Source organism: Kitasatospora sp. NPDC028055, from assembly GCF_040637885.1.
Classification (GTDB): Bacteria; Actinomycetota; Actinomycetes; order Streptomycetales; family Streptomycetaceae; genus Kitasatospora.
In genome coordinates this window covers 282,825-394,390 of the sequence record NZ_JBEZXE010000001.1, presented here as the reverse complement: position 1 = coordinate 394,390, position 111,566 = coordinate 282,825, and the positions used below count along the sequence as shown (strand labels likewise).

The 111,566-nt window shown below is 73.4% G+C and carries 110 protein-coding genes and 1 pseudogene (1 of these 111 only partly in view); 49 read left to right on the top strand and 62 right to left on the bottom strand.

Going from position 1 to position 111,566, the window contains the following annotated elements; translation table 11 throughout:
* Positions 1-259: 259 nt before the first annotated feature.
* From AB0F71_RS01920 to AB0F71_RS01890, 7 genes are all read right to left on the bottom strand, one after another.
* Positions 260-1,531, bottom strand: coding sequence for an ATP-binding protein (locus AB0F71_RS01920; protein WP_360226581.1), 1,272 nt, complete (start codon positions 1,529-1,531; stop codon positions 260-262).
* A gap of 253 nt (positions 1,532-1,784) precedes the next feature.
* On the bottom strand, positions 1,785-2,225 hold the full coding sequence (locus tag AB0F71_RS01915) for a DUF6238 family protein (RefSeq protein ID WP_360226578.1): 441 nt from the start codon (positions 2,223-2,225) through the stop codon (positions 1,785-1,787).
* Positions 2,226-2,236: 11 nt separating this feature from the next.
* Positions 2,237-3,694, bottom strand: a complete 1,458-nt coding sequence (locus tag AB0F71_RS01910; protein WP_360227673.1) for an SCO6880 family protein — start codon at positions 3,692-3,694, stop codon at positions 2,237-2,239.
* Positions 3,695-3,767: 73 nt separating this feature from the next.
* The gene (locus AB0F71_RS01905; RefSeq protein ID WP_360226575.1) at positions 3,768-4,997 is read right to left on the bottom strand and encodes a type IV secretion system protein; all 1,230 of its coding nucleotides are present in this window, start codon (positions 4,995-4,997) and stop codon (positions 3,768-3,770) included.
* Between the two features lie 272 nt (positions 4,998-5,269).
* Complete coding sequence (locus AB0F71_RS01900) at positions 5,270-5,965, bottom strand: hypothetical protein (RefSeq protein WP_360226572.1); 696 nt, start codon at positions 5,963-5,965, stop codon at positions 5,270-5,272.
* A complete protein-coding gene (locus tag AB0F71_RS01895) occupies positions 5,965-6,282 on the bottom strand; it encodes a DUF6112 family protein (RefSeq protein ID WP_189278178.1) in 318 nt (105 codons plus the stop codon). Before AB0F71_RS01895 ends, AB0F71_RS01900 begins: the two co-directional genes overlap by 1 nt.
* A 98-nt stretch (positions 6,283-6,380) precedes the next feature.
* Positions 6,381-7,547, bottom strand: a complete 1,167-nt coding sequence (locus tag AB0F71_RS01890; RefSeq protein ID WP_360226569.1) for a C40 family peptidase — start codon at positions 7,545-7,547, stop codon at positions 6,381-6,383.
* 706 nt (positions 7,548-8,253) lie between these two features.
* Here AB0F71_RS01890 and AB0F71_RS01885 point away from each other — a divergent pair.
* The 7 genes from AB0F71_RS01885 to AB0F71_RS01855 all read left to right on the top strand — a co-directional run bounded on the left by AB0F71_RS01885 (position 8,254) and on the right by AB0F71_RS01855 (position 15,743).
* Positions 8,254-9,021 carry a DNA methyltransferase gene (locus AB0F71_RS01885; RefSeq protein ID WP_360226566.1) on the top strand — a complete coding sequence of 256 codons (768 nt, stop codon included), beginning with the start codon at positions 8,254-8,256 and terminating at the stop codon, positions 9,019-9,021.
* A 109-nt stretch (positions 9,022-9,130) separates the two neighbouring features.
* Positions 9,131-10,600: a DUF317 domain-containing protein gene (locus AB0F71_RS01880; RefSeq protein ID WP_360226563.1), complete on the top strand. Its 1,470-nt coding sequence runs from the start codon at positions 9,131-9,133 to the stop codon at positions 10,598-10,600.
* 115 nt (positions 10,601-10,715) lie between these two features.
* Positions 10,716-11,603: a DUF317 domain-containing protein gene (locus AB0F71_RS01875; protein ID WP_360226560.1), complete on the top strand. Its 888-nt coding sequence runs from the start codon at positions 10,716-10,718 to the stop codon at positions 11,601-11,603.
* Positions 11,604-11,743: 140 nt separating this feature from the next.
* Positions 11,744-13,813 (top strand): DUF317 domain-containing protein, encoded by a 2,070-nt coding sequence (locus AB0F71_RS01870; protein ID WP_360226557.1) that lies wholly within the window; start codon positions 11,744-11,746, stop codon positions 13,811-13,813.
* A 176-nt stretch (positions 13,814-13,989) separates the two neighbouring features.
* Entirely contained in the window at positions 13,990-14,802 is an 813-nt protein-coding gene (locus tag AB0F71_RS01865) for a hypothetical protein (RefSeq protein WP_360226554.1), read from the top strand.
* A 40-nt stretch (positions 14,803-14,842) separates the two neighbouring features.
* Complete coding sequence (locus tag AB0F71_RS01860) at positions 14,843-15,070, top strand: hypothetical protein (protein WP_360226551.1); 228 nt, start codon at positions 14,843-14,845, stop codon at positions 15,068-15,070.
* 61 nt (positions 15,071-15,131) lie between these two features.
* A complete protein-coding gene (locus tag AB0F71_RS01855; protein ID WP_360226548.1) occupies positions 15,132-15,743 on the top strand; it encodes a hypothetical protein in 612 nt (203 codons plus the stop codon).
* Positions 15,744-15,836: 93 nt separating this feature from the next.
* Here AB0F71_RS01855 and AB0F71_RS01850 read toward each other — a convergent pair whose 3' ends face one another.
* The gene (locus tag AB0F71_RS01850; RefSeq protein WP_360226545.1) at positions 15,837-16,760 is read right to left on the bottom strand and encodes a DUF5655 domain-containing protein; all 924 of its coding nucleotides are present in this window, start codon (positions 16,758-16,760) and stop codon (positions 15,837-15,839) included.
* Positions 16,761-17,431: 671 nt separating this feature from the next.
* On the opposite strand from AB0F71_RS01850, the gene AB0F71_RS01845 reads away from it, so the two are divergent.
* The 4 genes from AB0F71_RS01845 to AB0F71_RS01830 all read left to right on the top strand — a co-directional run bounded on the left by AB0F71_RS01845 (position 17,432) and on the right by AB0F71_RS01830 (position 21,687).
* Positions 17,432-17,569 (top strand): hypothetical protein, encoded by a 138-nt coding sequence (locus AB0F71_RS01845; protein ID WP_360226542.1) that lies wholly within the window; start codon positions 17,432-17,434, stop codon positions 17,567-17,569.
* Between the two features lie 68 nt (positions 17,570-17,637).
* Positions 17,638-19,836 carry an MMPL family transporter gene (locus AB0F71_RS01840; RefSeq protein WP_360226539.1) on the top strand — a complete coding sequence of 733 codons (2,199 nt, stop codon included), beginning with the start codon at positions 17,638-17,640 and terminating at the stop codon, positions 19,834-19,836.
* Positions 19,837-19,841: 5 nt separating this feature from the next.
* Positions 19,842-21,029, top strand: a complete 1,188-nt coding sequence (locus tag AB0F71_RS01835; protein WP_360226536.1) for a sensor histidine kinase — start codon at positions 19,842-19,844, stop codon at positions 21,027-21,029.
* A 4-nt stretch (positions 21,030-21,033) separates the two neighbouring features.
* On the top strand, positions 21,034-21,687 hold the full coding sequence (locus tag AB0F71_RS01830) for a response regulator transcription factor (RefSeq protein WP_360226533.1): 654 nt from the start codon (positions 21,034-21,036) through the stop codon (positions 21,685-21,687).
* A 103-nt stretch (positions 21,688-21,790) separates the two neighbouring features.
* Here AB0F71_RS01830 and AB0F71_RS01825 read toward each other — a convergent pair whose 3' ends face one another.
* The 7 genes from AB0F71_RS01825 to AB0F71_RS01795 all read right to left on the bottom strand — a co-directional run bounded on the left by AB0F71_RS01825 (position 21,791) and on the right by AB0F71_RS01795 (position 29,306).
* Positions 21,791-23,512, bottom strand: coding sequence for an NAD(P)/FAD-dependent oxidoreductase (locus AB0F71_RS01825; protein WP_360226530.1), 1,722 nt, complete (start codon positions 23,510-23,512; stop codon positions 21,791-21,793).
* A gap of 339 nt (positions 23,513-23,851) precedes the next feature.
* On the bottom strand, positions 23,852-24,430 hold the full coding sequence (locus AB0F71_RS01820) for a hypothetical protein (protein ID WP_360226527.1): 579 nt from the start codon (positions 24,428-24,430) through the stop codon (positions 23,852-23,854).
* Positions 24,431-24,637: 207 nt separating this feature from the next.
* Positions 24,638-26,281, bottom strand: a complete 1,644-nt coding sequence (locus tag AB0F71_RS01815) for a hypothetical protein (RefSeq protein WP_360226525.1) — start codon at positions 26,279-26,281, stop codon at positions 24,638-24,640.
* Positions 26,275-27,216 (bottom strand): ABC transporter ATP-binding protein, encoded by a 942-nt coding sequence (locus AB0F71_RS01810; protein ID WP_360226522.1) that lies wholly within the window; start codon positions 27,214-27,216, stop codon positions 26,275-26,277. The genes AB0F71_RS01815 and AB0F71_RS01810 overlap by 7 nt, the downstream gene beginning before the upstream one ends.
* Positions 27,217-27,326: 110 nt before the next feature.
* A complete protein-coding gene (locus AB0F71_RS01805) occupies positions 27,327-27,950 on the bottom strand; it encodes a TrmH family RNA methyltransferase (RefSeq protein WP_360226519.1) in 624 nt (207 codons plus the stop codon).
* The gene (locus tag AB0F71_RS01800; protein ID WP_360226516.1) at positions 27,947-28,591 is read right to left on the bottom strand and encodes a methyltransferase; all 645 of its coding nucleotides are present in this window, start codon (positions 28,589-28,591) and stop codon (positions 27,947-27,949) included. The genes AB0F71_RS01805 and AB0F71_RS01800 overlap by 4 nt, the downstream gene beginning before the upstream one ends.
* Before the next feature lie 247 nt (positions 28,592-28,838).
* Positions 28,839-29,306, bottom strand: coding sequence for a carboxymuconolactone decarboxylase family protein (locus AB0F71_RS01795; protein WP_360226513.1), 468 nt, complete (start codon positions 29,304-29,306; stop codon positions 28,839-28,841).
* A 187-nt stretch (positions 29,307-29,493) separates the two neighbouring features.
* Between AB0F71_RS01795 and AB0F71_RS01790 the strand changes: the two genes are divergently transcribed.
* On the top strand, positions 29,494-29,691 hold the full coding sequence (locus AB0F71_RS01790; RefSeq protein ID WP_360226510.1) for a hypothetical protein: 198 nt from the start codon (positions 29,494-29,496) through the stop codon (positions 29,689-29,691).
* An 89-nt stretch (positions 29,692-29,780) separates the two neighbouring features.
* On the opposite strand, the gene AB0F71_RS01785 is transcribed toward AB0F71_RS01790, so the two are convergent.
* Positions 29,781-32,363 carry a lysylphosphatidylglycerol synthase transmembrane domain-containing protein gene (locus AB0F71_RS01785; protein WP_360226507.1) on the bottom strand — a complete coding sequence of 861 codons (2,583 nt, stop codon included), beginning with the start codon at positions 32,361-32,363 and terminating at the stop codon, positions 29,781-29,783.
* Between the two features lie 58 nt (positions 32,364-32,421).
* Positions 32,422-33,183 (bottom strand): SDR family oxidoreductase, encoded by a 762-nt coding sequence (locus tag AB0F71_RS01780; RefSeq protein WP_360226504.1) that lies wholly within the window; start codon positions 33,181-33,183, stop codon positions 32,422-32,424.
* 212 nt (positions 33,184-33,395) lie between these two features.
* Between AB0F71_RS01780 and AB0F71_RS01775 the strand changes: the two genes are divergently transcribed.
* The 4 genes from AB0F71_RS01775 (at position 33,396) to AB0F71_RS01760 (ending at position 36,154) form a co-directional block, all read left to right on the top strand.
* On the top strand, positions 33,396-34,280 hold the full coding sequence (locus AB0F71_RS01775) for a helix-turn-helix transcriptional regulator (RefSeq protein ID WP_360226501.1): 885 nt from the start codon (positions 33,396-33,398) through the stop codon (positions 34,278-34,280).
* A 50-nt stretch (positions 34,281-34,330) separates the two neighbouring features.
* Positions 34,331-34,597 (top strand): UBP-type zinc finger domain-containing protein, encoded by a 267-nt coding sequence (locus AB0F71_RS01770; protein WP_360226498.1) that lies wholly within the window; start codon positions 34,331-34,333, stop codon positions 34,595-34,597.
* 119 nt (positions 34,598-34,716) lie between these two features.
* On the top strand, positions 34,717-34,986 hold the full coding sequence (locus tag AB0F71_RS01765; RefSeq protein ID WP_360226495.1) for a hypothetical protein: 270 nt from the start codon (positions 34,717-34,719) through the stop codon (positions 34,984-34,986).
* Between the two features lie 190 nt (positions 34,987-35,176).
* Complete coding sequence (locus tag AB0F71_RS01760; protein ID WP_360226492.1) at positions 35,177-36,154, top strand: sigma-70 family RNA polymerase sigma factor; 978 nt, start codon at positions 35,177-35,179, stop codon at positions 36,152-36,154.
* On the opposite strand, the gene AB0F71_RS01755 is transcribed toward AB0F71_RS01760, so the two are convergent.
* Entirely contained in the window at positions 36,062-36,460 is a 399-nt protein-coding gene (locus AB0F71_RS01755; RefSeq protein WP_360226489.1) for a hypothetical protein, read from the bottom strand. The genes AB0F71_RS01760 and AB0F71_RS01755 overlap by 93 nt on opposite strands.
* Before the next feature lie 148 nt (positions 36,461-36,608).
* Here AB0F71_RS01755 and AB0F71_RS01750 point away from each other — a divergent pair, with 148 nt between their 5' ends.
* A complete protein-coding gene (locus tag AB0F71_RS01750; RefSeq protein WP_360226486.1) occupies positions 36,609-37,100 on the top strand; it encodes an NUDIX hydrolase in 492 nt (163 codons plus the stop codon).
* A 67-nt stretch (positions 37,101-37,167) separates the two neighbouring features.
* Here the strand turns inward: AB0F71_RS01750 and AB0F71_RS01745 are convergent, their stop codons facing one another.
* From AB0F71_RS01745 to AB0F71_RS01730, 4 genes are all read right to left on the bottom strand, one after another.
* On the bottom strand, positions 37,168-37,932 hold the full coding sequence (locus AB0F71_RS01745; RefSeq protein ID WP_360226483.1) for a Clp protease N-terminal domain-containing protein: 765 nt from the start codon (positions 37,930-37,932) through the stop codon (positions 37,168-37,170).
* 140 nt (positions 37,933-38,072) lie between these two features.
* Positions 38,073-38,810 (bottom strand): tyrosine-protein phosphatase, encoded by a 738-nt coding sequence (locus tag AB0F71_RS01740; RefSeq protein ID WP_360226480.1) that lies wholly within the window; start codon positions 38,808-38,810, stop codon positions 38,073-38,075.
* Between the two features lie 175 nt (positions 38,811-38,985).
* Complete coding sequence (locus AB0F71_RS01735; RefSeq protein WP_360226477.1) at positions 38,986-39,744, bottom strand: VC0807 family protein; 759 nt, start codon at positions 39,742-39,744, stop codon at positions 38,986-38,988.
* A gap of 230 nt (positions 39,745-39,974) precedes the next feature.
* Positions 39,975-40,688, bottom strand: a complete 714-nt coding sequence (locus AB0F71_RS01730) for a hypothetical protein (protein ID WP_360226474.1) — start codon at positions 40,686-40,688, stop codon at positions 39,975-39,977.
* 367 nt (positions 40,689-41,055) lie between these two features.
* On the opposite strand from AB0F71_RS01730, the gene AB0F71_RS01725 reads away from it, so the two are divergent.
* The 3 genes from AB0F71_RS01725 to AB0F71_RS01715 all read left to right on the top strand — a co-directional run bounded on the left by AB0F71_RS01725 (position 41,056) and on the right by AB0F71_RS01715 (position 44,928).
* Entirely contained in the window at positions 41,056-41,889 is an 834-nt protein-coding gene (locus AB0F71_RS01725; protein ID WP_360227670.1) for an RNA polymerase sigma factor, read from the top strand.
* Positions 41,886-42,938: a hypothetical protein gene (locus AB0F71_RS01720; protein WP_360226471.1), complete on the top strand. Its 1,053-nt coding sequence runs from the start codon at positions 41,886-41,888 to the stop codon at positions 42,936-42,938. Before AB0F71_RS01725 ends, AB0F71_RS01720 begins: the two co-directional genes overlap by 4 nt.
* Positions 42,939-43,314: 376 nt before the next feature.
* Positions 43,315-44,928, top strand: coding sequence for a protein kinase (locus AB0F71_RS01715; RefSeq protein ID WP_360226468.1), 1,614 nt, complete (start codon positions 43,315-43,317; stop codon positions 44,926-44,928).
* Between the two features lie 51 nt (positions 44,929-44,979).
* On the opposite strand, the gene AB0F71_RS01710 is transcribed toward AB0F71_RS01715, so the two are convergent.
* The gene (locus tag AB0F71_RS01710) at positions 44,980-45,723 is read right to left on the bottom strand and encodes an MBL fold metallo-hydrolase (RefSeq protein WP_360226465.1); all 744 of its coding nucleotides are present in this window, start codon (positions 45,721-45,723) and stop codon (positions 44,980-44,982) included.
* Between the two features lie 80 nt (positions 45,724-45,803).
* Here AB0F71_RS01710 and AB0F71_RS01705 point away from each other — a divergent pair, with 80 nt between their 5' ends.
* The gene (locus AB0F71_RS01705) at positions 45,804-46,406 is read left to right on the top strand and encodes an ABATE domain-containing protein (RefSeq protein ID WP_360226462.1); all 603 of its coding nucleotides are present in this window, start codon (positions 45,804-45,806) and stop codon (positions 46,404-46,406) included.
* Between the two features lie 7 nt (positions 46,407-46,413).
* Positions 46,414-46,788 (top strand): VOC family protein, encoded by a 375-nt coding sequence (locus AB0F71_RS01700; protein WP_360226459.1) that lies wholly within the window; start codon positions 46,414-46,416, stop codon positions 46,786-46,788.
* A 51-nt stretch (positions 46,789-46,839) separates the two neighbouring features.
* Here the strand turns inward: AB0F71_RS01700 and AB0F71_RS01695 are convergent, their stop codons facing one another.
* Complete coding sequence (locus AB0F71_RS01695) at positions 46,840-47,304, bottom strand: DUF4262 domain-containing protein (protein ID WP_360226456.1); 465 nt, start codon at positions 47,302-47,304, stop codon at positions 46,840-46,842.
* Positions 47,305-47,562: 258 nt separating this feature from the next.
* Here AB0F71_RS01695 and AB0F71_RS01690 point away from each other — a divergent pair, with 258 nt between their 5' ends.
* Positions 47,563-48,693, top strand: coding sequence for a methyltransferase domain-containing protein (locus AB0F71_RS01690; protein WP_360226453.1), 1,131 nt, complete (start codon positions 47,563-47,565; stop codon positions 48,691-48,693).
* A pseudogene (locus AB0F71_RS01685) lies at positions 48,681-48,805 on the top strand (IS5/IS1182 family transposase); the annotation flags it as partial. The gene AB0F71_RS01690 and the pseudogene AB0F71_RS01685, both read left to right, overlap by 13 nt.
* 16 nt (positions 48,806-48,821) lie before the next feature.
* Here the strand turns inward: AB0F71_RS01685 and AB0F71_RS01680 are convergent.
* The 3 genes from AB0F71_RS01680 to AB0F71_RS01670 form a co-directional block, all read right to left on the bottom strand.
* Complete coding sequence (locus tag AB0F71_RS01680; protein ID WP_360226450.1) at positions 48,822-49,232, bottom strand: RidA family protein; 411 nt, start codon at positions 49,230-49,232, stop codon at positions 48,822-48,824.
* 179 nt (positions 49,233-49,411) lie between these two features.
* Positions 49,412-49,603: a DUF397 domain-containing protein gene (locus AB0F71_RS01675; protein ID WP_360226447.1), complete on the bottom strand. Its 192-nt coding sequence runs from the start codon at positions 49,601-49,603 to the stop codon at positions 49,412-49,414.
* Positions 49,604-49,613: 10 nt separating this feature from the next.
* Positions 49,614-50,462, bottom strand: coding sequence for a helix-turn-helix transcriptional regulator (locus AB0F71_RS01670; protein ID WP_360226444.1), 849 nt, complete (start codon positions 50,460-50,462; stop codon positions 49,614-49,616).
* A gap of 250 nt (positions 50,463-50,712) precedes the next feature.
* Between AB0F71_RS01670 and AB0F71_RS01665 the strand changes: the two genes are divergently transcribed.
* Positions 50,713-51,078: an ATP-binding protein gene (locus AB0F71_RS01665; protein WP_360226441.1), complete on the top strand. Its 366-nt coding sequence runs from the start codon at positions 50,713-50,715 to the stop codon at positions 51,076-51,078.
* The gene (locus tag AB0F71_RS01660; protein WP_360226438.1) at positions 51,078-51,338 is read left to right on the top strand and encodes a hypothetical protein; all 261 of its coding nucleotides are present in this window, start codon (positions 51,078-51,080) and stop codon (positions 51,336-51,338) included. The genes AB0F71_RS01665 and AB0F71_RS01660 overlap by 1 nt, the downstream gene beginning before the upstream one ends.
* Positions 51,339-51,470: 132 nt before the next feature.
* Here the strand turns inward: AB0F71_RS01660 and AB0F71_RS01655 are convergent, their stop codons facing one another.
* From AB0F71_RS01655 to AB0F71_RS01635, 5 genes are all read right to left on the bottom strand, one after another.
* The gene (locus tag AB0F71_RS01655; RefSeq protein WP_360226435.1) at positions 51,471-51,995 is read right to left on the bottom strand and encodes an ion channel; all 525 of its coding nucleotides are present in this window, start codon (positions 51,993-51,995) and stop codon (positions 51,471-51,473) included.
* Positions 51,996-52,126: 131 nt separating this feature from the next.
* The gene (tatA, locus tag AB0F71_RS01650; RefSeq protein WP_360226432.1) at positions 52,127-52,411 is read right to left on the bottom strand and encodes a Sec-independent protein translocase subunit TatA; all 285 of its coding nucleotides are present in this window, start codon (positions 52,409-52,411) and stop codon (positions 52,127-52,129) included.
* A 185-nt stretch (positions 52,412-52,596) separates the two neighbouring features.
* A complete protein-coding gene (locus AB0F71_RS01645; RefSeq protein ID WP_360226429.1) occupies positions 52,597-53,166 on the bottom strand; it encodes an isoprenylcysteine carboxylmethyltransferase family protein in 570 nt (189 codons plus the stop codon).
* A 106-nt stretch (positions 53,167-53,272) separates the two neighbouring features.
* Complete coding sequence (locus AB0F71_RS01640; RefSeq protein ID WP_360226426.1) at positions 53,273-53,908, bottom strand: class I SAM-dependent methyltransferase; 636 nt, start codon at positions 53,906-53,908, stop codon at positions 53,273-53,275.
* A gap of 230 nt (positions 53,909-54,138) precedes the next feature.
* Complete coding sequence (locus AB0F71_RS01635; protein WP_360226423.1) at positions 54,139-55,743, bottom strand: MFS transporter; 1,605 nt, start codon at positions 55,741-55,743, stop codon at positions 54,139-54,141.
* 153 nt (positions 55,744-55,896) lie between these two features.
* Here AB0F71_RS01635 and AB0F71_RS01630 point away from each other — a divergent pair, with 153 nt between their 5' ends.
* Entirely contained in the window at positions 55,897-56,490 is a 594-nt protein-coding gene (locus AB0F71_RS01630) for a TetR/AcrR family transcriptional regulator (protein WP_360226420.1), read from the top strand.
* Positions 56,491-56,496: 6 nt separating this feature from the next.
* On the opposite strand, the gene AB0F71_RS01625 is transcribed toward AB0F71_RS01630, so the two are convergent.
* The gene (locus tag AB0F71_RS01625) at positions 56,497-56,814 is read right to left on the bottom strand and encodes a cupin (RefSeq protein WP_360226417.1); all 318 of its coding nucleotides are present in this window, start codon (positions 56,812-56,814) and stop codon (positions 56,497-56,499) included.
* A 135-nt stretch (positions 56,815-56,949) separates the two neighbouring features.
* On the opposite strand from AB0F71_RS01625, the gene AB0F71_RS01620 reads away from it, so the two are divergent.
* The gene (locus tag AB0F71_RS01620) at positions 56,950-57,216 is read left to right on the top strand and encodes a hypothetical protein (protein ID WP_360226414.1); all 267 of its coding nucleotides are present in this window, start codon (positions 56,950-56,952) and stop codon (positions 57,214-57,216) included.
* A gap of 173 nt (positions 57,217-57,389) precedes the next feature.
* On the opposite strand, the gene AB0F71_RS01615 is transcribed toward AB0F71_RS01620, so the two are convergent.
* Positions 57,390-58,547: an acyl-CoA dehydrogenase family protein gene (locus AB0F71_RS01615; RefSeq protein ID WP_360226411.1), complete on the bottom strand. Its 1,158-nt coding sequence runs from the start codon at positions 58,545-58,547 to the stop codon at positions 57,390-57,392.
* A 220-nt stretch (positions 58,548-58,767) separates the two neighbouring features.
* Between AB0F71_RS01615 and AB0F71_RS01610 the strand changes: the two genes are divergently transcribed.
* Positions 58,768-59,925 (top strand): TetR/AcrR family transcriptional regulator, encoded by a 1,158-nt coding sequence (locus AB0F71_RS01610; protein ID WP_360226408.1) that lies wholly within the window; start codon positions 58,768-58,770, stop codon positions 59,923-59,925.
* Positions 59,926-60,033: 108 nt separating this feature from the next.
* On the opposite strand, the gene AB0F71_RS01605 is transcribed toward AB0F71_RS01610, so the two are convergent.
* Positions 60,034-60,357 carry a hypothetical protein gene (locus AB0F71_RS01605; protein WP_360226405.1) on the bottom strand — a complete coding sequence of 108 codons (324 nt, stop codon included), beginning with the start codon at positions 60,355-60,357 and terminating at the stop codon, positions 60,034-60,036.
* A 241-nt stretch (positions 60,358-60,598) separates the two neighbouring features.
* Here AB0F71_RS01605 and AB0F71_RS01600 point away from each other — a divergent pair, with 241 nt between their 5' ends.
* The 8 genes from AB0F71_RS01600 to AB0F71_RS01565 all read left to right on the top strand — a co-directional run bounded on the left by AB0F71_RS01600 (position 60,599) and on the right by AB0F71_RS01565 (position 72,903).
* Positions 60,599-62,572, top strand: a complete 1,974-nt coding sequence (locus AB0F71_RS01600) for an ATP-binding protein (protein WP_360226402.1) — start codon at positions 60,599-60,601, stop codon at positions 62,570-62,572.
* A 112-nt stretch (positions 62,573-62,684) separates the two neighbouring features.
* Positions 62,685-65,042, top strand: a complete 2,358-nt coding sequence (locus AB0F71_RS01595) for a hypothetical protein (protein WP_360226399.1) — start codon at positions 62,685-62,687, stop codon at positions 65,040-65,042.
* A gap of 147 nt (positions 65,043-65,189) precedes the next feature.
* The gene (locus AB0F71_RS01590) at positions 65,190-65,843 is read left to right on the top strand and encodes a VTT domain-containing protein (RefSeq protein ID WP_360226396.1); all 654 of its coding nucleotides are present in this window, start codon (positions 65,190-65,192) and stop codon (positions 65,841-65,843) included.
* 120 nt (positions 65,844-65,963) lie between these two features.
* Positions 65,964-67,901, top strand: coding sequence for a threonine/serine exporter family protein (locus AB0F71_RS01585; protein ID WP_360226393.1), 1,938 nt, complete (start codon positions 65,964-65,966; stop codon positions 67,899-67,901).
* Positions 67,902-68,014: 113 nt separating this feature from the next.
* The gene (locus AB0F71_RS01580) at positions 68,015-69,100 is read left to right on the top strand and encodes a hypothetical protein (RefSeq protein WP_360226390.1); all 1,086 of its coding nucleotides are present in this window, start codon (positions 68,015-68,017) and stop codon (positions 69,098-69,100) included.
* A gap of 245 nt (positions 69,101-69,345) precedes the next feature.
* Positions 69,346-70,644, top strand: a complete 1,299-nt coding sequence (locus tag AB0F71_RS01575) for a C40 family peptidase (RefSeq protein ID WP_360226387.1) — start codon at positions 69,346-69,348, stop codon at positions 70,642-70,644.
* A gap of 346 nt (positions 70,645-70,990) precedes the next feature.
* Positions 70,991-71,581, top strand: a complete 591-nt coding sequence (locus AB0F71_RS01570) for a GNAT family N-acetyltransferase (protein WP_360226384.1) — start codon at positions 70,991-70,993, stop codon at positions 71,579-71,581.
* Between the two features lie 41 nt (positions 71,582-71,622).
* Positions 71,623-72,903, top strand: a complete 1,281-nt coding sequence (locus tag AB0F71_RS01565) for a GNAT family N-acetyltransferase (protein ID WP_360226381.1) — start codon at positions 71,623-71,625, stop codon at positions 72,901-72,903.
* Between the two features lie 153 nt (positions 72,904-73,056).
* On the opposite strand, the gene AB0F71_RS01560 is transcribed toward AB0F71_RS01565, so the two are convergent.
* On the bottom strand, positions 73,057-73,857 hold the full coding sequence (locus tag AB0F71_RS01560; protein WP_360226378.1) for a TetR family transcriptional regulator: 801 nt from the start codon (positions 73,855-73,857) through the stop codon (positions 73,057-73,059).
* A 10-nt stretch (positions 73,858-73,867) separates the two neighbouring features.
* Positions 73,868-74,017 (bottom strand): hypothetical protein, encoded by a 150-nt coding sequence (locus AB0F71_RS01555; protein WP_360226375.1) that lies wholly within the window; start codon positions 74,015-74,017, stop codon positions 73,868-73,870.
* A gap of 32 nt (positions 74,018-74,049) precedes the next feature.
* On the opposite strand from AB0F71_RS01555, the gene AB0F71_RS01550 reads away from it, so the two are divergent.
* Positions 74,050-74,625: a GNAT family N-acetyltransferase gene (locus tag AB0F71_RS01550; protein WP_360226372.1), complete on the top strand. Its 576-nt coding sequence runs from the start codon at positions 74,050-74,052 to the stop codon at positions 74,623-74,625.
* On the opposite strand, the gene AB0F71_RS01545 is transcribed toward AB0F71_RS01550, so the two are convergent.
* Both AB0F71_RS01545 and AB0F71_RS01540 read right to left on the bottom strand, forming a co-directional pair.
* Positions 74,610-75,089, bottom strand: a complete 480-nt coding sequence (locus tag AB0F71_RS01545) for a macro domain-containing protein (RefSeq protein WP_360226369.1) — start codon at positions 75,087-75,089, stop codon at positions 74,610-74,612. The genes AB0F71_RS01550 and AB0F71_RS01545 overlap by 16 nt on opposite strands.
* Before the next feature lie 9 nt (positions 75,090-75,098).
* Positions 75,099-76,352, bottom strand: a complete 1,254-nt coding sequence (locus AB0F71_RS01540) for an MFS transporter (protein WP_360226366.1) — start codon at positions 76,350-76,352, stop codon at positions 75,099-75,101.
* Positions 76,353-76,481: 129 nt separating this feature from the next.
* Here AB0F71_RS01540 and AB0F71_RS01535 point away from each other — a divergent pair, with 129 nt between their 5' ends.
* Entirely contained in the window at positions 76,482-77,468 is a 987-nt protein-coding gene (locus tag AB0F71_RS01535) for a LysR family transcriptional regulator (RefSeq protein ID WP_360226364.1), read from the top strand.
* A gap of 101 nt (positions 77,469-77,569) precedes the next feature.
* Here AB0F71_RS01535 and AB0F71_RS01530 read toward each other — a convergent pair whose 3' ends face one another.
* Positions 77,570-78,175: a YceI family protein gene (locus tag AB0F71_RS01530; protein WP_360226361.1), complete on the bottom strand. Its 606-nt coding sequence runs from the start codon at positions 78,173-78,175 to the stop codon at positions 77,570-77,572.
* Between the two features lie 227 nt (positions 78,176-78,402).
* On the opposite strand from AB0F71_RS01530, the gene AB0F71_RS01525 reads away from it, so the two are divergent.
* From AB0F71_RS01525 to AB0F71_RS01505, 5 genes are read left to right on the top strand one after another with little or no spacing between them, the layout of a single operon-like run.
* Complete coding sequence (locus AB0F71_RS01525; protein WP_360226358.1) at positions 78,403-81,555, top strand: SNF2-related protein; 3,153 nt, start codon at positions 78,403-78,405, stop codon at positions 81,553-81,555.
* On the top strand, positions 81,552-81,752 hold the full coding sequence (locus tag AB0F71_RS01520; protein ID WP_360226355.1) for a hypothetical protein: 201 nt from the start codon (positions 81,552-81,554) through the stop codon (positions 81,750-81,752). Before AB0F71_RS01525 ends, AB0F71_RS01520 begins: the two co-directional genes overlap by 4 nt.
* 15 nt (positions 81,753-81,767) lie before the next feature.
* Entirely contained in the window at positions 81,768-82,649 is an 882-nt protein-coding gene (locus AB0F71_RS01515; protein WP_360226352.1) for an RNA polymerase sigma-70 factor, read from the top strand.
* Between the two features lie 34 nt (positions 82,650-82,683).
* Entirely contained in the window at positions 82,684-83,751 is a 1,068-nt protein-coding gene (locus AB0F71_RS01510; RefSeq protein ID WP_360226349.1) for a MerR family transcriptional regulator, read from the top strand.
* A gap of 34 nt (positions 83,752-83,785) precedes the next feature.
* A complete protein-coding gene (locus AB0F71_RS01505) occupies positions 83,786-84,568 on the top strand; it encodes an alpha/beta hydrolase (RefSeq protein WP_360226346.1) in 783 nt (260 codons plus the stop codon).
* Positions 84,569-84,962: 394 nt separating this feature from the next.
* On the opposite strand, the gene AB0F71_RS01500 is transcribed toward AB0F71_RS01505, so the two are convergent.
* The 4 genes from AB0F71_RS01500 to AB0F71_RS01485 form a co-directional block, all read right to left on the bottom strand.
* Complete coding sequence (locus tag AB0F71_RS01500) at positions 84,963-86,090, bottom strand: GuaB3 family IMP dehydrogenase-related protein (protein WP_360226343.1); 1,128 nt, start codon at positions 86,088-86,090, stop codon at positions 84,963-84,965.
* A gap of 148 nt (positions 86,091-86,238) precedes the next feature.
* A complete protein-coding gene (gene guaB, locus AB0F71_RS01495; RefSeq protein ID WP_360226340.1) occupies positions 86,239-87,741 on the bottom strand; it encodes an IMP dehydrogenase in 1,503 nt (500 codons plus the stop codon).
* Positions 87,742-88,011: 270 nt separating this feature from the next.
* A complete protein-coding gene (shbA, locus tag AB0F71_RS01490; protein ID WP_360227667.1) occupies positions 88,012-88,596 on the bottom strand; it encodes an RNA polymerase sigma factor ShbA in 585 nt (194 codons plus the stop codon).
* A gap of 489 nt (positions 88,597-89,085) precedes the next feature.
* On the bottom strand, positions 89,086-89,697 hold the full coding sequence (locus AB0F71_RS01485) for a response regulator transcription factor (protein WP_014136228.1): 612 nt from the start codon (positions 89,695-89,697) through the stop codon (positions 89,086-89,088).
* Positions 89,698-90,259: 562 nt separating this feature from the next.
* Here AB0F71_RS01485 and AB0F71_RS01480 point away from each other — a divergent pair.
* Positions 90,260-90,586, top strand: a complete 327-nt coding sequence (locus AB0F71_RS01480) for a WhiB family transcriptional regulator (protein WP_360226337.1) — start codon at positions 90,260-90,262, stop codon at positions 90,584-90,586.
* 89 nt (positions 90,587-90,675) lie between these two features.
* On the opposite strand, the gene AB0F71_RS01475 is transcribed toward AB0F71_RS01480, so the two are convergent.
* The 3 genes from AB0F71_RS01475 to groES form a co-directional block, all read right to left on the bottom strand.
* A complete protein-coding gene (locus tag AB0F71_RS01475) occupies positions 90,676-91,674 on the bottom strand; it encodes a LysR family transcriptional regulator (protein WP_360226334.1) in 999 nt (332 codons plus the stop codon).
* Between the two features lie 150 nt (positions 91,675-91,824).
* Complete coding sequence (groL, locus tag AB0F71_RS01470) at positions 91,825-93,450, bottom strand: chaperonin GroEL (protein ID WP_360226331.1); 1,626 nt, start codon at positions 93,448-93,450, stop codon at positions 91,825-91,827.
* 116 nt (positions 93,451-93,566) lie between these two features.
* Positions 93,567-93,872 (bottom strand): co-chaperone GroES, encoded by a 306-nt coding sequence (groES, locus tag AB0F71_RS01465; protein WP_014136232.1) that lies wholly within the window; start codon positions 93,870-93,872, stop codon positions 93,567-93,569.
* Between the two features lie 276 nt (positions 93,873-94,148).
* On the opposite strand from groES, the gene AB0F71_RS01460 reads away from it, so the two are divergent.
* A complete protein-coding gene (locus AB0F71_RS01460; RefSeq protein WP_360226328.1) occupies positions 94,149-95,327 on the top strand; it encodes a class I SAM-dependent methyltransferase in 1,179 nt (392 codons plus the stop codon).
* A gap of 4 nt (positions 95,328-95,331) precedes the next feature.
* Here AB0F71_RS01460 and AB0F71_RS01455 read toward each other — a convergent pair whose 3' ends face one another.
* The 5 genes from AB0F71_RS01455 to tsaB are packed head-to-tail and all read right to left on the bottom strand — an operon-like array spanning position 95,332 to position 98,873.
* Positions 95,332-96,252: a polysaccharide deacetylase family protein gene (locus tag AB0F71_RS01455; RefSeq protein ID WP_360226325.1), complete on the bottom strand. Its 921-nt coding sequence runs from the start codon at positions 96,250-96,252 to the stop codon at positions 95,332-95,334.
* 33 nt (positions 96,253-96,285) lie between these two features.
* Complete coding sequence (locus AB0F71_RS01450) at positions 96,286-96,591, bottom strand: hypothetical protein (protein ID WP_360226322.1); 306 nt, start codon at positions 96,589-96,591, stop codon at positions 96,286-96,288.
* The gene (gene tsaD / locus AB0F71_RS01445) at positions 96,588-97,694 is read right to left on the bottom strand and encodes a tRNA (adenosine(37)-N6)-threonylcarbamoyltransferase complex transferase subunit TsaD (RefSeq protein WP_360226319.1); all 1,107 of its coding nucleotides are present in this window, start codon (positions 97,692-97,694) and stop codon (positions 96,588-96,590) included. Before tsaD ends, AB0F71_RS01450 begins: the two co-directional genes overlap by 4 nt.
* Positions 97,687-98,175: a ribosomal protein S18-alanine N-acetyltransferase gene (gene rimI, locus AB0F71_RS01440; RefSeq protein ID WP_360227664.1), complete on the bottom strand. Its 489-nt coding sequence runs from the start codon at positions 98,173-98,175 to the stop codon at positions 97,687-97,689. The genes tsaD and rimI overlap by 8 nt, the downstream gene beginning before the upstream one ends.
* 23 nt (positions 98,176-98,198) lie before the next feature.
* Positions 98,199-98,873: a tRNA (adenosine(37)-N6)-threonylcarbamoyltransferase complex dimerization subunit type 1 TsaB gene (gene tsaB / locus AB0F71_RS01435; protein WP_360226316.1), complete on the bottom strand. Its 675-nt coding sequence runs from the start codon at positions 98,871-98,873 to the stop codon at positions 98,199-98,201.
* Between the two features lie 157 nt (positions 98,874-99,030).
* Between tsaB and AB0F71_RS01430 the strand changes: the two genes are divergently transcribed.
* Complete coding sequence (locus AB0F71_RS01430) at positions 99,031-99,597, top strand: hypothetical protein (RefSeq protein ID WP_360227661.1); 567 nt, start codon at positions 99,031-99,033, stop codon at positions 99,595-99,597.
* A 48-nt stretch (positions 99,598-99,645) separates the two neighbouring features.
* On the opposite strand, the gene AB0F71_RS01425 is transcribed toward AB0F71_RS01430, so the two are convergent.
* From AB0F71_RS01425 to AB0F71_RS01405, 5 genes are all read right to left on the bottom strand, one after another.
* On the bottom strand, positions 99,646-99,846 hold the full coding sequence (locus tag AB0F71_RS01425) for a hypothetical protein (protein ID WP_360226313.1): 201 nt from the start codon (positions 99,844-99,846) through the stop codon (positions 99,646-99,648).
* Positions 99,847-99,974: 128 nt separating this feature from the next.
* Positions 99,975-100,472 carry a tRNA (adenosine(37)-N6)-threonylcarbamoyltransferase complex ATPase subunit type 1 TsaE gene (gene tsaE, locus AB0F71_RS01420; RefSeq protein ID WP_360226310.1) on the bottom strand — a complete coding sequence of 166 codons (498 nt, stop codon included), beginning with the start codon at positions 100,470-100,472 and terminating at the stop codon, positions 99,975-99,977.
* Between the two features lie 128 nt (positions 100,473-100,600).
* Positions 100,601-101,884 (bottom strand): alpha/beta hydrolase, encoded by a 1,284-nt coding sequence (locus tag AB0F71_RS01415; RefSeq protein WP_360226307.1) that lies wholly within the window; start codon positions 101,882-101,884, stop codon positions 100,601-100,603.
* Entirely contained in the window at positions 101,881-103,092 is a 1,212-nt protein-coding gene (alr, locus tag AB0F71_RS01410; protein ID WP_360226304.1) for an alanine racemase, read from the bottom strand. Before alr ends, AB0F71_RS01415 begins: the two co-directional genes overlap by 4 nt.
* A gap of 172 nt (positions 103,093-103,264) precedes the next feature.
* A complete protein-coding gene (locus AB0F71_RS01405; RefSeq protein ID WP_360226301.1) occupies positions 103,265-104,740 on the bottom strand; it encodes an NAD(P)H-hydrate dehydratase in 1,476 nt (491 codons plus the stop codon).
* Positions 104,741-104,910: 170 nt separating this feature from the next.
* Between AB0F71_RS01405 and AB0F71_RS01400 the strand changes: the two genes are divergently transcribed.
* Positions 104,911-105,468 carry a Uma2 family endonuclease gene (locus AB0F71_RS01400; protein WP_360226298.1) on the top strand — a complete coding sequence of 186 codons (558 nt, stop codon included), beginning with the start codon at positions 104,911-104,913 and terminating at the stop codon, positions 105,466-105,468.
* 42 nt (positions 105,469-105,510) lie between these two features.
* On the opposite strand, the gene glmS is transcribed toward AB0F71_RS01400, so the two are convergent.
* A complete protein-coding gene (gene glmS, locus AB0F71_RS01395; RefSeq protein ID WP_360226295.1) occupies positions 105,511-107,367 on the bottom strand; it encodes a glutamine--fructose-6-phosphate transaminase (isomerizing) in 1,857 nt (618 codons plus the stop codon).
* A 108-nt stretch (positions 107,368-107,475) separates the two neighbouring features.
* Here glmS and coaA point away from each other — a divergent pair, with 108 nt between their 5' ends.
* Positions 107,476-108,471, top strand: coding sequence for a type I pantothenate kinase (gene coaA / locus AB0F71_RS01390; RefSeq protein WP_360226292.1), 996 nt, complete (start codon positions 107,476-107,478; stop codon positions 108,469-108,471).
* A gap of 66 nt (positions 108,472-108,537) precedes the next feature.
* Here coaA and glmM read toward each other — a convergent pair whose 3' ends face one another.
* The 4 genes from glmM to AB0F71_RS01370 all read right to left on the bottom strand — a co-directional run.
* Positions 108,538-109,902: a phosphoglucosamine mutase gene (glmM, locus tag AB0F71_RS01385; RefSeq protein ID WP_360226289.1), complete on the bottom strand. Its 1,365-nt coding sequence runs from the start codon at positions 109,900-109,902 to the stop codon at positions 108,538-108,540.
* 161 nt (positions 109,903-110,063) lie between these two features.
* Entirely contained in the window at positions 110,064-110,573 is a 510-nt protein-coding gene (gene rpsI / locus AB0F71_RS01380) for a 30S ribosomal protein S9 (RefSeq protein WP_229928575.1), read from the bottom strand.
* 45 nt (positions 110,574-110,618) lie between these two features.
* Entirely contained in the window at positions 110,619-111,062 is a 444-nt protein-coding gene (gene rplM, locus AB0F71_RS01375) for a 50S ribosomal protein L13 (protein ID WP_030055846.1), read from the bottom strand.
* A gap of 232 nt (positions 111,063-111,294) precedes the next feature.
* On the bottom strand, positions 111,295-111,566 hold the final stretch of the coding sequence (locus AB0F71_RS01370; RefSeq protein WP_360226285.1) for an ATP-binding cassette domain-containing protein. It continues 1,387 nt past the right edge of the window; only the last 272 of its 1,659 coding nucleotides appear in the window; the start codon falls outside the window, past its right edge; the stop codon is at positions 111,295-111,297.

Below are 111,566 nucleotides of genomic sequence, written 5' to 3'. Positions count from 1 at the left end.
GCGACGGGCGGAGCGGTGCGCGAGCCGCGAGCGACGGCGCCCTGGCCCCGTTGCTCGCGGGTGAGGCCGACCGAGCACCGGTAGTCGGCTCGCTCGGGGCCGGAGGGGCGTCCGTAGGTGCTGGCCCTCCTGGGAAGGAACCCGGCGGGTTACAGGATTGCGCCCGCGCCGAGGCTGGCCTGTGCGACGATGGCGTTGCCGGGCTCGTCCACGTCGGGGGCGATCACCACGTGGAGCAGCCGCAGGCAGTCGGGCGTGATCATGCCGCTTCCGGGGCCGCGTGCATCCGGGCGTCGGTGTCGAACAAGGTCAACTCGGCACGGTGCAGCAGATGTTGGACCACGAAGCTCCGGCCGGCGACCTTCCACAGTCCGCGGCCCTTGCCGAGGGCGGCGATGGCGGCGGTCTCGACACCGCTGAGGCCGAGCAGGCCGGCGGTGGCGGCCAGCTGGTCGCTCTCCTGCCGGTAGATCACGCGGGTCGCGCAGTCGGTGAGCAGGCCCTCGGCGAGCGCCCGGGTCCGGGAGCCGGCGTCGCCTGCCGACAGCAGGTCGCTGAGGCGGTGGATGATCAACATGTTCGCGATACCCAATCCGCGGCTCAGCTTCCACTGGGCCTGCATCCGTTCCAGCAGCGCCGCGTGCCGCATCACGCGCCACGCCTCGTCGTAAATCACCCACCTGCGACCACCGTTCGGGTCGCTCAGTGCCGCTTCCATCCACGCTGACGCGCAGGTCATCGCCAGCGTCAGCGCGGTGTCGTCGCCGGAGCTGCCGAGCCGGGAGAGGTCGATGGTCAGCATCGGACTGCGCGGGTCGAAGGCCGCGGTCGACGGCGCGTCGAACATCCCCGCGAGGTCGCCGTTGACCAACCGGCGAAGGGCGTGGGCGAGGTCCTGGGCGGCTGCGCCGACCCGCCGGGTGGGGTCGCCGAGCGCGGCGTCCAGCACGGCGGCCTGCCCGAGGACGGCCGCGACGTCGCCCAGCAGCGGGACCTGGCCCGTGCGCGCGCAGCGGTCGACCACCGCGTCCAGGGCGATGTCCATCGCCGTGTACTCCATCGGCGCCAGGTCGCGCCGCAGGACCGTGCGGGCCAGCGAACCGAGCAGCAGGAGCCGGCGCTTACGGACCTCACCCGCCCAGTCCGCCAGGTCGACCCCAGCCGGAGGGGGCGGCGCGTCCAGCGGGTTGAGCCTCCCGGGAAGCCCCGGCCCCAGCGCGATCGTGGTCCCGCCGATCGCTTCCGCGACCGACGTCCACTCGCCCTTCGGGTCGCACGGAACGTAGACGCGATAGCCAAATGCCGTGCTTCGAAGGGCGATCGACTTCGCCAGCGCCGACTTGCCCTGGCCGATCACGCCCGCGATCAGCGTGTTCGGGTTTGTGAAGTTTTCAACTTTCCCGTAAAGGGCGAACGGGTCGAAGACGAAGCTGGCCTCGGCGTGGACGTCGCGGCCGATCAGGACGCCGGCGGAGCCGAGGCCGCCCTCGGCGAGGAAGGGGTACGCCGCGCTGGCCGTCGCGGTGGTCATGCGGTGCGCGGGAAGTCGCAGTCGGCCGCCGCGCAGGGAGGCGGGGCCGGGGCGTCCGGCGGCGGGGTAGGCGGGGAGGAGTTCGGCGTTCTCCTCGCGGCGGCTCTTGGGGCGCTGAGGGCGGCCGGCCTGGCGGGCGGTGCGGCGGGCGGCGGCGAGGTCGCGCTTGGCCTGGCGGCGGGCGGCGCGGTCCGAGCGGGTCGGGGTGAACAGGGGGGTGGCACTGGCGGAGCGCAGAGGAACGTTTCTCCTGTCAGATGCGGGGGGCTGTGGTCGGGGTGCCGCGGAGCTCGGAGGGGGTGGCGATTACCCGGACGCGGCCGGAGGTGGTGTTGTGGCGCTGGCAGATCACCATGTCCGGGGCGCCCTCCGGCAGCCGCAGCGCGCAGGCTTCGCGGGTGGGGCGGCGCCCGTCGGCCCGCGGGGCGCGGTGGTAGGCGTCGTGGAGGGCGTCGCAGGTCTGCCAGAGCCGGATGCGGGCGGCGTGGAGGTGGCCGGCCTCGGCCGGGGCGAGCGGCCGGGTGGTGCCGGTGTGGGTGTCGAGCAGCGCGAACAAACTGACGCAGTGGGCGTGGAGTGCGTCCAACTCGCCACGGGAGACGGGTTCTTGCTCCGGGATGGCGGTGTGGTGGTGGACGTCGACGCCCGCGGTTGCGAAGCGCAGGAGGCGGTGGTCAGTCGGTGGGTGGTGCACGGTGCCTCCCGTCAGGTGCGGGCGAGCGGGAGCGCGCCCTGGGCGAAGGCTTCGGCCTGCTGCCAGCGCAGGAGCCGCGGGTCCAGGCCGGTGCCGGCGGCGGCGGTCTCGATCGAGGCGCAAGCGCGGCGTAGCTCTTCCGGGTTGTCGGCGCTGACGACCACCAGGCCGGTGAGGTCGACGTCGGCGTGCCCGGAGATCAGCTCGCGCTCGTGCTGCTTGGCGTCGGCGTACTCCATGCTGTCGGCTTCGCTGTCGACCTGCCCCTTGCGGACCCGCTCGGCGGCGTCGGAGACGATCGACGCCTTGGTGCGCTGCACCGCCTTGAGCGCGGCGTCCAGTGCCTGGGGTCCGTAGGTGAGGGAGAGGGTCCGGCGGGCGCCGCCGGCGAAAATGAGCGGGTGGAGGAATCCGTGGGTGACCTCGGAGCGGGGCCACTGCTCGATCCAGTACACCGCGTGGCAGGCGGTGTCGGTGGTCAGGCGGCCGGGTTCCTCGACGACCACGACGGGGCCGGCGGCGGCCGGGTCGGCGGTGGCCTCGCCGCTCTCGGACCACTGCTCCAGGTTGGCGAGGGCCTTCGGGTCGTAGGCCGAGCGGATCACGGCGGCGATCTCGCCGGTGGTGAGCCAGCCGCGGGGGTTGAGTCCGGCGTTGCGCAGCGACTGCTCGAAGCCGGGCGTCAGCTGGGTCAGGACGCTGAACGCGCCGGACAGGCCGCCGCCAGCCTCGCCGATCAGGCGGCGGGCGCCCTTGAGGTCGAGGCTGATGGCGATGTACGCCTCGTGCGGGGCCGCGGTCGGGCCGGCGGCGGCGAGGAGGTCCGCGTAGACGGGGCCCGCGATCGCCGCGTCGGGGCGGCCGTTCTCGGCCCAGTACCGGGCGAGGGCGTCGCCGCTGTCGGGGACGGTGCGCTCGATCACCTGGACGGTGGTGATATAGCCGGTGCGGGCGAGCGAGGCCAGGCACCGGCCCCAGGCGCTCACGTTGCCGGCCTGGGTGGCGGGGTCGAGCAGGGCGAAGGCGCGGGAGCTGACCCGGATGACGGCGGTGAGGGTGTTCTTCTGCGGGTTGTGGATCGCGCCGAGCGTGCCGCCGGGGGCGGTGACGGCGCGCAGGCTGGCGTCGGTGCCGGGAAGGTGGAGCAGGCCGTCGCGGCGGGGCCGGGTGGCGGGCCGGGCGAGCCAGACGAGCTGGCCCTTGGCACGGCGCAGGTAGTACCTGATAAGGATTGGGGCCCAATCTGCCACGGAGCGGCTGTTGAAGCGGACGAGGACGAGGGCGGCGGCCAGGGCCCAGAGCGGGGTGGCGAGGGCGGCGCCGGCGAGTCCGGTGGCGACCATGGTGGCCAGGAGCATCGCGCCGGCGGTGCCGACGACGGTGAGCTGGGCGGCGGTCAGCCCGAGCAGGACTCCACGTCGGGATCGGCTGGGGAAGCGGACGGTCGGTGTGGGAAGGTCGGCCGACAGGGGCGACTCCTTCGGTCAGGGCGGGGGCGCCGGCCGGGGCCCGCAGGCGGGCGGTGGCCCCGGCCGGTGCTGGTCAGGAGGTCGGCGGCGTGGAGGGGCCGACGGGGCTGCTCGGCGTGGCGGCCGGTCCGCTGGTGGCCACCGATGGGGTGGCGGGACCGGCGGCGGACGCCGACGGGGCAGCGGGAGCCTGGGCGGCGGCGCCACGTGCGGCGCTGAAGACCACCTGCGGCGCGGCACCCGCGCTCCCACCTGCGGCGGCAACTGCGCTCGTGGGCTTGGCGGTTGCCCCCTCGCTCGCTCCGCCCCCGGAGGACTGGCCGGAGGCCGGGGCCCGGGAGATCAACGGCTGGCCCTGGTCGCCGCCGGACTGCTGGGCGCGGCGGGTGATCAGCGCCTTTCCGACCGCGTCGCCGCCGCCTCCGGAGGAGGTGCCGGGGAAGCGGAAGGTGTTCTGCGACGGAGACGAGCCGTCGCCGGAGCCCGAGTTGCCGGAGCTGCCGCCGGCCGGGGCGTCCTGGCCGGGCACCTGCGCCGGGCCCTGCGGGGCGGCTCCGCCCATCGCGGCTCCGCCTGCTCCGCCGGTACCCGCGGTCGCGGCCATCCGGGCGCCCTTCTGGGCGGTCGCGGCACCGACCTGCAGACCGGCGGCGGTGCTGCGGTGCAGGTCGTGGCCCTGTCCGCCGTCGCCCGCCCAGTGGACGAACTTGTAGATCGCCATCGGGGACAGCAGGACCAGCGCCATGACGACGAGGCCGCTGATGATGTCCGACAGGGCCTGGACGCCGTCCTTGGTGTCGGTCTGGCCGAGCGCGGAGACGCCGACGAGCATGATGATCGTCATGATCAGCTTGCTGAACACGACGGTGGCGGTGGCCTCGATCCACTTGCGGCGCCAGTCGCGGGTCGGCTCCCACGCCCCGCCGGCCGCCGCGAAGGGGGCGAGGACGACGAGCACCAGGATGGTCACCTTGCGCAGGACCATCGCGCCCCAGTAGAGGATCGCCCCGGCCGCGCAGCCGAGCGCCACCAGCGCGGGGATCGCCCAGCCCAGTGGTGAGGTGATGCCGATCATCGACACCTTGACCAGGCGCCTGACCGCGTCGTCCATGCTGGAGTTGGCGATCTGAAACAGCCCGCGCGAGAGTGCGTCGACGATGACCAGGGAGACGCCGGTGAAGGTGATCGCTGTCATCGCGAAGAGGGTCGCCGAGACGGTCCCGGTGACGGCCTGGCCGAGCGCCTGGCCGTCCCGCCTCCAGGCGGCGCGGATCAGCTGGAAGATGAAGGTCATCACGAGCATGACCAGCGCGATCGGCAGGATGGTCGCGTAGTTGGTGCGGAACCACTCCGCGCCGAGGTCGACGCTGGTGGTCTTGTCGACGGCCCGGGAGGCGAGGTCGACCGCGCTCTTGGCGAGGTCGCCGGCGGACTTGGCGACCCAGTTGCCGATGGAGTCGGTGACGGAGTCGCTGACGCCGCCGACGATGACGTCGCAGAGCAGGCCGGAGCCGGGAATGTCGCAGAAACCGATGGGCGATCAGCTCCTCTGGTCGGGACCGATGGGGAAGGAGGTCAGGGGTAGACGGTGGTGGCGATGGAGGCGAGCGCGCAGTCGCGGCCCGGCCGGCACTGGACGGCCAGGGTGAGGGCGCGGTCCTCGGCGCCCCGGCCGCCGTCGTTCCAGCTGACGGTCTGCTTGCCGGTGACGGTGACGGCGTAGACGTAGGCGACGGTGAGCTGCGAGGGGTCCTTGCCGATGGCCTGCTGCCAGGCGGCGGGCAGATGCGCCTCGGCGGCTTCGCCGGTCGCGTGCTGGCCGTTGTCGCGCATCCGGCTCCACAGGACCGGGTCCGGCAGCTGGGCGGCGAGGGCGTCCGGGTCGGCGTACTTGCTCTCGCCGGTCAGCCAACCGCGGAGGCCGGCCAGCTGCTGCGGCTGGGTGGCGGTGCGGGTGTCGTAGCTCCACAGCGCGGTGGCGAACGCCTTCGCGTACGTGATCGGATCGCTGGTGTGCGGCGGAGCGGCGATGACGGAGGCGCCGGGTGTCGATCCGGCCGAGGGGGACGGCGCGGAGTCGTGCGGTGAGGTGGTCGAAGTCGCGGAAGCGGAAGGAGCGGAGGGGGAGTTGGCGGCGCTCGGGGTGCGGTGGCCGCCGCCCGCCAGCCGGGCGGTGAGCCCGGCCAGCAGGGCGACGACCACGAGCACGCCCAGGCCGATCAGCAGCCGGCGCAGCATGGTGGACTGGCCGGTGAACGGCGAGGACTTCATCAGTGGACGCTGGTCCCAACGGTGCTGAAGAAGCTGACGATCCCGTTCGCGGCGCCCAGCAGAAGCGCGCAGCCGGCCGCGACCAGCGCGCCTTGCTTGCCCTTCTGCTCGCTGCCGTGCGAGCCGGTGTGGTGGCCCCAGGCCCAGACGATGCCACTGACGCAGAGCGCACCGACCACCGCGATGATCGCGAAGAGGTTGATGCTGCCCACAGTGGACTTCAGCACGGACAGGCCGGGCAGGCCGCCCTCGGACGGCGAGATGCCGGGGTCGTACGCCAGCTGGGTGGCGGCGTCGGCGAGGTAGTAGGTGAGCAATCACACTCCACGGCTAGAGGGGCAGGAAGGTGCGCGGTCGGGCCGCGCGGGAGGGGGGAGAGGTGCGCGAAGTGCGCTGAGATGGACGGCAGTTGCCGTCAGGGGGCGATGCGGCGGGCGGCGATGATGTCCGCCTTCCACGACGCGAGCGTGGAGATCTTGACCACGTCGCCCGTCTTGGGGGCGTGCACCACGAGGCCCTGGCCGATCGCCATGCCCACGTGCTCCGGCCCCTCGGGGCCGGGCCGGGTGTACAGCAGGTCGCCCGGGCGGATGGCGTCGACACTCACGGCGGTGCCGTTGTGGACCTGCTCGTAGGTCCGGCGCTCGATCGAGATGCCGCCGGCCTTGTACGCCTGCTGCGTCAGGGACGAGCAGTCACAGCGGCCCATCGGGTCCTGGCCGTGTGAGTCGGTGCAGCTGCCGCCCCACTGGTAGGGCGTGCCCAGCTGGCCGAGGGCGAACTTGATGGCGGCCTGGACGGCAGGCGGAACATCGGTGGGGATCTGGTAGCCGGCCGGCAGAACACCGGGTGGGATGACACCCCAGTTCGTTCCGTCGCCGCCTCCCGTGCCGCAGCCGCTCGGCGTGGCCGGCGCGGACGGGACCGGTGACGGGGTCGTGCCCGGGGAGGGCGTCGGCCCAGGAGTGGAACTTCCGGACAACACCTGGGAGATGGCCTGCTGCAAGGCGGTCGCCAGCGGCTCCCACTTGGCGTAGGCATCCGGATAGCCGGACCGCTGGACCTTCTGGGCCGCCACGGTGAGCGGCAGCTGCTCCCAGCCGGGAACCTCCAACAGGGCCTTGTAGAACCGGGTCGAGGCGTACACCGGGTCCTGGATCTGCTCGGCCGTGCCCCAGCCCTGCGACGGGCGCTGCTGGAACAGGCCCAGGCTGTCGCGGTCCCCGTAGGACAGGTTCCGCAGGTTCGACTCCTGCAGCGCGGTGGCCAGAGCGATGACCTGACCGCGGGCGGACACGTTCATCGAGATGCCGGTCGCCGTGATCGTCTTCGCGAAGGGGATCTGCACGGCCGGGTTGTCCAGCCCGGCGACGGGTCCGACCTGCCCGGTCGCGCCGTCCAGGATCTTCTTGACCTGGGCGGCCACGGCCGCGCTGTCCACAGGCTGTGGACCTGGACCAGGTGTGCAAGTGTCGGACTTGGTGGAGTCGTTGGCGCTGACCGCCAGGGCGGGGAAGGCGATGGCGAACGGCGCCAGGAGAAGGCCGGCGAGACCGCCGCCGACCCACTTCTGCCAGCTCATCGCGCCCTCCGAACGTCACCTCCGGCCTTGGCGGCACGGGGGTCCGGCGGGCGGGGCTTGGGCATCCGCATCCGTGCGGTGAGGGCGAGCAAGGCGGGGGCTCCTGTCGGATCGTGCGGTGGGGTGCGGGGTGGGCCCGCCCGGCCGGGAGGCGGGCGGGCCGGCGGGAGCGGCAGCGAGCCGCGCTCGTAATCTCGAAAAAGGCATGGGTGTCCCCTGGAAAGGGATGGGTGGAATTCGCTTGCGGCGGCCGACGGTATCGAATCGAGGGCTCGCAACCTAAAACGTTGTGATTCCTGCAATCCGGGGTGTACCGGCGACCTGCCCGACGGACGCTAATGCCTTCCCGGCTCGCAACCAAAAACGGGAAATTGGTCGACGTGCAGGAAGAAGGCGGAGTTCCTTCGGGGCGCCTCACCGTAGAACCGGACCGGCTCGGAACCTAAAACGGGATTCCGGACCGGGCGATCTCCGGGGGCGTGGCAGACGATAGGCGGAGTGCGACTCGCAACCTAAAACGATCTTCGCAAGGCTGGCTCGGGGCGCGTTTTAGGTTGCGAGCCGCACCTGGGCTAGGTTCCTGACGCAGCCGCAGCCCGAGCACTCCGGAGCCGCCCCGCCGGACTCCCGCCACCCGCCGAAAGGCCAGGTCAATCCGCCGGTTGCCGTTGCTGCCCCATCCCCGACCAGGAGGTCAGCCCGCCCCTTGCCCTACGAAATCCACCAGGGCGACGCCCTCGTCCGGCTCGCCGCGATCCCCTCGAACTCCATCGACGCCGTCATCACCGATCCGCCCTACAACTCGGGCGGACGCACCGCCCAGGAGCGGACCGGACGAACGGCGCGAGCGAAGTACACCTCGAACGACGCCGCCCACTCCCTCGCCGATTTCCCCGGTGAGAACAAGGACCAGAGGAGCTACACCTACTGGCTGTCCCAACTCCTCGCCGAGTCCTACCGCGCGACCAAGACCGGCGGCGTCGCCCTCGTTTTCACGGATTGGCGTCAGTTGGCTGCCACGAGCGATGCGCTGCAGGCCGGCGGCTGGATCTGGCGCGGCGCACTCGCCTGGTACAAGCCCGCCGCTCGCCCGCAAAAGGGCCGATTCACCCAGCACTGTGAATTCGTGTTGTGGGGCAGCAAGGGCCCGATCGACGGCGACGCCCACCCCGTCTACCTGCCCGGCCTCTACACCGCCTCCCAGCCCAGGAGCGGCCGGGTCCACATCACCCAGAAGCCCGTCAGCGTGATGCGGGAACTGGTCAAGATCTGCCGCCCGGGCGGCACCGTGCTCGACGTCTGCGCCGGCAGCGGCAGCACCGGAGTCGCCGCCCTGCTGGAAGGCCGCAACTTCATCGGCGTGGAGGTCACCCCGCACTACGCCGGCATCGCCGAACTGCGCCTCGCGGAGACCGAGCGGCAGATCGCCGAGGGCGCGACCGAACCCGAGGACGAGGGACTGGCCGAAGCCTGATCACCGACAGCCGGGCCGCTTCGATCGAGGCGGCCCGGCCCCGCCCCAGCCCGAAGGAGATCTCCTGAGCACCCCCGCCCCCGACGAAGTGGTGGTCACACCAGGCCACTTGGCCGGACCGGGCGACGCCGAGGCCGCCCTCGCCCACTTCCTCGAAACGTCTCCCACCTGGGGCCGTCACAGCCCGGGGCAGGACATCACCGTCGCCCTGCACGAGTCCCTCCTCGCCGCGATCGAACTCGACCACGACACCACCACCGGGCCCCGCTGGAGCATTGCCGCCTACGCCTCGCCCGTCGGCAAGCGGACCTGGAGCGCCACCTTCTGCACCCGCACACCCGTCGAGCTCGTGAGCGCGGTGGCCGAGCGCCTCTCCCACGCCCTGACCGCGACCAACGAGGCAGTGCGAGACGAACTGCTCTGGGGCCGCAGGTCGCTGGACACCACCATCGCGACCGACCTGGAAGCCGCCGACGAACCATGGTCGCGGGAGACCAGCCCCGTCCACGGCGTCTACAGCTACACCCGACCCGACGACACCGCCGGCATCGCGGTCAACCACAACATCGGCGACATCCGCGGCCTCGGCCCGACCGTCACCGTCTGGGGCGGCCCCCGCGGATACCCCAGCGAGCGCTGGCACGCCTCCTTCACCGGCCACACCCCCAGCGCCCTCATCAGCGCCGCGCTCGACGAAGTGGTCAACCCCCTGCCGACGCTCCGCCAGCGCCTCAAGATCCCCGCCGCCAACCGCACCCAGGTCCAACTCGAGCCCAGCGCGCGCCGCAACCTGCCACCCGGAAGGCAGCCGCAGTCCGCCCGCGAAGGCCCGGGCGAGAGGCAGGCCGACCCCGAGGACGCCAGCCCTGACAGCACCGAGCCGAACACGGTCACCATCCGACGCACCGACGAAGGCGCGATCGTGGCGAGCGGCGGAGACGAGCACACCGCCCTCCTCGTCGGCACGACGGGCTTCGCCCCCACCCCCGGCAGCCGGAACCACTACACCCTGCCCACCGGCCACCAGCAGTACGAGGAGAACGAGATCGCCACCGACGCGGCCATCCTCCTCGCCACCGCCGGCTACGACGTCGCCCTCGACCCCACCCTCGGCGTCCGCCCGTCGCCACCGCCCTTCGTCGCCGTCACCGAAGACCGCCTGCCCAGCAACACCGCGGAACAACTGGCCGACCGGATCGACGACGTCACCACTCACCTGCTGCGCACCACCGATCCGGCCGAGGTCCGCAGGGTGGCCGGCGTCATCACCGGGGAGGGCGGCGTGCTGGACCGCAGCGCCCGGGCCCTGCGCGCGGCCGGCGGCTGGGCCCTCCACCACGGCGTCGGTGGAGACGCCGGCGAAGCGCTCCGGCTGACGGCGGAGATCGTCGCCTCCGGCCGGGAGGCTGCCGACCACGCCGTCGGCCGTCTCGGCGCCGACCACTCGCCGCGATCCGCAGCAGCCCGCACCCGCTCCCGCACCACGCTGGCCCCCACAGCACCCCTTCCGCCGGGCACCGACTGGCACGGCCACACCGGAGCCCCTGGCCGCGGCGGACCGCAGCCGAAGCCCCGCTGACCACCCCCAGCACCGACCCCGACACCTTCCGGCGTCGACCGCCAAGCCGCTGCCGTCCCGCCCGCCGCACCGGGCCGACCGCGCGCCGAGAGAACCCGACTACCAGGAGCCGCAGTTGACCACGGCCAATCCCCACTGGGCCAAGCGGGCCCGCGACCGGCCCTGGCAGCAGGTCCGCATCACCCCAGCCCTGTACGCCGGACCCGCCCTGGACGCCGAGCGCGCGATCCGGCCGCTCACCGACGCCGGAGCCGTACGCCTCGACGACGGCCGCGGCAACCAGCTGATCATCTCTACCGACGGCCGGGTCCGGTTCGGATTCGAGCCGGGGAACGGCGACGTGGTGTGGAAGATCGCCGTCCACGAAAGGCCCTTCCTCCCGCCGTTGTGGACCATCGGCCTCACCGAGAACACGCCGATCGAGGTCGTCGAGGCCATCACCACGGACCTGGCCGAGCGGCTGCGCACCGGCAGGCGGCTCACCGGGGGTGCCGCCGACGAAGAGTGGCGCACCCCCCTCCAGGACCACGGTTGGACCCTCACCTGGGACGCCGCGGCCGGCACCGAGACGGCCTACTCGGAGTACAGCCCGCAGGACACGATCGTCCTCGACACCCGGGCGTTCCCGGACGGCGAGGAGTGGGAGGAAGCCGGGCAGGACGCCTTTTGGCGCGTCGACATCGCCGACGACTTCGACGGCTGGTCCGCTGCGGCCAGCATCTCGACGCCGGACCAGATCCTCCACACCATGGTCAGCGCGATGCTCGCCCCCGCCGTCCGCGACATCGGAGACCTCGACGACCTGGCCGTCGGCGCGGCCGTCATCGGCGCCGCAGAACTGGTCGAGATCCCCTCCAGCCCGACGCCCCTGGACGTCCACCGGGCCAAAGCCGCCCGCAGGAACTCCCCAGCGCGAGCCGCTGCCGACTCCACCGGGACCGCCGTCTCGGCGCCCGCACCCTCCCCGCAGCCGGCGGCCAGGCCGCTGCCGCGCCTCCGCTGAACACCGGGGCGCGGCAACGCGGGGACCACCCAGCTGGCCCCGCTGCCGAACCAGAACCCGCCGCCCGCGCTACCACCGTCACCCACGGCCCCAGCCGCTGACAGTCCCGAGGAACCGCCATCCCCGAAACCACGATCGACGTGACCCCGGCGTACCTCGCCGGGCGCGAGCACACCAACAGGGTCTTCGACCGCCTCGTCCAGCAGGGCTGGGGCCGAAGCACCGACGACGAACTGGGCCAGCAGTTCGCCTGGAGCAGGTCCCATCGCTTCCGCATCGCGGACGGCCAGCTCGACCCCGGTGCCGCCTGGCGGATCACGGCCGCCCCGGAGCCCCTCGGTGCGCCGGCCTGGATGGCGGGCTTCTCGACCGAGACGCCGCCGGAGATCATCATGGCCGTCACCGACGTACTCGCCCGCACCGGGGACACCATCGACTGGACCGGCGAGTCGCACCCCGCCCTCCAGCAGCCGACCGACCGGCGGACCCTGATCCGCAGCCTCACCGACGCCGGCTGGCGCAGCACCTACCGCGGCGGCGTGCTCGACCTGGAAGCTCCCGACGAACTCGCCCGCGCCCAGATCCGCCTCGACCCGCCCGGTGATCCGGACGACCTCATGGCCCGTCCCCACCTGTACGTGGAGATCGGTCCGCGGGGCTCCGGCGGCTACCCGCCCTACTGGCAGGCCATGGTCACCACCAACGCCCCCGCCGTCGTCGTCGACGCCCTCGCCCAGGCGCTCACCGACACCACCCCCCTGCAGCGGGACCGGGACTGGATGGACGAGGAACTGCTCGGCCACCTCGGCCACCGGACGGGGGCCGGCCACGTCAACGCCAGCCCGTACACCGAGACGGACCTGCGGGAGGCAGCGGCCGAGCTGTGCGAGCAGGTCCTGGAGGAGGTCGAAGGCGCCGGCCCCGTCGTCGACTGGTACATCGTGACCCGGGTCATCCCCAGCAGCCGGAGCCGCACTCCGACGGTCTGGGGCCGACTTCCCCCTGAGCAGAGGGCCCTGGCGAGTCTGCTGGTGGAGGACATGGTCGTCGCGGCGGCGGCGAGTGCGCCGGCGCTCCTCGACCTGGAGCTGGGCGCCAACCTCGACCCGCGCACCGCAAGCCGAAAGCGGACACCGCCCCTCACCACGGATCTCGGTGAACTCTCCTTCACCATGGATGACTTGAAGGACGCGGCGGCATGCGTCGCTGCGTCTCAGATCAATGCGATGGTGAATCGCGGCTGGATCGCCGAAGCGCTTCACGACCTGCCCGTCGGCGACGGCACCGAGTGGACCTGGGGATCGCTGCCAAAAGCCCAGCACCAGCAGGCGCTCCAGAGGATCGACCGCCTGCTGGGCGGGGCCGTCGAGCGCATCCCGGAGCTCTTCGCCCCGGACTTCAGGCCGGCGCCGCTGGCTCTCGTCGCCCCGGTCTACCTCGCCGGCCCCGGCCACGACCGCACCTCCGCGGCCAAGCCCCTGACCGACCGGGGCTGGTCCACCGAGAAACAGGGCGCCACCACGGTGTACACCAGCCCGTGCCGACGGCTGCGCGCCATGTCGACCAGCGACGAGACGGGGACGAGCTGGACCTCCTCCTTCGACGACCCGCTGAGCGGAGAGGAGGTCTGGCGGGTCACCGCGGACCGCCGCACCCCGCCGGAGATCGTGACCGCGCTGAACACCGCGCTCGCCGCCGGCCCGAGCGAGTTGATCCGGCCCGCCGGGCTCACCGAGGACGGTCTCGGGCCGATCATCGACGCAGGCTGGCATGACAACAGCACCCGTGAACACCTGATGTGGGGCGCATCGGACGCCGAGATGGCCAGCGTCTACCGCTGCACCGCCCCCGCCGGGCAGATGTTCGTGGGGGAGAGCCGCGCCTGGCAGATCAGCGGTGGAAAGCTCGGTCCGGGTGAGGTCGAGGGCTGGACCATCGAGATGTCGGAAGGCATCCCGGCCCCGCTGCTGGAAGCCGTCACGGCCGCGATGGCCGACCCGGCGCCGGTGGCCCGCCTCGGCCGTGACCTCACACCCGAGCACCTGCTGTACCTCGACGTCCGCCCCCTCGTCCCCAAGGCCCCACCCGGTCCGTCCCTGCGGGCGCTGGCCGCCCGCACACGCGTCGTCCCCTCATCGCCGGCACCGGGCGCCAGCTGCTCGACCGCCGCCTCCAACCCGCCCGACCAGCCCCGGCAGCCTGCCCGCTGATCACCACCCGCGCCAACACCGCCTCACCCCAGCAGGCCGGCACCCGCCGCGCCCGCCGAACCGACCACCCCTGCCACGTCACCGACCCCACAAGGGAGCACGGCCTGACCACCACCGCCTTCGACGCCATCGAACGGATTGCCCGCGCTGCCGCCTACCCCACCACGCAGAAGATCATGATCCGCGGGCTGCTCGACACCCCCGGCTCGTACTCCGCTCTCGCCGCCGCCGTCCACCGCGACGACCTCCGCCCGACCGCGCTGGCCGCCATCCGCTCCCTCGTCGAGCAGGACATCGACGAAGGCCGCCCATGGCCCTCCGAAGCCGCTCGCTGGCTCAGCCGCGCCGGAGCGGACTGGCAGACCAGTGCCGCCCTGGCCAACCACCTCGCCTGGTACGCCCGCAGCCGACGCAACAGCGCCCTCGCCCACCTCGTCGGCACCGACCACCTCACCCAGCCCGGCACCGACCGCATCCACGCCCAAGCGCTCCGGCACATCCACCTCGCCGCCCTCCGCTTCGACTTCCGGTGCCGCAGCATCCAGCAGCTGCTCGACCAGGTCCCGGGGAGCGAGCGAGCCCGCTGGGATCCGTACACCCGCGCTCTCGCCGCGTTCGCCCTCCTCGGAAGCTCCGCCGCCGGCGCCCTCGAAGCCCTGGACCGCAGTCTCGCCGAGGCCGGCGACAATCCCCAGGTCTGCCACGCCCTGCTCCACGGCCTCTGGCTCGGAGACGGACTGCCAGACCAGGCCGAGCACATCCTGGAGCTGGCCGCGTGGCCCACCTTCGACGACGACGACCCGGTCATGCTCTTCCGCACCGCCACCGCCTGGCGCAGCCTCGGCCGCCGATCCGAAGCACTCGCGGTGATCGACCGCGCCCTCGAAGCCCTCGACCCGAACCAGTCCGACGTCCACGCCGACCTCGTCCGCGAACGCGCTCTGATCACCGCGCTGGCCCGAGAACCGCAGCACGACCGCGGCCACTAACCCTGCCCTCCCCCGGGCCCACGCCCAGAGTCCCTACCCCTTGAGGAGGAAGACCACCATCGAACAGCCGAACCCCCAGGACCGTCAGCCCACCGCCCCCGACCCGCGCCTCGCCGGAGGCGAGGAAGGCCGGACCTACCAGCGTGACCTGAGCCGCTGGGCCGCCCGCCGCGCCCACATCCAGCAGGCCCTCGACTCTTCCCGCACCCAGCCGAGCGAACTACCTGTCACCCCGGCACCCGCACCACCCCGTTCCCGCCGGCGGTAACCAAAGACCGGGCCGACCGCCTAGCCTTCGAGCCGGAGCCGTTCAGCACCGAGGGGGCGAAGTGAGCACGATCCGGATCATGGCGTTCGCCGGCGACGAGCCGATGGTGGAGTACGTCCGGGGGCTGGGGTACCAGTTGCGGACGGTCCGCCGGCGATGGTACTCAACGGAGCGCGGCGATCCCCTCAAGATCGAAGTGCGGACCCCGGGCACAGCTACGGAGGCGTTGGAGGCTCTGCGCGCGCCGGCCGATCTGATCGTCTTCGCTGCCCACGGCGGCTTCTCGGACGACGGGGTCGCCTGGGTGGGAGAGGACGTGGCCGACACCGGGCGGTGGATCAACCTTGATTGTCTTCGGGGGGACCTCGGTGGCTTGCGCTGCCACGGCCTGGTGCTCGACGCCTGCTCGAACTACGAGGAGTTCGCCAAGCGAGTCGAGGCCGCCCTGGACCAGCGCGCCGCGTACCTCGGATGCGACGGGAAGAACCTGTTCACCCACGGGCCGGTATTGGTGTGGGACCTGCTGGCCCGCCTGACCGTGGCACAGAACCCGGCGATCGACGCGCAGGGCATCGACCAGGCAGCGAGGGCTGCTCTGGAGGCGGCCGGTCGCGTACTCCAGGACGGCGACGCAAAGGCGTTGAAGCGCTGGAGCGTGCGGCTGCTCGGCTGAGGCCAGCCCTGCGGACCAGCCCTCCGGCGGGCGGGCCGAGCAACAACGATGGGCCGTACCCCTACCGGGGTACGGCCCATCGCCATCGCCGGACTACGCAGCAGCGGCGTAGCTCGTGCGCAGCAGCGCCATCGACCGATCGAGGTCCTCCACCGACCCGATGCGGACCTCCAGCTCGCCCGTCCCGAGGTGCCCGATTCTCCGGACGTCCCGGGTCCAGCCCGGAACCAGCTGGACCGTCGTCGGGTCGACCCGAAGGAAGACGACCAGAGCCTGAGCCTGCGCCAGCACCCGGACGCAGGCGAAGTTCCGCCGCCGACGGTAGGCAACGTAGTGCTGCAGCGGTACCGCGTGGCCCTCGCCCAGGTCGAGCAGACGCGAGTCGAGCTCCTCGTACAGTCCGCGGATCTCGCCGCCAGCCTGCGCGAGCACGTCGGTGACCGTCCGACGGTTGGCCGATACCGGCCGGGCAAGCTCTGTCCGCCGACCCGGGAGGGCGCTGCACCCGCCGGCGACCGACGCCGCCAGCTCCAGCGTCACCAGGTCGTCCCCGTATCGCCGGTAGACCACCATGTCGATCCGGTGGTGGGACATCCCGGCCGCCACCAGGTCGTAACGGGTGAAGTCCGCTGCGATGCACACCACCCGCGGGTTGCTCCAGTCCACCTGCTCCGCGGCCTTGGTGCCGAGCCGCTGCTCGACGAGCGCCTCGAACTCGGCGCGGCTCTCCACCAGCCACGCGAGGTAGAAAAGCCCCTGTGCGAGGACCGACTCGCTGCTCGTGCGCTTGTACTCGATCAGCACCGGGCTGCCGTCCTCGTCCAGACCGAGGCTGTCGATCCGGCCCCGGTGTACCGGACCGGTGGAGTACTCGCTCGCCAGGAAACGGACGCCGCCCAGCATCTCCTCCATGTTCGCCTCGACGAGAGCCTGGAGGTGACGCTCCAGCTCCACGGTGTCGCCCTCGACACGACGAACATCCCCATCAGAAACGCGGAACACCTGCAGACCCGCCACGTACCCCCCAGCACACCCTCCACCGGACCACCCGGGGATGAGCCGGACACCATACATGCCGGAAGCAGGGCAATCTAGGTCTTGTTGCGTTTATCGCACTTTGCGCAGATGGGAATACGGCAGGTGCGAGAAGGTGGGTGTCGTCGCGCGCCGGCCTGCTCGGGTGGCCCGGGCTCCGGTGCGGGGCGATGGGCCTGGTGCGCCAGGGGTCTGCCCGGTCGGCGGCTCCCGCGAGCTTGTCGGTGCTCGGGAGCATCGCCGCAGTCGTACGGTGGGGCGTTGCCGAGAGTGACGATCGTGGCTGGGTCGTCTAAGCTGGACTCTAGGACATTCCCCAGTCGTCGGGGTGCCCGCGAAGTGCCCGGGACGTTCGGGCACCCGTGGGACGCACGGTCCCGCCTGGGACTAACCGTCAGGGGTGCACGTGCTCTGATCAGGTAAAACTGGGATTCAGGCCCGCCCATTGGGACTGGTGGGCACGGGACCGACCGCGCTCGTAATGCGTAGGTCGCGGGTTCGAATCCCGCAGGCGGCTCTGTAGAAGCCCCAGGACTCACTCGCCGTGACCTGGGGCTTTTGCCTTTTCTCGGCGTGCGGGCAGGCGTCGGCGACGCCCTGCAAGATCGCTTGCGTGAGCGATGCGTGAGTGTGGGCGTTTACTACCGGGCCGCTTGTTCCAGCGCGCCGTCCGTCTGCCCACCGAGCACCTCGCGGTACGCCTCGACTTCCCCGCCGCCCAGGCCGTCATCGACGAACTGTTCACCGCCGTCGAGCGGCCCACTGAGGTTTCACCCCCGGCCGTCCACTGAACGGTGGACCCGAGATTCAACCGGCCGGGCGTGTCGGGCCCTGCCCCCGGCCGACCAGGATCTCGGGTATGAGTCAACTCCCTGTGCGGATAGCCCGATGGAGCGCCCGGCACGCATGGCGCGCGATCGCCGGCTGGTTCGCGTTCGTCATCCTGTGCTTCGGTGTCGGCGTCACGGTCGGCTCCCACGAAGCCACTACCGAGGACTACCGGGTCGGTGAGGCGGGGCGGGCCGAGGCGATCGCGGCCGCGGGCGGCATGCAGCAGCGGCCGACGGAGCAGATCATCATCCACGCCAGGTCCGGACCGCTGGACACGGCCGCCGCCGCCTCGGCGGCGCAGGAGCTCACCGAGCGGATGCGGAAGCTTCCCGAGGTGGACGGCGTGGCACCTCCGGTCCGCTCCAAGGACGGTCAGGTCGTCAGGGTCTCGGTGGTCCTGAACGGCCCCGAGCTGGACGGCAAGAAGAACGTCGTCCCGCTCCTCGCGCAGACGGCGAAGGTTCGCGACGGCCACCCGGACCTGATCGTGGAGGAGACCGGCTCCCCCTCGATCAGCAAGGGCGTCAATGACCAGCGAGGGAAAGACCTGACGCTCTCCGAGCGCATCACCCTGCCGGTCACGCTCATCACGCTACTGATCGTCTTCGGATCGGTGGTCATGGCCGGTGTGCCGCTGCTGCTTGCGCTCTCCTCGATCACCGCCGCCCTGGGGCTGTCCATGGTCGCGTCCCATGTCCTGCCCGACCCCGGTGTCGGGACCAACATGATCCTGCTCATCGGCCTGGCGGTGGGCGTCGACTACACGCTCTTCTACCTCAAGCGCGAACGCGAGGAACGGGCCCGCGCCGGGGGGCGGCTCAGTTCCGAGGCCCTGGTGGAGCTGGCGGCGGCGACCGCGGGCCGGGCCATCGTGGTCTCCGGTCTCGCCGTGATCGTCTCCACCGCGACCCTGTATCTGGCCACGGACGTCATCTTCTCCTCGCTCGCGACGGGCACGATCCTGGTCGTGACGGTTGCCGTGGTCAGCTCCCTGACCGTACTTCCCGCACTCCTGGTGAAGATCGGCCACCGGACCGAGCTGCGTGCAGCCCACCGTGCGGCCCGCGGCAAGCCGGTCCGGGCGAAGCGGGCCGAGGCCGAGACGGGCCGGGTGTTCGGCGCCCTGCTGAGGCCCGCGCACAAGCACCCCGCCCTCACGCTGTGCGTATCGACGCTGGTCATGCTCGCCCTGGCGGCGCCCGCGCTCGGCCTGAGGCTCGTCGACCCGGGCAAGGACACCTTCTCCCGCGACATCCCGGCCATGCAGGCCTACGACCGGCTGACCACGGCGTTCCCGGAGCTCCTGGTCAAGCACGTGGTTGTCGCCCGCTCCACTCCGGAGCGAGCGGCTCAGGTGCAGCATGCTCTGACGGACCTCGGCCGACGGGCGCAGGCCGATCCGCTGTTCGCCGAGGACGCCGAGCCGACGGTGCGCACGTCGGCCGACGGCCGGGTCAGCGTGCTGGAGCTGGCCGTCCCGTTCCCCGCACCCTCCGCCCAGTCGATCGAGTCACTTGACCACATCCGTAAGGACTATCTGCCCGCCACGGTCGGCAGGCTGTCCGGTGTGGAGACGGGGGTGAGCGGTGACGTGGCCCGAGGCCGCGACTACGTGGATCACGAGAACAGCAAGCTGCCGCTGGTCATCGGGTTCCTACTGCTGGCGACCTTCGTGATGACCGTGTGGGCGTTCCGCTCGGTCGTCATCGGCCTGATCGGCGTGGCACTCAATCTGCTGTCCGCCGGGGCCTCGCTCGGCCTGCTGGTCGTGTTCTTCCAGGGGACATGGGCAGAGGACCTACTGGCCTTCCACTCCCTCGGTGCCATTGCGTCCCGGGTACCGCTGTTCCTGTTCGTGATCCTCTTCGGCCTGTCGATGGACTACCAGGTCTTCGTGGTCGGCCGGATACACGAGGCCATGCGGAACGGGATGTCGGCTCGCGAGGCGGTACTGGACGGCATCAGCCGGTCGGCCAAGGTGGTGACCAGCGCGGCGATCGTGATGGTGACGGTGTTCGGTGCCTTCGTCGCCCTGCACCTCACCGAGATGAAGCAGATGGGCTTCTGCCTGGCGGTGGCCGTGCTGCTGGACGCCGTCGTCATCCGGCTCCTGGTCCTGCCCTCGCTCCTGCTGCTCCTCGGCGACCGGGCGTGGTGGCCGTCCCGCCCGGCGCGACGGGCGCATGCCGCGGTCCCTACGACCGGACCGCTGCAGAACGTAGGCTGACGATCATGATTCAACGGCCGCAGCCCGACGACCGGTTCCGCATACGGATCCTTCGCCGGTGGTACGCAGCTTCCTGGGTGCTGCTGGGCGTGTGTCCCCCGGTCATTTCCGCGCTGAACCACGGTGGGACAACGAGGTACTGGTCGTTGGCGCTGCTGGCCGTGATCGCCCTCTGCTACGCGACCGTGGTGGCCTTACCCCGCAATCCGGTGCTGCGCCCCCACACCTTTCTGGGCGTGCTCGTCCTCGGTCTGGGCGCACTGTCCCTCCTGCGTGGCGACGGCGCGGCGTTGTTCATCGTGTCGCTCCCTCACTTCTGGCTCTTCGCCAGGAGCCCGCGGTACTCGATCGCGTTCAGCGGCGCCGCCGCCGCGGCCACCGTTGCCGGCATCATCCGCCATCAGAGCCGGCACGCGGAGGACTTCTCCACCGGCAACATCGTCTTCACCCTCATCGGCTACACGGCGAGCGTGCTGCTCGGGCTGGCGGTGGTCCGGATCGTCGAGCAGAGCGACGAGCGCGCCCGCCGACTCGCCTCCGAGTTGGAGAGCGCCCAACTGCGCCTGGCCGAGGCGCACAGGCTCCAGGGTGCCACGGAGGAGCGCGAGCGGCTGGCACGGGAGATCCACGACACCCTCGCCCAGGGTTTCGCGTCCATCATCGTGTTGGCGGAGGCGGCCCGCTCCAGCCTCGACACGGACCCCGGCAGGAGCGCCCGACAACTGCTCTCGATCGAGAACACCGCACGCGAGAACTTCGCCGAGGCGCGGGTACTCGTCGGCTCCGCCCCGCAGAGCGGTCTCGCCCTCGGCTCGGTCGCGGGGGCCCTGCGCCGGACCCTGGACCGGTTCGCCGAGGACACGGGGCTCACCGTCACCGCGGACCTGCCGGACGTCGAGTGCGACCAGCCGACCCGGATCGCGCTCCTGCGCTGCACCCAGGAGTCCCTGGCCAACGTCCGCAAGCACGCGGCCGCCTCTGCGGTGGAGATCGTCCTCACTCCGTCTCCGTACGGCGTCGAACTGGAGATAACCGACGACGGCAGGGGCTTCGTGGTCGAGGACTCCCACGGCTTCGGGCTCAACGGCATGCGCAACCGCCTCGCCGAACTCGGCGGCGCACTCACCGTCACCAGTTCCCTAGGCGACGGCACCCGTGTTCTCGCCGTGATTCCCACGAACAGTCAGGTGTGACGACATGACAGGTCGAACAGAGCCGGAAGGTCTCCGCGTCATCGTGGTCGACGACCACACGGTCATGCGCGCCGGGGTCGTCGCCCTGCTGGCCTCGGAGCCCACCATCGACATCGTCGGCGAGGGCGGCGACGGCCGCGCGGCCGTCGAACTCGTCGAGCTCCTGAAGCCGGACGTGGCACTGATCGATCTGCGGATGCCGGTCCTCGACGGCGCGAGTGCTACCGCCGAGATCGTCGCCCGCCACCCGGGGACCCGGGTACTGATCCTGACCACGTACGACACCGACGCGGAGATCGAGCGCGCGGTCGAGGCGGGCGCGATCGGCTACTTGCTCAAGGACACCACGCGTGACCAGCTCGTCGACGCCATCCGATCCGCGTCCCGCGGCGAGACCGTGCTGGCCCCGAGGGTCGCGGAGCGGCTGGTCGCCCGCATGCGGCAGCCCGCTCCGGTGGCTCTGACCACGCGGGAGGTGGACGTACTGAGCGCAGTCGCCGACGGGTTGTCCAACGCGGAGATCGGTCGGCGGCTGGTCATTGCGGAAGCCACAGTGAAGACCCATCTGTTGCGGGTTTTCGCCAAGCTCGACGTCAGGGACCGCACCCACGCGGTGGTCGTCGCCCTCGAACGAGGGCTGCTGGACAGGCGTTCCTGACGTCGGTGTGCCTGGCTTTCGGAAGGCGAAGCCACCGCCCTGTCATCGTCCGTGAGCTGGTACATCTTCCGGTCCGGCGCGGGTGCGGGGCCGGGTGGGGGGCTCAGCCGATACGGGCGAGGCCCTTGGCGTGCTGGCGGGCGCGGCCGCGGGAGACCAGGAGTGGGTCCCAGGCGGGGCCGCGGGCGGGGAGTTTGGCCGGGTCGCCGAGCACGGTGCCGGCGGCTGCCTCGGCCAGCAGTGGGCGGGCGAGGATCTGCCCGGCGGCGACCATGCCGCTGGTGGCGACCGCGCTCAGGCCGCTGCCGAAGCGGGTGCTCTGGCCGACCACGTAGAGGCCCTCGACGTCGGTGCGCACGTCGGGCCGCTGGCTGACGTTGCCCCAGCGGGCCATGCCGTACGGGGTGCCGCCGCTGCTGCGGGTGTAGCGCTCGTGGCTGAGCGGGGTGGCCGTCTCCAGGTGGGTGATGCGGTCCCGGAAGGGGCCGACCACCTTCTCGGCGGCGGTCACCATCAGCTCGGTGAACTGCCGCTTGCGGGCCTGGTAGGCGGCGTCGCGGCGGTAGGGCTCGCCGTCCGCCGGGCCGCCGCGGACGCCCCAGAACTCGTAGCCGGGCGGGCAGAGGCTGAGCAGTTGGAAGTTGGAGTGGCCGGGCGGGCAGACCGCGGTGGCGCCCGGGTCCTTGCGGGAGGCGAAGGAGAACATCAGCTGGGGTATCGAGTCCACCGTGCGGTCGCGTTCCCAGCGCTCGATCATGGCGGCGTGCGCGGCCTCCATGTCGTCGCTGCCGTGCCACCAGAGGTTGGCGTTGGGCAGGCCGGGCAGCTCGGCGTCGAGGGCGATGTACACGGCGACCAGGGCGCCGCGCATGGTGGCCGCGCGGGTCCGGTCGACCAGGGCGGCGGGGAAGGCCCGTTCGCCGCCGCACAGGTCGAGCACGGTGCGACGGTAGTCGGCGTTGGAGATCACCAGAGGGGCGGAGATCCGGGTGCCGTCGGTGAGTTCGACGCCGGTGGCGCGCCCCTCCTCGATCAGGATGCGGCGCACCTCGCAGCGGGTGCGCAGCTCGCCGCCGTACGCCTCCAGGGCCTCGACGAAGGCGGCCACGAGGACCTGTCCGCCGCCCTCCGGGTAGTAGGCGCCGCGCAGGTAGTGGTCGAGCATGGCGGCGTGCTCGGCGAAGGTGATGCCGTCCGGCATGGTGCCGTAGTTGCCGGCCTGGGCGGCGAGCAGCGTACGGGCCTTGGGCGAGAGACCGCAGTGGTCCAGGGCCTCGGCGAGGGTCCGGGCCCGGCGGGCCCAGCGCATGGTGTCCGGGTACTGGCGGAACAGGTCGACCATGGGGCGGCCGAGCAGGGCCTCCCGGGTGGCTCCGGCCACCGTCTCGGCGAGGTGGACGAAGCGGTCGACGCCCTCGGCCTCCTCGGGCAGCGCCGCGCGCAGCCGGTCCCGGTAGCCCGTCCAGCCGGCCGGCACGTCCAGGGTGGCGGTGGGGGTGATGATCCGGTCGAAGCCCTGCTCGTTGTCCATCGGGCGGAAGGTCACCCGGTCGCGGACGCCGAGTCCGGACAGGATCGCCGGGAAGATGCCGTCCGGCCCGCAGTCGCCGACGTAGTGGGTGCCGACGTCGAACTCGTACTTGCGTCGGCGGCGGAAGACGTGGGCGTTGCCGCCGGCCACGTCATGCTGTTCGAGGACGAGCACGCTGCGCCCGTCGGCGGCCAGGTAGGCCGCGCCGACCAGCCCGCCGAGGCCGCTGCCGACCACGATCGCGTCGTAGTGGTCTCTGCCGCCCCCGGCCGCCGGACCCTGCACTTCCCGCATTCCCGCCCCACTCGTCGGACCATCAGAACGTGCCGCCGCCGTGGCTGTCGAAGACCGACCCGCTGAGGTACGCCGCCCGGTCGGACAGCAGGAAGGAGACCGGATCAGCCACCTCCTCCGGCTTGCCGACCCGCCCCGAGCGCAACGTTCCCCGGCATCCGCTCCAGCGCTGCCCCGGACATCCCGCCGACCAGGTCGGTCGCGATCAGGCCCGGGCGACCACGTCGGCGGCATAGTTGGCGCGCCAGACGCTACCGTAAATCCCGGACATTGACGACAGATTGACGGTCAGTCGGGTGGGGTGATCGGGAAGGTGTCGGGAAGGTGGCGCCCCCGCCGCTACCGGTGCAGGACGGTGCCGCCCCCGATCACCCAGAAGTCGGCCGGGACGGCGCCGCACTTGGTGACCTCGGTGTGCATCGCGGGGTCGGTCCGTTGCCAGCCGACCCGGCGCTCGCCCTGCCCGTCGGCCGGGTAGAAGGTCAGGCCCGCCTCGGGGTGCTGCCCGGGCTGGAAGGGCCGCGGCTCGCCGCCGAGCGGGGTGAGCACCATCCGGGAGATCGGCCCGGTCACCGTGACGGCGCCGGCCCCGTCGACGGTCAGGCAGTCGACGTCGAACTCGGCCCGGATGGTGCCGTCCTTCTCGAACACGTGCTGCACCACGGCGTGGCCCCGGGTGCGGCCGTCGACCGTACGGGCGTCGACCTGGGCGGTCAGCCGCTCGCCCGGGTTGGGGCCCGGACCGTACTCGTTGAGCAGCGTCCAGCCGTGCAGGGCGAGGTGCTGGGCCGGTGCGGCTGCCGGTGCGGCTGCGGGTACGGGTACGGCTGCGACTGCGGCCGCGGCGGTGCCCGTCGTCCCGGCGGCGAGGGCCGTGACGGCGGTGGCGAGCGCGACGGCGGCGGTGAGCTTGCGCATGGTCGATCCTCGGGATTCTCGGCGGAGTTCGGGCGTTCGCCCGACGCCTCCAAACTCCCAGCCCATCGCCGGTCGCCGCCTCCGCCGCGGGGAGGGACCGGCTCCCCCCGCCGGGGGAACCGCCCCTCGTCCGCGGGGTACGGGACACACCGCCGAACGGGACCTATCGCCCCGGCCGCGCCGGTACGAGAGCGCGCCGTACGGGCGTCACCGCACGGCCCGGCGTATCGCCTCCAGGGCGAGCGCGGCCGCGGCCAGCGCGGCGGCCAGCCCCGCGATCGCCGCCGGGGCCGGGGCGCGGTCTCCGGAGGCGCCCAGGAAGTCCAGCCCGGAGACGTGGTTGACCATCCCGTACCAGAGCATCGGGTAGACGGTCTGGAACAGCCGGGGGCCACGGCTGAGGCTGCCGCAGAGCAGCGCCAGGGCGGGCACCAGCAGCGCGCCCGCCACGGCTCCCAGTGCCGCCCGGGACTGCCCGGCGGCGGCCAGCCGCAGCGCCGGAACGGCCAGCACCGCCAGCGCCGGGACGACCCCGGCGAGCAGCCCGGCCAGCCCCCGGCGCAGCGGGGACGGGCAGGCGGCGAGGAGCTGATCGGTGCTGCCGCCGTCGGCCCGGTGGCCCATCCGGGCCCAGAGCGGCAGCGGCCAGAGCACCGCGAGCGGCAGCACCGCGTGGTTCGGCCCGTTCGGTGCGACGGCCGCCGCGGTCACCGCGAGCAGGGCCGCCCCGGCCCACCAGAGCCGCTGCCCCCGCACCAGGATCCGCAGCTCGCCGAGCATCGCGTCGAAGCCGATCCGCCCCTGCCGGGGAGCGGCCGTCCGGGCCCGGTCCAGGGCGAACCCGGCCGGTCCGGGCGGGGACACCGCCGCGCCCCCGTCCGGCCAGCCCGCCTTGCCCGGCCCGCCGGGGTTGCTTGCTCCGGTCGGCGCTCCGGCTCCGCCCGGCCACGCCAGCCGGATGCCCAGCCGGCCCGGCCGGATGCCCCGCCGGGCCGGATCCCCGTCGAAGCGCCGGAACCAGAGCGCCCCGACCAGCGCGATCCCCACCGCCGCGCCGACCAGCAGCACCCCCGTGGCCGCTGGTCCGCCCGCCTCCCCCGGCCCGAGCCCGGGCCAGTCGAAGGTGCCGAGCACCCGGTTGTCCGCCGTCAGGCCCACGCTGAACTCCACTCCGGAGACCGGCCGCCCGGCCGCCGCGAGCGACTCCCGGATCGAGGCGGAGATCCGCCGCATGCCCAGCACGTCCGGCCCGCCGCCGGCCTGCGCGCCCAGCACCATCACCAGCCAGACCGCCGACCAGACCGCCGCCCCCAGCCCGCCGCGCAGCCCGCGCACGGTGTCGAAGAGCACCGCGCACCCGGCCACCGCCGCCAGCAGCGGCAGCGTGATCAGGACGTACGGCAGCAGCAGCCGGACCGCGTCCACCTGGGCTGAGTCGCCCTTGATCAGCTGCACCGCGAGTGCCGTCCCGGCCAGCGCGAGCAGCATCGAGCCGAACAGCAGCAGGTTGCTGAGGAACTTGCCCGCCAGGTAGCCCGGCCGGCTCAGTGGGGTGGCGGCGAGCAGCCGGCCGACGCCGCTGAGCTCGTCCCGCCCGATGCCGCCCCGGGCGACCCCGAAGCCGGCCAGCGAGAGCCAGACCGCGCCGCCGAGCGCCGTGACCGTCCCCACGTAGCCGCTGGTGTACCGGCCGTGCAGGTCGGTCACCTGGAACACCTCCCAACGGGAGTCGCCCACCGGCGCGGCGAGCAGCCCGAGCGCGAGCGTGCCGAGCAGCACCACCAGGTAGCCGGGCCGGCGCCGGCGCTCCCGGAAGTCGGCCAGGGCCAGCGCCCCGATGCGCGTCACCACGCGCTCACCGCCTCCGGCTGCCCGGGCACCGCCCGGTCGGCGGTGAGCAGCAGGTACGCGTCCTCCAGCCGGGGCGGTACGGGCTGCGCCCCGGGCGCGGGCGCGAGCCGGGAGAGCACCCGGGCCCGGACGCCCTCGGGGGTACGGGTGGTGCCGGCGACCGGGAACCGCGAGCGCAGTGCCGGCAGCGCGTCCGCGGCGACGGTCAGCTCCCAGACCGCGCCCTCGGCCCCGCGCAGCAGTTCCTCCGGACTGCCGTGGTGCAGCAGTCGGCCGCCGCCCATCACCGCGATCCGGTCGGCGGAGGCGGCGACGTCCGGGACGATGTGGGTGGACAGCACGACGATCCGGTCGGCGCCGAGCTCGCTGAGCAGGCTGCCGAAGCGCAGCCGCTCCTCCGGGTCGAGCCCGACCGTGGGCTCGTCCACGATCAGCAGCGCCGGGTCGTTGAGCAGCGCCTGGGCGATGCCGACCCGTTGGCGCATCCCGCCGGACATCGCGCCCAGCCGCTGCCCGGCCGCGCCGGTGAGGTTGACCAGGTCGAGGAGCTGCTCGATCCGGGCCGCGGCGGAGCGCCGCCGCAGCCCCTTGGCGGCGGCCAGGTAGGCGAGGAACTCGCGGGCGGTGAGCTGTGGGTAGACGCCGAAGTCCTGCGGCAGGTAGCCGACGGCGCGGCGCAGCGGCCCGGGCCGGCGGGCGATGTCCACCCCCTCCCACAGCACCCGCCCCGAGGTGGGCCGGGTGACCGTGGCCAGGATGCGCATCAGGCTCGACTTGCCGGCGCCGTTGGCGCCGAGCAGGCCGAGCACGCCGGGCCGGAGCGTCAGCGAGAAGGAGTCGACCGCGCGTTTGCCGCCGCGGTACTCCTTGGTGAGGTCGAGGATCTGGAGTTCGGTCACGTCCCGAATGCTTCCGCCCGGGCCGATCCCGCACATCTGCCGTTCGGCAGATATCCGGTGGCCTCCGGCGCCGGATCACGCCGGAGAACGCCGGAGGGGTGTGCCGTTCGGCACACCCCTCCGATCATCTGAGGTCGGATCAGATGTCAGTCCTCATCGCCGAAGTCGCCCCCGGGCTCGTCCCCGGGCTCGTCCCCGAGGTCGCCCCCGAAGTCGCCCCCGGCGTCACTCCCGTCCGGGGTGCCGCTGATCGCGTACCCCTGCCGGCGCGCCTCGTAGCAGGCCACCGTCGCGGCCGCCGAGACGTTCAGCGAGCCGACCCGGCCCAGCTGCGGCACGAACACCACCTGGTCGCAGAGCGCCAGCGCCTCGGGCGTGATCCCGCGGTCCTCGTGCCCCAGCACGAAGGCCACCGCGGGGGTCAGCTCGGCGGCGAACATCGGCACCGCGTCGTCCGCCAGCTCCAGCCCGACCACCTTGAAGCCGTCGGCCTTCGCGGCCGCGACCGCCTCGGCGACGGTCGGGAAGTGCTCCACCTTCAGGTACTTGTCGGTGCCCATCGCGGCCTTCTGCGCGCCGGAGGAGCGCACCGACGGGGTGTCCCCGGTCAGGTACAGCTTCTCGGCGCCCATCGCCGCCCCGGTGCGCACCACCGAACCGACGTTGAACGGCGACTGCAGGTTCTCCAGGATCATCGCGAGCCGGAACTCGTTGCTGCGCCGCCAGGTGCGGTGCAGTCGCTTCAATTCGGTCCCGCGCAGCTGCTTCACGACGTCGTTCCCCGTCCACTCTCGGTGCCCTCGCCCGCTTCCGGGCGGGGCCGCGCTTCCAGAATCCGGAACCCGTTGACCGACGTGACCCGGGAGGTCGGGTAGCCCTGCTCGTTGAGCCACTTCTGCAGCGAGTCCGAGCCCAGGTGCTTCTGCACCACGAGGAACGCCGAGCCGTCCGGGGTCAGCCGGCCGAGCCAGTGGGTCAACAGCCCGCGCAGTTCGGCCTTGCCGATCCGGATCGGCGGGTTGGAGTAGATGGTGGCGAACCGGAGGTCCTCGGGGACCTCGTCCGGCAGCGCGGCCTGGACGTTGCCCAGGCGCAGCGCCTCCGCGTTCAGCCGGACCAGCTCCAGCGCGCGCTCGTTCACGTCCACCGCCCACACCGGGAGCCGCTTGCGGCGGCTCGCCCAGGTCAGCGCGATCGGGCCGTAGCCGCAGCCGACGTCCAGGATCGGGCCGCGGACCCGCGGCTGCGGGGCGTGCTCCAGCAGGACCCGGGTGCCCTGGTCGAGCCGGCCGTGCGAGAACACCCCTGCGTCGGTGGTGAGTTCGAGGGTCAGGTCCGGGAGCGAGACCGTGATCGGCCGGCGCTCGCTGGCGACCTCGGGCGCACTGGAGAAGTAGTGCGAGCCGGACATGGGTTCCCCGTCGTTCGTAAGGGCCGTCGTTGTCAGGCCGTCGTGCGGATGGGCCTCGGGGCCCACCGGGTGGGTGCGGGACGGCCCTGGGTACGGCACCGATCGTACCCCCGGTGGCCTGCGGGGCGTTCCGCGCTGCCCGGCGGGACGGGCCCGCCGGGGCCCCGCCGCCGGGGCCCGAACCGCTCGGGACGGACTGGTCGGGACGGACGTGTCGGAGCGCGGTCGGAGCGCGGTCGGAGTGCGGTCAGAGCGTGCCGGGGGTCTTGCGGGTGGCGATGTTGATCCGGTTCCAGGCGTTGATCGTGAAGCAGACCGAGATCAGCTGCGCCAGCTCCGCCTCCGCGAAGTGCGCGGCCGCCCGGGCGTACACCGCGTCCGGGACCCCGGTGCCGATTCGGGTGATCTCCTCGGCCAGCGCCAGTGCGGCCCGCTCGCGCTCGCTGTACACCCCGGCCGGGGCCTCCTGCCAGACCGGCAGCAGGTAGATCCGCTCGTCGGTCTCGCAGGCCTTGCGGGCGTCCTTGACGTGCATGTCCAGGCAGTAGGCGCAGTTGTTCAGCTGCGAGGTGCGCATCTGCACCAGCTCCACCAGCGCTGGGTCCAGGCCCTCGCGGGCGGCGGCGTCCAGGGCGATCATCGCGCGGAACACCTTGGGGGCGGTGCGGGCGTAGTCGAGGCGGGCGGGGGCGGCGGTGGTCTCGTTCGTGGTCATGACGACGAGCCTAGGAGTGGAATGAACCCCGTCCATGGGTCATTCATGCACTGGTTCCATGGGTCAATCGGGGTTCGGACAACACGCCGGAGCGCCCTCGGCGCGTCGCGTCCGCGCGCCCGGCGGCGGATACTGCGAGTACCGCCATCCGGGCCCTGGGAGCCTCCCGACAGTGAGGACGGACGCCATGCCGCAGAATCACGAGGACTACCTGATCGACGAGGCTGCCGAGACCGTCGAGCCCGACGACGAAGCGACCGACAGCGACGAGTACGACGAGGTCGCCGAGCGCCGGGCCGTCGGCGCGGACCCGGCCACCGACCTCGCGGACGCCGCCGAGCAGAGCCGGGTCGTCCAGCTCGACGAGGACGAGTACCGGGAGTAGCGGCAGCGCCTACCAGCCCCTGCCGGCGCGTACGAGCCCCTGCCAGCGCGTACGAGCGCGTTCGAGCCCCTACCAGCCCCGACGAGCGCCTACAGCGCCTTGCGGCGCTGCAACCAGGTCATCGCCGCCCAGCCCGGCAGCACCGGCAGGATCAGCGTCAGCAGCCGGAACAGCGCCACCGCCGCCAGCGCCCCGCCCTCCTCCATCGACGCGGTCTGCTGGAGCCCCAGGAGCAGCGCCCCGTCCACCGCGCCGACCCCACCAGGGGTCGGCGCGGCGTTGCCCGCCGCGTTGCCCACCAGGAACACCACCGCCACCGCGGCGAAGGACGGTGCCCGGCCGATCGCGAGGGCGCAGCAGTACAGGCAGGTGATCAGGCAGAGCGACACCAGCAGCTGCCCGGCCACCCCCACCGCCAGCCGGCCCGGGTTGCGCAGCAGGTCCAGCAGCCGCGGCAGCACCTCCGCCGTCAACGGCCGCAGGCGCGCCGCCAGCCACCGCCGGGCGGGCGGGATCGACCAGACCACCACCAGCAGCACGGTCGCCACCACCAGCCCGCAGACCACGGCCGGCAGCGCCGCCAGCTCCGAACCGCCCGGCTGCGCGTCCACCAGGTAGACGAAGGCCCCCAGCTGCAGCAGGTGCAGCACCAGCCCGATCAACTGACCCACCCCGACGCTGGACAGCGCCTGCGCGGTGGGGATGTCCGCCCGCTGCAACAGCCGGGTGTTCAGCGCGATCCCGCCGACGCCCCCGGGCGACACCAGCTTCACGAACGCCCCGGCCACCTGTGCCAGCACCACGTTGCGGAAGTTCAGCCGCTCCGGCACGAACCCGACGAACCCCATCGCCGCCGCCACGTGGCTCAGCCCCGCCGCCAGCACCGCCAGCGCCAGCCACCACGGATCGGCATCGGTCAGCGCCGCGACCGGGTTGTCCTCCACCGCGAAGAACTGCGGGATCAGCAGCACCCCGGCCACCACCCCGCCCGCCACGGCGAAGAGTGTCCGCGGCCGCAGCCGCTCCAGCCGCACGGGCCGCCCCACCACCTCCGGCCGGCCGCGCGACACCTCCGCCCGGATCTCCTCCAGCAACCCGCCGGCCGTCCCCGCCTGGACACCGGCTCCGGCCCCAGCCCCCGCCCCAGCCCCTGGCGTACTGCCGTCCGGGCGGCGCTTGAGCGCCTGGCGGGTCGAGCGGGCCAGGGCGATCGGTTGCAGGAGGGGCAGTGCGGCGCCCAGGGCGTCGCGGCCCAGGACGGTGGTGGCGGTGCGGACGGCGCGGGCGGCGCCGGCCCGGAGGGCGAGGGTGGTGAGCAGCTGGACGACGTCGCAGCGCAGGACGAGTTCGCTGGCCGCGATGTCGCCGTCGGCGAAGTCGACCAGGTGGACCGCGCCGCCGCCGTCGACCAGCAGCGAGGACGGGACGAGCGCGCGGTGGGCGATCTCGCGGCGCTGGAGCAGGGCGAGCTGGCCCCAGGCGTCGGTGAGGAGCCCGTCGGTGATCTCCTCGTCGTCGAGCTGGTCGAGGGTGCGTCCGGCCAGGTGCTCGTACGCGATCAGGGCGGTGTCGTGGCCGAGGCCCGCCGTGGCGGCGATCCGGCGGGTGCGGACGCCGGCGGCGAGGGCGGCGTAGGTGACCAGGGCCTCGTGCTCCAGCCCGGTGCGCGGTGAGCGCAGGGCGCGCGGGTGCGGGGCGGTGCGCAGGCGCAGGCGGCGCCAGGCGCGCTGGACGGCGGCGGCGGTGACGGCCTGCCGGTCGAGCAGTTGGACGTCGAGTTCGGGCCGGTCGTCGGCCTGCCGGACCTGATAGTGGTCCGGTCCGGCGGGCAGGGCCTCGACCGGTCGCAGTCCGCTGTCGCGCAGGGCGCGCAGCACTTCGCCGGGCCGGGGCCGCGGGTCCGGGGTGCCGACGGCGTACAGGGTGCCGTGGGCGCCGGTCCAGCCGATGAGCAGCCCGAGCAGCAGGGCGGTGGGGGTGGCGTAGCCGCCGGCCAGTCCGGCGAGGCCGGAGAGCGTGAGGACGGCCCAGGGCAGGCGGCGCTCGCGGCTGGCGGAGGCGGTCATGAAGGCGAGGACGGGCGCCAGGTAGCCGTAGACGGGTTCGGTGTGCGCGAGCGCGTCGGCGGGCAGCCGCTGGGTGAGGGCGGTGAGCAGGGAGGCCGGGGCGAGGTCGTCGGCCCACAGGCCGAGCGCGAGGGTGGCGCCGTACGCGATGACGGCGGCGAGCAGCCCGTCGGAGACCTGTTGGAGGGCGCGCCGCCGGTCGGGGCCGAGCAGGCGGCGGACGGCGAGGCCGACGGGCAGCAGCAGGACCGCGGCGGTGGTGAGCCCGCCGGCCAGGTTCGCCAGTGGCCTGGGGACCAGCGCGGCGGCCTCGGCGACGTCGGCGGCGATGCCGCCGGTGGTGGCGCGGGCGTAGTCGGCGAGCAGCAGGGTGAGCGCGATCGTGATCAGGCCGGTGAGCAGCCGGATCAGGGCGACGGGCTGACGGACCCGCCCGGCCTCGGACAACGGGCGGGCCCGTTGTCGCGGGCCTCCCGGTCGGCCGGGTGCGGCCCCGTCGGCATGCCGCTGCCCGGGTATCTCCCCGTCGCCGTCCGGTTGCCCGGCCGGGGTGGTGGTGCCGCCCCCGCCGGTGTCGCCGTTCGTTCTCCCCGTCACGATCGCCACGGGTGGCATGCTCCCATGCCACCCGTGGACCGGGGGCGGGGGTTAGGTGGCGCCCCCGTCACGCCTGCCGGGTCGGCAGCACCACCTGGTGGCGCAGGTTGACGTGCCGGGGCCGGCTGGCGGTGTAGGCGATGAGGTCCGCGATGTCGTCCGCGCCGAGCGTCGGAATCGCGGCGAACATGCCGCCGAGCTGTTCGCGCAGCGCCGGGTTGTCGATGTGCCCGCGGAGTTCGGTGTCGGTGAGGCCGGGCTCGATGGCGCTGACCCGGACGTCGCGCGGGCCGAACTCGGTGCGCAGGGCGGTGGAGAGCTGGGTGAGCGCGGCCTTGGTGGCGCAGTACACCGCGTAGTCGGGGAAGGAGACGTGCGAGGCGATGGAGGAGACGTTGACCAGGTCGGCGGTGCGGCCGTCGTCGGCGGCCTCGGTGAGGTCGGCGGTGAAGGCGCGGACGATCCGCAGGGCGCCGGTGAGGTTGGTGTCGATCATCCGGGTCCATTCGTCGATCCGCCCGTCGGCGAGCGGGTTGGCCAGCATCACCCCGGCGTTGTTGATCACCAGGTCGACCGGGCCGTAGGCGTCGTGGACGGCCTTCGCGGCGGCGTCGACCGACGCCTGGTCGGTGATGTCGGCGGTGACGGCGAGGGCCTGCCCGCCGGTCGCGGCGATCTCGGCGGCGAGCGCGTCGATCCGCCCGGTGCGGCGGGCGAGCAGGGCGACCCGGGCGCCGTTGGCGGCGAGCAGCCGGGCGGTGGCGGCGCCGATGCCGCTGGCGGCTCCGGTGACGACGGCGGTGCGGGTGGCGAGGGCGGGGTAGCTCATCGGGGACTCCTGGAGGGGCCGGTGCTGGCTGACGTCGACCACTCTGCGGCGCCGCCGCACGCCTACCCAGGGCCACGTTCTTCCCGGGTGGGGACTTCCCGGGTCCGCGCTTCCAGGGAGGGGACTTCCGGGGTAGGGGCTTCCCGGGAACTCCCAACCCGGGAAAGGCAGTACCACCCTCGGGCCGCCGCCGCGGGGCTACCCTGCCTGGCATGGAGAACACCCTGGGGGACTTCCTCCGCTCGCGCCGGGCCCGGATCCAGCCGGAGGAGGTGGGCCTGCCCGCGCACGGCCGCCGCCGGGTGCAGGGCCTGCGCAGGGAGGAGGTGGCGCAGCTCGCCGGGGTCAGCGTGGACTACTACGTCCGGCTGGAGCAGGGCCGCGGCGGCAGTGCCTCGGACGCGGTGCTGGACGCACTGGCCCGGGTGCTGCGGCTGGACGAGGTGGAGGCGGCGTACCTGCGGTCGCTGAACCGTCCGCCGAAGTCCGGGGCCGTTCCGGTGCGGGTGGACCGGCGGGTCCGTCCGGGGGTACGGCTGCTGCTGGACCTGATGCCCGGGGTGCCGGCCTTCGTGCTGGGCCGCCGGATGGAGGTGCTGGCCTGGAACGCGCTGGGTGACGCCGTGAACGGCTTCTCCGAGCGGGCGACCCGGACCCCGGGCACGCCGCCCAACCAGGCCCGGGACGGCTTCCTCGACCCCGCCGCCCGGACCTTCTACCGCCAGTGGGAGGCCGTCGCCCTGGAGACCGTCGCCCAGCTGCGCCGGGACGCCGGACTGCACCCGGACGATCCGGCGCTGGCCGCGCTGGTGGGCGAACTCTCGATGCGCAGCGAGGAGTTCCGCCGGCTCTGGGCGGACCACCAGGTGTTGGGGAAGACCGGCGGGGTGAAGCTGCTGCGGCACCCGCTGGTCGGCGACCTGGACTTCGGCTACGAGACCCTGACCGTCAACGGCTCACCGGACCAGACGCTGGTCACCTTCACCGCCCCGCCGGGCTCGCCGACCGCCCAGAAGCTGGCCCTGCTGGCCAGTTGGACGGCCACCGGCCAGGCTCCGGAGGCCGCGGAGCGCGCGGAGTCCGCGGACGGGGCCTGAGCGGGAGTGCTGAGCGGGCGGCCCGGCCGGAGCCGTCATAGCCTTCCAACATGACCGCCTGCGAAGACCTCGCCATGGCGCCCAGGGACATCGAGCCCGCGCCGCCCACCGACGGCTGCGCGGACTGCTTGGCCCAGGGCAGCCGGGACTGGGTGCACCTGCGGGTCTGCCTGGACTGCGGTCACATCGGCTGCTGCGACAACTCGCCGCAGCGGCACGCCACCGCGCACTTCCACAACTCCTCCCACCCGGTGATCCGTTCCTACGAACCGGGGGAGGACTGGCGCTGGTGCTACGTCCACGAGGTCATGGGCTGAGCCGGCCCCGACCGCTCCGGTGGCACCGGCCCGCCGACCGGATAAAATCCGGACATAACACCCGAGCGGCCCCTCGGTCCGGCACCCGTCCGGCCGCGGCCGCCGAAGGGAGGCCGACGATGACCAAGCGAACCGCGGGCAGCACCGCCCAGCTCCGCAAGGGCACCCAGGAACTGCTGGAACGCCGGGGCATGGCGACCATGCCCGGCCGGCTCGGGCCGAAGCCCGCCTTCGGCGCGCTGTCCGCCGCCGCCGGGAACCCGACCGGCGACCTCTTCCGCCACGGCGGGCGGGACGCGGCCTCCGCGATGCCGCACGCCGCACCGGCGATGCACGCGGAACTCAAGGGACACCGCCACCGCGGCGCCGAGAAGCACTCGGCCCACTGAGCGACTCCCACTGAGCGACTCCCACTGAGCGACTCCCGCTGAGCGATCCTCGCTGGGCGATCCGACCCGAGCGCCCTGCTCTGCGACGCACCCCGCTGACCGGCCGACTGTCAGTGGGGTGCGCTACGTTCGACCCGTTCACCAGTACGCGGCGGGACGAACGGAACGCACAGGACGACGGGGGCGCACCATGACCGACGTGACCACGGAGGAGCCGGTCGAGTTCCAACTGGAACGCCACCGCACCGAACTCACCGGCTACTGCTACCGCATGCTCGGCTCGGTCTTCGAGGCCGAGGACGCGGTGCAGGAGACGATGGTCCGCGCCTGGCGCGGGCACCGGGGCTTCGAGGGTCGGGCGGCGCTGCGCTCCTGGCTGTACCGGATCGCCACCAACGTCTGTCTGGACGCGCTGAACGGCCGCAAGGCCCGGGCCCGTCCGATGGACCTCGCCGGTCCGGTGACGGTGGCCACCGCGAGCGACACCCAGTTGCCCGAGGTGACGTGGATCGGCCCCGCGCCGGACGGCCGGGTGCTCCCCGAGACGGGGGACCCAGCGGAGGTGGCCGCCCAACGCGAGTCGGTGAAGCTGGCCTTCGTCGCGGCGCTGCAGCGCCTCGCGCCCCGGCAACGGGCGGTGCTGATCCTGCGCGAGGTGCTCGGCTGGAGGGCCGCCGAGGTCGCCGAACTGCTCGGCGTCACGGTCGCCTCGGTCAACAGCGCGTTGCAGCGGGCCCGCGCGGTGCTCGCTGCGGACGCCTCCGCCGCCCGCCCGGCCGTCGCACTGGACGAGGCGCACCGCGCCCTGCTGGAGCGCTACGTCCGCGCCTTCGAGGCGTACGACATGGACGGCCTGGCCGCGCTGCTGCACGAGGACGTCACGCTCAACATGCCGCCGTACTCGATGTGGCTGCGCGGGATGGCGGAGATCCGGGCCTGGATGCTGGGCCCGGGGCAGGGCTGCCGGGGTTCCCGGCTGCTCCCGGTGACGGCCAACGGCGGCCCGGCCCTCGCCCAGTACCGGCCGAGCCCGGCGGGCGGGTACGAGCCGTGGGCGCTGATCGTGCCGGAGGTGTCAGAGGGCCGGATCACCGGGCTCACCAACTTCCTGGACACCGACGTGCTCTTCCCGCTGTTCGGCCTCCCGGCCCGGCTCCCCGCCGAGTAGGCCCGCCGGTGCCTCGCCGCCCAGTGGGTCGACCGAGCCCAGCGGATCGATCCTGCCCAGCGGGTCGTCCGAGCCCAGCGGGTCGAGCGAGCCCAGCGGGTCGACCGCGCCCGGCAGCAGCGCCGCGAGCCCGCTGAACGCCAGCAGTTCGCGCAGCGGGCCGGCGGTGTTCAGCAGCACCACGCCCACCCGGTGCCGGGCGGCGGCCAGCCGCAGCCGGGCGAGGGCGTCGACGACGGCCAGGTCGGGGGCGGTCAGCGCGCCCAGGTCGCAGGTCAGTACGGCTTCGTTCGCGATGCTCTCCATACAGGTTGGACCGCCTGCGCGCGCCGGACTCATCGCTCCGGTCCACCGGGGGTGTCAACACCACGGGACGGCAGAGCCGGGCCGGTGGCGGAGTGGGGCCACTGGCAGAGTGGGGGCGACCGAACCGCCCTGCCCCAGGAGGAACACCGTGACGGCTGAGCCCTTGAGATCCCGCGAGGAGTGGCTGGCCTCCCTGCCCCGGATCTACGCGGCGGCGGGCTGCCTGCTGCGCGACGCGTCGGGCCGGATCCTGATCGTGAAGGCCGGGTACCGCGAGCACTGGCAGTTCCCCGGCGGGACGATCGACCTCGGGGAGGGCCCGGTCGAGTGCGCCGCGCGGGAGTTGGAGGAGGAGACCGGCATCGTCAAGGAGGCCGGCGAGCTGCTGGCCATCTCCTGGACCCACCCCTCGGGCGAACTCGACCACCCGGCCCAGCACTTCCTCTTCGACTTCGGCACCGTCCCGGACGGCACCCCCGTGACCGTCCCGGCCGGCGAGCTGGACACCCACCGCTGGGCCCCGATCGACGAGGCCCTGGAGCTGCTCGGCCCGGCCCGTTCGGTCCGGCTGCGGGCGGCCCTGGAGGCGGCTGCCGACGGCCGGGTCCGGATCGTCACCACCCACATCTCCGGCTTCTAGGCCGCATCACCGAAGTGCCGTGCCCCGGGCGGGAGTTCCCTCTCGGGGCACGGCTGGTGGGCAGGCCTCACCGCTGCTCGGGCGCGGCGTCCCGGGCGGCGATCAGGGCGGCGACGGCCTCCGAGACGAAGGTCTCCGCCTCGGTCTTGTCCACGTTCAGCCCGGCGAGCACGCCCTCGCCGTTCTCCAACTCCAGCAGGGCGAGCAGGATGTGCTCGGTGCCGACGTAGTTGTGCCCGAGCTTGAGCGCCTCCCGGAAGGTCAGCTCGACGGCCTTCTTGCCCTGCGCCGAATACGGGATCAGCGCGGGCACCTGCTGCTCGACGGCGGTCGGCAGCACGGCGGTGGTCGCCGTCCGGACGGCCTCCGGGGTGACGCCCTGGGCGAGGAGCGCCTTGAGCCCGATGCCCTCGGGCTCGGCGAGCAGGCCGAGCAGGATGTGTTCGGGGCCGATCTCGGGGTTGTTGGCCCGGCGGGCCTCCTCCTGCGAGGCCACCACGACCTTGCGGGCCCGGGGCGTGAACCGGGAGAAGCCCTGGCTGGGGTCGAGGTCGAGGTCGGCCGGGCTGCCCGGGCCCTTGGAGACGAAGCGCTTCTGGGCGGCCTGCTTGCTGACGCCCATGCTGCGGCCGATGTCGGTCCAGGAGGCGCCGGAGCGGCGGGCCTGGTCGACGAAGTGGCCGATGAGGTGGTCGGCGAGGTCGCCGAGGTGGTCGGCGGCGATGACCGCGTCGGAGAGCTGGTCGAGCGCGTCGGTGTGGACCTTCTTGATCGCGGCGATCAGGTCGTCGAGGCGCAGCGGAGTGGTGTTGGGAACAACGGGATTCTCCATGCGTCAACCGTAGGTTGTCGATCCGAGGGTCGTCAACCATCGGTTGACGCTTACTTCTGGGTAGCTTGCGTTCGCCCTCCGTCGAACGTCCCCGCCTTCCCCGACTCTGCTCCCTGGCTCCGCTTCCTGGCCCCTCGCCCCTATGCGGCGGGCAGCAGTCGGGCCCGGACGGCGGCGACCTGGGCGGGCGTGACTCCCGCCGCGAGCAGGTACCCCGCCGGGTCCAGTCCGTCGAGCGCGGCGGCCAGGGCGGCCTCGGCGGTGGTCCCGGCCTCGGCCAGCGCGGCGTCGATCCGGCGGTACGGGTCCGGCAGGCCGAGCATCCCGTACAGCGGGCGGACGTTGGGGCCGCTCAGCAGGTAGTCCTCGGCGATCGCGGCCCGGTCGACCCCGGCCAGGGAGAGCAGCAGCAGGGTGGCCAGGCCGGAGCGGTCGCGCCCGGCGCCGCAGTGCACCACCAGGCCGCCGGGGCGGGCGTCGGCGATCGCGGTGATCAGGGCGGCGGCGGCGTGCGGGCAGTGCTCCAGGTAGGGGCGGAAGGCCAGCGGGGTGCCGTCCAGTCGGCCGTGGTCCACCCACCAGGCGGGGCCGGCCAGTTCGTCCAGCGGGACGCGGACCAGTTCGACGCCGTCGGGGAGCGGGAGGAGCGGCTTGTACTCCTCGGCGTTGCGCAGGTCGACCACGGTGCGGACACCGTGGTCGAGGAGGGCGTCCCAGCCCTCGCGGGTCAGCCGGTCCAGGTTGTCGGCCCGGGCTATCGCGCCGCGGGCGGTCTGGCGGCCGGAGGCGGTGGGGAGTCCGCCCAGGTCACGGACGTTCAGGCAACCGTCCCAGACGAGGGTGCGGTCCTCGGTGGTGGTCAGTGCGTCGGTCCGCATGTGGGGCTCCCCGGTTCGTCGTCTCGGGGGATCCCGTTATCCCCTCGTTATATGACTCCCGGGAGATCCCATTGGTTCCTGATCGTTCGAACTGTCGGCACCGGCAGTTCGTACGGCGTACCGACGGTGCAGCGATGGCGTACCGACGGCGTGCCGACGGTGTACCGACGGGGGATCAGGCCGCGGTCGGGGCCTCGGTCTCGGCGGCGACCAGCTTCTCGATCGGCTCGACCGCGATCTGGCCGAGCATCGAACCGGCCACGATCGCGCCGATCAGGAACACGGTGGACAGCCAGGCCATGGTCGACACCGGCAGGGTGAAGGCGCCGACCACCCGGGCCGCGCACTCGGCCAGCAGCGCGGTGCCCCAGATGCCGGCGAACACCCGCTCGTGGCGACGGAAGGCCCGCGAGCCCGCCGCCCGGCCCTCGACCAGCCGCTGCCAGGCGGCAGCCCGGTCCTGCTTGCCCTTGGTGACGAAGGGCATCAGCATCGGGGTCATCACCGGCTTGCCGACCACCGCGGAGACCAGGATCGCCACGGCCACGGTGCCGCTCAGCCCGCCGTCCTTGGCGATCATCATCCGGGCGTCGCCGCTGACGAAGGTGAGCGCAAGACCCGCCAGGTTGACCGCCAGCATCAGCGCGGCCCACAGGTTGACCTGACGCTCACGCAGCAGGCCGAGGGCGGTCCGGCCGGCCGGGAAGACGCTGCTCCAGGCCAGTGCGGCGAACTCGCTGAGGCCGCAGACCGAGTGCAGCAGGTAGTACCCCACCAGCGGGGCGGCCACGTCGAGGACCAGCGGACGCAACCCCGCGACCACCGGGTTCGGCGCCGGGGCGGCGGCCTCGTCCATGGCGGGAGCGGTGGCGGCGGTGACGGCGGCGGTGGTGGTGGGAACGGTGCCGGCGGCGCTGACGGTCTGGCTGCTCATGGTGGGTTCCTCCCCGACTGGTGACCGCGGGCCGCTGCCCGCGTCGTGCCTCCAGTCTTTCCGCCGGACCCTCCGTCAGAGCAGTGCCGTCCGTTGCCGGATCCGCATGACAGGTGTCATGGCGCCGCCCGTGACACCCCCGCCGACCTGCACGGATCCACGCGGACCCACGCGGATCTACGCGGACCTGAGCGGACCCGAGCGGACCTGAGCGGACCTGAGCTGTGGACCTACGCGAAGGTCCACAGCTCCCGGCCGAGCGTGTCCAGGCACCGCACCGTTCGGAACCGTTCGTCCCCGGCGGACAGGAAGCCCTGCGCGGCCCCGGCCAGCACCGTCCGGGCGACCCCGTCGCCCCGGGTCCAGGCGCCGGTCAGCACCAGCGCCCCGTCGGCCAGCTCGGCCCGCTGCACCCGGGCCACCGAGGCGGTCAGCAGCGCGGCGTTGACGTCCTCCAGCTCGGCGGGGGAGAGGTAGGGCCCGACGGCGGGGGAGAGGTCCGCGGCGGCCCGGCGCCGCAGCTCCGGCAGGCCGTAGTCGCGGACGGCGGCGACGGCGTCGTCCAGCGGCAGCTGCCAGCGCGGCCCGGGCAGCACCTCCCACCAGACGTCCTCGCCGACCGGCAGCACCTCGCCGATCCGGGCCTGCCAGACCTCGACGCCGTGGGCGCCGTCCGGGTCCGGGTCCGGGGCCGGGGCCGCGTGAGGCCGCGCCCCGTCGGTCCCGCCGCCTCCGTCGCCTCCGTCGCCCCGGCGGACCACCCGGAGCCCGAAGGTGAAGGCGACCCGGTCGGCGGCCGGGCGCTCCACCAGCTCGACCAGCAACTGGTGGGTGTCGTCCGACAGGACGAAGGCCCGCTGCCGACCGGTGAGGCCCAGGGCGCGCAGGGCGGGCGCGAGGTGTTCGCGCAGTCCCGTCGTGTGGAGCTCGTGGGCAGTCGTCATCGCGGTCTTTCCCTGCTGGTCGTGCGGTCGTCCCCGCCCCGCTCCGGCCGGGGACAGCCCGGAAGCGCCCGCCCGAACGGGTTCGGGCGGGCGTCGGAAGAACGGGCGCGGCGGGGTCGCGGGGTCACGGCGAGGGGCCGGGCGCGGCGGCGGGCCCGGCGTCCGGGGCACGGTCGGTGCCCGGGATCGATTCGCCTACCGACAAGGTAGGCGCGGGCGGTGTCCCGGGGCTGCGGGCGAACGGCAGCCGTCCACGGGACCTTGGCCCTGGACCTTGGCCCCGGACCTCGGCCCCGTCCGGCTCCGTCCGGCCTCGTCCCGCCTCGTCCTTCGACCGGAGCCGACCCGTTCGCCCGGATGGCGCATGATGTGGCGGGTGCAGAGTGCAGAACACCCCGGAGCGGGCACCGGCCGCCCCCTCGGCCGGTCCGGACCCGTACCCTCCGTCGGCCCACCATCGGGCGGGGGCCCCGCTCCCACCGACCTGACCGAGGCGGTCCGCGCCGCACAGGAGGGGGACGAGGAGGCGTTCCGGCTGCTGTTCCGGACCGTCCAGCCGGGCCTGCTGCGCTACCTGAGGGTGCTCGTCGGCGGCCGGCCCGAGGACGTCCAGGACGCCGAGGACATCGCCTCCGAGGCCTGGCTCCAGATCGCCCGCGACCTGCGCGGCTTCTCCGGCGACGGCGACGGCTTCCGCGGCTGGGCCGCCACCGTCGCCCGCAACCGGGCGATGGACCACCTGCGCGCCCGGCGCCGCCGCCCGGTCGCCGACCTGCCGTACGAGTACCTGGCCGAACTGGCCGCCGGGGACGACACCGCCCGTACGGCCCTCACCACCGTCGGCACCGCCGACGCGCTGGCCCTGATCTCCCGGCTGCCGCGCGACCAGGCCGAGGCGGTGCTGCTGAGAGTGGTCATGGAACTGGACGCCGAGAGCGCCGCACAGGTGCTCGGCAAGCGGGCCGGCAGCGTCCGGATGGCCGCCCACCGGGGGCTGCGCCGACTGGCCAAGCTGCTGGAGCAGCCCTTCGCCTCCGGGGCCGGTATCCCGGCCGCCCGCCGGGCCGAACCGGCGGGCGCGGAACGGTCGCCGGCCCGGGCGGGGGAGTCCGCGGGGCAACCTGCCGTGGAACCCACGAAAAAAACTTCTCCGCAGGGTGTGACAGAACGCCGGGCCGCGACGCTGAAGGACATGAGATGAGCACCAACCGATCCCGTCGGATCGACCGTGATGCCGCCGAGCACCTGCTCGGCGGTGCCGTGGGCGCCCCGTCGGCCGGGCAGGACGCCTCGCTCACCGGACCGGACGGTCCCGGGCAGCTCGCCCGGGTGCTGGCCGCGGCCGCCGCCCCGGCGACGGCCGCCGAACTGGCCGGGGAGGAGGCCGCCCTGGCCGCGTTCCGGGAGGCGAGTCTCACGCCCGACCCCGTAGTCACACCCGTCCGGAGACGATCGATGGCAACCGCCGCGCTGGCCAGGGCCTTCAGCACGAAGGCCGCTGCCGCCGTGCTCGGCGCCACCGCGCTGTGCGGGGTCGCGGTCGCCGCCGGCACCGGCAACCTGCCGTCCCCCCTGAGCGGCGGCACGTCCGAACCCGAGCACGCGGTCGCCGCCCCGGGCGGCCCGTCCGGTTCCCCGCCCGGCAGCTCCACCGGATCCGGCTCCGGCTCCGCCTCCCCGGGCGGAACCAGCCGGCCGTCCATCGGCGCCTTCGCGGACCCGCACCGCACCGTCCCGGCCGACCCCGCCTCGCCCGGCGGCCCCACGGCCGGTGAACACCCCGGGCACCCCGCCCCGCCCGCCGCACTGCTCCCGCTCTGCCAGCGCTTCGCGGACCGTACGGGCAAGGGTGAACGCCCCGACAAGCTGGCCACCGACCCGGTCTTCGGCCCGCTGATCGCGGCGGCCGGCGGAGCGGACCAGGTCCAGGGCTACTGCGAGGGCGCCCCCGGTCACCAGGACGGCGATCACCAGGACGGCGACCACCAGGGCACCGGCCCGCAGCCGAGCCCCTCCGGCGCCGGCAAGGGCGACGGCAAGGGAAGCGGCACCACCGACGGCAAGGGCAACGCCAACGGCAAGGGCAACGGGAACGGCAACGGCAACGAGGACACCAACGGCAGCGGCGACGGCAAGGCCAAGCCCGGCAAGGGCACCCCGATCCCGCCCCCGCCGAACCTCCCGACCCCGCCGGACAGCCGTCCGGGCAGGACCGGCCCCTCCGAGGACGGGCAGTCCACCCGGAGATGACCCCCAGAACTCCGGATGGGCAGCGAGCGACTCCCCCCGGGCTCGCCGCCCATCCGGACCGCACCACCCGCAGTACGCACAACCACCCGAAGACCCCGGGTGGCCGGTCGGCTCCCCCGTGCCCACCGTCCACCCGGCCGGCCCCGGCCGGCCCGGCAGGCGCTCTCCCCGGACGCGCCTCCGGCCCGGCCGGCCCGGAACGTGCGGCCCGCCCTCCCGCAGTCAGGGCGGGCCGCACCCCACGGCCGGCGGTCGGGGGACCGCTGCCCGGTCCCCCGGCCGCCACCCCCTCAGACCCCGGGCCCGGGGCGGCTATCGTGCACAGGTGCACGAGGCCGCCCGGGACCCCGGAGGCCGCACGTGAGGGGAGTCCCAGGTGATCGGACGCGCGCTGAACGGGCGTTACGAACTCGTCGAGATACTCGGCGTCGGAGGCATGGCCACGGTCTGGCGAGGCCTCGACCGTGTCCTGGGCCGCCAGGTGGCGGTCAAGGTCCTCAACGGCGGCCTCGCCGACGACCCCCGTTTCGCCGAGCGTTTCAGTCGCGAGGCGCAGCACGCCGCGATGCTGGTGCACCCGAGGATCGTCATGGTCTTCGACTCGGGCGTGGACGAGGGCACTCCGTTCATCGTCATGGAGCTGGTGAACGGCCGCTCCCTCGCCGCCGTCCTGGTCCAGCAGCCGCAGTTGCCGGTGGAGCGTGCGGTCGGCATCGCGGCGGCGGTCTGCGAGGCGCTGTCGGTCGCGCACGCGGCGGGCCTGGTGCACCGGGACATCAAGCCCGGCAACATCATGATCACCGACGACGGCGGCGTGAAGGTGGTGGACTTCGGCATCGCCCGGGCCGGTTCGTCCAGCAACCTGACCCAGACCGCGAGCGTGCTCGGTACGGCCGCCTACCTCTCGCCCGAGCAGGCCACCGCCTCCGCCCTGGACGGCCGCACCGACCTGTACGCGGTCGGCTGCGTGCTGACCGAGATGCTCACCGGCGCGACCCCGTTCACCGCCGAGACCCCGGTGGCGATCGCCTTCAAGCACGTCAGCGAGCAGCCCCTGCCCCCGTCCGCACGCCGTCCGGGCCTGCCGCCGGCGCTGGACGCGGTGGCGCTGCGGCTGCTGGCCAAGAACCCGGCCCACCGTCCGGCCGACGCCGCCGCGGCACGGGCCGAACTGCTCGCCACCGTCCCGGGACTGGCCGTCGGCGATCCGACCGCCGAGCTGCTCGCGACCACCTCGGCCGCCACCCAGCTCCTGCCGCCGGTCGGCCCGGTGGTCCCGGTCGCCCCGGGGACCCCGGTGGCCTCGGACCAGCAGCACACCACCCTGCTCCCGCCCCAGGCTCCGCACCAGGCCCCGCACCACCCCGTTCCGGCCGCGACCTCGGTGATGGCGCCGCTCCCGGCGATGCCGCCCACGGCGCACCCGGCCGGACGGCTCCCCATGCCCGCCCCCACCGTGAGCCGCCGCAACAAGCCCCTGGTCCTCGGAGCGCTGGGCATAGCCGGCCTCGCCGGGGTCATCGCCGTGGTGCTGACCGCGGCCGACGAGCCGGCCGGCAACGCCGCCGCCAAGCCCCCGGCGGCGACCAAGTCCGTGGCCAGCACCCCGACGACGGCCCCGACCTCCGCTGCCGCCGCCCCCACCACCCCGGCTGCCGCGCCGACCTCCGCCGCCCCCACCCAGTCCGTCCCGCGCAACCAGCCCGCGGAGCTCCAGCTCCAGTCCTTCCGCCAGGCCGTGGCGCAGGCGCAGGTCGGCAAGGAGCGCGACAAGCAGACGGAGCTGCTGCAGATCCTCGACGCGACCGCCTCCCGGTTGAACGAGGGCAACCCCGACGACGCCGCCCAGCAGCTCCGGGCCGCCCAGAAGACGATCAAGGACCTGGGCAAGAAGCACGCCATCGACGCCCCCACCTACGCCAACTGGAACGCCCGGCTGTCCGCGCTGTACGCCACCCTCCACACGGCGGGCAACTTCCAGGACGACTAGGACGACTGGGACGACCAGGACGACCAGGACGACAGGGCCCCTGCTCCCTGGTCAGGCGAACTGCAGCCGGTCGCCGAGCCCGGCCGCCGCGAAGGCCGCCTCCAGCGCCGTACGGCCCTCGGTGAAGTGCGCCCAGCTGTCGAAGTGCGCCGGCACCACGCGCCGCGCGCCCAGCAGGACGGCGGCCTCGGCGGCCTGGGCGCTGTCCAGGGTGAGCAGCGCGCCGTCGAAGGGCCCGGGGCGGGCGGCGCCGGCGAACAGGACCGCGGTGTCGAGCGGGCCGAACCGCTCGGCGATCTCCTCGACCAGCGCCAGCGAGGCGTTGTCGCCGCTGACGTAGACGCTCGGCAGGTCGGGGGCGGTCAGGACGAACCCGATCACCTGGCCGAGCACGGCCTCGGCCCCTTCGGGCCCGTGCAGCGCGGGTGCGGCGGTGACGGTGACGCTGCCGCCGTCCGGGCGGGCCAGTTCGACCGACTCCCAGGGGGCGAGCCCGCGCGCGGTGCCGCCGAGCCGCTCGGCGCCGCTGGTGGTGGTGAGCACCAGGGGCACGGTCGGCAGCAGGGCGCGGCCCGAGGTGTCCAGGTTGTCCGGGTGCTCGTCGTGGGAGAGCAGGACGGCGTCGACCGGGCCGATGGCGGCGGGGGTGACGGGGGAGGGCGCAGTCTTGGTGAGGGCGCGGCCGCCGCCGCGCGGGTAGTCGCCGGGCTCGTCGAAGGTCGGGTCGGTGAGGAAGCGGAGGCCGCCGAATTCGATGAGGGCGGTCGGGCCGCCGAAGACGCGGATGTTCGACATGCTGGTTCACCTCACGGAGAAAGCCATCGTTTGACGTGATGAACCTAGCACCTCCATCACGGAAGAGCGCAAGGTTTACCATGAGAACCGTGAATGCCACCCTCACCGCCCCACCGCCCGCACCGGGCTCGGAGCAGCACGTCGCCCTCGACTTCGCCAACAGCGACCTCGTGCTCACCGCCGGCCGCCTGGACCTGCTGGCCACCCCCGCCGACGCCACCCGCTGGCTGGTCGAGCGGGGTCTCGCCCCCGAGGGTGCGGAGGTCTATGAGTACTGCACCGGACGGCTGCGTGAACTCCGGGCCCAGTTGAGGGTGTTGCTCGCCGCCCGGGTCGACGGCGCGGTGCCGCCGGGCGAGGCCGTGGACGCGCTCAACTCCGCGCTGACGGCCACCTCCGCCGCCGCCCTGCTGCGCTGGGACGCGCCGGACGGCCCGTACCGCGCCCTGGCGCACCCGGCCGACCAGGTCGCCGTGCACGCCATGGCCGTCATCGCCGCCGACGCGGCCGAGTTGCTCACCGGTTCGGACGCCGAACGCCTCGCGGCCTGTGCCGCGAGCCCCTGCACCCGCTTCCTGGTCCGCACCCACGCCGCCCGCCACTGGTGCTCGACCCGCTGCGGCGACCGGGTCCGCGCGGCCCGGGCCTACGCCCGCCGCAACAAGGCTGAGGCCGCGTCATAATGACGCGGTGCTGACGATCGGATCCCTTGTCCTCGGTGTCGCCGACATGTCCCGCGCGGTCGCCTTCTGGACGGCTGCCCTGGACTACGTGCCGCGGGGCGGCCTGGTCGAGGACGACTGGACGGTCCTGGTCCCCACCGCCGGCGGCACCGGGGTCCAACTTGCCCTGGGCTACAGCGAGTCCCCCGTCCAGGAGCACCCCCGCGTCCACCTCGACCTCTACGCGGCGGACGCCGAGGCCCAGGCCGCCGAGGTCCGGCGCCTGCTCGCCCTCGGCGCCGAGGAAGTCGACTGGGACCTCTACCCCGAGGACCCGGACTTCGTGGTGCTGGTCGACCCCGAGGGCAACCGCTTCTGCGTCATCGACACCGCGCACGGCTGAGCACAGGGTTGTCCACACCCTGTGGAAAACTCTGTGGGGGAGCGGGACAGCTCAGAGGAGGGCGGCCTCCTCGGTCCACACGCCCTCCGGATGCTCGCCGACCGGGAGCCAGAGACTGGGCTGCGCACGGCAGCCGGGAGTGGCTCGCTCGTCGGAGGGCCACCGCTGGTCGCGGTCGGGCCAGACCAGCTGGACGACGGGGATCGGAGAGCGCTGGTAGAAGCCGGCGGCAGTCCCGAAGAGGGGCAGGTGCCAACCGGAATCCACCGGGTGGAGTCGAAGCGGATAGCCCTCGATGACACCGGAGAGCAGCGTGCCCGGTTCCGTGGACGCCCCGTCCCGCAGCAGCGCGGCGGCCTCGTTGACCCAGCGCATCAGCCCGGTCAGCTCCAGGCCGAACATGGCGACCTCGGGAATCCGGTACGAGTGCCACAGGCCGACCGTGAACGCCCAGTCCGGGATGTCCCCGCCGCCCACACCGACCACGTGCCAGCCGTGGTCCCGTACGTGTTTCATCTCGGGGCCCCAGTGCCTCTGTCGCTGGAGCCGCGCGCGGACGGTCGCGGAAGCGGCGGGGTCGCAGAGCACGCAGGGGCAGGTTGGGGATCCGAGCTGGTCGTTCATCCGGACATCCAACCACCGGGTCGGGAGGGAGTAGGAAGTCGGCGTTGTCGACTTCCCACTCCGGCCGGGGGACCGGTGGTTGGATGCCCGGAGACGGCAAGGCGGCGAGCCCGGGGACACGAAGTAGTCCACGCAGAAGAGAGCCAACTGATGGACAACTACGCACAGTTGCTGACCGACCTGACCGAGGCCGGCGTGCTGGGCGAGGAGTGGCGGGGCGCGTTCGAGCGCGCCCCGCGCTCTGCGTTCGTCCCGGGCGCCGTGTGGGCCCCGGATGACGATGCCCCGACGGGCTACCGTCGGATCGCCCGGTCCGATGACCCGGACGGTTGGCGGGCCATGGTCGATGCCGATGATGTGGTCGTCACACAGCTGGACGACGGGGACGACGACGGACCCGGAATCGCCACGTCATCGGCATCCATGCCGTCCCTGGTCGCAGACATGCTCCGCCACCTGGACGTGAGCGACGGGTACGACGTGCTCGACATCGGCACCGGAACCGGATGGACGAGTGCTCTGCTCTCGGCCCGACTCGGCGATGAGCACGTGACGACGATCGAGGTGGACCCGGCCGTAGCCGCCGAGGCGGCGCGGAGACTCCGGGCCGCCGGATTCGCACCCGAGTGCGTGGTCGGCGACGGGCTCGCCGGGTGGGCCCAAGGCGCCCCCTACGACCGCATCCATTCGACGGCAGCCGTCCGCCGGGTGCCGTCCGCCTGGATCGAGCAGACCCGACCCGGCGGCGTGATCGTCACCCCGTGGGGCACCCCGTACGCCAACGCCGGGCTGCTGCGCCTGGTGGTCGGTAGGCCGGGCGAGCCGGCGCACGGGCGGTTCGTCGGCAACGTCAGCTTCATGTGGATGCGATCGCAGCGGCCCCACGCTGTGACGGGCCCCTCCGGCACGCCGGACTACCGAGGCCCGTCCCTGATGGATCCCGACCTCGCGGAGGAGGACGTTCACGCGGCCTTCGCCATCGGCCTGCGGGTACCAGGCGTCCGGTACGAACACGTCTGGGACGAGGCCGACCCCAGCGGCACCTACCGCATGCAACTCTCGGACGGCGCGGGCTCGTGGGCGTCCGCCCGCGATGCCGGATGGGACGCCGAGGACGCCGTCCGCCAGTCCGGGCCGCGCCGGCTGTGGGACGAGATCACCAGCGCCCGGCTGTGGTGGCTGGAGGAGGGCAAGCCGGACCTCTGCCGGTTCGGAGTGAGCATCGCCCCGGACGGCGCACAATCCGTCTGGCTGGACGACCCCGGCAACGCCCTGCCCTGACCTTCGACAAGACGACCTACAAGCGCAGGAACGAAGTTGAGCGGAGGATCAACGCGTTGAAGAACTTCCGGGCGAGGCTACGAGGTTCGGCAAGAGGGCCTACATCCTTCACCTGCGAGTACCCGGCATCACCGGACGAGTCCGATGGCCTCGATCTCGATCATCCACTCAGGGTTGGCGAGTGAGGAGACCTCTACGAACGACTCCGCGAGGTGCGGCTTGTCCGGGAAGTGTTCCGCGCGCAACTTGGCAAAGATGTCCTGCTGCGCGATGTCCGTGACGAACACGGTCGCCTTGACCACGTCGGCGAGGCTGGAGCCCGCGTTCGTGAGGACCGTCGACAGATTCGCGAGCGCCTGACGGGCTTGCGTCTCGAAGTCCCCGGGGCCGACCGTGGCGCCCTGGGCATCGATCGGCGCCTGACCTGATGTGAAGACCAGGTTTCCGACCCGGATGCCGAGCGATATGCCGGCCGACTCGTACCAGTCGGGCTCCGCGGAGACGCGCACGCGCTCGGCAGCAGGCTGTGTGACGGACATATCGCTGACACTCCCTCAAAAGTGGACACTCGGGGCAAAGAAGCTGTGATCACTCGGGCTTGATCGACAGCCACGAGATCCTGAGATTCATTCCCGAGGGCTTGCAAGTCCGCTGCGCGGAGCGCGGCTTCCCGCATGCGGTGCGGCCCCTCGCGAGCGCGCGAGGGGCCGCCGGGCGGTTAGGCGTGGTGGTCGAACTCGCCTGCCTTGAGGCCGTGGAGGAGGGCGGCGAGGGCCGTGGGGGTGGTGCGGAGGATGGTGTCGGCTTCGTCGGACTCCCGGAGTTCGATGAGGGTGTCGGCCTTGCGGACCTCTACACACTCGCTGCCGGACCCGCTGAATGATGATTTCTGCCACTCGGTGTAGGTCATGGTTGGCCTTTCATAGGCTCTTTGCGATCTTGCGAATCAGGCTACGAGACTTGCTCTCGCTCAACGAGATCGATTCGGTGCGAGTGAAGATCGATCGGTAGCAGGTGAGCTCGTTGACGGCATCCATGTAGACAGGGCCACGGGAGGACTCCACCTCCACGGTGTCCAGTTCGGACACCTTGCCGAACGCGTAGGTCAGGTTCTCAATGGCGCCGGGGAAGGTGTCGATGTCGAACGGTACGACTCGGACGGTCATCCACGGCTGCTCGGAGTCTTCGAGTAGGGATTCGAGCTGCTCCCGAAGGATCTCCACGCCTCCGAAGCGGGTCCACAGAGCCGACTCGTAGATGAAGAAGGTCATGGGCTTCTGGTCGCGGCGGAGATCTGCCTTGCGGCGCATTCTGAACGCGGTCCGGACTTCCAGCTCGTGCCGGGGGACGGGCGGGATCGATCGTCCGAACATTGACGAAGCGTAAGCGATCGTCTGACACGGGCCGGGCATGTGGGTGAGAACCCACAGCATCAGGCTCTCCGAGGTCTTCTCCAGTTCGGCGACTTCGAGGAACCCGTCCGGGATGGTGCCGCGGTAGTCCTCCCACCAGCCCTTCGAGCGGTCCTGGACCATGACCTCCAGCGCGTCGATCAGCGGCTCGTTCATGCACTTGCATGCGGCGGCGAAGGATCGGAGGCGCTCCGGGCTCACGCCAACCTTGGCGGCCTCTATCTGACTGACCTGGGTCCGGTCGATGCCGAGGTCTCGGGCGAGGGCGCCGGTCGACAGGCCGGCGGCCTCGCGCATCTTCCGGAGTTCGGTGCCGATGCGGCGTTGACGGAGTGTCGGGCTGACTCGCGGCGGCATTGGTTCCTTCCTTGCCGATGTGGCCCAAGTCTGCCGCCCGGTCGGGGCGGGGTCCACTTGAGAGTGAAGTTATCCGGACTTGGAATCACATGTGACTTCGGTGGGCTATGGTCGATGTCACCTCGATCCGACGGATCGTCAGTAATGCTTGCTGGCAAGCACCGCAGAGCAGCCATGTCTTCTTCCATGGCCTGGTTCACGGCGACGTATCCGCCGGTTCTCCATCCCACACACGCCCGGGAGTTCTCCCATGCGTCACCTCAACACGCCCTCCCTCGCCCTCTCCCGCCAGTCCCTCCGCAACGCGATGGTCCGCGCCGGGTGGCACCCCTCCGCCACCTTCGAGGCCGAACTCGCCCTCGGTGAGCTCCTCGTGAACGCCTGGCTGCACGGCGACACCCCCGCGCCGGTCACCGAGATCCTCTTCCTCCACAACACCCTCCGGGTCTCCGTCGCCGACGAGAGCCCCGCGCTCCCCGACCCGCGGCCCCTCGACCTCCTCGCCGAGTCCGGCCGGGGCCTCCAGCTGGTCGCCGGCCTCACCCACCGGTGGGGCGTCGACCCGCAGGAGCGCGGCAAGGTCATCTGGTTCGAGTGCGACCTGGACGCCGCCTGATGTCCCTCCCCCGCCGCCCGCTGCTGCCGACCGATCCCCGGGTCCGGGCCTGCACCGACGAGCACATCCGTACGCTGATCGCCGAACTCCAGCAGCGCGGCCGTAAGTTCGGCCTGCTCTTCCCCTCCATCGAGACCGACCGGACCCTCGACGGCCGCGTCCTGGTCTGCTTCAACACGGCGCCCGCGTCGACGCTGCTGAACCTCCTGTCCCTCCTCCTCGAAGCCGAACGCCAGTGGGGCGCCCCGTGCGATTCCTGATCGCGGCGGCCTTCGCCACCCTCCTCGCGCTCGCGCTCGCGACCGTCGCCCTGGGTGTCGTCACCGCCCTCCGCGCGGCCCCGCCCGCGTCCGACGGGGACGACTGACGGGCCGGGCGGGCCACCGCGGCCCTCACCTGTCGCGCCGGATCCGTCGTTCCACGTTCCCGCGGATTGCCCGGGAGGCCGTCCCGGCTGCCGCCGCGAGGAACACGAAGTTGTACCCGATCTGCAGCACCACCACGAGCCGCGCCGTCTGCCCCGCCGGGGTGATGTCGCCGTATCCCACCGTCGCCATCGTCACCACGGTGAAGTAGAGCGCGTCCAGCCGCGTCTCCAGCCCCGCGAACTCGGCCTTGTGCGCGCCCAGCACGTAGTACGTCGCCGAGAAGATGATCATCGCCAGGAAGATGAGGAAGGCCAGCCAGGCCACCGGCCGCTTCGCCGTCCCCCGTATCACCCCGACGATCTTCGCCAGCATCAGCCAGCTCAACCCGGCCAGCGCCGCCACGAAGACCGTCCAGCTCAGCACCGGACGCCGGTCACCGAACCACTCAAGGGGCAGCGTGAAGTACCCGACCGTCAGCAGCGTGAACGCGCCCAGCAGCCACGCCATGGCCCGGAGGTCGGCCGACGGGAGAGGAGGGTTCTCGGACATCCCGCCCAGCCTGGTCCACCCGGGCCCGCCCCGCCCGTCCGACTGCTCCGCCGGGGCGAGGCGGCCCGGGGAAAGCGTCGAGCCCCCCGGTGGAAATCCACCGGGGGGCTCGACAGCGGAGCTCGGACGACTCAGGCGGTCGTCTCGGGGCGCTTCGCCTCGGCGCTCTTCGTCACGTTGGTCGGCGTGACGGCCGGGCGGTCGGCGGCCTGCTGGGGGGCAGCCGTGCTCTGCGCGGTGCCGGCGTCCGCCTGCTCGCCGCCGTCCTCGCGCATCGCCTTGGTCTCCGCCTTCAGAATGCGCATCGACTTGCCGAGGCCACGGGCCATCTCCGGCAGCTTCTTCGATCCGAACAGCAGGACTACGACCGCCAGCACCACCAAGATGTGCCAGGGCTCAAGACCGTTCCGCAGCATCCCTGGCCACCGGTCCCTTCTTGTCTAGAGTCACGGAGGGCGCTAGGCCCTGCTGGCCAGTATGCCTGGCCCTCACGCCGAACGGATACACCGGCCGGGAAACGCTGGCCGAAAACCAGGTGCCGTTGGAGCGGACGGAGAGGGCCGTTCCGACGATTCCCGCCGTTCGAGCCGTCAGTGGCCCATCAGTAGACGAACGGGACCAGCCGCTTGGAAACCCGCTGGTAGTCCGCGTACGCGGGGCCGAAGGCGCCGAGCAGCAGCCGCTCCTCGGCGGCGATCCGCCAGCCGTACGCGCCGAGCAGCAGGGCCGTGACCAGCAGCGCCGCCGCCCAGCTGCCGGTGCCGAGCGCGTAGCCGGACCAGACCAGCAGGCTGCCCGCGTAACCGGGATGGCGGATCAGCCGGTACGGGCCGCCGCGGACCACGTGCTGGGTGTCCACGGTCCGCAGGGTGCGGGTGTAGTAGCGGCCCAGGGTGCGCATGCCCCAGCCGCGCAGGGCCAGCCCGGCGACGACCAGCGCGACCCCGGACCAGCGCGGCCCGGTGGGCAGCAGGCCGAGGCCGGCGCGGTCGAACAGCACCACCACCAGGACGGACGCGACGTAGCAGGCGAGCAGCAGCCGGGTCGAGCCGCGGTCGCGGTTGTCCGCGCGCCAGCTGCCGGCCGCGCTGTCCTCGCGGCGGCGCAGCAGCAGCTCGTAGCCGACCCAGCAGAGGACGCCGAGCAGGGAGAGGAGGGACGGCAGGGACATGGGAGGCTCCTGACGGTCGCGGACCACGCCTCCACGGTCCCCCGGCCGCGCCGTCGGGACACGCACCCGGGGGTGGACGCAGCGGCCTCCACCCCCGGGTGGACGGTCAGCGCGGCCGCCGCGCCAGCAGGTAGCCGCGCCGGGTGTCGGCCTCCTCGGGCAGGCCGTCCCGCTCCAGCCGGGCCTCGACGGCGAACCCGGCCTCGGCGAGACGGGCGGCGACGGCGTCGGTCCGCAGGAAGTGGAAGTCCACGTCGACGTCATGGCCCCACCACTCCTCCAGGTGCCGCACCTCCTCGCCCAGGTGGAAGGAGACCAGCAGCAGCCCGCCGGGCCGCAGCACCCGCAGCATCTCGGCGAAGGCGGGCAGCAGCTCGTCGGGCTCCAGGTGGATCACCGAGTACAGGGCCACGGCCGCCGCGAACTCGCCGTCGGCGGCGGGCAGTGCGAGCAGGTCCCCGGTGCGGAACTCGGCGCGCGGGTGCTCGCGCGCGGCCAGTTCGACCATCCGCGGCGACAGGTCGATCCCGACCACCCGCGCGCCCTGTTCGGTCAGCCACCCCGCCACGTGCCCCGGACCGCACCCCAGGTCCGCCACCAGCCCGCCGGCGGCCTCCTCCACGACGGCCCCCAGCAGCGCCCGGTCCACCACCTTGTGCGCCAACTCACCCCCGATCCGCCCCAGGTACTCCTCCGCCACCGCGTCGTAACTCCCGCGCACCCGTTCGTGTTCAGTCCCCATGGCCCTCACCCTGGCACGGCCGCCCGCCCTGCACCCGGGGTTTTGCGCGGCCGACGCCGTGCCGTCCGGTGCCGACGCCGTGCCGTTCCGCCCCGTCCCGTCCTTGCGCCGTCCCGCGCGCCGTCGGGTTCCCGTTCGGGGCGTCCTGGCTTGCCCCGGACGGCGGAGAGCCCCCGCCCGGGTGGGCGGGGGCTCTCGATGACTCGCGTGGATCGGGGCCGTGCGGTGGGTCAGACGGCGGCGGGCTGCTGCTCCGGGGTGGGGGCGGGTGCCGGGGCCGGGGCCGTGGTGGTGGGCAGGTGGCGCAGCAGGCGGTGGGCCAGGACGGCGGCGCCGAGGGCGAAGACCAGGCCGACGACGGCGGCGACGTGCAGGCCGTCCGTGAAGGCGCCGCGGGCGGTCTCCAGCAGGTCCGGGCCGAGCCGGCCGGGCAGGTGGGCCGCGACGGAGACGGCGCCGCCGAGGGTGTCCCGCGCGGTACCGGCGGCCGTGCCGTCGACGCCCGCCGGGAGGGCGCCGTCCAGCTGGTGGCGGTAGATCGCGGCACCCGCCGCGCCCAGCAGGGCGATGCCGAGCGAGCTGCCGAGTTCGACGGCGGTCTCGGAGGTGGCGGAGGCGGCACCGGCCTGCTCGGCGGGGGCGGCCGAGACGACCATCTCGGCGGTCATCGTCATGGTGCCGACGGTGCCCGCGGCCAGTACGCCCGCCGCGGTGAGGATGAGCGCCAGCGGGGAGTGCGGGCCGACCTGGGTCATCATCGCGAAGCCGACGGCGCCGACCACGAAGCCGCCGCCCATCAGGGCCGCCGGGCGGACCTTGCCGGCCAGCGCCGAGCTGATCCCGATCGCCGCGCCGACACCGACGCTGGGCACCAGCGACCAGAGCGAGGCGGTGAACGGGCTCATGCCCTTGACCAGTTGGAGGTACTGGGAGGTGAAGAGGGCGAAGCCCATCATCGCGAACATGGCGAGGGTGTTGACGCTGATCGCCCCGCTGAAGGTGCGGATCCGGAACAGGCCCAGGTCGATCAGCGGGTTCGCGGCGGTGCGCTGGCGCCACACGAAGGCGCCGGTGAACAGCAGCCCGGCCGCGGCGGCGAGGGCGGGGAGCGGGTTCCAGCCGTCCACGGCGAGGGTCTTGACGCCGTAGACCAGGGGGAGGATCGCGGCGAGCGAGAGCGCGGCACCGGGCAGGTCGAAGCGGCCGACGGGGGTACCCGTACCCCCGGCCGAAGGCCGCGGGAGGGCGGCGGTGCGGTACTCGGGCAGCAGGACGGGCGCGGTCAGCAGCACCAGGAGCATCACCGGGACGGCGACCAGGAAGGCCGAGCCCCACCAGTAGTGGTCGAGCAGCAGTCCGCCGGCGACCGGGCCGAGGGTGGCCCCGGCGGTGAGGACGCCGCCCCAGGCGCCGAGGGCGACCTGCCGCTGCTTGGGGTCGTGGAACATGTTGCGGATCAGCGCGAGGGTCGAGGGCATCACGGTGGCCCCGGCGACGCCGAGGAGCGCGCGGGCGGCGATCAGCTGTTCGGCACTGCCGGACCAGGCGGCCAGCAGCGAGGCGCCGGTGAAGCCCGCGGCACCGATCATCAGCAGCCGGCGGCGGCCGATCCGGTCGCCCAGCGCGCCCATCGTGATGAGCAGTCCGGCCAGCAGGAACGAGTACATGTCCATGATCCACAGCTGCTGGGTGCCGCTGGGGGCCAGCTCGGTGGAGATGTACGGGACGGCGAAGAACAGCACGCCCATGTCCATGGAGAGGACCAGGGTCGGGAGCAGGAGGACGGCCAGGCCGGTCCATTCACGGCGGCCTGCGCGGCCGGTGGTTGCGGTCATGAGGAAGACGGTACGAGCGTTTCAGACGCTTGTCTAGTACAGATGTCTAAATCGATTGTCCAAGACGTCCGTACGAGACACTCGTCCGAGACGTACGTGCGACCGAGACGTCCGTGCAAGACATCTGTACAGATGTTCCGTAGGATCGGGGGCATGGGAAACCGTGAAGACCTGATGGCCGGCGCCAAGCACTGCCTGTACGAGAAGGGCTACGGACGCACCACGGCCCGCGACATCGCGAACGCCTCGGGCGTCAGCCTGGCCGCGATCGGCTACCACTTCGGCTCGAAGGACGCGCTGCTCAACGCCGCGATGATCGAGGCGATCGGCGAGATGGGTGAGGCCCTGGGGGTGGTGGTGTACGGCGCCAACCAGGTGTCGGACGACCCGGGGCTGCGCTTCGCCGCCGCCTGGAACGGCCTCCGGGACGTCTTCGTCGAGCACCGGGGGCTCTGGGCCGCGCAGTTCGAGGCGCTCGCCCTGGCCGGGCACAACCCGGAGCTGGCGAAGGCCTTCGGGGACGCGCAGAAGGAGGGGCGGCTCGGGCTCGCCGCCGTGTTCCAGGGGCTTCCCGAGGTCCCGGACAACGAGGAGGAGCTCGCCCGCGGCACCTTCTACCAGATCCTGCTGGCCGGCTACGTCGCCCAGTGGCTCGCCGCGCCCGACCAGGCGCCGACCGGCCAGGAGTTCCTGCGCGGGCTCCGGCTGGTCAGCGACAGCGTGCTGCGGGCCGGCGCAACGCCGTGACGGGCGCTACGCGGTGACGGCGGTCAGCAGCACCACCGAGTCGACGTGGGCCAACAGCCCGTGCCGCTCCTGCGGCACGGGCTCCAGCTCGCCCGCGGCCAGCTCCACCCGCCGCCCGGCGATGGTCAACGAGACCCGGCCGCGCAGCACCTGGACGCTCCCCGCGGTGGGCGGGGTGTGCTCGTCCAGCGCGGTGCCGGCGGTCAGGGCGATCACGGTCTGCCGCAGCACCCCGTCGTGCAGCACCAGATGGGCGCTGCGCCCGTGCGGGCCTTCCGCCGCCCGGGCGGCGTGCTCCACGGCGAGCCGTTCGAGATCGGGCATCGCGCCGCCTCCTCCTGTGCCGGGGCCCGGGTCGTGTGCCCAGGCTGGCGGACGGAGTGGCCGTGCGCACCCGGGAGGGGCCCGGAGCGGGCCGCCCGAGGTGCAGGCCCCGCCGACTGCCCGCATCGTGGAGGCATGGCGACCAACCAGAAGATCTTGAACGGACTCCAGGTCAACCGCTCGCTGCTGGCCGGCGGTGTGGTGCTGACCGGCATCGGCTCGGTGCTCGGCGCGGCCGGGGCGGCGCTGGTGTGCGCGGCGCTGTTCACCGCGGGCCGCGACTGGGTGCGCAGCTTGGAGACCCCGCCGGGCGCGCTCGCCCAACGGGCCCTGCACGAGGCGAAGGTGGCCTCCTCGGCCGGCTGGGAGGCCTGGCGCGCGGAACACGGCTCGCCCAACTGAGCACCCGCGCGCGCCTGTACAACTGAGCACCCGCGCGCCCGTCCGACCGCAGCGCCCGTCCGACCGCGCGCCCGTACGACCGCCTCACGCCCGCAGCGCCCGTACGCCCGAACGGGTGCGGCGGGCCGCCATGGGGGTGCGGCCCGCCGCGGTTCCGGGGTCCCGGGGCGCCGCTACAGCCCCAGGGACTTGGCGATGATGCTGCGCATGACCTCGCTGGTCCCGCCGTAGATCCGGAACACCCGGTTGTCGGTGTAGAGCCGGGCGATCGGGTACTCCAGGATGTAGCCGTAACCGCCGTGCAGCTGGAGGCACTTGTCGATCACGGTGGAGGCCGACTCGGTGCAGAACAGCTTCGCGGCGGCCGCGTCCGCGACGCTCAACTCGCCGTCCTGGTAGAGCTCCAGCGCCCGGTCCACCATCGACTGCTGCGCCAGCACCTGGGCCTGGCAGTCGGCCAGGGTGAACTTGGTGTTCTGGAACTCGGCCACCGCCTTGCCGAACACCTTGCGGTCCTTGACGTACTGCAGCGCGAACCGCACCGCCGCCGCGGCCGCCGCGTACGCGCCGACCGCGATCGCCAGCCGCTCCTGCACCAGGTTGTGGGTCAGGTACGAGAAGGCCTGGCCCTCCTCGCCGAGCAGGTCCTCCACCGGCACCTTGACGTCGACGAACGCCAACTCGGCGGTGTCCGAGGTGCGCAGGCCGATCTTCTGCAGCTTGCGCCCGACCGAGTAGCCCGGCGAGGTGGTGTCCACGCAGAGGATGGAGAGCCCGGCCCGGCGGTTCTCCGGGTCGTACGGGGCGGTGCGGGCGACCACCAGGACCAGGTCGGCCAGCACGCCGCCGGTGATGAAGGTCTTGGCACCGTTCAGGACGTAGTGGGTGCCGTCCTCGGAGAGCCGGGCGGTGGTGGTGATGCCCGCGAGGTCGGAGCCGGCCCCCGGCTCGGTCATCGCGATCGCGGTCATGATGTCGCCGGAGACGAAGCCGGGCAGCCAGCGCCGCTTCTGCTCCTCGTTGGCGTACTCCAGCAGGTACGGCAGCACCAGCCCGGTGTGCACGCCGGAGGAGCCGAAGCTCACCCCCGCGCGGGCGGTCTCCTCGGCGATCACCGCCTGGTACTTGAACCCGCTCTCGCCGGCGCCGCCGTACTCCTCCGGCACCTCGATGCCGTAGACGCCGAGTGCGCCGAGCTGGCGGTAGAAGTCGCGGGGCGGGTGGCCGGCGGCCTCCCAGCTCTCGTAGACCGGGACGACCTCGTTGGCGATGAAGTCCCGGATGGTCTCCCGGAAGGCCTCGTGGTCCTCGTTGAACACGGTGCGGCGCACGGCGGCGCTCCCTTCGACGGTGCCGGCCGGAGGGCCGGCGGAGGCGGAACGTGCCAGGTGGTGGCCCGACAAGTTAATCCCGGGTAGCCTCGACTGTCCAGCGTCGGCGCTCGGGAATCGGGCCCGGGGATCGGGCCCGGGAACGCTGCTCGACGCGGCGGCCAAGTGAATCCTTGCTAGCCTTCGGGCGGAGCTCGGGACGGATGCGGGGAGGTGCGCGATGGTGGTCCGAAGGCCGCCCGGGCGGCGCGCCCAGATCCTCGCCGTGGCCGCCGACCGCTTCCACCGCAGCGGCTACCACCAGGTCTCGATGACCGAGGTCGCGGCCGGGGTGGGCATCACCGCGCCCGCCCTCTACCGGCACTTCCGCGGCAAGCCCGAACTGCTGGACCGCGCCGTCCGGTTGGGCCTGGACGCGCTCGCCGAGGGCCTGCGCGCGGCCGGCAGCACCACCGAACTCGGCGCCGCGCTGGCCGCGGTGGCGGTCGCCCACCGCCCGCTCGGCACCCTGGTGCAGCGCGACGCCCGACTGCTGCCGCCGGCCCGCCGGGCCGCACTGCGCCGCGAACTCCGCGCGGACGTCGCCCTGATGGCCGCCGTGCTGCGCGCCGAGCGGCCGGAACTCTCCGCCCCGGACGCCGAGTTGCTCTGCTGGTCGGCGCTCTCCGGCTGCGCCGGGCTGTCCTACCAGTCGGTCGCCCCGCAGCCCCGCCGGGCCGAGGCGCTGCTGCGCGAACTGGTCGCGGCCGTGCTCGCGGTCCCCCTGGACGACACCGCCCCCGGCCCCTCGCTGCCCACCGGCGAGGCGCCCCGGCCGAGGCCGCAGGCCCGTCGGGAGGAGCTGCTCGCGGCCGCCGTCCGGCTGTTCCACCAGCGCGGCTTCGACAACGTCAGCACCGATCAACTCGGCGCCGCCGTCGGCATCTCCGGCCCGAGCGTGTACCGGCACTTCGACAGCAAGGCCCAGCTGCTCGCCGCCTCCCTGGTGCGCAGCCGGGAGCGGCTCTGGCACGAGGTGGACGGCGCGATCTCGACGGCCGCCGGGCCGGCGGAGGCGCTGGCGGCCGGGCTGGGCGCGTACGTCGACTTCGCGCTGCGCAACGGCGACTACCTGGGGGCGATGCTGAGCGAGACCGAGCGGCTGGCCCCGCCGGACCGCCGGGCCGCGGTGGACTTCCGGCGGGACTTCCTGCGCACCTGGGTGGGGCTGCTCCGGCAGGTGCGCCCGGAGTACGACGCGGTGACCGCCCGGATCCGGGTGCACGCGCTGTTCTCGCTGGTCAACGACGGGGTGCGGAACCGTCCGTACAGTGCCCGGCCCGACCTCGGCGACTGCCTGCGGCGGATCGGCCGGGCGGTGCTGGGCGTGGACGCCTAGCCCGGGAGCACCCAGGAGACGGGGCGGGCCGGGCGCCCGCCACCGTCGGAACGGCGGCGGGCACCCGGCCCCGTGCGGTGCGACCGGACGCGGACCCGGTCGGCCCGGCTAGTAGAGGACGTGCGGGTAGTAGACCCGGGCGTCGAAGTTGCCGTTGCCCTGGAGGGCGCCGACGTTCCCGCCGTTGCCCGCCACGGCGAGGCCGTTGTTCTGGTTGCTCGCCCCCGACCCGGTGGCGGTCTGCTGGGTGTTGACCACGTTGCCGTTGACGGTGCCGATGACGTTGCCGGAGCCGACGTTGCTCACGACGCTGCCGTTGGAGTGGTCGGTCGCGCCGGCGCCGTTGTCGGCGTGCGCGGTGGCGGCGCCGACGCCGACGAGGAGGAAGGCCCCGAGGGCGGTGACGGCGGCGGCTGCGCGAATACGGGACACGCTGGTCTCCCTGAGCTGGAGGTGCGAATGTGGCGCGATCCGGAGTGGCCGCTCCGTAGCGCCGTTGCCTGACGTCGCACGCTCAGCATTCACCAGTGACGTGGACGAACTCCACCAAACGGGTGGCATTTCCCTCGATGGTGGGGGAGCGGTCAATTCCGCATTGACCAGAATCCGTCATTCCGTCTGATGCATAGAAAGAAATGGTCGACGGATTGTCGCACTGGCACACTGAGGACCCATGTCTGAAGGTGCCCCGACCGAGCCCACCCCCGCCGAGCCCACCCCGACCGACGACGTGCGCACCACCGAGGTCGACCTCGGCGGCCTGGTGAACGTCCTCGCCACCCACCTCTACTCCACGCCCCTGGTCGCCCTGCGCGAACTCGTCCAGAACGCCCACGACTCGCACACCCGCCGGCTCCTGGAGGACCCGGACGGCGAGCACCGGCCGCGGATCCGGGTGCGCGCCGACGCCGCGCGGCGGACCGTCGCCATCGAGGACACCGGGGCCGGCCTCACCGAACCGGAGATCCACGCCTACCTCGCCACCGTCGGCACCGGCTACACCCGGATGCTGCGCGAACTGACCGGGAACCAGGAGCTGATCGGCGCCTTCGGCCTGGGCTTCCTCTCCGCCTTCTCGGTCGCCGACGAGGTGACCGTCACCACCACCTCGCACCGCGAACCGGGGCTCGGCCACCGCTACCGCAGCCGCGGCGGCGAGCAGTACCGGGTCGACCCGGTCCCCGCCCGCCCGGAGCCCGGCACCGTCGTCGAGCTGGCGCTCAAGGCCGAGCACGCCCACCTCGCCGACGAGCACGCCCTGCGCGAAGTCCTCGGCCGCTACTGCGTCCTGCTGCCCGTACCGGTCTACGTCGGCGACGACGAACGGCCCGTCAACGCCGTCCAGGTGCCCTGGCGCCGGCGTGTCGAAGGCGACCAGTACGCCGCCCGGATGCGCTTCGCCACCGCCTTCGGCCGCCGCTTCGAGCCGCTCACCGCCTTCCCGGTGCTGCCCGTCCCGGGGGACGCCGCGGCCGACGGTACGGCCGACGGTACGGCCGAGGCTCCGGCCGACGGCGCCACCGACGCGGTCGGCCTGCTCTGGGTCCAGGACGGCGGCTCCTACGGCAGCAGCGACAACCGCGACCTCGCCGTCTACCTGCGCGGCATGCTGCTCGCCGAGGACGCCCGCGACCTGCTGCCCAGCTGGGCCGGCTTCATCGGCGGCGTGATCGAGTCCAGCCGGCTCACCCCCACCGCCAGCCGCGAGGACCTCCAGCGCGACGAGCACTACCGCGCGCTGCAACGGGCCCTCGCCGACGCCGTCGTGGACGGCTTGTACGAGACGGCCCGGCTGCGGCCCGCCGTCTGGCGCCGGATCCTCACCCGGCACGGCCAGGAGCTGCTCGGCGCCGCGCTCTGCGACGACCGGCTGTTCACCCTGCTCGCCGACGACGTCCCGGTGCCCACCTCGCAGGGCGACCTCACCGCGGGCGGCCTGCGGGCGGCCGGCGGGGGCGCGGTGCACGTCGCGCTCGGCAGCGGCGGCGGCTTCGAGGAGATGCTGTACCGGGCGATGCGCGTCCCGATCGCCCGCGGCGACCGCTACGCCGTACTGCCGTTCCTGCGCCGCTACGCCCAGTTGCGCGGCTGCCGGCTGGTCGAGCTGGGCAGCGAGCAGGGCAACCGGGAGCTGTTCCGGGACCCTGAGCGCCCGCTGCCGCCCGAGGAGGCGGCCTGGCTGTCCGGCGCCCTCGCCGACCAGGGCGAGCAGCTCGTCCCGGCCCGCTTCGACCCGCCCGGCCTGCCGCTGGTCCTGGTGCCCGACCGGGAGGCCGAGTTGAAGGCTCGGATCGAGGACGACCAGGCCGACGCCCGGATCCCGTCCGCCGCGCTGCGGCTGGCCCGGGCGTTCACCGCCCGCACCGACGGCGCGGTCAAGGCCCGGCTCTACCTCAACCTGGACTGCCCGGCCGTACGGGACCTGCTCGCCGCCTACCGCACCGGGCACACCGGCAGCGCCACCGCGGCCGGGCTGCTCCGCTCGCTCAAGGTGATCATGGCGGCGGCCTCCACCGGCCCCGCCGAGGGGGACCTCGGCGCCGCGCTGGCCGGCATCGGCACCGCTGTCTCCGCCCTCACCGCCGCCGTCCCGGCCGGCCTGCCGGACGTCCCGGACAGCCCCGGCGCGCTCCGGGACGAGGCGTGACGGACGGCGGCCCGGCAGAGGCTCCAGCGGGCACACCGACGGGCCTTCGGCCGGCCGGACCGTCAGCGGCCCGCGCCAGACCACACACCAGCACGACACAGGGGGACCAGCCATGACCACCGACATCTGGGCCTGGGTGCGCGACACCCACCAGCAGCTGCGCGAAGCCGGCCACGCGCGGCTCGCCGACGCGATGTACGAGCTGCCCGAACACGCCACCGAGGGCCGCAACGAGCAGCTCGACGCGGTCTTCCCGGAGGCGGTCGCCGCCGCGCGGGCCCTCGGCCTGCCCTGGGTCGAGGTCTACCTGCGGCACTGGCGGATGCAGAACCTGCTGAACAAGCGCCAGCAGGGCGAGTCGGTGATGCCCGAGGCGGTCGACCTGCTGGAGTTCGCCCACCGGGAGGAGACGGCCGGCTGCCCGCAGTCCGTCTGCGTGGTACAGGACTTCGCGATCTGCCACGCCCGGGTCGACGGCCCCGGGTACGTGACCGAGCGCCTGGAGGTGGTCGGCGAGACGCTGGACCGGATCGAGCCCGGCCGGGCCTGCTTCGACTGCCTCTCCCGCGAGTACTCCGACGCCCTGGAGGACGACGGTCGGGCCGCCGACGCGCTCGCCCACCTGGACACCGCCGCCGCCCGGATGCAGGCGGCCGGCCAGCAGGTCTCGCTGCGCTTCCACCGCGCCCGGGCCGGCACCCTGCACCTGCTGGGCCGGCACGAGGAGGTGCTCGCCCTGCTGGACACCACCGACCGGACCGCCAGGGCCCGGGGCGAGGAGCTCGACGAGAGCGACCGGCGCTGGGGCGCCCTGCTGCGGGCCCGCGCGCTCGCCTCGCTCGGGCGCACGCCGGAGGCGCTCGCCCTGCTGCCCGCCCGGGCCGAGGCCGAGCGGCACGCCGACCTGCGCGAGACCTGGACCCGGACGGTCGAGCTGCTGGTCGCGGCCGGGGCCTGGGAGAACGACGCCGAACTGGGCGCCGTGCTGGCCGGCTGGGTCGGCTACCTGGACGCCACCGGTTCGCACCGCCCCTGCGTGGACCTGCTGCTGGCCGCGGGCCGGCTGGCCCTCGCCCGCGGCGCCCGTACGGTGGCGCTCACCCTCGCGGCCACCGGGGAGCGCAAGCTGGCCCAGCTGCGCCGCACCGAGGGCGTGGCCGGGGAGGTCGCAGCCCTGCGTACGGCTGCCGAGGCGCTGCCGGTGCCCGAGCTGCCCGTCCCGCCCGGCGAGCTGGCGGCGTACCTGGCCGAGGCCGAGATGCCGGTCGAGCCCGGCGCGGACCTGCTCGCCGTCGCCCTGGAGCGGTACCGGGGCGAGCCCGCCGGCGCCACCGGGCTGGCCGTGCCGCTGGCCACCGTGCTCGGCGGGCTGGGCCACGCCCGGGCCGCCGCCGACCTGCTGTGGCGGCGACTGGACGCCGACCCGGGCAGCGAGCAACTGGTCGGCACGCTCGGCCAGTTGCTGATCGAGTCCGGGGACGCCGAGGGGATCCGCCGGCTCGCCGACCGGCTGGCCGCGACCGCCCCGGCCGACGCGCACTGGATCCGCGCCCGCTGGGCCGCCGCCGAGGGCCGCTGGGCCGAGGTGCTGGAGCAGTGCGGGGCGATCCTGGCGCTGGAGGCGAACCGGATCAACACCCGCCGGCTGGCCGCGGCCGCCGCCACCGAACTGGGCGACCACGCCACCGCCCAGCGTCTCTACCAGGAGCTGCTGGAGCACGCCCTGCCCGCCGAGGAGGCGGGGGAGGAGCAGCTCCACCGGACGGTCCAGGAGTCCGACCTCTGGCACCTGATCACCGCGGCCACCGCCAACCGGGACTGGGCCGTGGTCCGCTCCACCGGCGCCCGGATCGGCATCGAGTTCGACGAGCCCGAGGGCCCGGTGGACGAGGAGTGGCAGCTGGTCACCGTCCGCGCCACCCGCACCAACGGTTCGACCGCCGACCTGCCCGCCGTCCGCACCGGCCCGGCCACCGCCCGGATCCTGCCGGTGCTCGGCGACGACCTGACGCTCAACCACGGCGACGTGGTGGTCTTCGCCCCGGCCCTGCTGGAGGCCCCGCCGGCCGAGGACGCCCCGGAGCAGGAGCGGGCGAGCTGGCGTCCCGTCTTCGCCCTGCTGACCCTGCTCGACCCGGCGGGCTTCACCACGTACTGGATCGACGGCGCCTGGCCCGGCGACGAGGCCTGGTCCGGCTTCCGGGACGACCTGCGGGCGGCCGGCTACGCGGTCTGGGCGTACAGCGGGGAGCAGTACCGGATCACCGACCCGGCGGAGGACGACGGCTCGCTGCCCGGCATCTACGCCGCGCTCGGCGTCCCGCCGACCGCCTCGGCGGAGGCGGCCGACGCGCTGCTGCACCGGCTCACCGCCGACTGGGCGCACCCGCTGGCCTGGCTCGACCTGGCCGACGCGGCCGGGGCGGACCTCGGCCGGCACACCGGGATCGTCGAGCGCTACGACCTCTGAGCCGCCCGGCTCCCCGCCCGGTCCCCTACCCAGCGCCCGGTCCGCACCGCCGGGCCGGGCGGGGAACCATCGTCACCCCTGGCGAGTCTTTGTCATTGCTTTACCTTTGCATTGCCAAGACTCGACCCCTCCAGGAGCGCCCGCACCGTGACCAGCATCGCCCTCGGCCCGTCCTGGCTCGATCCGACCACCCTGATCTCCACCTTCGGCCTGATCGGGATCCTGGCCATCGTCTTCGCCGAGTCCGGCCTGCTGATCGGCTTCTTCCTCCCGGGCGACTCGCTGCTGTTCACCACCGGCCTGCTGGTGGCCGGCGGGACCTACCTGCACCAGCCGCTCTGGCTGGTCTGCGCGCTGATCGTGCTGGCCGCGATCGCCGGGGACCAGGTCGGCTACCTGTTCGGCCGGAAGGTCGGGCCGGGCCTGTTCCGCCGCCCCGACTCCAGGGTGTTCAAGCAGGAGAACGTCGAGAAGGCCGCCGCCTTCTTCGACCGGCACGGCCCCAAGGCGATCGTGCTGGCCCGCTTCGTGCCGATCGTGCGCACCTTCACCCCGATCGTCGCCGGGGTGAGCAGGATGAACTACCGCGGCTTCGTGCTGTTCAACGTGGTCGGCGGGGTGCTGTGGGGCGCCGGGGTCACCGTGCTCGGCTACTTCCTGGGCCGGATCCCCTTCGTCCGGGACAACATCGAGGCCATCCTGGTCGGGATCGTGCTGCTCTCCGTGGTCCCGGTGGCGGTCGAACTGCTCCGGGCCCGCCGTTCCGGAGCACGCGACACCGCGGGCCGGCGCGCCGGGTAGGCGCCCGGGAGCGCCGCCGCCGGACGTCGCGTACATGTGCGTCCGGCTGTTCGATCAGGCAAGGTGTATCCGGAGATCGAACGGTGGCCGGACGGCCACCAGGGGTGGCGAGGAGCGGAAGTGCCTAAGCGGGGCCGACCGGGTTCGGGCAAGCGGGCGAGGGGAGGCCGGGCGGTCCGCCAGGTACGGCAGACACCGCCGAAGCCGGTGCACCCCGCCGACGCGCCGCCCACCGAGGGCCTGCTCGGCTACCCGGCCCCGGTCGTCGAGCCCACCACCGTGGTGCCGCTGGTCCCGCCCGTGACGGAGACCAAGGGCCTGCTGACCCCCGAGCCCGCGCCCGAGCCCGGCGCCGGGGCCGGGGCGCCGCCGGAGCCGCACCCCGAGCTGACCATCGACCTGCGCCCCCGGGACGCTGTCCCCGGGGAGCCGCCGACCGGGCACCCGGCCCTCGAGCGCGGCGAGCACCCTGAGCGCGGCGAGCGCCGTGAGCACCCCGAGCGCCCCGCGCCCGCCCGCCCGCCGCGCCGCCGCTCGGTCGCCGAGGACACCCTCACCCCCGAGGAGTGGCGCGCCGCCGGCTACACCCCGCCCACCGGCATCCCGATCCCCGAGCTGACCGCCGGCGCCCCCGGCGAGGCGCCCTGGCCGGACCGGATGCGCACCCTGCTGCGCACCCCGATGTCCGAGCGCCCCGCCTTCGAGCGCACCGCCCGCGAGATGCACCCCTCGGCGGCCGTCGCCCGCAACGTCCCCCGCATCCTCGACCTGACGCTGCGCATCGGCGAGCTGCTGCTGGCCAGCGGCGAGGCCGCCGAGGACGTCGAGGCGGCCATGCTCGGCATCGCGCACGCCTACCGGCTGGACCGCTGCGAGCCGCAGGTCACCTTCACCCTGATCGGCATCTCACACCAGCCCTCGCTGGTCGAGCCGCCGGTCACCGCCGACCGGGTGGTGCGCCGCCGCACCTCCGACTACACCCGGCTGAACGCGGTCTACCAGCTGGTGGCGGACATCACCGCGGAGCAGGTGACGGTCAACGACGCCTACCGCCGGCTCGCCGCGATCCGCCGCAACCGGCACCCGTACCCGGCCTGGTTCCTCGCCCTGACCACCGGTCTGCTGGCCGGTGCGGCGACCTTCCTGGTCGGCGGACGGCTCGACGACAAGGCCTGGCTGGTCTTCGGCAGCGCCTTCGTCGCGGCCGTGCTCGGCGACCGGCTGGCCTCGGCGCTGGCCAGGCGCAGGCTGCCGGAGTTCTACCAGTTCGTGGCGGCCGCGATGCCGGCCGCCGCGTCCGGGATCATCCTGTCCTTCAACGACTGGGGCCTGCGCGGCTCGGTGGTGATCACCGGTGGCCTGTTCGCCCTGCTGCCCGGGCGCGCCCTGGTCGCCGCCGTCCAGGACGGCCTGACCGGCTTCTACATCACCGCCGCGGCCCGGCTGCTGGAAGTGATCTACCTGGTCGCGGGCATCGTGATCGGCGTGATCATGATCCTCTACCTGGGTGTCGGCTTCGAGGCCAAGCTCAAGCCGGACGAGAGCCTGGTCGGCATCAGCTACCCGCCGGTCCAGATGGTCGCCGCGATGGTGCTGACCCTGGCCTTCGCCACCCTGCTGCAGACCGACCGCCGCACCCTCGCCCTGGTCACCCTCAACAGCGGCATCGGCTGGGCCAGCTACGGCGCGCTGGTGTACAACGCGCACGTCAACCCGATCGCGGCCACCGGGGTGGCGGCCGGCCTGGTCGGCCTGTTCGGCCAGCTGATGGCGCGGGCCCGGAACGGCTCGGCGCTGCCGTACGTCACCGCCGCGATCGGCCCGCTGATGCCCGGTTCGGCGCTCTACCTCGGGATGCTGGCCTTCGCCCAGGGGCACTCCAGCACCGGCCTGGTGTCGGTGTTCCGGGCGGCCGCGATCGCGATGGCGCTGGCCATCGGGGTGAACCTCGGCGGGGAGATCGCCCGGCTGTTCCTGAAACTGCCGGTGGGCGCCGAGCTGCCCTCGCTCTACCCGGCGATGCCGCGCCGGGCGGCCAAGCGCACCCGGGGGTTCTGACCGCGCGTTGAGCCCGGTGGCGGATTCCGAGCGGGATCCGTGTTGGGCGGCTGTTGGGCCCCGGGCCATGTCACGGCAGGCAGGACGCAGGACCAGGAACGAAGGTAAGACCCATGACGACCATGCTGGACAGCTACCGCGAGCACATCGTCAACACGCACAAGCAACCGCTGTTCCTGCTGCTGGTCGGCTTCATCACCTCCTTCGTCTTCATCCGGTTCAGCGTGCGGATGATCCGCGCCAAGGTGCGCTGGTGGCCCGGCAACGTCACGCCCGGCGGCCTGCACATCCACCACATGGTGTTCGGCCTGGGCTTTCTGCTGGTCGGCGGCATCGGGGTGTTCGCCACCTACGGCGACACCCCGTGGATCGACTGGTTCGGGCTGGCCTTCGGCATCGGCTGCGGCCTGGTGCTGGACGAGTTCGCGCTGATCCTGCACCTGGACGACGTGTACTGGAGCGAGCAGGGCCGCAAGTCGGTGGACGCGGTGATCTTCGGCATCCTGTTCACCGCCCTGCTGCTGATCGGGTACGTGCCGCTCGGCGTGGTGCCCGGCGAGGACACCCGGTGGGGCCTGATCACCGTCATCTCGGTGAACGCGCTGGCCTCGGTGATCACCCTGCTCAAGGGCAAGGTGTGGACGGGTCTGCTCGGGATCATGGTCCCCGGCCTGTCCTGGATCGGCGCGATCCGGCTGGCCCGCCCGAGCAGCCCGTGGGCCCGCTGGCGGTACACCACGCGCCCCCGCCGCCGGGCGCGGGCGCTGCGGCGCGAACGCCTGCTGCACGGGCGTGCGGACCGGGCCCGCACCTGGCTCTTCGACCTGATCGCCGGCGCGCCGGACAAGGTGCCCGCCAACCACCCGGCCGCCCACCGGGTCGCCGAGCGGATGGCCGCCAGGGCCTCCGCCCACCTCGACGCGCACGCCGCCCGGGCCCTGGCCCGCCGCCAGGCGCGGCTGGCCGACCGCCGCTCGGCCGCGGTCGCCGGGGCGCCGTCGAAGGCGCCGGCGGCGCACCCGCAACCGTCCGAGGGGCCCTCCGGGGGCGTGCCGGCCCACTCGGCCGGGGCCCGGCAGCGCCGCCGTACGGTCCGCGCCGGGCGCAGCCGGACGTACGCGGTCGGCCCGACCGGTCTGGAACGCCGCCCCGGCCGACACCCCCGCCTACGGACGAAGACCCGCCGGATCCACCGCTAGTTCGTATACCTTGTGCGCCTGGGTGGCGGTGACGCCCGGTCGGATCATCGGATGGTCACCCGGCCGGCGGAGCGCGTTCGAGGTGTGAAAACCCTCGGAGTTGAGAACATGATCGGCGAGTGACCGTTCTGTCATGTGATGGGATGATTCGTCGGATCCCCTGCCGCCCCGACCGCAGCCCCGGAGGCCGCGTGCCGCCCGGCCTCCGCCGTCGTCCCCTCCGGACCCGTGAGAAGGGATGTCTCGTGGCGCGCAGGATCCTGCCGACCCTCCTGTTGTCCCTCACCGCCCTGCTCGGGCTGCTCCCCGGCGCCCAGGCCGCCCCGGTGCAGCCGGAACCGGGGCAGCCCGCCCCGGTGCAGGCCGAACCGGCGGCCGGCGCGCCCCCGGCCGGTCAGGACCCGTACCCCTCCACCGAGGAGATCGACCGCTCCCGCGCCGAGGCCGACGGCAAGGCCGCCTCCGCCGCCGCGCTGGAGACCGCGCTCACCGCCGCCCGCACCGAACTCGACCGGGCCGCCCGCGGCGCCGAACAGGCCGTCGAGGCCTACAACGGCGCCCAGCTGGCCCTCACCCGGGCCCGCGCCGAGGAGGCCGCCGCCAACCGGCGCGCGGCCGCCGCCGAGGCCCAACGCTCCGAAGCCGCCGAGGACGCCGCCCGGCTCGCCGCCGAAACGTACCGGCAGGGCGCGGGCGCCGAACTCTCCGCCCTCAACGCCCTGCTCGGCGCCCACGGCCCGCACGAGGCGGGCGCCCGCGCCGCCGTGGTCGGCGTGGTCAGCGAACGCACCCGGCAGATCTTGGACGCTGCCACCTCCACGGCCGCCGCCGCCCGTGCCGCCTCCGCCGCCGCCCGCACCGCCACCGCGGCCGCCGAGAAGGCCGCGACCGAGGTCGGCGCGGCCAGGACCAGGGCCGAACAGCGGCTCGCCGCCCAGCGGACCGAGGCCGCCGCGGCCGGCCGGCACCGGGAGCAGCTGCTCGCCGAACTCGCCGCCGCCCGCAACACCACCGTCGAGCTGGAGCGCAAGCGGCACGAGGCCCTGGAGGCGATCGCCGCCCGCGAGGCCGAGGCGGCCGCCCGGGCCGCCGCCGACCAGGCCGCCCGCGAGGCCGAAGCCGCCGCGGCCGAGGCCGCCAGGACCCAGGCGCCGCCGCCCGACTCCCGCCCCTGGTCGGCCGAGGGCGCGGCCGCCGCGATCGCCTTCGCCCGGTCCAAGATCGGCCTGCCCTATATCTGGGGCGGCGAGGGGCCGGAGGGCTACGACTGCTCCGGGCTGACCATGATGGCCTGGCGCGAGGGCGGCAAGCAGCTCAACCACTTCGCCGCCGACCAGTACGCCCAGTCCACCCCGGTCAGCTACCGCCAGCTGCGCCCCGGCGACCTGGTCTTCTGGACCGACACCGGCCGTTCCGCCGACATCCACCACGTCGGCCTCTACATCGGCGACGACCAGATGATCGAGGCCCCGCGGGTCGGCATGCCGGTCAAGCAGGCCAGCCTCTGGATCATGGGCACCCCGGACTACTACGCCCGACCGTAGGCCTTGTCCTGAGCCCCGGTGAGCTCCTCGAACGGGGCGAGCGGGACCACGCCCGCCGCGGCCGCCGCCGGCGCCGGGTCCAGGGTGACCAGGGCGTCGGCCTGCAGTCGGGTCAGCGCCAGGTACGCGGCGCGCCGTGCTCGACCAGTCGCAGGGCCACCTCAGGGGTGATCACGTACCTGGTCACGGCCCTCGGCCTCCTCACCGGGCGGGAACGGTCCACCGACCAGTGAACACCGGCCCGCCGCCATCCCGCCGTCCCGGTCTGCCGCCACCCGCCGTCCCGGCCGCCGGTGTCGGTGGCCTCCGTTAGCGTGGCCGCTCCGACCACTCGTGAGGAGGCACCGTGCGGCTGAGGAACGTGGCAGCGGGTGACGTCGAGGCGTACGTCCGGATGCGCTGCGACGAGGCGATGATGGCCGAACTGGGTGGCCCGCTGCCCAGGGAGCAGGTGGAGGCGCGGCTGCGCAAGGACCTCCGGCTGGTGGCGGAGGACAGCGCCTGGATCAAGGTGATCGTGCCGGACGCCGCCGGGATTGATGCCGCCACGGCCGACACTGACGGGGCCGACGGCGCCACGGCCGACACCGACGGGGCCGACGGCGGCGAGGCGGCGGGCGTGGTGACGCTCTGGCAGGACGAGGAGGACGGCGTGACCGTCTCCGAGATCGGCTGGATGGTGCTGCCCGGGTTCCAGGGCCGCGGCCTGGCCAAGGCGGCGGTCCGCCGGGTGCTGGACGCCGCGGCGGCGGACGGCCGCTGGGGCGAGGTGCACGCCAACCCGGGGACCACCAACGGACCGTCCAACGGGATCTGCCGCGCGCTCGGCTTCCGGCTGCTCGGCGAGCGGGACCTCGGCTTCGGGGACCGCGTCCTGCGCACCAACCACTGGGTGGTGACGCCGGGCGAGCACCGCCGGGGGTCGGACACGGATTAATTGGGATGCTCCTCCCCGGACGCCGCCCGTACCGTGGCCGGATGCACAACGACACTGATCACACGGCCTCCGAGACCGTCGACGGGATCCAGATCCGGGCCGTATCCGTGGACGAAGTGGAGGAGTGGAACCGGGCGCTGAACTTCGGCTTCCTGCGCCCGTTCGCGGGCGTCGCGCTGGACCTGCGCCGCCGGCAGTGGCAGCCGGGCCGGATGGTGGCCGGCTTCGACGGGGACCGGCAGATCGCCACCTTCCGCAGCTTCGACGTCGAACTCACCGTGCCCGGCGGAGCCGTGGTCCGGGCCGACGCGATCACCAACGTCACGGTCAGCGCCACCCACCGCCGCCGGGGCCTGCTCAGCGCGATGATGCGACGCGACCTCGCCGCGGCCGCCGAGCGCGGCTGCGCCGTCGCCGTCCTGATGGCCGCCGAGTACAACATCTACGGCCGGTTCGGCTTCGGCCCGGCCACCCGCGCCGGCGGCTGGGACATCGACCTGAGCCGCACCCGGGGTCTGCGCGAGGGCCTGCCGGGCGTGCCCGGCGGCCGGACCGACTTCGTGACCCTGGCCCAGCACGCCGAACTCGGAGCCGAGCTGTACGACCGCTGGCGGCTCACCCAGCCGGGCGCGATCACCCGCAACGAGGTCTGGTGGGAGCGCCGCACCAACCGGATCCAGGTGCCGGGCGACAGCTTCAAGGAGCCGTTCACCGCCGTCCACCGGGACGCCGACGGCGCGGTCACCGGGATGGTCGTCTACCGGGTCGAGAACAAGTGGGACGGCGCCAACCCCGACGCCACGCTCACCGTGGACGAGTTCATCGCCCTCGACCTGCCCACCGCCGTCGAGCTGTGGCGCCTGGTGCTGAGCGTCGACTGGGTGCGCAGGGTCGTGGTGGAGGGTCTCGCCCCGGACGACCCGCTGCCGCTGCTGCTCCAGGACCCGCGCGCGGCCACCCCGCGCAAGGGCAACTGCGACGCGATGTGGCTGCGACTGCTGGACGTCGAGGCCGCCTTCGGCGCCCGCTCGTACGGTGCGCCCGGCCGGGTGGTGCTGGAGGTCGAGGACAAGCTCGGCTACGCCTCCGGCCGCTTCGCGATCGAGGTCGCCGAGAACGGCACCGGCCGCTGCGTCCGAACCACCGACGACGCCGATCTCGCCCTGGACGCTTCGGAGTTGGGCTCGCTCCAGCTGGGCGCCGAGACGGTCCCGCGGCTGGCCGCGGCCGGTCTGGTGACCGAGCTGTGCCCGGGTGCGGCGGCCGCCGCCGACCTGCTGCTGCGCACGCCGCTGCGGGCCTGGACGCCGACCGACTTCTGAGCGGCCGGAACGCCGGCGCCAGGAACGGCAGTGCCAGGAACGCCGGTGCCAGAAATGCCAGCGCCAGGAGCGCCAGTGCCAGGAGCGGCGCCGGAGGCCGGCCCGCACACCGCGGGCCGGCCTCCGGCCTTCGCAACTCAGGTGCCCCCGCGCCTACTTGACGACGGTCTTCCCGATGGTGGGCAGGATGAAATCATGGATGAGGCCCTTGGCGTCACGGACGATCGGCCGGAACACCCGGTAGCGCGAGAGGTTGATCACCCGAGCCGCCATCGGGGTGGAGCGGCGGACGAACTCCCTGGTCCGCTCGGTGTCCTCGGTCCGGTCGAAGACCCAGTAGAGGACCACGACCATGAGGTGCAGCCAGAGCACGTCGGGCAGCAGCTCGACCAGTTCGGTGTCCAGCTTCGGCGCCAGGTCCGAGCCCTGGAGCACGTCACGGAACAGCTCCACGGCGGTTGCCCGCGCCGGGTGGGACTCGTTGGAGAACGGGCTCAGCGAGCTGGTCGGGTCGGCCGCCGTGCGGAAGAACTGCGCGGCGAACTCGTGGTACGGCGCGGCCGTGTCGAGCCAGGAGGTCAGCGCGACCTCCAGGCGCTCGGCGAAGTCCCGGGTGTGGGCCATGCGTTGCCTGGCCTCGGCCGCGTGGTCGTGGGTCATCCGGTCGTAGAACCCCTGGATCAGGAATTCCTTGGCGGAGAAGTAGTAGTAGGCGTTGCCCACCGAGACGCCCGCCTCGGTGGCGATGGCTCGCATGGTGGTTTTCTCGTAGCCCCGTTCCTGGAACAGCCGCATGGCCGTCTCCAGGATCAGCGCCCGGGTCGCCTCGCTCTTGTCGGTCTTGGGCTGGGCCCGGCCGCCGGGCATGGGCCCAGCGTCCGCGCCGGGTGCGGCCGAGGCGTCGGCCGCACCCTTCTCGCCGTCCGTTCGGTTCGTCGCTGCCAGGTCGTCCACAGGCACGAGCCTAACCGGAGACGAGGTTCCACCCGGTGTCGGTGCTGTCGGTGTTCGTGGCACCGGATGTCCCCTCCGCATCCGGTGCCACGAACCCGTCCCCCATCATTTCGAACACGTTCAAAAGCTTGCCAGAACTGTAGACGGTACGGTTGAACATGTTCAACTCCATCTTCGTGGGAGGCTCGTCACATGATCGGTCCGGAACGGACCACCATTCGGTACGGCGGGGTGCAGGACGCCGCGGACGTCGCGGACCTGCACGCCGAGAGCTGGCGCACCAGCTATCGCGGGATCGTCCCCGACGAGGCGATCGGGGACGGACTGGCCGCCGAGCGGCGCGAACTGTGGGAGCTGCGCCTGGCGGTGGACTACGGGCCGCCGGAGAACACGCCCGTGCTGTTGGTCGCCGAACGGGCCGGTGAGCCGGCCGGGTTCGTCTATCTGGTGCCGCAGGCCGACGGACGCGTGCTGGTGGACAACCTGCACGTCCGCCCGGGCCTCACCGGCGGGGGCATCGGCCGGGAACTGCTGGCCGCCGCCCGCGCCGAACTCGCCGAGCGGTTCCCCGCCGCCGAGTTGTACCTGGAGGTGCTGCGCGGCAACACCCGCGCGATCGCCTTCTACGAGCGCGAGGGCGGCGTGCGGATCGCGGAGCAGGAGGGGGTGTTCCCGGGCGGCTGGGTGCTGCCCGAGTACGTGTACGCCTGGCCGGCCGCGAGCGCCCGGCCGGGGAGCGGTCAGGGGAGCGGTCAGCCGACGTCGTAGACCGTCACCGGTACGCCGCGCGCCGACAGCCGGGCCGCCACCAGCGGCTCGACCTTCTCCCAGCGCCCGCCCGCCAGTCCGCAGCCGATCCGCGGCATGTGGACGGAGGCGCCGAGTTCGAGCGCGCGCCCGCCCAGGGCCGCCAGTCCGGTGTCGATGGCCTCGTACCGCACGGGCACCCCGGTGGAGCGCCCCGTCCGGATGCCGCGCTGGCCGACCAGGTTGGCCACCCAGACGTACGGCTCGACCTGCACCAACTGCAGGGCGCCGAGACCGAAGTCGTTCCTCGCTCGCTCCCGATACCAGCGCCGGAACGCCGCCTCGGGTTCGGGCCAGCGTCTGGAGAGCGCGAGCACGAAGCCCTTGCCCCAGCCGCCGAGGTCGTTGCAGACGTGCGCGATCACCTTCACGCCCTTGCCCTGGGGCGCGGTGGCATCGCCTCGGACGTAGGTGATTTCCGCCATGACTCGAAGTTAGACGGAGGCACTGACAACCCGCGCCCCATTTTCCGCGGGGCCGGACGCCCGCAGGTGCCGCCGCCCGGCCAGCGCGATCAGCAGGGCGAGCGCGGCGGCCCCGGCGGGCAGGGCGTAGCCGGTGCCGGGCGCGGCCCGCTCGGCGAGCGTCCCGGCGAGCGCCGCCCCGGCCGAGATGCCGACCACGATGCCGGACACCGCCACCGCCATCCCCTCGTTGAACTGCCGCTGCGGCAGCAGCTCCTGGATCAGCGTCATGCCGGTCACCATGGTCGGCGCGGTGGCCGTGCCGGCCGCGAAGAGCGCCGCGCCGAGGGCCACCAGCCCGGCCCCGCCGAGCCCGGCGGCGAGCGGCAGCAGCAGGACCGAGGCCATCGCCGCGACCCCGAGCAGGAAGCGCGCCCCGGGGGACCGGCGCGGGGTCAGCAGCCCGAACAGCAGCCCCGCCAGGCAGGATCCGCCCGCGACCAGGGCCAGCAGCGGGCCGGCCGCCGCCTTGTGTCCGAGCGCGTCGGCGTAGGCGACGGTGGTGATCTCGGTGGCGCCGAAGACCATGCCGGTGGCCAGGAAGGTCAGCGCCAGCACCCGCAACCCGGGTACCCGCAGCGGGGAGCCGTGCCGCTCACCGGTCGGGGCCGGTACCGGCAGCGGCGGTTCGGTGCCCCGCTGGGCCGCGAACAGCAGGGCGCCAGTGGTGCCGACGGCGCCGGCGGTGAGCAGCCCGGCCTCCGGGGCGACCGTGGTGCAGAGCAGCATCGCGAGCACCGGCCCGGCCATGAAGCAGAGTTCGTCCAGGGCCTGTTCGAAGGAGTTGGCCAGGTGCCGGGCGGCCGGGTCGTCCCGGTGCAGGTGCGCCCAGCGGGCCCTGGCCATGCCGCCGAGGTTGGGGGCGGCGCCGGCGGCCCAGCACGCGTACAGGGTCCAGTCCGGTGCGCCGAGCCGGACGCAGAGCAGCAGGGCGGTGAGCGGAACGGCGTTGTACAGCGCGGCCGGTACCGCGACCCGGGACTGCCCGAACCGGTCCACCAGGCGGCCGAGCAGCGGCATCCCGATCGCCCCGGTGACCAGCCCGGCCGCCGAGACCGTCCCGGCCAGCGCGTACGAGCCGCGCCGTTCGGCGAGCAGCACCACCAGCGAGACGCCGTTCATCGACAGCGCGAGCCGGCCGAGCAGCCCGGCCAGGGTGAAGGCGGTGGCGCCGGGGGCCGCGAACAGCCGGCGGTAGGAGGCGAGGAGGGCGCGCGGGGGCAATCGGGCTCCTGGGACGCAGGGCGGGAGGGGATGCGCCCAGCCTCGCGGCGCGCTCCGATCGGCGTCCAACACCTGTTCCGCCGCATCCACAACACGGTGTTGTCAAACGGTGTTGTTAATCTGCCGTCCATGCCCCGCGACCTGCACCCCCGCCTGCTCCGCGGCTTCGTCGCGACCGCCGAGACCCTGCACTTCGGCCGGGCCGCCGAGCGGCTGTACGTGGCCCAGCAGGCGCTCAGCCGGGACGTCCGCACCCTGGAGGGCCTGCTCGGCGAGGCACTGTTCACCCGCACCACCCGCAGTGTCGACCTCACCCCGGCCGGGCACCGGCTGCTGCCAGGGGCGCGCCGACTGCTCGCCCTGCACGACGAACTGCTCGCCGGGTTCGGCGCGGGTGCCGGTGCCGCCGCCAGGCCGCTGCTGCTCGACCTCAACAGCGACGTCACCGGCCCGGACCTGACCGCCGCCCGGGTGCTGCGACGGGCCCGCACCGCCTGGCCGGAGGGCGAGCTGCTGGCCCGCTTCCACGGCGGTCTGGCCGCGGCCGCCGACGAACTGCTGGCGCACCGGCTGGACGCCTCGTTCGGCCGCTTCGCCGGACTGCCCGCCCCGGTGCGCGGCCGGCTCGCCCAGCGGCCCGTACGGCTGGAGCGGGTCTCGGTGATGATGGCGGACACCCACCCGTTGGCCGGCCGCCCGGCGCTGCGCCCGGCCGATCTGCTCGGGCACCCGGTCGACATCTGCGCGGGCAACCCGGCCACCACCGAGTGGGCCGACCTCGGGGCCCGGCTGCTGCGCGAGCACGGTCTGCGGGCGGCCGAGCCGTACGTCCCGCCGGTGGGCCCGGTCGAGACGGCCCGCTATCTGGCCCGGCACGGCGATCCGATGCTGACCACGGTCGGCGGGCCGAGCCTCCCGGGGGCGGTGAACATCCCGTTGGTGGACCCGGTCCCGCTGAGTCTGGTGAGCCTGGTGCACCGGCCCGGCGAGCGCCACCCGGGCCTGTCCGCGTTGGCCGCCGCGGCGGCCGAACTCGGCGCTGCAGAGGGCTGGTTGGACCGCCCGGCCGACAGCTGGCTGCCGCCGGAGGATGCCGCGCTCATCGCGGGGAGGTAGTCGGTCCCGGGAATGCGGCGCACCGCCCCTGCCCCGGGGGGACGGGCAGGGACGGTGGGTCATGGGGGCGGCCCGGGCCGCCGTGGCCGCGGACGGCCGGTTCAGGCCGCCTTGACGGCGGAGATGTCGAAGCTGAGCTTGACCTTCTCGCCGATCAGCACGCCGCCGGTCTCCAGGGCCGCGTTGTAGGTCAGGCCGAACTCGGTGCGGTCCACGACCGTCCTGCCCTCGAAGCCGACCCGCTCGGCGCCGTAGGCGTCGGTGGCGCTGCCGGTGTAGTCGAGCTCCAGGACGACCGGGCGGGTGGTGTCCTTGATGGTGAGCTCGCCGGTCATCCGGTAGGAGTCGTCGCCGATCGCCTCGGCGGAGGTGCTGCGGAAGCGGATCTCCGGGTAGGTCTCGACGGCGAAGAAGTCGCCGGTGCGCAGGTGCTCGTCGCGCTGGGCCTGGTTGGTGTCGATGCTGGCGACCTTGATCACCAGCTCGGCGGAGGAGTTGTGCGGCTGGGCGCCGTCCAGGTGCAGCTTGCCCTCGTAGTCGGTGAAGCGGCCCTTGACGTTGGTGACCATCGCGTGGCGGACCGCGAAGCCGATCTCGCTGTGGGTGGTGTCGATCGCCCAGTCGCCGGTCAGGTGCGACAGGTCCGGGCCGGCCGGGGTCTGGACGGCGGCGGGGGTGGCGGTCTTGGTGCGGTTGAACAGGCCCATGGCTCCTCCTCGGGTTCGAAGCCATTTGTTTAGGCTTCAACTTCTTGGCTCCACCGTACGGCGCTTTCGTTCAAGTTTCAACCACAACTCCGGAAGTACTCCGCCGAATCACCCGAACGGCCCAGCCGCCCGGCCCCACGGGGGCCACCGGACGGTCCGCCGGGCACTGTCCGACCCTCCGACTAGGCTGCGAAGGACGGTTCCCACCCGCCCCGAGAGGCCCCCGCATGTTCGTCCTGCACGCACTCTGGCGGGCGGACGGACGGCTGGCCCTCTGGGCCGAGGACGCCCGCTGCTACCCCGGCGCCACCGAACCCCGCCCCGACCGGCCCGCCCCGCGCGCCCACCCGTACGCCTGCCCGGCCGACCGCCTGGCCGCCGTGCTCGGCGGCATCGGGCCCGGCCTCGGGTGGCTCGCCGGGCAGGCCCCCGAACGCTGGGCCACCCTGCTGCTGCCCACCGTCGGCGCCCTGCCCGCCCCCTCGCCCGACCTGCCGGTCACCCCGCCGCGCGGCGGCGCCGCGCTCACCCCCTGGCGGGTGCCCGCCCTGCTGTTCGAGGCCGGTGCCGCCGCCCAGCTGCTCGGCGAGGTGCACGACCCGCACTGGGCCGTCACCGACACCGACCTGCCCGGCACCGGCCGGGTCGAAGTGGTCTACGGGCCCTCGCTGCGCTGGCTCACCGGGGTGCACGACCTCGCCTGGCGGGCGGTCGGCCGGGGCCGGGTGCTGCCCCTGCCCGTCCTCGCCGACGGCCGCCCCCGGGCCCGCTGGCGGCCCGACCCCACCCCGGCCGGGCGCCGCGAGGCCGCCGCCCTGGCGGCCGGCTGCCCACCCGTCCTGCTGGGCGAGTGGCCGACCGGCGCCGGCACCGGCGAGGCGCTGCTGGACGCCGCCCTGGGCGCCCTGGTCGACGCCGAAGCCCGGGCCGCCCTGGCCGACACGCCCTTCCCCGCCCCGGGCCCGGCCCCGGTCGACCGCTGGCTGCACGCCCTCGCCACCCCCTCCGGGGAGGTCGACGCCCCGCCCGGGGAGATCGCCGAGCTGGGCCGCCGGATCGCCGACTGGTACGCCACCGCCGAGCCCGCCGACCCCGCCCTGCGGCTCTGCTTCCGCCTGGTCGAACCGCTCGGCCCCGCCGACGACGACCCGGAGGGCCGTCCCTCCGACGACGCCTGGCAGCTGGAGTTCCTGCTCCAGGCCGTCGACGAGCCCTCGCTGCTGGTCCGCGCCGCCGAGCTGCACGAGGGCGGCGCGGCCCACGCCGCCCTCGACCGCAAGCTCGCGCCGGCCGCCCCCGGGGGCGAGGCAGCCGGCCCGGTCGACGTGCTGGTCGCCGAACTGGCCCGCGCCGCGCACCGCTGGCCCGTCCTGGACGGGCTGCGCCACCGCTCCCGCCCGTCCGCCCTGCCGCTCGACCGGGCCGGCGCGCTCGACTTCCTGCGCACCGCCGCGCCCGCCCTGGCCGGGGCCGGGTTCGGCGTGCTGCTGCCCTCCTGGTGGCGCCGCCGCCCCCGGCTCGGACTCGCCCTGCGCGCCACCACCCCGCCCGCGCCCGGCACCCTCGCCGTCACCAGCCAGGTCGACCGGGACGCCGTGGTCGCCTTCCGCTGGCAGGCCGCCCTCGGCCCGGACGGCACCCCGCTCACCGAGCGCGAACTCGCCGAACTCGCCGCCGCCAAACAGGGGCTGGTCCGGGTCCGGGGCGCCTGGCTGGAGGCCGACCCGGCCCAGATCGCCGCCGCCCTGGCCTTCCTCACCGAGCAGCGCGACGGCCTGCTCGCCGCCGCCGACCTGCTGCGGCTCGCCCTCGACCCGGAGGCGACGGTCGCCGGACTGCCGGTCACCGGCGTCCGGGTGGACGGCCCGCTCGGCGAGCTGCTCGCCGGAACCGCCCCCACTACCCCCGAAGTCCCCGCCCTGCCACCGGACTTCCGCGCCGAGCTCCGCCCGTACCAGCAGCGCGGACTCGCCTGGCTGAGGACCATGTCCGAACTCGGCCTCGGCGCCGTCCTGGCCGACGACATGGGCCTCGGTAAGACCGTCCAGACCCTCGCGCTCCTGGCGTCCGAACAGTCCGGATCGGACGCCCCCACCCTCCTGGTCTGCCCGATGTCCCTGGTCGGCAACTGGCAGCGCGAGGCCGAGCGCTTCGCCCCCGGCCTGCGCCGCTACGTCCACCACGGCGCCGACCGCCTCGGTGGTGATCGACTCGCCGAGGCCGCAAGGGGAGCGGACCTGGTCATCACCACCTACGGGCTGGTCCAGCGCGACCTCGCCGCGCTCCGCGCGATCCGCTGGCGCCGGGTGGTCGCCGACGAGGCGCAGCACATCAAGAACACCGGCACCGCCCAGTCCCGGGCGATCCGCGCGCTGCCCGTCGCCCGGCACCGGATCGCCCTGACCGGCACGCCGGTGGAGAACCGGCTCGCCGAACTGCACGCCGTGCTGGACTTCGCCAACCCCGGCCTGCTCGGCCCGGCAGAGCGCTTCAAGGAGCGCTACGCGATCCCGGTCGAACTGCACCGCAGCCCCGAGCGCACCGCCGAACTCCGCCGCCGCACGGCCCCGTTCGTGCTGCGCCGGCTCAAGACGGACCCGGCGGTGGCGGCCGAGCTGCCCGCCAAGCAGGAGATGACCGTCTGGTGCAACCTCACCGCCGAACAGGCCGGGCTCTACCAGGCGGTGGTCGCCGACCTGCTCCAGCGGGTGGACGGGATCCGGGGCGTGGAGCGGCGCGGCACGGTGCTGGCCGCGATCGGCAAGCTCAAACAGGTCTGCAACCACCCGGCCCAACTGCTGCACGACGGTTCGCCGTTGGGCGAGCGCTCGGGCAAGGTCGCCCGGCTCGCCGAACTGCTGGAGGAGGCGCTGGCCGAGGGGGACCGCACACTGGTCTTCACCCAGTACGCCGAGTTCAGCACCATGCTCCGCCCGTACCTGGAACGCCGGCTCGGCGAGGAGGTCCTCCACCTGCACGGCGGCGTCCCCCGGGCCCGCCGCGAGGAGCTGGTGCAGCGCTTCCAGTCCCCGGACGGCCCCAGGGTCTTCCTGCTCTCCCTGCGGGCCGGCGGCACCGGCCTCAACCTCACCGCCGCCAACCAGGTGATCCACCTGGACCGTTGGTGGAACCCGGCGGTCGAGGAGCAGGCCACCGACCGGGCCTTCCGGATCGGCCAGCGCCGAGACGTCCAGGTCCGCCGCCTGGTCTGCGTCGGCACCGTCGAGGAGCGGATCGACGAAATCCTCACCGCCAAACGCGCGTTGGCCGACACCGTGGTGGGCGCGGGGGAGCACTGGCTCACCGACCTCCCCGCCGAGGACCTGCGCGAACTGGTCACCCTCACCCGTGAGGACGCCGTCGCCGAGGAGGACGCATGACCGACCAGGCACCGCCCCCGAAGGCCCCGACGGTCAACGTCGCCGCCTACTGGCGCGGTGACTTCACCCTGCCGCAGGCCCCGGACGAAGAACCGGACGAACCGTCGCTGGACCGCCTCGGCCGTTCCGGCATCACCGTCCACGGCCGCGACCTGGCGACCCTGCTCGCCCCCGCCTACCAGGCCTTCCGCTCCTGAGGTAGCGTCCGGAACGTGACCGACACCCCCGACACGCAGCTCGCCGCCTTCGAACAGCACCGGCGGATGGTCTTCGGCATCGCCTACCGGATGCTCGGCAGCGTCGCCGACGCGGAGGACCTGGTCCAGGACACCTGGCTGCGCTGGAGCGGGGTCACCGGCCCGGTCGCCAGCCCCGCCGGCTACCTCGCCCGTACGGTCACCAACCTCGCCCTCAACCGGCTGGACTCGGCCGCCGTCCGCCGCGAGTCCTATGTCGGCCCCTGGCTGCCCGAACCGCTGGTCTCCGAGCCCGACGCCACCGACGACATCGAGCGCGCCGAGAGCGTCTCGCTCGCCCTGCTGGTCGTGCTGGAGAGCCTCTCCCCGCTGGAGCGGGCGGTGTTCGTCCTCAAGGAGGCCTTCGGCTTCTCCTACCCGGAGATCGCCGAGGCCCTGGACCGCACCGAGGCGGCCTGCCGCCAGGTCGGCAGCCGGGCCAGGGCCCACGTGCGGGCCCGCCGCCCCCGCTACGACGCCCCGCCGGAGCTGCGCCGCCGGGCCACCGACGAGTTCCTCTCGGCCTGCGTCGGCGGCGACCTCAACCGGATGCTCGAACTCCTCGCCCCGGACGTCACCACCTGGAGCGACGGCGGCGGAGTGATCCGCGCGGCCCTCCGCCCGGTCACCGGCGCCGACAACGTCGCCCGCTTCCTGCTCGGCGTGCTCCGCCAGCTGGGCGAGGCCGCGGCCGTCCGCCCCGTCCTGGTCAACGGCCAACCCGGCGTGCTGATCAACGTTCACGGCGCCGTCGACTCCGTCTCCGTCCTCGACTTCACCGAGGGCCCGGACGGCGAGCCGCTGGTCAGCTCGATCCACGCCATCCGCAACCCGGATAAGCTCACCCACCTCGCTTGACCCTCGACCAGGTCGAGCCCCGAGAGTCACCGGCATGGAGAGCGAGCTGCACAGCATCGGCGAACTGGCCCGCGCCAGCGGCCTGGGCGTCGGCACCCTGCGCTACTACGACGGCGCCGAGGTGCTCACCCCCGCCTGGGTCGACCCGCAGACCGGCTACCGCTGGTACCGGCCCGCCCAACTCGCCGACGCCCGCCTGCTGGTCCGGCTCCGCCGGGTCGGCCTCCCGCTGGCCGACATCCGCGCCGTCCTCTCCGGCGACCAGGCCGAACGCGTCCTCGACGCCCACCTTCGCCGCCTGGAGGACGGCCTGGCCGACGCCCGCCGCGAGCTCTCCCTGATCCGCACGACGATCGAGCAGAGGGAGCACCCGATGACCACCACCCCGCGCCTCACCGTCCGCTCCGACGGCCTGGCCGCCGCCCTGGACGCCGTCCGCTTCGCCGTCTGCAAGGACCCCGACCAACCCGCCCTGACCGGCGTGCTGTTCGAACCGGACGGCCCGGTCCTGCGCCTGGTCGCCACCGACCGCTACCGGATGGCCTTCGCCGAACTCCCCGCGACCGGCGCCCCGCAGCACCCCACCCCGGGCACCACCGTCCCCACCGCCCTGGTGGACGCCCTGCGCGCCCTGCTGCCCGCCACCCCCACCGAGGTCGTGCTCACCCTGGGCGCCGACACCTTCCGCGCCGAGACCCCCGATCACCGCATCGAGGGCACCGCCCCGGCCACCGACTACCCCGACCACCGGGCCCTCACCCGCCTCGCCCCCCAGCACAGCGTCACCCTCCCCACCACCACCCTGCGCGCCGCCGTCGAAACCGGCGCCACCCGCACCCTCCCCTCCGGCCCCCAGGGCGCCGACTGCCAGGTCACCGTGCTCACCCTCACCGAGGACGGCCACCTCACCGTCACCGCCGACCCCACCCCCGACGCCCCCCACATCGCCCTCAACCGCGACTTCCTCCTCGACGCCCTCCGCGCCGCCCACCCCGAACAACTCCTCCTCGAACTCGGCGGCCCGATCACCCCCCTCGCCATCCGCACCCCCGGCCGAACCGGCACCTTCTCCGTCCTGATGCCGATCCGCCTTCCCGCCTGACCCGCCAACTCCCGCCCCTGCAAGGATCCTCCGCATGAGGACCGAACACGAAGTCCCGACCCCCGACGGCGGCCGACTCTGGGCCGAACGCAGCGGCACCGGCAGCCCGGTGGTCCTCCTGCACGGCTCGGGCATGGACTCCCGACTCTGGGACGCCGTCACCCCCACCCTCGCCCGCCACCACGACGTGATCCGCTACGACGCCCGCGGCCTCGGCCGCTCCGCACCCCCGCAGCAGCCCTTCGACGACCTGGCCGACCTCCGCACCGTCCTGGACCACTTCGACCTGGCCCGCCCCGCCCTGGTGGGCCTCAGCATGGGCGCCGAAACGGCACTGGACTTCACCCTCGCCCATCCCGACCGGGTGGCCTCCCTCACCCTGATCGGCGCCTCCGTCAGCGGCCACCACTGGCCCCCGACCCCCGACACCACCGCCTACGCCGAAGCCCGCCGCCGAGGCGACGCCGCCACCCTCGCCGCACTGGAACTCTCCGTCTGGGCCGCCCTGGGCCGCACCGCCCCCGGCGGAGACCTCATCGAGACGATGGTCACCGAGAACGCGGCCCGCCGAATCACCAGCGAACACCACCTCACCGGCGCCCCACCCCGCGACGCCGAATCCCACCTCACCCGGATCACCACCCCCACCCTGATCATCCACGGCACCCACGACCACCCCGAGATCGCCACCATCGCAGCCCGCCTCGCCACCGACATCCCCCACGCCCACCACCACCTCCTCCCAGCCGCCGACCACTACCTCCCCCTCCGCACCCCCACCCCCCTCACCACCCTCCTCCTCCCCCACCTCGCCTGACCCGCCCCCAACCGACCCACCCACCCCCACCCACCCCCACAAACCCCAACCCACCCACCAACATCCACCCCCACCCACCTCCCCACCCGACCCAGGCGAGAGGGACGCGCTGCGGGAGGGGGCGGTGGAGGGGGTGGGTGCGGAGAGGGGCGTGACGGGTGATTTTCAGACCGCCAACGGCGAGCACCCCCCACCATGAGGGTCGGCGGTCCGAAAATCATCCAGCCCCCGGAGCGCCCACCCCCGGAACCGCCCCCGGACCACCCACCCTCCCGAAAGCCCACCCCCCACCCCAGCCCCGCGCAGCGGCCCCCAAAACGCCAACGACCCGCTCTCCCCGAAGGGAAAACGGGCCGTCAGCCAAGCCAAGCCAGGCCAAGCCAAGCTCAAACCATCAGCGATGATCCAGCGCCGGATTCACCGTCACCTCAACCCGCTGGAACTCCTTCAACTCCGTGTACCCCGTCGTCGCCATCGCCCGCCGCAGCGCCCCGAACAGGTTCATGGTCCCGTCCGGAGTGTGCGAGGGCCCGGTCAGGATCTCCTCGGTGCTGCCGACCGTCCCGAGGTCGACCCGCTTCCCCCGCGGCAGCTCCTCGTGAACCGCCTCCATCCCCCAGTGGAACCCCTTACCCGGCGCGTCCGTCGCCCGCGCCAGCGCCGCCCCGATCATCACCGCGTCGGCGCCACAGGCGACAGCCTTCGGAATGTCCCCGCTGTACCCCACCCCGCCATCCGCGATCACGTGCACGTAGCGCCCGCCGGACTCGTCCATGTAGTCCCGCCGCGCAGCCGCGACGTCCGCCACCGCGGTCGCCATCGGCACCTGGATCCCCAGCACGTTCCGGGTGGTGTGCGCAGCCCCCCCACCGAAGCCCACCAGCACGCCGGCCGCGCCGGTCCGCATCAGGTGCAGCGCAGCGGTATACGTGGCGCAGCCCCCGACGATCACCGGAACGTCCAGCTCGTAGATGAACTGCTTGAGGTTCAGCGGCTCGGCAGCGCTGGACACGTGCTCGGCCGAGACGGTGGTACCGCGGATGACGAAGACGTCGACCCCGGCGTCCACGACGGCCTTGGAGAACTCGGCGGTCCGCTGCGGCGAGAGCGCGGCGGCGGTGACGACGCCGGAGTCGCGGACCTCCTGGATCCGCTGCTTGATCAGCTCGGCGCGGATCGGCGCGGAGTAGATCTCCTGGAGGCGCCGGGTCGCGGTGGCCTCGTCGGTGATCGCGGCGATCTCGTCCAGCAGCGGCTGCGGGTCCTCGTAGCGGGTCCAGAGGCCTTCGAGGTTCAGCACGCCGAGCCCGCCGAGGCGACCGATGGCGATGGCCTGCTGCGGCGAGACCACGCTGTCCATGGGGGCGGCCAGGAACGGCAGCTCGAAGCGGTAGGCGTCGATCTGCCAGGCGATCGAGACCTCCTTCGGGTCACGCGTACGCCGGCTGGGGACGACGGCGATGTCGTCGAAGGCGTACGCCCGGCGGCCGCGCTTGCCTCGCCCGATCTCGATCTCAGTCACTTCGAGCCCTTCTGGTTTGTTGCTCATGCCCGCCGGGTCACCCCGGCCGCCCCCAGTATCCCGTACTACCGCTGGTGGCGCCCCGACGGCCCGACCCCCGGACGCGCGGAAGGGCCCGCCGTGGCGGGCCCTTCCGGGGTCGAGCGGGTCAGCGGGCCGAGTAGTTCGGCGCCTCGACGGTCATCTGGATGTCGTGCGGGTGGCTCTCCTTGAGGCCGGCCGCGGTGATCCGGACGAAGCGGCCCTTGCTCTCCATCTCGGCGATGGTGGCGGCACCGACGTAGCCCATGGTCTGGCGCAGGCCGCCGACCAGCTGGTGCAGCACGGCCGACAGCGGGCCGCGGTACTGGACCTGGCCCTCGATGCCCTCGGGGACGAGCTTGTCGTCCGAGGCGACCTCGGCCTGGAAGTAGCGGTCCTTGGAGTAGGAGCGGCCCTGGCCGCGGGACTGCATGGCGCCCAGCGAGCCCATGCCGCGGTAGGACTTGAACTGCTTGCCGTTGATGAACAGCAGCTCGCCCGGGGACTCCTCGCAGCCGGCCAGCAGCGAGCCCAGCATCACGGTGTCGGCACCGGCGGCGAGCGCCTTGCCGATGTCGCCGGAGTACTGCAGGCCGCCGTCGCCGATGACCGGCACGCCGGCCGCCTGGCAGGCCAGCGCGGCCTCGTAGATGGCGGTGATCTGCGGGACGCCGATGCCGGCGACGACGCGGGTGGTGCAGATGGAGCCGGGGCCGACGCCGACCTTGACGCCGTCCACGCCGGCGTCGATCAGCGCCTGGGCGCCGTCGCGGGTGGCGACGTTGCCGCCGACCACGTCGACCTTGACGGCGGACTTGATCTTCTCGATCCAGGCCAGCGCGTTGTGGCTGTGGCCGTGCGAGGTGTCGACGACCAGGAAGTCCACGCCCGCCTCGACCAGGGCCTGGGCCCGGTCGAAGGCCTCGGCGCTGGCGCCGACGGCGGCGCCGACCAGCAGACGGCCCTCGGCGTCCTTGGCGGCGTTCGGGTACTGCTCGGCCTTGACGAAGTCCTTGACCGTGATCAGGCCCTTGATCCGGCCCTCGTCGTCGACCAGCGGGAGCTTCTCGATCTTGTGGCGGCGCAGCAGCGCCATCGCGTCCTCACCGGAGATGCCGACCTTGCCGGTGATCAGCGGCATCGGGGTCATGATCTCGCGGACCTGGCGGCTGCGGTCCGACTCGAAGGCCATGTCGCGGTTGGTGACGATGCCGAGCAGCTTGCCGGACTCGTCGGCGATCGGGACGCCGGAGATGCGGAACTTGGCGCACAGCGCGTCGGCCTCGCCGAGCGTGGTGTCCGGGCCGACCGTGATCGGGTCGGTGACCATGCCGGACTCGGAGCGCTTCACCAGGTCGACCTGGTTGGCCTGGTCCTCGACCGACAGGTTGCGGTGCAGCACGCCGACGCCGCCCTGGCGGGCCATCGCGATGGCCATCCGCGCCTCGGTGACCTTGTCCATCGCCGCGGACAGCAGCGGGATGTTGACGCGGACGTTCCGGGAGACCCGCGAGGAGGTGTCGACCTGGTTCGGCAGCACCGCGGAGGCCCCGGGCAGCAGCAGGACGTCATCGAACGTGAGCCCGAGCATGGCGAACTTCTCGGGTACGCCTGCGGCGTTGTAAGACATTTGGGGGTACCTTCCGTGGCCGGCCTTATCCGCTCGCGCCCAGAGGGAGGGGGCGCGTTGATCGCTCACTCGCGCAGACCGCCGAAAGCCGGGTGGCTTGGAGGAAGCTCCAACGGAACCCCGTGTGCACCCGCAAAACTTTGGCAACCTGCCCAGGCGCCGATACCCCATGGTACTGGCACCGCGAACATGCCCTCGTGTGCCCTTGACAACACGCGCCCCTGCGGGCTCATTCCGCCCGGCCGGACCCCCCGTGGCCTGCGCCTGCGGTCAGGAGGACTCCTCCGCGAGCGCCCGCAGCCGGCTGAGCGCACGGTGCTGGGCGACCCGGACGGCCCCCGGCGACATCCCGAGCACCTCGCCGGTCTCCTCCGCCGACAGCCCGGCGGCCACCCGCAGCAGCACCAGCTCGCGCTGACGGGCCGGCAGGTTGGACAGCAGTTCCTTGGCCCAGGCCGCGTCACTGCTCAGCAGCGCCTGCTCCTCCGGGCCGAGCGCCTCGTCCGGCACCTCCGGCAGGTCGTCCTGCGGCACCACGGTCGAGCCGGGCCCGCGCATCGCGGCCCGCTGCAGATCGGCGATCTTGTGCGCGGCGATGCCGTAGACGAACGCCTCGAACGGCCGCCCCTGGTCCTTGTACCGGGGCAGCGCGCACAGCACCGCGACACAGACCTCCTGGGCCACGTCGTCCACGTGGTGCCGGGCCCCGCCGGGCAGCCGGACCAGCCGGGCGCGGCAGTACCGCAGCGCCAGCGGGTGGACGTAGGCGAGCAGCGCGTCGATCGCGGGGCCCTCGCCGCGCACGGCGGCCGCGACCAGTTCGCCAACGAGGGGGGAGCCGCCCGTGCCGAGCACCGGCGGCCGGCCCAGACCGTCCCCGGTCACGGAGTCGGGCACGGCGTCGGTCACAAGCTCACCGGATTCCGCGTACGCGTCGGGGCCCGGGTCGGAGGGCTCGGCCTCACCCGGGTCCGCCTGGCCGGCCGCACCGGCGACATCGTCGCGCATCGGTCCATGGTGCCTGGTCGAGCGGGAAAACGCGGCACCGCGTCCGGAGTTGTGCACCGGAACGTTATGCGCTGCGGCACCGTGCGGCGTGCCGCGCACCACCGGCCCCTCCTGCACCGTGCCGCCTCCCGCCGCGCCGCCGTGGGTGGTCCTGTCCGTCGCGCCGTCCGCCGAGTGTCCTGCGGCTGCGTGGTTCGCCGCAGTGCCTGTCCGCTGGTCCCCGAGGTGCTCCACTCCTCCATGGTGCAACCTCGGGACCGTAACGTCACACGCCCGTGCGGCGCCCGCTCCGGAATTCGAGGGCGGCGCGCCGCAACCGGCGGCGCCGCCGACCGGTCAGCGGACCAGTCCCCAGCGGAAGCCCAGCGCCACCGCGTGCGCCCGGTCGGAGGCCCCGAGCTTCTTGAACAGCCGTCGGGCGTGGGTCTTGACGGTGTCCTCGGACAGGAACAGCTCGCGCCCGATCTCGGCGTTGCTGCGCCCGTGGCTCATGCCCTCCAGCACCTGGATCTCACGCGCCGTCAAGGTCGGCGCCGCGCCCATGTCGGGGCTGCGCAGCCGACGCGGGGCGAGCCGCCAGGTCGGGTCGGCGAGGGCCTGGGTGACGGTGGCCCGCAGCTCGGCGCGCGAGGCGTCCTTGTGCAGGTACCCGCGGGCGCCCGCGGCCACCGCGAGCGCGACCCCGTCGAGGTCCTCGGCGACGGTGAGCATGATGATCCGCGCGCCCGGGTCGGCGGACAGCAGCCGCCGGACGGTCTCGACCCCGCCGAGGCCGGGCATCCGGACGTCCATCAGGACGAGATCGGAGCGGTCGGCCACCCAGCGGCGGAGGACCTCCTCCCCGTTCGTCGCGGTGGTGACCCGGTCCACACCGGGTACGGTCGCGACGGCGCGGCGAAGCGCCTCGCGGGCGAGCGGGGAATCGTCGCAAACGAGAACGGAAGTCATGACCGTCGTCCTCCGCAGCTGATCCGCGTCACGTTGAGCCTCCTGGCTGGTACGAACCTCTCCGACACGGCCGATCGGCGACGGACTTCGTCCTGATCGCCCCGACTTGCCCGCGATCGTTCCCGACGTCCGGCGCCCGCTAACCGCCTCCGCACTACCAACGACCGTCACTCGAATGAGTTACGGCCTTCGGGCCATCTCCACCACTGTACGTGGCCAACCCATTACCGATCAGCCGCATCGCGGTGCACACGCCGCACTTTTGCGCAGCTCGCGCGCGGTGGGCGCACGACCCGCACGCCGATACGGGTCGTCGCGCGCCCGTGAGCCACCCGATTGCCACATCCCGCGCCCGCCGAACCCCTTGCCCACTTTGCCCGTTTTTATAGCTTTCGTATGGTCATTGACTGTTGTGCCAGTGTGTGGGTGACTTGTCCATGGAGTTGCCTTAAGTCATATTTCCAGGTGTCCACACCAGCGCGGGGCGCCCCGCCGGGCACCGTTCGGCAGCAGCCCGCCGAAACGCCCGGCCACCGCCGACCGCCTCTGAAGGGAATGAGCCATGGCAGATTTCTCCCGCCTCCCCGGTCCCAACGCGGACCTCTGGGACTGGCAGCTCTCGGCAGCCTGCCGCGGCGTGGACAGCTCGCTCTTCTTCCACCCGGAGGGCGAGCGCGGGGCGGCCCGCAGTTCGCGCGAGACCAGCGCCAAGGAGGTCTGCATGCGCTGCCCGGTGATCGCCGAGTGCGCGGCGCACGCCCTGGCGGTCCGCGAGCCGTACGGGGTCTGGGGCGGGATGACCGAAGACGAGCGCGAGGAGATCCTGGGCCGCTCGCGGCACCGCCTGGTGGAGGTCCCGCTGACCCCGCCGGCGGTCGCGCAGCGTTAGACCCGCGTCCGCGGCGCGCCGTGAAGAAACGTTTCTTCGCGGCGCCTGAGGCCGCTCCGTCCCCGATCGGGGACCCCGGTCACCGACCGTCAGCGATCGGCGGCCGCACCCGCCAGCCGCTCCCGCATCAGCGCGACGGCCGGCACCTCGGCCAGGTCCGGCAGGGTGAGCGCCACCACCCGCCGCACGGCCGGCGCCCCCGAGGCCGTCCGCACCGGAACCGTCGACACGCCGTCAGGGCGCACCGACTGGAGGGCCAGCCGGGGCAGCACCGCCACCCCGAGCCCGGCCGCCACCAGGCCGACCACCGCGGGGTAGTCGTCGGTCGCGAAGTCGATCCGGGGCTCGAAGCCCGCTCCCGCGCACAGCTCCACCAGGTGCCCCCGGCACTGCGGGCAGCCGGCGATCCACTGCTCCCCCGCCAGCTCCGCCAGCTCCACCGGACCGCCCCGCCCGGCCAGCGGGTGGGCGGCCGGCAGCAGGCCCACCAGCGGGTCGTCCAGCAGCGGGGTGACCACCAGGTCGGACCAGTCGGTGCCGGCCGACAGCTGCTGGGCCTCCAGGTTCGCCTCGGCCCGGGCCTCGCGCGGCGAACCGTGCCCGGGGGCGGGCGCCGCGGGTGCGCCGTCGGACTGCGGGTAGCGGAAGGCCAGCGCGATCTCGCACTCGCCGCCGCGCAGCATCGCCAGCGACTCCGGCGGTTCGGCCTCGACCAGCGACACGCGCACCCCCGGATGGCTGTCCCGCAGGCGGGCGACCGCGGGCGGCACCAGGGTGGAACTCGCGGTCGGGAAGGAGACCAGCCGCACCCGTCCGGCCCGCAGTCCGGCGATCGCGGCCACCTCCTCCTCGGCGGCGGAGAGCCCGGCCAGGATCCCGGTGGCATGCTTGAGCAGCACCCGCCCGGCCTCGCTGAGCTGCATCCCGCGGCCCGAGCGGACCACCAGCGGGGTGTCCACCGACTTCTCCAGGGCCTTCATCTGCTGGCTGATGGCGGGCTGGGTGCACCCCAGCTCGCGGGCGGCGGCGGAGAAGGAGCCGGTGCGGGCGACGGCACGCAGAACGCGCAGGTGGCGGGCCTCGATCATGCCTCAGTTATAAGGCAATCTTTGCATTCTGCAAAATTCTACTGATAGTTGAAGCCTCAAACGGGCTTCCGCCACACGGACTCCCCAACACCGGAGGCCCGGTCCGACCCCCGAGGGGGCGGACCGGGCCTCCGGTCAGGCGTCGGTGCCTCAGTGCGAGTGGCCGTGACCGCCGTGCGCGTGACCGGCCTCGGCCTCCTCCTTCTTCTCCACCACGAGGGTCTCGGTGGTGAGGAGCAGGGAGGCGATCGAGGCGGCGTTCTCCAGCGCGGAGCGGGTGACCTTGACCGGGTCGATGACGCCGGCCTTCACCAGGTCGCCGTACTCGCCGGTGGCGGCGTTGTAGCCCTGGCCGGCCTCCAGCTCGGCGACCTTGGAGGTGATGACGTAGCCCTCCAGGCCGGCGTTCTGGGCGATCCAGCGCAGCGGCTCGTGCAGCGCCTTGCGGACGACCGCGACACCGGTGGCCTCGTCACCCGACAGGCCCAGGCCGCCGTCCAGCACCTTGGCGGCGTGCACCAGCGAGGCGCCACCGCCGGCGACGATGCCCTCCTCGACCGCGGCGCGGGTCGCCGAGATGGCGTCCTCCAGGCGGTGCTTGCGCTCCTTGAGCTCCACCTCGGTGGCGGCGCCGACCTTGATGACGCAGACGCCGCCGGCCAGCTTGGCCAGGCGCTCCTGCAGCTTCTCGCGGTCCCAGTCGGAGTCGGTCGCGGCGATCTCGCCCTTGATCTGGGCGACGCGGCCGGCCACGGCCTCGGAGTCACCGGCGCCGTCGACGACGGTGGTCTCGTCCTTGGTGATGGTCACGCGGCGGGCGGTGCCCAGCACGTCCAGACCGGCCTGGTCGAGCTTGAGGCCGACCTCCTCGGAGATGACCGTGCCGCCGGTGAGGACGGCCAGGTCGCCGAGGATCGCCTTGCGGCGGTCGCCGAAGCCCGGGGCCTTGACGGCGACGGCGTTGAACAGGCCACGGATCTTGTTCAGCACGAGGGTGGACAGCGCCTCGCCGTCGACGTCCTCGGCGATGATCAGCAGCGGCTTGGAGGTACCGCTCTGCAGGATCTTCTCCAGCAGCGGGAGGATCTCCTGGATCGAGGAGATCTTGCCCTGGTGGATCAGGATGTACGGCTCCTCGAGAACCGCCTCCTGACGCTCCGCGTCGGTGACGAAGTACGGCGACAGGTAGCCCTTGTCGAACTGCATGCCCTCGGTGAAGTCCAGCTCCACGCCGAAGGCGTTCGACTCCTCGACGGTGATGACACCGTCCTTGCCGACCTTGTCGATCGCCTCGGCGATCAGCTCGCCGACCTGGGTGTCCTGCGCGGAGAGGGACGCGACGGCGGCGACGTCGTCCTTGCCCTCGATCTCACGGGCGATGGACAGCAGGTGCTCGGAGACGGCGGCGACGGCCTTGTCGATGCCCTTCTTGAGGGCGGCCGGGCCGGCGCCCGCGGCGACGTTGCGCAGACCCTCGTTGACCAGGGCCTGGGCCAGCACGGTGGCGGTGGTGGTGCCGTCACCCGCGACGTCGTTGGTCTTGGTGGCGACCTCCTTGACGAGCTGCGCGCCAAGGTTCTCGTACGGGTCGTCCAGCTCGACCTCACGGGCGATGGTGACGCCGTCGTTGGTGATGGTCGGGGCACCGAACTTCTTGTCGATGACGACGTTGCGGCCCTTGGGGCCGATGGTCACCTTGACGGTGTCGGCCAGCTTGTTGACACCGCGCTCCAGCGAGCGGCGGGCGTCCTCGTCGAACTGCAGGATCTTCGCCATGTTCCCTATTCCCTCGGGGCTGCGGCCGGCCGACCGGCCTCCGAACTACCTGAACCAACAACCACGCCCCGGGCCCCTGTCACTAGGGACACGGATCCGGGGCGGGTCGGAACGACTTACTTCTCGATGATGGCGAGAACGTCGCGGGCGGAGAGGACGAGGTACTCCTCGCCCTGGTACTTCACCTCGGTGCCGCCGTACTTCGAGTACAGGACGATGTCACCGACGGCGACATCGAGCGGCAGACGCTGGCCGTCCTCGAAGCGGCCCGGGCCGACAGCCAGGACGACACCCTCCTGGGGCTTCTCCTTGGCCGTGTCCGGGATAACCAGGCCGGAGGCCGTGGTGGTCTCGGCGTCGAGCGGCTGGACCACGATGCGGTCCTCGAGCGGCTTGATGGCAACCTTGCTGCTGGTGGTCACGTCCGAGCTCCCCTTCGGAGATTACGGGGCTTTCTAACGGGTAGGGGCGAACCTGCGCATCTGCCGTCGCGGGGGTCAGAAGCGCGTCTTCGCGTTAGCACTCCCCCACTGGGGAGTGCCAAGGACGACCATAGGCCGCCGTTAGCACTCAGTCAACCAGAGTGCCAACGACGCGCACTGCGGGCTCGACCGGCGGGCGAGTGTCCGTACTCGTGTACGGCGCCCGCGGCACCCGACGACTCGGGCACCGACGGGCCGACCGGTCAGAATGAGCCCGTGGACACCGAGAACCTCCAGCCCCTGCTGACCCCCGAGGGTCAGGCCCTGCTCGCCGAGCTGCGCGAGTTCGCCCCCGAGGAGGAGCTGGCGCTGGCCACCCGGCTGCGGCGGGAGCACCCGGCGGAGCTGGTGTCGGCGGCGTTCGGCCAGGCACGGCTGCGGCAGCGGGCGCGGGCGAAGTTCGGGGCGGACGCCGACCTGATGTACTTCACGCCCAACGGGGTCGAGCAGTCCACCCGGCGCAGCGTGGCCGAGTGGCGGGCCCGCCGCTTCGCCGAGCTGGGCGTGCGCACCCTGGCGGACCTGTGCTGCGGCATCGGCGGGGACGTGCTGGCGCTGGCCCGGGCCGGGATCCGGGTGCTGGCCGTCGACAAGGACCCGGCGGCCTGCGCCGCCACCGCCGCCAACGCCGCCGCGCTGGGCCTGTCGGAGCTGGTGGAGGTGCGCTGCGCGGACGTCGCCGAGGTGGACGTCACCGGCTACGACGCGGTGTTCACCGACCCGGCCCGGCGCACCTCGCGCGGCCGGGTGTTCGACCCGGAGGCGTACGCCCCGCCGCTCTCCTGGGCGATCGAGGCCGGCCGGCGGACCCCGATCGGCGCGTTGAAGGTCGCCCCGGGCATCCCGCACGAGGCCGTCCCGGCGGACGCCGAGGCCGAGTGGGTCTCCGACCACGGGGACGTCAAGGAGGCGGTGCTCTGGTTCGGCACCGGGGCGGTCCGCCCGCACCGCGCGACCCTGCTGCCGCACGGCGACAGCCTGACCGGCGGCGACCTGCCCGACCCGCCGGCCGGCCCGGTCGGGCGGTACCTGTACGAGCCGGACGGCGCGGTGATCCGGGCGCACCTGGTGGCCGAGGTGGCCGGGCAGGTCGACGGCCGGCTGATCGACCCGAAGATCGCCTACGTGACCTCGGACCGGCTGGTCGCCACCCCGTACGCGCACGCCTTCGAGCTCACCGACGTGCTCCCGTACAACGTCAAGAAGCTGAAGGCGCTGCTGCGCGAGCGCGGGGTCGGCACGGTGGTGATCAAGAAGCGCGGGATGGCGATCACCCCGGAGGAGCTGCGCCGCCAGCTCAAGCCCTCCGGGCCGGACTCCGTCACGGTGATCCTCAGCCGCACCGACAACGGGCCGCTGATGATGCTCGGACAGCCGGTGGGCCGCCCGGTCTGAGCCGCTACGAGGGCGGCGCCTGGATGTAGTCCTCCAGCCGGGCCACCGAGAAGCCCTGCTCCTGGATCCGGGCCAGCAGGTCCGCGAACATCTGGGTCATGGTGGCGCCCTTGAGCTCCTTGGGGCCGCGGAAGTGCGCCAGGATGATGTCGCCGGGCTTCAACTTCTTGTCGCCCGCCTGGTACTGCATGTCGTGGATCTGCATCGACTCGCGCCACAGCACGATCGCGCGCGGGCCGCACTGCTGCACCGAGGTGTTGAGCATCGGGGTGTTGGCGCCGTCGCCGAACGGCGGGCGGAACAGCAGCGGGGCGGTGCCGTACTGCTGGGTGAGCGCGGCCTGGTCCTCGCAGATCTCGGACTTCTGCTTGTCGGCCGAGAGCTTGCTCATCACCGGGTGGGTGACGGTGTGGTTCTGGATGTGGTTGCCCAGCGCCTGGAGCGGCTTGAAGTAGCCGTAGTCGTTCTTGACGATGTCCTTGGTCAGGAACATCGAGATCGGCACCTTGAGCTCGGTCAGCATCTCGACGAACTTCGGGTCCTTCTCGGCGCCGTCGTCGATGGTGATGAAGACGACCTTGTCGGTGGTCTTCACATCGCTGAACACCGGTACGGTGCCGGTGCGTTCGAGCTTGACGGGCTTGTCGGCGGGCGGCGCGGGGGCCGGGGCGAGCGGCTTGAGGTTCCACTTCGCCCAGGCCGCGGCGTCGCCCTGGGCCGGGGCCGCGCCGGGCGTGGTGGCCGCCGCACCGGGGGTGCCGCCGGCGGGCGACTGGGTCGCCGCCGCCGTCCCGGCCGTGCTCGCGGCCGGGGCGGCGCTGCCGCCGCCCCCGTTGTCGCCGCACGCGGTGGCGAAGGCCAGCAGGGCCACCGCCCCCGCCGCGTACGCCCTGGTCCTGGTCCTACTCAGCCCGTCCCTGTTCACCGCACCGCGCTCCCGGTCCCGTCCAGCGTTCTCTCAGCTATGCACGGTAGCGCCGCCGCGACGGTTCCCGTCCGGGCCCTGCTCGACGTGCTCGCTGGTGAAGGACCAGCGGTGCACCGGACGGCCCAGCAGTTCGGCCGGCGGGTCGGCGACCGGCACGGGCTCGCCGCTCCACCAGGTGATCAGCAGCACCCTCTCGCCGGAGGCGGAGAGCAGTTCGAGGCGCTCCAGCCCGGCCGCGCCGCGGACCGCGGGAATCGCGAACTCCCTCACCCAGGCGGCGAGTTCGACCCCGCGACCGTCCGCCGCGCGGGCCTCCCACATCGCGGCGACGGTCACGCGGCGCCGCCGCCGAGGGCCTGGTAGGCCTGGCCGTGGACGTCGCCGTGCCCGGCATCCCCGGCCGGGACGTGGACGTCGGTGACGGGCAGCGAGGAGTCCGCGGACAGCTCGAAGGCGGACGGGGTGCGGCCGCGCCACACCATCTCGGAGCCCAGCGCCGCCACCATCGCGCCGTTGTCGGTGCACAGGCCCGGCCGGGGCACCCGCAGCCGGATGCCGGCCCGGTCGCAGCGCTGCTGGGCCATCTCGCGCAGCCGGGAGTTGGCCGCGACGCCGCCGCCGATCATCAGGTGGTCGACGCCGCTGTCCTTGCAGGCCTTGACGGCCTTGCGGGTGAGCACGTCGGTGACCGCCTCCTGGAAGGAGGCCGCGACGTCGGCGATCGGCACCTCCTCGCCGGCCCGGCGCTTGGCCTCCACCCAGCGGGCGACGGCGGTCTTGAGGCCGGAGAAGGAGAAGTCGTACTCGGGGTCGTTCTTCCCGGTCAGGCCGCGCGGGAAGGCGATCGCCTTCGGGTCCCCCTCGCGGGCCGTCCGGTCGACGATCGGGCCGCCGGGGAAGCCCAGGCCGAGCACCCGGGCGACCTTGTCGAAGGCCTCGCCGGCCGCGTCGTCGATGGTCGCGCCGAGCGGGCGGACGTCGGTGGTGATGTCCTCGCTGAGCAGCAGCGAGGAGTGCCCGCCGGAGACCAGCAGGGCCATCGTCGGCGAGGGCAGCCGGCCGTGCTCCAGCTGGTCGACGCAGATGTGCGAGGCGAGGTGGTTGACCCCGTACAGCGGCTTGTCGAGCGCCCAGGCGTACGCCTTCGCCGCGCTGACGCCGACCAGCAGCGCGCCCGCCAGGCCGGGGCCGGCGGTGACGGCGATGCCGTCCAGGTCGGTGGCCTTGATGCCGGCGGTGTCCAGGGCGCGCTGGATGGTCGGGACCATCGCCTCCAGGTGGGCGCGGCTGGCGATCTCCGGGACGACGCCGCCGAAGCGGGCGTGGTCGTTGACGCTGGAGGCGACCGCGTCGGCCAGCAGCGTGGTGCCGCGCACGATGCCGACGCCGGTCTCGTCGCAGGAGGTCTCGATGCCCAGGACGAGCGGTTCGTCAGCCATGGGGGGTGTCCTCAATGTCCTTCGGGTCGGTGCTGTCAGTGCTCGGGTTCTCGAGGCGCATCACCAGCGCGTCGACGTCGGCGGGCTGGTAGTAGCCGCGCCGGATGCCCACCGGTTCGAAGCCGTGGCGCTCGTAGAGCCGCTGGGCGCGCTGGTTGTCCACCCGCACCTCCAGCAGCAGGTCGGCGCAGCCGCGCCGGGCGGCCTCGTGGATCAGGTCGGTGAGCAGGGCGGTGCCGAGGCCGGCGCCCTGGTGGCGCTCGTCCACGGCGATGGTCTGGACGTCGCCGTCACCGGCGACGGCCATCAGGCCGGCGTAGCCGACGATCGTGCCGTCCGCGGCGGTGGCGACCGAGTAGTGGCGGGTGCCGCCGGGGTGGGCCTCGGCGAGCTCGGACCAGAACATCCCGGCGGACCAGGCGTCCTCGGGGAACAGCCTGAGCTCCAGGTCCAGCACCGGCTCGATGTCCCACCAGCGCATCGGGCGCAGGGTGGTGCCGTGGTTCACGCCGGGAACACCGCCTTGCCCCCCAGGACGTTCTTGTAGCCCGCCGGGACCTGGGCGTCCGGGCGGCGCAGGTACAGCGGCACGTTCGGCAGCAGCTCGCGTCCGGCGGCCAGCTCGGCGGCGGCGAAGCCGGCCAGGGCGCCGGCCGAGACGTGCTCGGGGCCGTGGGCGCCCGGGAAGGCCTCGGGGTAGAGCAGCGCGCCGGCGCCCACCGAGCGGGCGGCGGGCGTCAGCTCGGCCGGGCGGTCCACGCCGGGGCCCTCGGTGCGGTTGCCCTCGGCGTCGTAGGAGGCCCAGTAGACCTCCTTGCGGCGCGCGTCGGTGGCGACCGTGAACGGATGCCCGGCCAGGCCCTCGGCGCGGGCCTGGAAGGCGATCGCGTCCAGGGTGCAGACGCCGTGCACGGGCAGGCCGAGCGCGTGGCCGAGCGCGGCGGCGGTCACCAGACCGACCCGCAGGCCGGTGTACGGGCCCGGGCCGACGCCGACCGCAATGCCGGTGAGCCGGCTCTTGTCCACTCCGGCGGCCCGCAGGACCTGGTCGATCGCGGGCAGCAGCAGTTCGCCGTGGCGCCTGGCGTCGACCTGGTGGGTCTCGGCGAGGACGGCCGTGCCGTCGTGGACGGCGGCGGTGACGGCGGGGGTAGCGGTGTCGAACGCGAGCAGCAGCACGGGTCAAGGTTAGACCGACGTTGGGCCGACCGGCCGATCGAGCTGGTGTCCCCCTCCGGAACACACGTACTGGCCACCCGCCGACCCGCCCGGGGGACCTGGCACGATAAGGGCGGTACGTACAGCGGACGGCGGCGGGAGCGGGCACGTGGCGAAGATGGGTCCTGGAGTGGTGGTCACGGGGTTGACCCTGGGGGCCCTGGCAGTGGTGAGCCTGCTGGCCTTCCAGGCCAACGGCGCCCAGGACCGCGCGGGCGGAGCCAGGCCGACCGTCGCCTCGACGTCCACCGGCCCGGCCGCCTCCGCGACGCCGAGCGCCTCCGCCACCCCGACCGTCCCGCCGCTGCCGGCCACCTCGGGCAGCGGCACGCGGGTCGTCTACTCGGCCGGCGGCCACTTCGTCTGGCTGGTCGACCCGAAGAAGAACCCGCAGGTCGCGGCCGCCTTCGCGGTCACCCCGGGCTCGGTCGAGCCCGCCCCGGGCAGCTACTCGGTGTACAGCCGCACCCAGACCGCCACCGGGACGGACGGCAAGCAGATCGAGCACGTGGTGCGCTTCGCGCAGCAGAACGGCGTGGTGTTCGGATTCAGCGCGGCGCTGGACGGCACGACGCCGACCGCCGACCCGAAGGCCAAGACCGGCGGCATCCGCAGCGGCCGCCCCGAGGGGCAGCTGCTCTGGGACTTCGCGCCGACCGGCACCAAGGTGGTCGTGGTCCCGTAGGACGGGCGGACGGGGCGGACGGGGCGGACGGGCGGGCGCCCGGCCGCGCTAGGCGGCGGCCCGGGGCGCGCCAGTCTCGGGTTCCTCGTCGGCCTGCCGGGCCTTCGGCTCGGGCGGCCTGGACACCGCCTCGGCGGCCGCGCAGGCGGCCAGCAGGGCCCGCATCGGCTCTCCCGGAGCGCGGCGGGCGGACTCTCCGGCCCCGGTGTCGCGCACGGCGCGCTCCGGGGCGGGGGTGGTGCTCGACATGGCGCCTCCCTAGTTAGGCAGACCTAACCGCAGCACCCATCCCACCACGCCCGGCGCCCCGCCCGCAACACCTTGCCGACGGCCTGTCGGCAAAACGGTGGAACCCGATCGACCGGTGCCGGGGGCGCCTAGTCGGCCAGCCCGGCCAGCGGGACGCCCGCCCAGCGCGGCCCGATGCCGGTGAGCAGCACCCGGCGCGGGTCGTGGTCCTCCCCGGCGGTGTCACCGATCGCCCGCTCGATCCGGACCTCCAGGCGCTCCTCGGACAGCCGCTCGACCTTGCCCTCGCCCCACTCGACCACGATCACCGACTCCGGCAGCGAGACGTCCAGGTCGAGGTCCTCCATCTCGTCGAGGTCCCCGCCCAGCCGGTACGCGTCCACGTGCACCAGGGCCGGGCCGCCGACCAGCGAGGGGTGCACCCGGGCGATCACGAAGGTCGGCGAGGTCACCGCCCCGCGGACCTGCAGCCCCTCCCCCAGGCCCCGGGTCAGCGTGGTCTTCCCCGCCCCCAGCTCACCGGAGAGCAGCACCAGGTCCCCCGGCCGCAGCAGCGCGGCCAGCTCCCGGCCGAGCCGGCCCATCCGCTCCGGAGTGGGGACGGTCAGAGTGGCGTGCGAGCCCATGCGCGTGTCTTGCCCTTCAGTCCGTAGCGGCGTACCGACCACCGGCCGCCACCGCTACCGTGCCACATCACCGCACCCTGCCGTGGCGCGCGGGTGCCCGGCGGGCCCGACGGGGGCCCGGGCCGGTCTCAGGCGGGGTCGACGGCCGGATCCGGGTCCGCGTCCGGGCGCGCGTCCGGGTCCGAGGCCGCTGGAGGACGCTCCTCCCGGGGCGGTTCGGCCGCGAGTTCGAGGACGGCCGGCGGCAGCGGCGCGGCACCGGCGAAGTCGGCGGCCCGGCGCAGCAGCCGCGCCAGCTCGTGGTCGACCAGCTCCGGGCGCTCCAGCAGCACCAGGTGCCCGGCGCCCTCGGCCAGCACCAGTTCGGCCCCCGGCAGCCGCTCGGCCATCGCCTCGCTGTGCGCCGAGGGCGTCAGCAGGTCCTTCGTCCCGGCCAGCACCAGGGCCGGCAGGCCGCGCAGGGCGGCCAGCGCCCCGTACTTCTCGTGCGCGCCGAACACCGGGTAGAACTCGGCGACCACGTCGATCGGGGTGGCGTCCAGCAGCTGCTCGGCGAAGCGCACCACGCCGGGGTCGACGTCCCGGCCGCCGAAGGAGAACCGCCGGTAGAACACGGCGGCCACGTCCGAGCCGATCCGCCGGCTCGCCTCCACCAGGTCGACCTGACGGCCGAGCAGCTTCACCACCCCGGGCGCGACCTTCTTGAACAGCTTGGCCCCCGCCTTCGGCAGACCGAGGCTCACCTCGTTCCAGTCCCCCGCCAGGGTGCCGACCAGCGCGACCCCGGCGACTCGCGTCCGGAACAGCTCAGGGTGCTGGTCGGCCAGCGCCATCACCGTCATGCCGCCCATCGAATGGCCCACCAGCACCAGCGGCCCGGTCGGCGCGACGGCGTCGATCACCGCCTTGAGGTCACCGCCCAGCTGGTCGATGCTGGCCGGCTCGCCCGCCAGGTACTCGCGGGAGCGCTCGGAGCGGCCGTGGCTGCGCTGGTCCCAGAAGACCAGCCGCAGGCCCTGGCGCAGCGCCGCCCGCTGGAAGTGCCAGCTGTCCTGGTTGAGGCAGTAGCCGTGGCTGAACACCACGGTCAGCGGCTGAGAGGGGGCGCCGTCCGGCTCGTCCCAGCCGGTGCCGTCCAGCTCGACGTACAGCTCGGTGCCGTCCGGCGCGGCCACCGTCAGCGGGCGCCCGCGCAGCGAACCGTACGGGGCGGCCGCCTCCAGCTCGGCCCGGGCCCGGCGGCGCATCGCCCGGCCGACCGTCAGCCGCTCGATCGCGACGCCCGCGGCCGCGCCGGCCGCCAGCACGCCGACCGATATCCCGATCACACCGGCCCGGCTCACCCCGGTGGCCGCGCCGGCCGCCTTGGCCACCGCCGCGACCGGGTTGCTGTCGGCCGGCGTGTCGGTCATGCCGTACGGCCCCCGTCGTGGCCGCCGCCGTGGCTCCCGTCCAGGTAGCGGCGGGGCACCCGGGTGCCGATCCGGGTGATGATCTCGTACGAGATGGTGCCGCAGGCGCGGGCCCAGTCCTCGGCGGTCGGCTCACCGCGCTCGCCGTTGCCGAACACCAGCACCTCGTCGCCGGTCTCGGGGGTGTCGCCGCCCAGGTCCACCACGAACTGGTCCATCGCGACCCGGCCGGCCACCGTGCGCCACTTGCCGCCGATCTGCACCGGGCCGGTGCCGCTGCCGTGCCGCGGGACGCCGTCGCCGTAGCCGACCGGGACCAGGCCCAGCGTGGTCGGACCGGGCGTCACGTAGTGGTGGCCGTAGCTGACCCCGTGCCCGCCGGGGACGTGCTTGACCAGCGCCAGCCGGGCGGTCAGCGCCATCACCGGGCGCAGCCCGAAGTCGGCCGGCGAGCCCACCTCGGGCACCGGCGACAGCCCGTACGCGGCCAGGCCGGTGCGGACCAGGTCGAAGTGCGACTCGGGCAGCAGCAGGGTGGCCGGGGAGTTGGCCAGGTGCCGGACCTCGGGGCGCAGCCCGGCGGCCTCGGCCTGCGCCAGCGCGGTGCGGAAGGAGTCCAACTGGGCCTGGATCGAGGGGTGGCCGGGCTCGTCGGCAGCGGCGAAGTGCGACCAGACGCCGACCACCCGCAGCAGCCCCTCCGCCTCGGCCCGCCGGGTCTCGGCCACCAGCTGCGGCCAGTCGTGCGGCTGGCAGCCGTTGCGGCCGAGGCCGGTGTCGGCCTTGAGGTGGACGCGCGCCGGAACGCCGGTCTGCCGAACGGCCGTCAGCAGCTCCTCAAGCGCCCACCGGCCGCTGACCGAGATGTCCAGGTCCGCGCGCAGCGCCTCGCGCCACGGCCCGCCCGGCGTCCACAGCCAGCACAGGATGCGGGCCTGGTCGGGGCGGATGCCCGCGGCCCGCAGCGCCAGCGCCTCGTCCGGCGTCGCGCAGCCGAGCCAGCCGACCCCGTTCGCGACCGCCTCGCGGGCGCACTCGACCGCGCCGTGGCCATAGGCGTCCGCCTTGACCGCGAGCATCACCGCCGTGCTCCCGACGCGTTCCCGCAGGCTGGCGAGGTTGCCGCGCAGGGCGGCGAGATCGATGGTCGCCTCGGCCCGTACGCCGTCGGTGAGGGTGGCCGTTCCGGTCGTGTTCGCAGTTGTCATCAGGGTCAGTCTCCCAGACGTCCCGGAGTCCTCGCCGAACGGGCCTTCGGCGCGGTGGTCGGCACCGTGACCCCCGGCACCCCGCCGACCTGCGGCGGACGGCTCGTCCACCCGGTTCAGGACGCGCTGCACGGAGGTCTCGGTTCCGCCGTGGGGCGGGGCCGGACCGCGGTCACGGCTGCCGGACGGCCCGCCAGACCGCGGGCAGCGCATCGGCCACCGCGAGCGCCGTCACCGGCGCCCCGGGCTCGCCCGCCGCCTCCCGGCCCGCCAGGCCGTGCAGGTAGGCGGCCACCGAGGCGGCGTCCAGCGGCGGCAGGCCCGCGGCCAGCAGCGAACCGGCCAGCCCGGCCAGTACGTCCCCGCTGCCCGCGGTGGCCAGCCAGGAGGTGCCGGTGGGGTTCACCCGGACGGCCCCGCCCGGGTCGGCGACCACCGTGGTGGAGCCCTTGAGCAGCACAGTGGCCCGGTAGACGGCGGCCAGCCGCCGGGCGGTGGCCAGCCGGGTGGCGGCCAACTCCTCGGCGGCAGGCGGCGCGGTGCCGTCGGCGCCGGCCAGCAGTCGGGCGGCCTCGCCGGTGTGCGGGGTCAGCAGGGTGGGCGCGGTACGGCCGGCCAGCGCCCGCGGACCGAGCCGGCCCAGCTCGGTCAGCCCGTCCGCGTCCACCAGCACCGGGACGTCGGCCGCCAGCGCCTCGGCCAGCGCCTGCCGCGCCCCCTCGCCGCCGCCCGGCCCGACCACCCAGGCCTGCACCCGACCGGCCCCGGCGGGGCCGCCCTCGGTGACCAGCGTCTCCGGGAAGCGGCGCACCACCTCCTCGGCCGCCGTGCCGACGTACCGGACGGCACCCGCACCGCCGTGCAGCGCCCCGGCGACCGACAGCAGGGCCGCCCCCGGGTACCGCGCCGAGCCGGCCGCCACCCCGACCACACCGCGCCGGTACTTGTCGCTCTCCGCGCCCGGCAGCGGCAGCAGCGCCGCCACGTCCGCGTGCTGCAGGGCCGTCACCTCCGGCCCGGGCGGTTGCAGGCCGATCTCCACCAGCTGCACGGCGCCCGCGTACGAGGCCCCGGGGTCGATCAGCAGGCCGGGCTTGTAGGTGCCGAAGCAGACCGTGACGTCCGCGCGCAGCGCCTCCCCCGGCACCTCGCCGGTGTCGGCGTCCACCCCGCTGGGCAGGTCCACCGCGACCACCACCCCGCGCCGCTCGGCCCGCGCGTACGGCACGGCCTCGGGGCGCAGCCCGCCCCGGCCGCCGATGCCGACGATCCCGTCCAGCACCAGGTCCGCGCACGAGAAGTCGGCCAGGCCGACTTCCTGCTCCGCCGTCACCCGCCCACCAGCCGCCCGCAGCGCGGCCAGCCCACCCGGGTGCGCCTTCGCCGGGGCGAGCAGCACCGCCGTCACCCGCGCCCCGCGCCGGGCCAGCGCCGCCCCGGCGTACAGCGCGTCACCCCCGTTGTCCCCGCTGCCCGCCAGCACCGTCACCCGGCTGCCGTACACCCGCCCCCGACGCCCGATCAGCAGCCGCGCACAGGTCACCGCCAGCCCGGCCGCCGCCCGCTGCATCAGCGTGCCCTCGGGCAGCCGGGCCATCAGCTCGGCCTCCGCGGCCCGGACGGTTTCCACAGGGTGTGCATGGCGCATGGGGAGCACTCCTTCGGCGGTCGGCTACCGCCGACGCTAGCCCGCGCCACCGCCCCACGGGAGCCGGGCCTGCGGCACACTTTCGAGTGACAACCACTTCGATGCCCCGCGGTGTCGGTCCGTACGCCTACCTTGTGGCTCGGCACGGACCCACAGGAGGGAGAAGGGCCATGGTCGCCATGCCTGCTGTCGAGCACCCGCTGGGCGAGGACAGCCTTCTCCAGGCGTTTCTGGAGCTGGACACGCCGCCCGGATTCAAGGCGGAGCTCATCGAAGGGGAGATCGTCGTGACGCCGCCACCGGACGGGCCGCACGAGGGCGCGTTCTCGAAGGTCGCGAAGCAGTTCTTCCGGAACGCCGCGATCGAACTGGACATCGCGGGCAACAAGGGCCTCATCACTCCCGGAGGCCGTTTCATCCCCGATGGCACGGTGGTCCCGGAGGACCACTTCGATCATCTGGACTCCTGGGCGCCGACAGAAGGAGTCCTACTCGTCTTCGAGATCACCTCGACCAATCCGCTCAAGGACCGCGAACCCAAGCGCAAGGGCTACGCCGCTGCCGGCATCCCCTGCTACCTGCTGATCGATCGCAGTGAAGGCAAGGTCACGCTGTTCAGCGAACCTGAGAACGGTGACTACAAGAGGCTTGCCCAGACCAGCTTCGGCAAGCCCGTCGACCTGCCCGCCCCGTTCTCCTTCACGCTCGACACGGCGCCCCTGCGGTAGGACGCAGCCACCGCAGGGGCGCCGTTGCCGACGAGCGCAGGACTACTCGACGGTGACCGACTTCGCCAGGTTGCGCGGCTGGTCGACCTCGTGGCCCTTGGCCGTGGCCAGCTCGCAGGCGAAGACCTGGAGCGGGACGGTGGAGACCAGCGGCTGGAGCAGGGTCGGGGTGGCCGGGATGCGGATCAGGTGGTCCGCGTACGGCACGACCGCCTCGTCGCCCTCCTCGGCGATCACGATCGTGCGGGCGCCACGGGCCCGGATCTCCTGGATGTTGGAGACGATCTTGTCGTGCAGGATCGACCGCCCGCGCGGCGAGGGCACGACCACCACGACCGGCAGCCCCTCCTCGATCAGCGCGATCGGGCCGTGCTTGAGCTCGCCCGCCGCGAAGCCCTCGGCGTGCATGTAGGCGAGCTCCTTGAGCTTGAGCGCGCCTTCCAGGGCCACCGGGAAGCCGACGTGGCGGCCGAGGAACAGCACCGAGCGGGCGTCGGCCAGCGAGCGGGCCAGCTCGCGCACCGGCTCCATGGTCTCCAGCACCTGCTCGACCTGCTTCGGCGCGTCGCCGAGCTCGCGGATGATGGTGAAGATCTCGTCGCCCCACTTGGTGCCGCGCACCTGGCCCAGGTAGAGGGCGACCAGGTAGCAGGCGACCAGCTGGGTCAGGAACGCCTTGGTGGAGGCGACCGCGACCTCCGGTCCGGCGTGGGTGTACAGCACCGCGTCCGACTCGCGCGGGATGGTCGAGCCGTTGGTGTTGCAGATCGCCAGCACCTTGGCGCCCTGCTCGCGGGCGTGCCGCAGGGCCATCAGGGTGTCCATGGTCTCGCCGGACTGCGAGATGGCGATGACCAACGTGCCGGGGCCCATGATCGGGTCGCGGTAGCGGAACTCCGAGGCGACCTCGACCTCGCAGGGGATGCGGGTCCAGTGCTCGATCGCGTACTTGGCGATCATGCCGGCGTGGAAGGCCGTGCCGCAGGCGACGATGACGACCTTGTCGACCGAGCGCAGGTCGGCGTCGGAGATCCGCAGCTCGTCGAGGGTCAGCCGGCCGTCGGTGCCGATCCGGCCGAGGAGGGTGTCGGCGACGGCCTTCGGCTGCTCGGCGATCTCCTTGAGCATGAAGTAGTCGTAGCCGCCCTTCTCGGCGGCGGAGGCGTCCCAGTCGACGTGGTACTCGCGCACCTCGGCCGGGGTGCCGTCGAAGTTGGTGACGGTCACGCCCTCCCGGCGCAGCTCGACGACCTGGTCCTGGCCCAGCTCGATCGCCTCGCGGGTGTGCGCGATGAAGGCGGCGACGTCGGAGGCGAGGAAGTTCTCGCCCTCGCCGCGGCCCACCACGAGCGGGGAGTTGCGACGGGCGCCGACCACCACGCCGGGCGCGTCCGCGTGGACGGCGACGAGGGTGAAGGCGCCGTCCAGCCGGCGGCAGACCACGCGCATGGCCTCGGCCAGGTCACCCTCGTAGGCCTCGCCGAGCAGGTGGGCGACGACCTCGGTGTCGGTCTCGGACCGGAGGGTGTGGCCGCGCTCGGCGATCTCGGCGCGCAGCTGGGCGAAGTTCTCGATGATGCCGTTGTGGACCACGGCCACCCGGCCGTCGTCGTCCAGATGGGGGTGGGCATTGGCGTCCGTCGGGCCGCCGTGGGTGGCCCAACGGGTGTGGCCGATGCCGGTGGTGCCGCCGGGGAGGGGGGACTCGGCGAGCGACTTCTCCAGGTTGCCGAGCTTTCCGGCCCGCTTGTCGGTGACCAGACTCCACTGCCCCTGGGAGTCCTGCGCCTGCACCGCGACACCGGCCGAGTCATAGCCCCGGTACTCCAGTCGCTGCAGGCCCGCGATTACTACGTCGAGGGCGGACTGCGCGCCCACGTATCCAACAATTCCGCACATGCGTGCCAGCATAAGGGCGGTTCTGTGGCCGTTTTCCCGTCTTTCCCGGCTCGCCCCAACGCTGCGTGACCGACACCACAACCACGGTGAACACCGCGACGGCTCACAATGGAGCATGTGCTGACCGAACTCTGTACGCGGGGCGCCGCCACGCCCGGCCCGTCCCCGTCCCCCTACGTGGACCTCAGCCGGGCCGAGTGGAGCGCGCTGCGCGAGCGTACGCCACTGCCGCTGACCGCCGAGGAGGTGGAGCAGCTGCGCGGCCTCGGCACTGCACTCGACCTCGACGAGGTGCGTGACGTCTACCTGCCGCTGTCCCGGCTGCTGAACCTCTACATCCACGCCACGCACGAACTGCGCGGCGCGGTGGGCACGTTCCTGGACACCCCGGACACCGAGCGCACCCGTACCCCGTTCGTCATCGGCGTGGCCGGCTCGGTCGCCGTCGGCAAGTCCACCACCGCCCGGCTGCTCCAGGCCCTGCTGGCCCGCTGGCCCGAGCACCCCCGGGTGGAGCTGGTCACCACCGACGGCTTCCTGCTGCCCAACGCCGAGCTGCGCCGCCGCGGCCTGATGGCCCGCAAGGGCTTCCCGGAGTCGTACGACCGCCGGGCCCTGATGCGCTTCGTCGCGGACGTGAAGGCGGGCAAGGACCTGGTGACGGCGCCCGTGTACTCGCACCTGGTGTACGACATCGTGCCGGACCAGCGGCTGACGGTGGAGCGCCCGGACATCCTGATCGTCGAGGGCCTGAACGTGCTCCAGCCGGCCCTGCCGGGCACCGACGGCCGGACCAGGCTCGCGGTGGCGGACTACTTCGACTTCTCGATCTACGTCGACGCCCGCACCGACGACATCGAGCACTGGTACCTGGACCGCTTCCGCAAACTGCGGCAGACGGCCTTCCAGGACCCGAACTCCTACTTCCGCCGCTTCACCGAGGTGCCGGAGGAGGAGGCGATGGAGTACGGCCGGCAGGTCTGGCGCACCATCAACAAGCCCAACCTGCTGGAGAACGTGCTGCCGACCCGAGGCCGGGCCACCCTGGTCCTGCAGAAGGGCGCCGACCACAAGGTCCGCCGGGCGCTGCTGCGCAAGCTCTGAACGGACGTGGCGCACGGCGAAGGGCCCCCGCACCGGGCGGGGACCCTTCGCCGTGTCCGGGGCGGCTCAGCCCAGGTGGGTGCGGACCGCCTCGGCGAGGCGCTGGCCGACGGCCTCGGCCTGCACCGGGTCGGCAGCCTCGACCATGACCCGGACCAGCGGCTCGGTGCCGGAGGGGCGCAGCAGCACCCGGCCGGTGGAGCCCAGCTCGGCCTCGGCGGCGGCGACCGCGGCGGCCAGCTCGGTGCTGGTGCCCACCCGGCTCTTGTCGACGCCCTTGACGTTGATCAGCACCTGCGGCAGCCGGGTCATCACGGCGGCCAGGTCGGCCAGCGGCTGCTTGGTGGCGGCCAGTCGGGCGCCCAGCATCAGGCCGGTCAGGGTGCCGTCGCCGGTGGTGGCGTGGTCCAGGAGGATGACGTGGCCGGACTGCTCGCCGCCCAGCGCGAAGCCGTGCTCCTTCATCGCCTCCAGCACGTAGCGGTCGCCGACGGCGGTCTCCACCAGGTCGACGCCCTCGCGCTCCATCGCCAGCTTGAAGCCGAGGTTGGACATCACGGTGGCGACCGCGGTGTTGCCGCGCAGGGTGCCGGCCTCCTTCATGGCGATCGCGAGGATCGCGATGATCTGGTCGCCGTCCACCTCGTTGCCCTCGGCGTCGGCGGCCAGGCAGCGGTCCGCGTCGCCGTCCAGGGCGATGCCGAGGTCGGCCCGGTACTCCTTCATCGCGGCGCGCAGCCGGTCCAGGTGGGTGGAGCCGACGCCGTCGTTGATGTTGAGGCCGGTGGGCTCGGCCCCCAGGGTGTGGACGACCTCGGCGCCGGCCCGGGCGAAGGCCTCGGGGGCGACGTAGGCGGCGGCGCCGTGGGCGCCGTCGATGACGACCTTGATGCCGTCCAGGCGGTTGGGCAGCACGCCGATCAGGTGGGCGACGTACTTGTCGAAGCCCTCGGTGTACTCGCGGACCCGGCCGACGGCGGCACCGGTCGGGCGGTTCCAGTCCTCGCCGTCGACGGTGTGCTTGCGGTAGTGGGCCTCGATCGCGTCCTCGATCCGGTCGTCCAGCTTGTGGCCGCCGCGGGCGAGGAACTTGATGCCGTTGTCCGGCATGGCGTTGTGGCTGGCGGACAGCATCACGCCGAAGTCGGCGCCGAGCGCGCCGGTGAGGTACGCCACGGCGGGGGTGGGGAGGACACCGACCCGGAGCACGTCGACGCCGGAGCTGGCCAGGCCGGCGATGACCGCGGCCTCCAGGAACTCGCCCGAGGCACGGGGGTCACGGCCGACCACCGCGACCGGCCGGTGCCCGTCGAACGCGCCGGCCTCGCCGAGCACGTGGGAGGCCGCGACCGACAGGCCGAGCGCCAGCTCCGCCGTCAGGCCCTCGTTGGCCACACCGCGTACGCCGTCCGTACCGAAGAGTCGTCCCACTGTCCCGTCCTCCATCACCATGCTCGGAACCCACCTTGATCCCGGCCGCCGCACGTTAGCCGGGGAACACGTCGCCCCGGAGTACACGAGGTACTCCGGGGCGACGGTTTGCGCAACCAGGGGGTGCGCCGCCAGGGCGGACCGCACCCCCGGGGACGCGATTAGCGCTTGCTGTACTGCGGCGCCTTGCGGGCCTTCTTGAGACCGGCCTTCTTGCGCTCGACGGCGCGGGCGTCACGGGTCAGGAAGCCGGCCTTCTTGAGGGCGCCGCGGTTGTTGTCCACGTCGGCCTCGTTCAGGGCACGGGCGACGCCGAGGCGCAGCGCGTAGGCCTGGCCGGAGACGCCGCCACCGCTGATGCGGGCGACGACGTCGTAACGGCCGTCCAGCTCGAGGAGCTTGAAGGGCTCGTTCACGGTCTGCTGGTGCACCTTGTTCGGGAAGTAACCCTCGAGGGTGCGACCGTTGATCTTCCACTGGCCGGTGCCGGGGACGATGCGCACGCGGGCGATCGCCTCCTTGCGACGGCCGAGGCCGGCGCCCGGGGTGGCCTCGCCGAAGCGGCCGGCCAGGGACTCGGAGGTGTAGCTCTCCTCGGAGGTGTACTCGCCCTCGACGGCCTCAACGGCCTCGTCGAAGTCGACCTCAAGGGTTTCAGTGGTCTCGGCCACGATGTTCCTCAGCTCTTTTCAGTGTTGGGGGGCTTGGTGGCCGAATTACTGCGCGACCTGGGTGATCTCGAACGGCACCGGCTGCTGGGCAGCGTGGGGGTGCTGGTCGCCCGAGTAGACCTTCAGCTTCGAGAGCATCTGACGGCCCAGGCTGTTCTTGGGGATCATGCCCTTGATGGCCTTCTCGACGGCCTTCTCCGGGTTGTTCGCCAGCAGGTCGTCGTAGCGCACCGAGCGCAGACCGCCCGGGAAGCCCGAGTGGCGGTAGGCCAGCTTCTGGGTCTTCTTGTTACCGGACAGGTGCACCTTGTCGGCGTTGATGATGATGACGAAGTCACCAGTGTCAACGTGCGGCGCGTAGATCGCCTTGTGCTTGCCCCGGAGGAGGTTGGCGGCCTGGGAGGCCAGGCGGCCGAGCACGACGTCGGTCGCGTCGATGACGTGCCACTGACGCTGGACGTCGCCGGGCTTGGGGCTGTACGTACGCACGGTCGTAGCCTTCGCTTTTCAGTGAGTGAGTCCTGACAGGAGCACCCGGACGGAAGAGCAGCCTGATCACCCTTGGACGCAATTCAAGGGGGACCGCTGGTCGTCGACCTGATGTCTCCGGCGTACCGACCTCTCACGTGAGATAGAGCGAGCCAATACGCACATCAAGCGTCCAGGTTACCGGGCGGGCGGGAAGGGGTCAAAAATCGCCTCTCGCCCACCCGGCCGTCACTCAGCGTTCGCGCTCGACCCGGGTGACGTCCCAGACCGGCTCCGGCGCCTCATAGACCCTGCCGTCCGCCCCGAACACCAGGAAGCGGTCGAAGGTCTTGGCGAACCAGCGGTCGTGGGTGACGCACAGCACCGTGCCGTCGAAGGCCTCCAGCCCGGACTGCAGCGCCTCGGCGCTCTCCAGGTCCAGGTTGTCGGTCGGCTCGTCGAGCAACAGGGCCGTCACGCCCGAGAGTTCGAGCTTGAGGATCATCAGTCGGGCCTGCTGCCCGC

Bases quoted from the DNA above. Each gene is read 5' to 3' on its own strand.
- AB0F71_RS01920 (WP_360226581.1), bottom strand. From the start codon at position 1,531: ATGACCACCGCGACGGCCAGCGCGGCGTACCCCTTCCTCGCCGAGGGC.
- AB0F71_RS01905 (WP_360226575.1), bottom strand. From the start codon at position 4,997: ATGCTCGTGATGACCTTCATCTTCCAGCTGATCCGCGCCGCCTGGAGG.
- AB0F71_RS01900 (WP_360226572.1), bottom strand. From the start codon at position 5,965: ATGAAGTCCTCGCCGTTCACCGGCCAGTCCACCATGCTGCGCCGGCTG.
- AB0F71_RS01890 (WP_360226569.1), bottom strand. From the start codon at position 7,547: ATGAGCTGGCAGAAGTGGGTCGGCGGCGGTCTCGCCGGCCTTCTCCTG.
- AB0F71_RS01865 (WP_360226554.1), top strand. From the start codon at position 13,990: ATGATCCGCGGGCTGCTCGACACCCCCGGCTCGTACTCCGCTCTCGCC.
- AB0F71_RS01840 (WP_360226539.1), top strand. From the start codon at position 17,638: ATGAGTCAACTCCCTGTGCGGATAGCCCGATGGAGCGCCCGGCACGCA.
- AB0F71_RS01835 (WP_360226536.1), top strand. From the start codon at position 19,842: ATGATTCAACGGCCGCAGCCCGACGACCGGTTCCGCATACGGATCCTT.
- AB0F71_RS01830 (WP_360226533.1), top strand. From the start codon at position 21,034: ATGACAGGTCGAACAGAGCCGGAAGGTCTCCGCGTCATCGTGGTCGAC.
- AB0F71_RS01825 (WP_360226530.1), bottom strand. From the start codon at position 23,512: ATGCGGGAAGTGCAGGGTCCGGCGGCCGGGGGCGGCAGAGACCACTAC.
- AB0F71_RS01820 (WP_360226527.1), bottom strand. From the start codon at position 24,430: ATGCGCAAGCTCACCGCCGCCGTCGCGCTCGCCACCGCCGTCACGGCC.
- AB0F71_RS01810 (WP_360226522.1), bottom strand. From the start codon at position 27,216: ATGTGCGGGATCGGCCCGGGCGGAAGCATTCGGGACGTGACCGAACTC.
- AB0F71_RS01800 (WP_360226516.1), bottom strand. From the start codon at position 28,591: ATGTCCGGCTCGCACTACTTCTCCAGTGCGCCCGAGGTCGCCAGCGAG.
- AB0F71_RS01795 (WP_360226513.1), bottom strand. From the start codon at position 29,306: ATGACCACGAACGAGACCACCGCCGCCCCCGCCCGCCTCGACTACGCC.
- AB0F71_RS01790 (WP_360226510.1), top strand. From the start codon at position 29,494: ATGCCGCAGAATCACGAGGACTACCTGATCGACGAGGCTGCCGAGACC.
- AB0F71_RS01780 (WP_360226504.1), bottom strand. From the start codon at position 33,183: ATGAGCTACCCCGCCCTCGCCACCCGCACCGCCGTCGTCACCGGAGCC.
- AB0F71_RS01775 (WP_360226501.1), top strand. From the start codon at position 33,396: ATGGAGAACACCCTGGGGGACTTCCTCCGCTCGCGCCGGGCCCGGATC.
- AB0F71_RS01770 (WP_360226498.1), top strand. From the start codon at position 34,331: ATGACCGCCTGCGAAGACCTCGCCATGGCGCCCAGGGACATCGAGCCC.
- AB0F71_RS01765 (WP_360226495.1), top strand. From the start codon at position 34,717: ATGACCAAGCGAACCGCGGGCAGCACCGCCCAGCTCCGCAAGGGCACC.
- AB0F71_RS01760 (WP_360226492.1), top strand. From the start codon at position 35,177: ATGACCGACGTGACCACGGAGGAGCCGGTCGAGTTCCAACTGGAACGC.
- AB0F71_RS01755 (WP_360226489.1), bottom strand. From the start codon at position 36,460: ATGGAGAGCATCGCGAACGAAGCCGTACTGACCTGCGACCTGGGCGCG.
- AB0F71_RS01745 (WP_360226483.1), bottom strand. From the start codon at position 37,932: ATGGAGAATCCCGTTGTTCCCAACACCACTCCGCTGCGCCTCGACGAC.
- AB0F71_RS01740 (WP_360226480.1), bottom strand. From the start codon at position 38,810: ATGCGGACCGACGCACTGACCACCACCGAGGACCGCACCCTCGTCTGG.
- AB0F71_RS01735 (WP_360226477.1), bottom strand. From the start codon at position 39,744: ATGAGCAGCCAGACCGTCAGCGCCGCCGGCACCGTTCCCACCACCACC.
- AB0F71_RS01730 (WP_360226474.1), bottom strand. From the start codon at position 40,688: ATGACGACTGCCCACGAGCTCCACACGACGGGACTGCGCGAACACCTC.
- AB0F71_RS01725 (WP_360227670.1), top strand. From the start codon at position 41,056: ATGTGGCGGGTGCAGAGTGCAGAACACCCCGGAGCGGGCACCGGCCGC.
- AB0F71_RS01720 (WP_360226471.1), top strand. From the start codon at position 41,886: ATGAGCACCAACCGATCCCGTCGGATCGACCGTGATGCCGCCGAGCAC.
- AB0F71_RS01710 (WP_360226465.1), bottom strand. From the start codon at position 45,723: ATGTCGAACATCCGCGTCTTCGGCGGCCCGACCGCCCTCATCGAATTC.
- AB0F71_RS01705 (WP_360226462.1), top strand. From the start codon at position 45,804: ATGAGAACCGTGAATGCCACCCTCACCGCCCCACCGCCCGCACCGGGC.
- AB0F71_RS01695 (WP_360226456.1), bottom strand. From the start codon at position 47,304: ATGAAACACGTACGGGACCACGGCTGGCACGTGGTCGGTGTGGGCGGC.
- AB0F71_RS01690 (WP_360226453.1), top strand. From the start codon at position 47,563: ATGGACAACTACGCACAGTTGCTGACCGACCTGACCGAGGCCGGCGTG.
- AB0F71_RS01680 (WP_360226450.1), bottom strand. From the start codon at position 49,232: ATGTCCGTCACACAGCCTGCTGCCGAGCGCGTGCGCGTCTCCGCGGAG.
- AB0F71_RS01675 (WP_360226447.1), bottom strand. From the start codon at position 49,603: ATGACCTACACCGAGTGGCAGAAATCATCATTCAGCGGGTCCGGCAGC.
- AB0F71_RS01670 (WP_360226444.1), bottom strand. From the start codon at position 50,462: ATGCCGCCGCGAGTCAGCCCGACACTCCGTCAACGCCGCATCGGCACC.
- AB0F71_RS01665 (WP_360226441.1), top strand. From the start codon at position 50,713: ATGCGTCACCTCAACACGCCCTCCCTCGCCCTCTCCCGCCAGTCCCTC.
- AB0F71_RS01660 (WP_360226438.1), top strand. From the start codon at position 51,078: ATGTCCCTCCCCCGCCGCCCGCTGCTGCCGACCGATCCCCGGGTCCGG.
- AB0F71_RS01655 (WP_360226435.1), bottom strand. From the start codon at position 51,995: ATGTCCGAGAACCCTCCTCTCCCGTCGGCCGACCTCCGGGCCATGGCG.
- tatA (WP_360226432.1), bottom strand. From the start codon at position 52,411: ATGCTGCGGAACGGTCTTGAGCCCTGGCACATCTTGGTGGTGCTGGCG.
- AB0F71_RS01645 (WP_360226429.1), bottom strand. From the start codon at position 53,166: ATGTCCCTGCCGTCCCTCCTCTCCCTGCTCGGCGTCCTCTGCTGGGTC.
- AB0F71_RS01640 (WP_360226426.1), bottom strand. From the start codon at position 53,908: ATGGGGACTGAACACGAACGGGTGCGCGGGAGTTACGACGCGGTGGCG.
- AB0F71_RS01635 (WP_360226423.1), bottom strand. From the start codon at position 55,743: ATGACCGCAACCACCGGCCGCGCAGGCCGCCGTGAATGGACCGGCCTG.
- AB0F71_RS01630 (WP_360226420.1), top strand. From the start codon at position 55,897: ATGGGAAACCGTGAAGACCTGATGGCCGGCGCCAAGCACTGCCTGTAC.
- AB0F71_RS01625 (WP_360226417.1), bottom strand. From the start codon at position 56,814: ATGCCCGATCTCGAACGGCTCGCCGTGGAGCACGCCGCCCGGGCGGCG.
- AB0F71_RS01620 (WP_360226414.1), top strand. From the start codon at position 56,950: ATGGCGACCAACCAGAAGATCTTGAACGGACTCCAGGTCAACCGCTCG.
- AB0F71_RS01610 (WP_360226408.1), top strand. From the start codon at position 58,768: ATGGTGGTCCGAAGGCCGCCCGGGCGGCGCGCCCAGATCCTCGCCGTG.
- AB0F71_RS01600 (WP_360226402.1), top strand. From the start codon at position 60,599: ATGTCTGAAGGTGCCCCGACCGAGCCCACCCCCGCCGAGCCCACCCCG.
- AB0F71_RS01595 (WP_360226399.1), top strand. From the start codon at position 62,685: ATGACCACCGACATCTGGGCCTGGGTGCGCGACACCCACCAGCAGCTG.
- AB0F71_RS01580 (WP_360226390.1), top strand. From the start codon at position 68,015: ATGACGACCATGCTGGACAGCTACCGCGAGCACATCGTCAACACGCAC.
- AB0F71_RS01565 (WP_360226381.1), top strand. From the start codon at position 71,623: ATGCACAACGACACTGATCACACGGCCTCCGAGACCGTCGACGGGATC.
- AB0F71_RS01555 (WP_360226375.1), bottom strand. From the start codon at position 74,017: ATGTTCAACCGTACCGTCTACAGTTCTGGCAAGCTTTTGAACGTGTTC.
- AB0F71_RS01550 (WP_360226372.1), top strand. From the start codon at position 74,050: ATGATCGGTCCGGAACGGACCACCATTCGGTACGGCGGGGTGCAGGAC.
- AB0F71_RS01545 (WP_360226369.1), bottom strand. From the start codon at position 75,089: ATGGCGGAAATCACCTACGTCCGAGGCGATGCCACCGCGCCCCAGGGC.
- AB0F71_RS01535 (WP_360226364.1), top strand. From the start codon at position 76,482: ATGCCCCGCGACCTGCACCCCCGCCTGCTCCGCGGCTTCGTCGCGACC.
- AB0F71_RS01530 (WP_360226361.1), bottom strand. From the start codon at position 78,175: ATGGGCCTGTTCAACCGCACCAAGACCGCCACCCCCGCCGCCGTCCAG.
- AB0F71_RS01525 (WP_360226358.1), top strand. From the start codon at position 78,403: ATGTTCGTCCTGCACGCACTCTGGCGGGCGGACGGACGGCTGGCCCTC.
- AB0F71_RS01520 (WP_360226355.1), top strand. From the start codon at position 81,552: ATGACCGACCAGGCACCGCCCCCGAAGGCCCCGACGGTCAACGTCGCC.
- AB0F71_RS01510 (WP_360226349.1), top strand. From the start codon at position 82,684: ATGGAGAGCGAGCTGCACAGCATCGGCGAACTGGCCCGCGCCAGCGGC.
- AB0F71_RS01505 (WP_360226346.1), top strand. From the start codon at position 83,786: ATGAGGACCGAACACGAAGTCCCGACCCCCGACGGCGGCCGACTCTGG.
- guaB (WP_360226340.1), bottom strand. From the start codon at position 87,741: ATGTCTTACAACGCCGCAGGCGTACCCGAGAAGTTCGCCATGCTCGGG.
- AB0F71_RS01485 (WP_014136228.1), bottom strand. From the start codon at position 89,697: ATGACTTCCGTTCTCGTTTGCGACGATTCCCCGCTCGCCCGCGAGGCG.
- AB0F71_RS01480 (WP_360226337.1), top strand. From the start codon at position 90,260: ATGGCAGATTTCTCCCGCCTCCCCGGTCCCAACGCGGACCTCTGGGAC.
- AB0F71_RS01475 (WP_360226334.1), bottom strand. From the start codon at position 91,674: ATGATCGAGGCCCGCCACCTGCGCGTTCTGCGTGCCGTCGCCCGCACC.
- groL (WP_360226331.1), bottom strand. From the start codon at position 93,450: ATGGCGAAGATCCTGCAGTTCGACGAGGACGCCCGCCGCTCGCTGGAG.
- tsaD (WP_360226319.1), bottom strand. From the start codon at position 97,694: ATGGCTGACGAACCGCTCGTCCTGGGCATCGAGACCTCCTGCGACGAG.
- rimI (WP_360227664.1), bottom strand. From the start codon at position 98,175: ATGCGCTGGTGGGACATCGAGCCGGTGCTGGACCTGGAGCTCAGGCTG.
- AB0F71_RS01430 (WP_360227661.1), top strand. From the start codon at position 99,031: ATGGGTCCTGGAGTGGTGGTCACGGGGTTGACCCTGGGGGCCCTGGCA.
- AB0F71_RS01425 (WP_360226313.1), bottom strand. From the start codon at position 99,846: ATGTCGAGCACCACCCCCGCCCCGGAGCGCGCCGTGCGCGACACCGGG.
- tsaE (WP_360226310.1), bottom strand. From the start codon at position 100,472: ATGGGCTCGCACGCCACTCTGACCGTCCCCACTCCGGAGCGGATGGGC.
- AB0F71_RS01415 (WP_360226307.1), bottom strand. From the start codon at position 101,884: ATGACCGACACGCCGGCCGACAGCAACCCGGTCGCGGCGGTGGCCAAG.
- alr (WP_360226304.1), bottom strand. From the start codon at position 103,092: ATGACAACTGCGAACACGACCGGAACGGCCACCCTCACCGACGGCGTA.
- AB0F71_RS01405 (WP_360226301.1), bottom strand. From the start codon at position 104,740: ATGCGCCATGCACACCCTGTGGAAACCGTCCGGGCCGCGGAGGCCGAG.
- AB0F71_RS01400 (WP_360226298.1), top strand. From the start codon at position 104,911: ATGGTCGCCATGCCTGCTGTCGAGCACCCGCTGGGCGAGGACAGCCTT.
- glmS (WP_360226295.1), bottom strand. From the start codon at position 107,367: ATGTGCGGAATTGTTGGATACGTGGGCGCGCAGTCCGCCCTCGACGTA.
- coaA (WP_360226292.1), top strand. From the start codon at position 107,476: ATGGAGCATGTGCTGACCGAACTCTGTACGCGGGGCGCCGCCACGCCC.